Here is a 105,301-nt window from a genome sequence, read left to right as displayed (position 1 = left end):
CCTTCCCCGGCGCGGGCGACCTCAGCATGTTCGTCGCCGCCGGCGCCGGCGTGATCCTCTACCTCCTCACCTACCGCCTCAAGCCCCTCTGGACCAGCGAGAACGCCGTCGCACCCGGGCCGCAGGCCCAGAACCCGACGGCGGTCACGGGATCCTGACGGCGCACCGGAATCGGGCGGCGCAACCGGAACCGGGCGGCACCGCTGTGCGCGGTGCCGCCCGATCGGCCGTTCCCCCGCCCCGTAGGGTTGCGTGCATGGTGATGGCGACGGTTCGTGAGTGGCGCGACGAGGAAGGGTGGGGGGTGCTCGACTCGCCCGAGACTCCGGGCGGTTGCTTCGGGCACTACGCCGAGATCCGGATGCCCGGCTTCCGCACGCTGTCGGTCGGGCAGCGGGTCGAGCTGACGTGGGAGGCGCCCGGCTTCAAACAGGACGGGTACGACTACCGCGCGGTGAGTATCGTGCCCCTGCCTCTCTGACCCGCGCCGCCTCAGTCGGTCATGGCCTCGCGGACGAGCGCGGTGTCGACGAACTGCTCGAAGCGGACGATCAGACCACCGCGTACGACGAAGTGGTGGGCCACCCGTACGTCGATCCGTCTGCCGGTCGCCTTGTTGGCCGCGGTGTAGCGGGCGAGGACGACGACGTTCTCGCCGTCGACGACGTAGGTGTCGTCGTGGGCGGTCCAGCCGTCCCAGTCCTGGCCGAGCTTCTCCATCACGTTGGCGGTGACGCCGTCGGGGGTGCGGTAGGTGCCGGCGAGGGGGAAGCCGGCCATCTCGGTCCACTCGACGTCCGGGGCGAGGGTGGCGCGCAGGGCCGCCAGATCGCCCGCGGCCGAGGCCAGGTACTGACGTCGTACGACGTCGGCGGGGGCGGTGGAGGTGGCGAAGTCGTTCATGTCAGCCCCACTTCATCTCGCCCTTGGCGACCTTCGCGCCGATCTGCGCGGCGATCAGCATGCCGTTGTCCGGGTAGCGCTCGACCAGCGCCTCGGTGAGCGCGGCGCCGTCGGCCGCCTTGGCGAGCTCCTCCTCGAAGGCGAGCAGGTAGTCGCGGGTGGCGGTGATGGCGGAGGCGTCGGCCGCGGTGTCGGGCAGCCGGTGGCCGGGGACGACCAGCTCGGGGTCGAGGGCGGCCATCTCCTCCAGCAGGTCGAGCCAGGCCGTGCGGTCGCCGGGGGTCGGGGTGTCGGCGACCCAGACGTGCTCCTGCTGGAAGAGCAGGACGCCGCCGAGGAGGGCGCGGTGCTCGGCCTGCCACAGGTAGTGGCGGTCGGGCAGACCGGCCGGGCCGCCCTTGAGCTCGAAGCGGTGGCCTTCGAGGGTGAGGTCACCGGTCAGGGGCTCGATGTCGACCAGGCGGGTGGGGAGGTTGGGGCCGAGGGCCGCCCAGGCCTTCAGCTTGCCCTCGTAGGAGTGCGCGATGTGCTCGATGACGATCGGGGTGGCGACGAAGACGGCGTCGGGGAAGGCGTCGGCGATCACCTCGGCGCCGAAGTAGAAGTCGGGGTCGCCGTGACTGACGAAGACGGTCGTCAGCTTCTTGCCGGAGTCGAGGATCTCGGCGACGAGGCGGTGCCCGTCGGCGCGGGTGAAGCCGGCGTCCACCAGCAGCGCCTCCGACTCACCGGTGACGAGGGTGGCGGTCTTGTTCCTGCTGCCGGCCGGGAAGTCCAGGTCGAGGACCTTGAAGGAGAGGGTGCTCATCGATGACTCCTTGGGGGGGACGAAAGGGGTGGGTCAGACGGTCAGGGAGGCGAGGCGCCGGTCGATGTCGTCCGCGGTGGAGTGGCCGTGGGCCAGCGGGGTGACGCGGTCGCCCTGGACGGCGAGGAGCGTGGGGAAGCCGGTCACCCCGAGCGAGGCGGTCCGGCGGAAGTCGGCCTCGGCCTCCGCCCGCGCCCCGGCCCCCTCGAAGGCGGCGGCCACGGAGCCGGAGTCCAGTCCGGCGTCCTCGGCGACCTTCCGCAGGGTCGCGGGGTCGGAGAGGCTCAGCCCGTCGACGTAGAAGGCCCGCTGGAGGGCGACGGCCAGGTCCGCGGCCCGGTCGGGAGCGGCCCGGCGCAGGGCGGCGAGCCCGCGTGCGGCGGCCTCGGAGTCCATCACGAACGAGCCGTCGGCGATCAGCCTCTCGTACGGCTCGCCGAACTCGGCACCGGTCAGTCGGGCGATCTCGGCGTTCGCGCCCTGGACGTAGCCGAACGCGCGGATCGGGACGCGGCGCGCTCCGGTGAACAGGCCGCCGGAGACCACCTCGACCGGCAGCCCGGGGTGGCGCGCGACGACTGCGCCCAGCGTGCCGGAGAAGCCGTGCGACCAGCCGCAGTAGGCGTCGAAGGCGTAGACGAGCTTCATCGAAGACCTCGGCAGGGTGCGGTGCTCGCCGGTTGCGAGCGATTCGCCTGAGAGAACAGTAACTGACGCGTCAGATATTTCCTCACTCGTGTGACGGCTGCCACAACGTGCCTCTCGATGTCAGTACAGCAGTGAAGTCGTCCGTCCGCAGCCTCAGGGCAGCCGGGGCAGGACGTCCCGGGCGGAGTGGCTCAGGATGCGCAGGTCCTCGGCGAACCGCTCTTGGTGCTCGGGCGGCAGGGGATCGAGGAAGTAGCGGCGGATGTTCTCCACGTGCAGCCGGGACGCGCGTACGGCGGTCTCCTCGCCGAGGGGGGTCAGCCGCACCAGGCGCCCGCGCCGGTCGTCGGGGTCCTCGGCGCGCTCGACCAGCCCGGCCGCCTCCATCCGGTCCACCAGGCGCGTCGCACCGCCCGTGGTGAGCACCTGCTCCTGCGCGACGGCCCGCATCGACAGTCCCGGCTCACCGGCCCGCCCGAGGATCAGCAGCACCTCGAACATCAGATGGGTGATGCCGCACTCCTGCTCCAGCGAGCGGCCCAGGATGTACTCCAGCCGGTTCGCCGCGCCCTGCAGCCGCCCGAAGGCCAGCACCAGCGCGTTGTTCGCCGCTTCCCTCGGCGAGGAGATCTCCTCCGCCTGCTCGTCCACGCCCGCGCCGCCCTTCTCGTCTCCTGGGGATCCCGTGCACCGATCATGCCGTGCGGCGGGGCCGGGGCGCCGCCCGCGCCGCCGGAGCGGGGTGGCCCACTCGCGGTGGCCGGCCCCGGAGCCTCCGCGAAAACCCGTTGGCGGCCCCCGGCGGCCCCTGCTAATTTTCGGGAGGCCGTGCCGGAGAACGAGGAGGTGGTACCCGTGAACGCAGTATCGACATGGGTGCTCCCCTCCGGGGTCGCGGTCGGGCGATAGGTCGTCGTCCGGGAGCGCCGTTCCAGTGCACTCCCGAAAGGCACGACCATGCGCTTCACTTCCGAACGGCGCCTCGACGACGGCGTCCTCGAACGCGAATTCACCCTCGGCGAGATCCCCGGCACCCTGTGGACACCCGGATCCGCACCGGCCCCGCTGGTCCTGATGGCCCACAACAACGGCCTGCCCAAGGCGGACCCCCGGCTGGTGGCCCGGGCCCGGTACACCGCGGCGCGCGGTTACGCGGTGGCCACCATCGACGCCGCCGGATGCGGTGACCGTCCCCGGTCCGCCGCCGCCGAGCAGGCCCGCGCCGACCTCCGCCGGGCGATGCGGGCCGGCGAACCGGTCGACGAGATCCTCGAGTCCTTGGTCGGGCCGCTGGTCGACCAGGCGGTCCCGGAATGGCGGACCACGCTGGACGCCCTCCTCGAACTGCCCGGCATCGACGGCCCGGTCGGGTACTCCGGCGGGTGGACCGCCCTCGGCATCCGGCTGGCGGTGACCGAGCCACGCATCGCCGCAGCAGGATTCTTCGCCGGAGGGTACGTGCCCCGCGCCCAGCGCGAGGAGGCCCGGCAGGTGACCATTCCGCTGCTGTTCCTGCTGCAGTGGGACGACGAGGGGAACCCCCGCCAACGGGCCCTGGACCTGTTCGACGCCTTCGGCAGCGAACAGAAGACGCTGCACGCCAATGTGGGAGGGCACACCGGCACCCCGTGGTTCGAACTGGAGGACGGGTGCCGGTTCCTGGACCGCCATCTGAAGTCCTGAAGTGAGGCCGGGCCGTTCCGGCGGGACATCCGGTCCGGGACCGCCGGACGGCTCAACGGCGTTGTCGGGGCACCCCGTTGCCCGCGCGGGCAGGTGCCGTGCCCGGGGACGGTCGATCGGCCGGACCCGGGCGTAGCCTGTGCGCCATGGTGCGCGGCGTGATGAGTCAGCCATGGGTGCGGCCGGCGTACGACGTCGCGCTCGCGGTGCTGGTGGTCTACGCGACCTCCTCCTCCGACGAAGACGGCCTCCACCGGGTCATCGGGTGGGCGATGGCGGTGGCGCTGCTGTGGCGCCGGCACCGGCCGACGGCGGTGATGGGGGTCGTCACGGGGCTCGCGCTGCTCCAGTTCGCGCTGGGGTCCGGCGCGACCCCGTACGACGGCGCGCTGCTCATCGCGATGGTGTCCGTGGTCACGCACGCCCGCTCGATGCGGCACGTCTACGCGGCGGGCGCGGTCGTCCTGGTGGGCGTGGTCGTGACGTTCGGCGGGCTGCTGCCGTTCGGCGAGGAGGACGGCGAGGGCCTCGGTGACATCGTCGCCATCGCCGGTGTCTGCGCGGCCCTGTGGCTCACCGCCCTCGTACTGCGGACCCGGCGGCTGTACGTCGCCAGCCTCGAGGCGCGGGCCGCCACCGCCGAGCGGGAGCGGGAGCATCTGGTGCAGCTCGCGGCGGCCGAGGAGCGCGCGGAGATCGCCCGGGAGCTGCACGACGTGGTCGCCCACAGTCTGGCGGTGATGATCCTCCAGGCCGACGGCGCCGGATACGCCCTCAAGTCCGATCCCGACCGGGCCGGTACGGCGCTGAAGGCGATCGCCGACACGGGGCGGGACGCGCTGGAGGACATGCACCGGATCGTGCGGGTGCTGCGGGCCGGCCGGGCCGCCTCCGGCCAGGGCGGCCAGGGCGGCGAGGCCGTGGACGCGGACGCCGGTCGTCGGCGCGTCTCGCTGGACGACCTGGAGACGGTCGCCGAACGGGCCCGCACGGCGGGGCTGAAGGTGGAGCTGGACGTCGAGGGCGACCGGGGCGGGCTGTCCACGGCGGACGAGCTGACCGTGCTGCGGGTCGTCCAGGAGAGCCTGACCAATGTGCTGCGGCATGCCGGGCCGGGGGCCGAGGTGGCGATCTCGCTGCGGTTCGGCGGGGACGCCGTACGGATCGGCGTGGTCGACGACGGGGCCGGGCGGCTGACCGGGGCTCAGGGGGCCGCGGGCCGGGGCAGCGGCGGGAACGGGCTCGTCGGCATGCGCGAGCGGGTGGAGGTGTCCGGCGGCGCCTTCAGCGCCGGGCCGCGCCTCGGCACGGGATGGCAGGTCGACGCGGAGCTTCCCCTGACGGGGCACGGCAACGGCCCCGCCACGGGGCGCATCAACAGGACGGCGGAATAGGTGCGATGAGTGCGACGGATGCGATGGGTGCGATGGGTGGGGCGGGCGGGGCGATACGGGTGGTCGTCGTGGACGATCAGCCGCTGATCCGGGCGGGGTTCGCGATGGTGCTGGCCGCGCAGGACGACATCGAGGTCGTCGGCGAGGCGGAGAACGGCGCGGACGCCGTGGCGTTGCTGGCCCGCACCGAGGCCGATGTCGTCATCATGGACATCCGGATGCCCGTCATGGACGGCGTCGAGGCCACCGAGCGGCTGAGCCGGCTCCCCGACGGGCCCCGGGTGCTGGTGCTCACCACCTTCGACACCGACGAGGACGCGTTCGCGGCGCTGCAGGCCGGGGCGAGCGGCTTCCTGCTGAAGAACACGCCGCCCGAGGAGGTCGTGGCGGCGATCCGGGTCGTGGCGGCCGGCGAGTCCGTGGTGGCGCCGCGGATCACCCGTCAGCTCCTGGACCGGTTCGCGGGCCGGCTGACGCCCTCGCCCCGGCACGACGAGCGGCTCGACCTGCTGACGGCCCGTGAGCGCGAGGTGCTCCGGCTGGTCGCGGAGGGGCTGTCCAACAGCGAGATCGCCGGCCGGCTGTTCATCGCGGAGGCGACCGTGAAGACCCATCTCGGCAAGATCGTGACCAAACTGGACCTGCGGGACCGGGTGCAGGCCGTCATCTTCGCCTACGACGCCGGCCTGGTCAGCCCCGCCGGCTGACGCCGCCTCAGCACGCGGGACTGCGACTGCGGTCGTAGTCCCGCCCTCTGACTCCGGTTGCATTTCCGCCGTACGGAGATCGCATTCACGGCCGATGTTCCGGGCCGCTCGTTCTTCGAGAATTTCCTTAATTCTTCGGAATCACGGAAATCTCTCGGAGGCCGCCATGACCACTTCTTCCGCCCGCTCCGCCCGCCCCCGCCGGACCAAGGCGATCGTCCTCGGTTCCGTCGCGCTCGCGTTCACCGTCGCGCTCACGACAGCCGCCGGATTCTGGTGGCAGGAGCACAACCGGCCCAGCCAGGCGTCGAAGGCCGACTGCGCACTGGCCCAGCGGATCGTCGACGACGCCCAGAGGCTGCCCGGCGACAAGGCGGCCGTCGACAAGTGGGAGCAGGACACGATGCGGATGCGCAGGGCGCAGATGAAGGACGGCTACCTGGGCTACAACGTCGCCCAGTACGAGGAGTGGGCGACGGACAAGGCGAAGGGCGACGGGACTCCCCCGTCGGACAAGGAGGTGCTGCGGCTGTCGGACAAGGCCAACGAGCACTGCGCGGACGCCAAGGTCGCGATCACCTTCCCGCCGCTCGCCTCCTGACACCGGGCCGAGAAACGGAATGCGGCTCATGGCCATGGCACGGAAAAAGGAAATACCCGCCCCCGACGGCGGGGACATCGCCGCCGCCACGGATCTGGTGAAGACCTATCGGCAGGGCGAGACGGAGATCAGGGCCCTGGACGGGGTGACGGTGGGTTTCGCCCGGGCCCGGTTCACGGCGATCACGGGTCCGTCCGGCTCGGGCAAGTCGACGCTCATGCACTGTCTCGCCGGGCTGGACTCGGCCACCTCGGGCCGGGTGCACCTGGACGGCACGGAGCTCACCGGGCTGTCCGACCGGGCGCTGACGCGGGTTCGGCGGGACAAGGTCGGCTTCGTCTTCCAGTCGTTCAACCTGCTGCCCCAGCTGACGGCGCTGGAGAACATCGCGCTGCCGGTCACCATGGCCGGCCGCCGCCCGGACCGGGACCTCCTCGACCATCTCATCGGGGTGCTCGGCATCGGCGACCGGATGTCCCACCGGCCCGCCGAACTCTCCGGCGGGCAGCAGCAGCGGGTGGCGCTGGCGCGGGCCCTGGTGGCCCGGCCCGCCGTGGTCTTCGCCGACGAGCCGACCGGCAATCTCGACTCGCGGTCGGGCACGGAGGTCCTCGACTTCCTGCGGCGTTCCGTGCGCGACCTCGGGCAGACCGTCGTCATGGTGACGCACGACCCGCGGGCCGCCGCCCACGCCGACCGGGTCCTCGTCCTCGCCGACGGCCGCCTCGTCGACGACCGCCGCACGGACGACCGTCTCATCGACAACATCAAGTCCTCCCCGAGGAGGGCCGGATGACGCCCTCCTGGCGGGCGACCGTGCTCGGCTCGCAGCTCGCCGAGCTCCTGCGCCGCCCCGGCCGACTGCTCACCACCGGTCTGTCGGTCCTCGTGGCCGCCTTCGTCGTGTTCGCCACCGTCATGGCCCAGCAGATCACGGAGCGCACCACCCTCGACCGCTTCCGCGGCACCCCCGAGGCCGTCACCCTGGTCGCGGCCCCCGGCGAGGACGCGGCGACCGGCTTCTCCGCCGCCACGCTGCGGCGGATCCGCGCGCTGCCCGGGGTCGCCGAGGCCGTCGGCCGGGTGGACGCGGGCGCGCCGATCGCGGGCGGGTTCGACCGCTATCTGCCGCTGTACGCCGACCCCGGCACCGGACCGCTGTCGCAGGTGCGGCTCGTCGAGGGCAGCTATCCCGACGGCGCCGGCGAGATCGCGGTCAACCGGCAGGCCGCCGAGGAACTCCTGCTCACCCCCGGCACCCGCACCGTCCTGCTCCTCCCCGACCCCGCGCACCCGGAGCGGACCCGCGAGGTCACCCTCACCGTCACCGGCGTGGTCAAGAGCTCCACGACGGCCGAGCAGCAGGCCGGCGGCTACGCCACCGACGCGCGCCTGCTGCCGTACGCCCAGTCGCCGGGCTATCCGCGCGTCGACATCCGGGCCGAGGAGGGCGCCGAGGAGGGCGCCGTACGGGGCGAGTTGGCGCGGCAGGTGCGGGCCCTGCTCGACCGGGACTCCCCCGGCGCGTCCGTCAGGACCGGCGCCGCCGTGCGGGCGCAGGAGGAACGCGACGCCGTGGGCGGGGATCTGCGGGAGACGTTCCAGCTGATCTCCGTGTTCCTGGCCGTGGCGGTGGGGGCGGCGGCCCTGGTCGCGACCTCGACGTTCCGGATCGTCTTCGCGCAGCGGCTGCGGCAGTTGGCGCTGCTGCGGGCCGTCGGCGCCGGGCGGCGCCGGCTGGTGACCGCGTTCGCCGTGGAGGGCGCCCTGGTGGGGGTGGTCGCGGGGACGAGCGGGGTGCTCCTCGCGCTGGGCGCCGGACACCTCGCGCCGGCGGCCGCGCGGCTGCTCGCGGGCCGGGAGCTGTCGGCGCCCGGGTTCCCGGTGTCGTACGGCGTGCTGGTGGTCGTGGGCGCGGTGCTGCTGACCGTCGGCGCCGTGCTCGCCCCGGCGCTCGCGGCGGCCGGGGTGTCACCGCTGCAGGCGCTGCGGACCGCCGGGACCGTCACGGGTGAACGCCGGATCCGTCCCGCCCGGCTCACCACCGGGACCGTCTTCGCCGCCCTGGCCGTGGCGCTCGCCGCGTTGCAGGTGAGCGAGCTGCCCGAGCCGGGGCGCGAGGACTACGACCGTGACCTCGGCATGCTGGTCACCGTCGGCTCGGCGGGCCTCGCCTTCCTGGCGCTCGTCGCGCTGGGACCGCTGCTGGTGCGGCCCGTGCTGGCCGTGGCCGGGTGGCCGCTGCGCCGGCTGGGCGCGACGGGGCGGCTGGCCGTCGGCGGGGTCGGCGGCACCCCGCGCCGGGCCGCGGCCGTCTCCGTGGTCGTCGCCCTCGGGGTCGCGCTGGTGTCCGGGGCGCTCGTCGCCGTGGCCTGTCTCGGGGGCTACCTGGAACGGGACGCGGCCCTCACGGCCCCCGCCGACTTCGAGGTCACGGCCGGCGCCGGGGGCTGGGACGCGGGCGCGGTCCGGGCGTTCGCCGCGGCGCCCGAGCTCGCCCATGTCACCGCCTACCGCGACCTGCCGGTGGCCCTCGACGGCAGGGAGATCCAGGTGAGCGATCTGGATCCGGGCGCGCTGCCGACCGGCGCGGACGTCGACACCGTCACCGGCTCCCTCGACGGCCTCGGCCCCGGCCGCGCGATCGTCGCCGCCGACCTGGCCGAGTCGCTCGGGGTGCGGGCGGGCGACGCCTTCACCCTGCCGTCCCGGCACGGCCGGATCCGGCTGACCGTCGCCGCCACCCTGCCCGGGCCGGGCCCGCTCCAGGCGGCCGTGGTCGTCGCCCCCGCCGACCTCGACCGGCTGGGCGCCCCCGCGCAGGCGAGCGGCGTCCTCGCCGACGCCGCGCACCGGGGAGCCGCCGCGCGGGGTGAGGCGTACCGGGCGCTGGAGACCCTGGTCCGGGCGCACGCCGCCGACCCGGACGCGGCGGGGCTCCAGGTCCTGGCCCAGGCCCGGGACGACAACCGGGGCACGCTCGACGTCCTGCTGACCACCGCGCTCGCCCTCGTCGCCCTGACCGTCCTCATGGCGGTCGTCGGCGTCACCACGACCACCGGCCTGACCGCGATCGAACGCACCCGTGAGTTCGGGCTGCTGCGCGCGCTGGGGCTGGGCGCCGGGGCCCTGCGCCGCACGATCGCCCTGGAGGCGGGGCTGTACGGCGTTCTGGGCGGCGTCCTCGGTCTGGCCCTCGGCGTGCCCTACGCCTGGCTGCTCGTCCGGAGCGCCATCGGCACGGCCCCGTTGCTGCTGCCGCTGGGCCGGCTGCTGCTGGTCCTGACCGGTCTGACGCTGCTCACCGCCCTGGCGGGCCTCCTCCCGGCCCACCGCACGACCCGGGTCACCCCGATGACGGCGCTGGGGGACGCGGAGTGAGGGCCCGTCAGGCGCCGCGTACCGGCCGGGTCTCAGGCCCCCACGTACGCCGCCAGATGCTCCCCGGTCAGCGTCGAGCGGGCCGCGACCAGGTCGGCCGGGGTGCCCTCGTAGACGATGCGGCCGCCGTCGTGGCCCGCGCCGGGGCCGAGGTCGATGATCCAGTCGGCGTGGGCCATCACCGCGGGATGGTGTTCGACGACGATGACGGACTTGCCGGAGTCCACCAGGCGGTCGAGGAGGCCGAGGAGTTGGGCGACGTCGGCGAGGTGGAGGCCGGCGGTCGGCTCGTCGAGGACGTACACGCCGCCCTTGTCGGCCATGTGCGTGGCGAGCTTCAGGCGCTGGCGTTCGCCGCCGGAGAGGGTGGTGAGCGGCTGGCCGAGGGTGAGATAGCCGAGGCCGACGTCGACGAGCCGGCCGAGGATGCGCTGGGCGGCCGGGGTGTGGGCCTCGCCGCCGCCGAAGAACTCCTCGGCCTCGGCCACCGACATCGCCAGCACCTCGGTGATGTCCCGGCCGCCGAGGTGGTGGTCGAGGACCGCCGCCTGGAAGCGCCGCCCCTCGCACTCCTCGCAGGTGGTGGCCACACCGGCCATCATCGCCAGGTCGGTGTAGACGACCCCGGCGCCGTTGCAGGTGGGGCAGGCGCCCTCGGAGTTGGCGCTGAACAGCGCGGGCTTGACGCCGTTGGCCTTGGCGAAGGCCTTGCGGATCGGGTCGAGCAGTCCGGTGTACGTGGCCGGGTTGCTGCGGCGCGAACCGCGGATCGGCGCCTGGTCGACCGAGATCACGCCCTCGCCGGCCGGGACGGAACCGTGGATCAGCGAGCTCTTGCCGGAGCCGGCGACCCCGGTGACGACGGTCAGCACGCCGAGCGGGATGTCCACGTCGACGTTCTGCAGGTTGTGCGTGGTCGCGCCCCGGATCTCCAGCCTTCCGGTGGGCGTGCGCACGGTGTCCTTGACGGCGGCCCGGTCGTCGAGGTGGCGGCCGGTGACGGTGTCGCTGCCGCGCAGCTTGGCCACCTCGCCCTCGAAGCAGACGGCGCCGCCGGCGGTGCCCGCGCCGGGGCCGAGGTCGACGACATGGTCGGCGATCGCGATGACCTGCGGTTTGTGTTCCACGACGAGGACCGTGTTGCCCTTGTCCCGCAGGCGCAGCAGCAGGTCGTTCATGCGCTGGATGTCGTGCGGGTGCAGACCGGTGGTGGGCTCGTCGAAGACGTAGGTGACGTCGGTGAGCGAGGAGCCGAGGTGGCGGATCATCTTCACGCGCTGGGCCTCGCCGCCCGAGAGGGTGCCGGCGGGCCGGTCGAGGGCGAGATAGCCGAGGCCGATCTCGGTGAAGGAGTCGAGGCTCTGCCGCAGCGCGGTGAGCAGCGGCGCCACCGTCGGTTCGGACAGTGCGCGCACCCAGTCGGCGAGGTCGCTGATCTGCATGGCGCAGACGTCGGCGATGCTCAGCCCCTCGATCTTCGAGGACCGGGCGCCCTCGCTGAGCCGGGTGCCGTCGCACTCGGGGCAGACGCTGAACGTCATCGCCCGCTCCACGAAGGCCCGTACGTGCGGCTGGAGCGCGTCGACGTCCTTGGAGAGCATCGACTTCTGGATCTTCGGGATCAGCCCTTCGTACGTCAGGTTGATGCCCTCGACCTTGATCTTGGTCGGTTCCTTGTGGAGGAGGTCGTGCAGCTCGCGCTTGGTGTAGCGGCGGATCGGCTTGTCGGGGTCGAAGAAGCCGGAGCCCTTGAAGATACGGCCGTACCAGCCGTCCATGCTGTAGCCGGGGATGGTGAGCGCGCCCTCGTTGAGGGACTTGGTGTCGTCGTAGAGCTGGGTCAGGTCGATGTCGGTGACCGAGCCGCGGCCCTCGCAGCGCGGGCACATGCCGCCGGTGCGGGTGTACGTCGCCTTCACGGCCTTCTGCGCGCCGCGCTCGACGGTGATCGCGCCGCTCGCCCGGACCGAGGCGGTGTTGAAGGAGTAGGCGCTGGGCGGGCCGATGTGCGGGGTGCCGAGCCGGCTGAAGAGGATGCGGAGCATCGCGTGGGCGTCGGTGGCGGTGCCGACGGTGGAGCGGGGGTCGGCGCCCATCCGCTGCTGGTCGACGATGATCGCGGTGGTCAGCCCGTCGAGCACGTCGACCTCGGGCCGCGCGAGCGTCGGCATGAAGCCCTGCACGAACGCGCTGTACGTCTCGTTGATCAGCCGCTGCGACTCGGCGGCGATGGTGCCGAACACCAGCGAGCTCTTGCCGGAGCCGGAGATGCCGGTGAACACCGTCAGCCGGCGCTTGGGGATCTCGACGCTGACGTCCTTGAGGTTGTTCACGCGTGCTCCGTGCACACGGATCAGGTCGTGGCTGTCGGCGAGGTGCGGTGCGAGCGTGTGGGCCATGCGGCTCACGCTACGGGCGGGGACCCGCTTTCGCTTCTCCATTCCTGACGGGGTTCCTGACGGGGTTCTTGACGGGCCTCGTATGGATCTTGGCGTAGCAGGCGGGGACCGCGGCGCCCTCGTCGTGTTCGCGGGCCCGGTAGGCGCTCGGGGTCTCGCCGACGAGCTCGGTGAACCGCGAGCTGAACGAGCCGAGCGAGGTGCAGCCGACCTCGAAGCAGACCTCGGTGACCGTCAGGTCGCCGCGCCGCAGCAGCGCCTTGGCGCGCTCGATCCGGCGGGTCATGAGATAGCTGTACGGCGTCTCGCCGAAGGCGGCGCGGAAGCTGCGGGAGAAGTGGCCGGGGGACATCAGGGCGAGGCGCGCCAGCGCCGGGACGTCGAGCGGTTCGGCGTAGTGGCGGTCCATCGCGTCACGGGCCCGGCGCAGCCGGACGAGGTCATCCAGCGTCACAGGACCCACGATCGCACAGGGGTGGGTACCGCGGGGCCCCCACGGCGTGGCAGCGGGCAACACCGGGCGATACGGATAGCTTCGTTCCGTTATGAGCGAAGACAAGAGCGGGCATACGGCAGGCAGCCAGCCCCAGGAAGCCGATGTGCTGCGGACCATGCTGAACCGGCCGGAATACCGCAAGGCGCTGGTGTTCTGCGGGCTGATCGGCATCCCGGTGGCGCTGATCGCGTTCTGGTTCCTCGCCGCGGTCAACAAGCTGGAGCGCCTGATCTGGCAGGAGTGGCCGCAGGACCTGGGCTGGAAGCAGGCCCCCTGGTGGTGGGGGCTGCCGCTGCTGACGGTGGCCGGGCTCGTGGTCGGTGTGGTGGTCGCGCGGCTCCCCGGACGGGGCGGGCACATCCCCGCGGGCGGGCTGCACGCGGGCGGGGCCACCAAGGAGGCGCTGCCCGGTGTCCTCGTGGCCGCCCTGGTCGGTCTGCCGCTCGGGGCCGTGCTGGGCCCGGAGGCGCCGCTGATCGCCCTGGGCGGCGGCCTCGCGCTGCTGTTCGCGAGCCTGGTGCGGGCGCCGCAGACCGAGGCGAGCCGGGGACTGCTGGCGGCGGCCGGGTCGGCGGCGTCCATCTCGGCGCTGTTCGGGAACCCGTTGGTGGGCGCGGTGCTGCTGATGGAGGTGGCCGGCGTGGGCGGGCCGCAGCTGTACGCGGTGATGCTGCCGGCCCTGCTGGCCAGCGGCGTCGGGGACATGATCTTCACCGGGTTCCTGCACTGGACCGGCTTCGAGACGGGCAGCCTGGACATCGGCCTGCCCGAGCCGCCGCCGCTCGACTGGCCGGACGTGCTGTGGGTGCTGGTGCTGGCGCCCGTCATCGCGTTCGTCGTCCACTGGATCTTCGTGGGCGGGCGGTTCACGGCCGGGCTGGTGACGACCCATACGGTGCGCAACACCACCCTGTGCGGCATCGGCGTCGCGGTCTGCGTCACCCTGTACGCGGTCTCCACCGGGCGTTCGCCGGCCGAGGCCGCGCTGTCCGGGGAGGCCGCCCTGTCCGAGCTGGCGAAGGACCCGCACGCCTGGCCGGTGGGCGCCCTGGTCGCCGTCCTCGCGTTCAAGGCGCTCGCCTACGCGCTCAGTCTGGGCAGCCTGCGCGGTGGCCCCGTCTTCCCCTCGCTGTTCCTCGGCGGGGCGGCCGGCGTCCTGGTCGCCCCGCTGCCCGGGCTCGGTCTGGTGCCGGCGATGGCGGCCGGGATGGCGGCCTCGCTGACCGCGGCCCTGCGCGTACCGGTGAGCAGTGTGGTGCTGGTCGTGCTGCTGCTGGGCAATGTGGACACGGTGGCGCTGGTGGTGCTGGCCTCCGTGATCTCCTTCGTCGTGGTCGAGATGCTCCCGCAGGGGCCGGCGATCCCCCCGGTCAGCGAACCGGCATCCGGTCCAGCGCGTCGTCCAGGGTCGACGCGGCCATGATCAGCGACAGATGCGTGAAGGCCTGCGGGAAGTTGCCGAGCTGCTCGCCGCTCGGGCCGATCTCCTCGGCGAACAGGCCGACGTGGTTGGCGTACGTATGCATCTTCTCGAAGGTGTAGCGGGCCTGCGGGAGCCGGCCGGCGCGGGCGAGGGCGTCGACGTACAGGAAGGTGCACAGGCTGAACGTGCCCTCCGAGCCGCGCAGTCCGTCGGGGGAGGCGGCCGGGTCGTAGCGGTAGACCAGGCTGTCGGAGACCAGCCGCTGGTCGATGGCGTCGAGGGTGGACAGCCAGCCGGGGCTGCGCGGGGCGATGAAGCCGACCCGCGGGGCGATCAGCAGCGAGGCGTCGAGGACGTCACCGCCGTAGTGCTGGACCAGCGCCTGCTCCTTCTGGCTCCAGCCGCGCTCCATGACCTGTTCCAGGATCTCGTCGCGGGCCCGGGTCCAGCGCGGGGTGTTCGCGGGCCGGCGGAACTCCTCGGCCATGCGCAGGCAGTTGTCGAAGGCCGCCCAGCACATCACCCGGCTGTAGGTGAAGTCCTTGCGGCCGCCGCGGGTCTCCCAGACGCCCTCGTCGGGCCGGTCCCAGTGGTCGCACAGCCAGTCCATCAGCCGGGTCAGCCCCTTCCAGCCGTGGTAGCCGACCTGCTGGCCGATCTCGTCGATGCCCTCGGACATCGCGTAGAACACTTCGCCGTAGATGTCGAGCTGGAGCTGGTCGGCGGCGGCGTTCCCGGCGCGTACGGGGCGGGAGCCGCGGTAGCCCTCGAAGTGGTCGAGGGTCTCCTCGGTCAGTACGGGGTCGCCGTCGACCCGGTACATGATCTGCAGCGGTTCGCCGCCGGAGCCGTCCCGGGCCCGCAGCCGGTCCCCCAGCCAGCGCACGAACTGGGCGGCCTCCTCGACGAAGCCCAGGTCGAGCAGGGCCCGCACGGACAGCGAGCCGTCGCGCACCCAGGTGTAGCGGTAGTCCCAGTTGCGTTCGCCGCCGACCTGCTCGGGCAGGCCCATGGTGGCCGCGGCGACGGGGGCGCCGCTCGGGCCGTAGGTGAGGAGTTTGAGGGTGATGGCGGAGCGGTTGACCATGTCGGGCCAGCGGCCCCGGTAGCGGGAGGTCCGCACCCAGCGCTGCCAGAAGTCGATGACGTCCCACATGTCCGCCTCGGCCGAGTCGACGGTCGGGGGCGGCGGGGCCTCGCCGTCCGGGCCGCACACGGTGAACACGGCCGCCGCCGACTGGCCCGCGTTCAGGGTGACGGAGCCGCGGACGTCCGTGCCGTGCGGTTCCAGCGGGAAGGTGCTCTGCAGATGGGCGGTGGCGCCCCGGGCGCGGAAGGCGGCCGACCCGCCGGCCAGGTGGAGGGTGTGGCCGGCCCGGCCGTAGTCGAAGCGGGGGCGGCAGTCCAGATCGAAGCGGACGGTGCCGCGCACGGTCCGTACGATCCGCACCACGCTGTGCCGGTCGGACGGGGTGCGGGAGGCGATGACGGGCATGTGGTCGAGGACCTCGCCGACCCCGTCGGGCGACAGGAACCGGGTCACGACGACGGCGCTGTCGGGGTAGTAGAGCTGGCGGCGCGTCACCTCGGGGGCGGTGGGCGCGAACAGGAAGTGTCCGCCGCGGTCGTGGTCCAGCAGGGACGCGAAGACGCTGGGCGAGTCGAAGCGGGGGGCCGCCAGCCAGTCGACGACCCCCTCGGAGGTCACCAGCGCGGTGGTCTGCAGATCCCCGATCAGCCCGTGGTCGGCGATGGGCGGGTACCGGTCCATGACAAACTCCCGTCGCCCCCCGTCCCTTGCCCCCGTTCCGCGTCGCCTCTCAGGCCGACTCGGCGTGCACCCGGCCCGCCTTCACCGCGTCGAGCAGGGCCTGGTGGTCCTTCTCGTTCTGGTCGGCGTACAGCTCGGCGAAGGTCGCCAGCGCGCGGTCGAAGACATCGCCGCCGCCCAGGTAGGAGGCGATCGCGATGCGGTCGCCGGAGCGGGCGTGGGCGCGCGCCAGGGTGGCGCCCGCGACCTCGGCGAACAGGGTCATCCGCTTCGGCGACATGCTCTCGGCGACCGCGATGCCCTTCCAGTCCCGCAGCTGGCGGACGTAGAAGTCGCGGCGGCGGCCGTCGATGCCGGTGGTGCGTTCCCAGCCGAGGAAGATGTCACTGGTGGCCTGCATCAGCCGCTGTCCGCTGACCACGCGCTCGCCCTGGGTGCGGAACCCGCCCGAGCCCGCGTACGGCGCGAGGACCGAGTCGTCGGCCTCCTTCGCCTGGAGGAACAGCGGGTCCTCGTCGTCCTTGCCGAGCAGCAGCACGATCCAGCAGCGGGTGCCGACGCTGCCCACCCCGACGACCTTGCGGGCGACGTCGGCGACACGGTAACTCTCCAGCAGGAACCGGCGGTCGGACTGCAGGGTCTGCCCGTACCGCTCGACGAGCCGGCTGATCTCCGTCTCCAGCACGCCCGCCTCGGCTCCCGGCAGCAGGTCGTGGAGCCGGACCAGCAGCGGCGGGTCGTCGGCGATCAGCCGCTTGCCGCCGACGACATGGGTCAGCTTGTCGAAGACCTGCACGGTGTCATGGCCCCGGGCCCGCTCCCGGGCCTCCTCCCACCGCTCCCGGTTCTTCCCGCCGGCCTCCGGGGCGAACTGCTTCTGCAACTCGTCCGCCTCGAAACGGGTGTAGTAGACCTCGAGATTGCCCATCCCGGCGAAGGACCGCATCCAGCCGCGGTACGACCGTACGGCCCCCCGCACCACGGCCGCCCGTTCCTTGGTGCTGAAGCCGTTCGCGCGGCCCGCGATGACCAGGCTGGCCGACAGCCGTTTGACGTCCCACTCCCAGGGCCCCGGCAGGGTCTCGTCGAAGTCGTTGATGTCGAACATCAGCCGGCGCTCCGGCGAGGCCAGCAGCCGGAAGTTCAGCATGTGGGCGTCCCCGCACAGTTGCGCCCGGAAGCCGGAGCGGGGCGTCTCGGCGAGGTCGGCGGCCATGATGGCGGCGGCGCCCCGGTAGAAGCGGAACGGCGACTCGCTCATCCTGCCGTAGCGGATCGGCACGAGTTCGGGGACCCGCCGCGCCGACTGCCCCTCGATGATGTCCACCGGGTCGGTGCGCTTGGGCGGCGGGGTGAACTCGGCGTGCGCGGACCTCGGCACGACGGCGCGGGCCGCCTTGCCGCGCTCGGCGCGCTCCCTCGGGGTGCGGTGGCGCAGGTCGTGACCGGTGGGGTTGCTCTCGCTCATTGCAGACGCTCCACTAGGTGGTCGCCGACGCGCAGGGCGTTGGCGATGGCCGTCAGCGACGGATTGACCGCGCCGATGCTCGGGAAGAAGCTCGTGTCGACGACGTAGAGGTTGTCGAGGTCGTGGGCCTTGCAGGTGACGTCGAGCGCGGAGCTCGCGGGGTCGTCGCCGAAGCGGACCGTGCCGGCCTGGTGGGCGGTGGCGCCGATGGGCATCCCCTTGTGCAGATAGATGCTGTGCGACAGCAGCCGGTGTTCGTGCATCCCGAGGTGTCCGAGCAGGTGCTGCAGCTTGTGCCGCAGCCGGTCGAGACCGGCGGTGTTGTTCCCCTCGTCCAGGGTCAGATGGACGGCGCCGTCCCGGTCGAGGGTGACCCGGTTGCCCGGGGCGGGCAGGTCCTCGCCGCACAGCCAGAAGTCGACGGCGTGATGGGCCAGCACCTCGAAGGGCATGTCCGGGGAGACCGCGCCCGCCCAGCGGGGCGCCTCCCCGTGGATCTGCTCGGCGTCCGACTTGCCGAGCATCTGGATACCGCCGAGGGGGAAGTCCCAGTCGTCGGCGCCCAGGTACCAGTCGTGCAGGGCGAGCGTCTTCTGGAACCGGGTGTCGTTCGGCTCCTTGGAGACCGCCATCAGCGCGAGGTTGTTGTGCCGCATGTAGTACCGGCCCACCACACCCGAGCTGTTGGCCAGCCCGTCCGGGTGCCGGTCGCAGGCCGACCGCAGCAGCAGGACGGCGGAGTTGACCGCGCCGCAGGCCACGACCACGAGGTCGGCGCCGAACCGCTCGGTCGACCCGTCCCGCAGTACCGCCTCGACCTCGGTGACGGCCCGCCCGGCCGGGTCGGTGACCAGGCGGCGGACCTCGGCGCCGGTGAGCAGTTCGACGTTGTCGTGGCGCAGCGCCGGGTCGACGCAGACGACCTGGGCGTCGGACTTGGCGCCCAGCAGGCAGGGGAAGCCGTCGACGCGGTCGCAGCGGATGCACCCGCTGTCGTGGGTGGCCCGGCCCCGCTCGTCCTGGACGAGGTCGACGCCGATCGGGAGATGGAAGGGGTGCAGCCCCTGCTTCTCCAGGTCGTCGCTCAACTGCTGGATGCGCGGCTCGTGCCGGACCGGTTCATGGGCGTACTGCGCGCTCGTGGCCCCCTCGGTGGGGTCCTCGCCGTGCCGGCCGTGCACCCGGTAGAGGTGCTCGGCCTGGGTGTAGTACGGCTCCAGGTCGTCGTACGACAGCGGCCAGGCCGGGGAGAGACCGCCGTGGTGGCGCAGCTCGCCGAAGTCCTCCGGGCGCAGCCGGAACAGGGCGGCGCCGTAGAACTTGGTGTTGCCGCCGACGTAGTAGTTGACCTCGGGCGGGAAGGCGTTGCCGTGTTTGTCGTACCAGAACTCGGGGGCGCGGTACTTGCCCCGGACGAAGACCGCCGTGGAGTCCCAGTTGTCCCGTTCCCGGGGGAGGTAGTCACCCCGTTCGAGAAGGAGGACGCGTTTTCCGCTGGGCGCCAGCCGGTGGGCGAGGGTACCGCCGCCCGCGCCGGTCCCGATGACGATGACGTCGTAGTGCCGCGCTGCGCGCATATCGGCCGCCGTTCTCGGAGCACACTCCGGTCCTGCCGGACGAAAAAGGGGCGGTCAACGCCCTTGTGCCAAGGTATCCCCGGCAGATGATCCCGGCGACTCGGGTGTGCCGAGCCTGCGGGCCGCCCAGGGTTCGCGGGCGACGACCGCGCCGGCCGTGATGCACAGGGTGATGACCACGCACAGCGTGATCATCCAGGACAGCAGGGTGAAGACCGCGCCGAGCGAGCCGTACTTCTCCAGGCTGTGGTTGAGGGCCCGGGGCACGTAGAGGGACGCGGTGGAGGTGAGGACGCCCAGGGCGGCTCCGGTCAGCAGCGCGCCCGGCAGCAGCGGCCGCCAGGGGACCCGCGCGGTCAGCAGGAGGTGCTGGGTCCACCACCACAGGAGGACCTCCGCGAGGAACAGCAGCGGCACGCCCAGCCAGGGCCCGAGGCCGAAGCCGTCGCGCAGGCTCCCCTGGACGCCGATCATGAGCAGCCAGGCGGCGAGCCAGGCGAGCCAGCGCCAGGCGGCCACCCGCGCGCTCGCCCCGGGCATGCTCCAGGCGCGTTCGCAGAGCCGCTGCATGGCGCGGCTGCACGCGGTGGCCGAGATCAGCACCATCAGGATGCTGACGACACCGGTGGTCTGGCGGAGTTCGTCGGAGGGATCGCCGCTGTTCAGAAGGGTCTTGCGCAGTTCGTCGTCGACGCTTCCGGACAGTCCGAAGACATGGTGCAGGGAGTCGAGGAGCTGCTCGCGCAGCTGCTGCGGGGCGAGGGAGGCGACCACGAAGATCAGCGGGATCGCCGTGAGGAAGGTCTGGGCCGCCAGCCGGGTCGCGGAGTCGAGGACGTTCACCGAGATCAGATGCGACATGAGGTGCGTGATCAGCGGGAACCGGGTCTCGGCCCGCGGGCGCAGCCCCTTCAGCCAGGACCCGGCCTTGTCGCCCCGCGCCCGCCACCGCCCCCGCCGCCGCGACCGGCGCCCTTCCCCGTCGGCCCCTGTCCCTGCCCGCATGCTGCCAGCCTGCCGCCCCCACGGTCGCCCGGCTCGCGGCGCAGGCGGAACGGGTGACGGGGATGCGTGACGGGGATGCGGGGTTCCGGTGGGGCGGTGACGATGGGGCCATGGGCGAGAGGGGCCGCGCGACGGGGGACGCAGGGCTGCGCGGGGGTCACCATGGTGCTTGACCTGATGCTCATCGGGCTGGCGATCGCCGTGTTCCCGCTGTCGGTGACCGCGTTCGTCCTGGTGCTGTCGGTACGCGGCGGCACCTGGAAGGGCCTCGCGTTCATCGTCTCCTGGCTCGCCTGCTTCGTGGTCGTCCTGGGCGCCGTGCTGCTCTCCACCGGCGGCGAGCCTCCGGCCCCCCGATCCCCGCCCTCCACCGCCGCCTCCGCCGTCAAGCTCGCCGTCGGCGTGGGGCTCCTCTCGTACGGCCTGCACCGGCACCGGCGCGGCCCCCGGCGCCGCACGTCCTCCGGCGGCGGCATGATGACCCGGCTCGACCGGCTCTCCGCGTGGACCGCGGCGGGGCTGGCGCCGCTGCTACAGCCGTGGGGGCTCGTGGCGGCCGGGGCGGCGACGGTGGTGGGCGCCGATCTGTCCGACAGCTCGTCCTACGTGGCCCTCGTCGCGTACTGCGTGCTCGCCACGAGCAGCCTGCTGGCGATGGAGGTGTACACGCTGCTCGCCCCCGACACGGCCCGCACCCGCCTGGGCGGGCTGCGCACCTGGCTCGAAGCGCATCAGGAACGCGCGCTCGTCGCCGTGACGCTGGCGGCGGGGCTGTTCCTGGTGGGCCGGGGCATCGCCCAGCTGACCTCCTGAACCCGGCCCCGGCGGCTGCCCGGGAGCACCTCACAGCACCGCGATCGGGTTGACCGGCGACCCGGTCGCCATCGGCAGCCGCAGGGGTGCGATCACGCACAGGAACGACCAGCGCCCCTCCGCCGCGCACAGCGGCAGCACCGCCTCCAGCCGCAGATAGTCCAGCAGATGCAGCCCCATGGCGTGCACGGCGAGGACATGCACCGGGAAGTCCACACCGCGCACCGGGCTGGGCGCGGTGTCGTTGTTGCCGTCGCCGCCGAGCACCGCGACCCGCCGCTCGGCCAGCAGCTCCAGCGCCGCCGGGTCCAGTCCGGCCCGCGCGACGGAGGCGTCCCAGGGCCCGAGTTCCTCGCGGCGGCGCCGGTGTCCCACCCGGACCAGCAGCAGGTCGCCGGGGCCGGCCCGAACGCCCTGCCGGGCCTCGGCGGCCTCCAGGTCCGCCGCGGTGACGCTCGTCCCGGGTTCCAGCCAGGGCAGTCCGTGCAGTCCGGGAATGTCGAGCAGTACGGCACGTCCCACGAGGCCATCGCGGACGAGGTCGGCGGAGAGGGTCCGCGCTCCCTCGGGGGTGAGGGCGTCGGCGGCCGGGAGACCGCCGTGCACGGTGTCGTCGTAGAGGACGTGGCACAGGGCGTCCAGGTGGGTGTTGACGTCGCCGTGGACGTCCATGGCGAACCGGTCCCGGGCGAACTCGAGGCCGCCGCCGGGCGCCGGGACCCCGCCCTCCGGCGCGGTGAGCCGGTGCTCGGCCGGCCGCGGATCGTCGGGCGCGGCGACCGTGCCGACCGGGGAGGCCAGCGACACCGTACGGCCCGAGCGCACCTCCCGTACGGCGGCCAGCACCCGGTCGGGCGTGAGGGTCTCCAGGGCGCCGCGGGGGGAGGCGGCGCCGGGTGCCGTGCTCAGCAGCCGCCGGTACAGCGACCGGAAGCCGGACTCGCCGAGGCGATCGGAGGAGGTCCCCATGCTCCCACCATCGGGCAGGGCCCGGCCGCGCGCACCCAGAGCCGTACCGTCAGGCCGTCTTCGGCTCGCCCTGCGGGCCGGTGTCCCCGGTGTCCCCCATGTCTGCCCTGTCCCCGGTGTCCAGGAACTCGCGGATGCCGAAGGCGGCCAGCACGATCACGGCCGTCCAGAGCACGACCGCCATGGTCGGATAGCTCCAGGTGAACAGGACGATCGCGGCCACCGCCAGGATCGCCACCCCGATCCACAGCTTGAAGCGGTGCACGAACCGGCCCACCGGGCCGAGCCGCAGCCCCGCCCCGACGGCCACGTCCCGGCCCGCGCCGATGCCCTTGCTGAAGAAGTGCCGGGTGAGCACGGCGGGCCGGGACGGCCCGACGAAGAACGCGCCGATGGCCGTGACCAGGGCCAGCGCCCCGACCGCCCGCACACTGGAGCGCAGGAACCGCACCAGCGCGTCGTAGATCGCGCCCGCGGCGCCCTCGTTCGTGTGCGGTGGCAGATGGTCGAGATACACCGCGCGGAAGACGGTGAGGACCACGCCCAGCAGCACCATGGCGAGGAAGACGCCGATCGCGGCCCCGATCAGCGCCCGCCGGCGGTGGGCGGCCACGAACACACCGGCGGCGGCGACCAGCACCGCGATGATCGGCAGCCAGTTGCCGACGATCTCCAGGATCCGCATATACGTCTTGATCTTGCCGACGTCCTTGCCCTGGACCACCACGAAGTCGGTGTGGACGGCCGGGATCTTCGACGCCACGGTCAGTCCCGCGTCGACCAGCCGGTCCTTCACCTGGGCGACGATGGGCCCGACGTCGATGGCGACCTGATCGTCCTTCAGCTGCACGACACTGTCGGAGCTGCCCGTCAGCGCCTTGTCCACGGCGGAGTGGGCGCGGCGGTTGGCGTTCTTCCAGGCCGTCTCGAAGGCGGAGCTGGAGACCACGCGCATCACGGTGCCGCTGATCAGGTCCTTCAGACCGCTGGTGATGGGGCCGTCGAGGTTGTCGACGAGATCGGCCAGCTTGGGCGGCACGCCCTTCTCCGCCGCCGCGTCGCTGAGCTGCTTGACCAGCCCGTCCACGTCGATCTGTGCGATCACGGCGTCGGTGACGCGGGTGGTCACGGCCTGCTGGATGTCCGGGTTCGACGCGAGCGGCGCCACCGTGGCGACATAGCGGTCGGTGTCCCGCACGATGCTGTTCGCCCAGACCGCGACCACGGCGAGCAGGGCCAGCAGGGACGCCAGGATGATCAGCAGGGTGGAGCCGAGCGCGCGCAGCCGGTGCTTCGGCTCGTGCCGGGCGCTCTCCAACTCGCGCACCCGGCGGTGCAGTTCTTCCAGCTCGCGGTCCCGCGCGCGATCCGGTTCGCCGTCCGGCCGCCGCTCCGGTGGCGGTGTGTCGCTGCCTGTCATGCCTCCGAGCAGATCCCGGCGGGGTCCGGCGGGCGAGCCGGGAGGGGCCGGTGGGGTGAACGGCGGGGCCGGGAGGCGGCCGGCCGTGTGAACCGGGCAGCGGGTGCGACGGCCCAGGTCCGGTGTTGCAATGGCTGTCGGGGGACCCACGAGCACCCGAGGTGACCGCCGTGACCGAGCGAATCGACGAGATGGGACCCATCGACTACCTGGTCGTGGAGTTCCCCGGCAACCGCATGACGGGCGAGGCCTTCCCGCTGCTGGTCGATCTGGTGGACCGCGGCATCGTCCGCATCCTGGACCTGATGTTCATCAGGAAGGACGAGGACGGCACGGTGACCGCCCTGGAGATCGCCGATCTCACCGGTGACGGGGAACTGGACCTGACCGTCTTCGAGGGCGTCCACTCCGGAGTGCTCGGCCAGGACGACCTGGAGGAGGCGGCCGCGGCGGTGCAGCCCGGCAACTCCGCCGGGCTGCTGGTCTACGAGAACCTGTGGGCGGCGCCGTTCGCCGCGGCCCTGCGGCGCGCCGGCGCCGAGCTCGTCGCCTCCGGACGCCTGAACGTCCAGGCCGTCCTCGCCTCCCTCGACGCCGCCGAGGCCGCGTCCTGAGCGGCTCAGCCGCCCCCGCCGACGACGGAGTAGCTCAGCCACGGGGACTGCCCGGGCGTGTACTCGACGGACATCTGCGTGCCGAGGTAGAAGGCCTCGCCGCCGATCCGGCCGCTCTGGTCGTTCCCGGCCGTCGTCAGCTCGCAGTCCGTGTTGGCGTACAGGCGGATGTCGTCGTCGGTGTGGTTGGTGACGTGGTGGGCGCCGCCGGGCAGCGGGTGGCAGCCGTCGCGGGAGGGGCTCTGGATCTGCACCACCCGCTTCTCCGGGGTCGTGTACTCGATGGTGCCCACGGCGGAGTGCCCCGTGCAGCCCGCGACGGCGAGCAGGAGAACGACGGCTGCGGCCCGCCGGCCGGGGCGGCTACGACAGATCATGGCGACGGGTCCTCGTCTGTGCGGGAAGCCCTGCGGGAGGTCATCGGGCTCTCTTCCGCCCAGGCTGCCGCGACCGGCGGTCCGCGTCATCCGGGACGGGCCCAGTCGGCTGAATCCGCCGATTCGCCGCTCCGCACGACGGTCACCCGGCCCCCTCCGGACCGTCCCCGGGGCCCGCCCGGCGCAGGTCGGCGTCGGTGAGGGGCTGCAGGGCGCCCTTGGTGTCGAGGCGGTAGAGGAGGACCAGGGGCGGGCCGACCAGCACCACCGCGATCAGCGTCACGAGGGCGAGCCAGCGCAGGGTGGTCGAGGCGCCCGCCGCCTGGGAGACGGTCAGCGAGGTCGGGACGAGGTAGGGCCGCTGGGCGGTCCCCCAGGCGAAGACGACGAGGGCGACCGAGGCGGCGGCCGTGAGCCGGGCCCAGCCGGTGGCCGTGAAGTGGAGCAGTACGGCGGTGGCGAGGGCGCAGCCGGCCGCCAGGATCACCAGAAGCAGCCCGGTCCCGCTGGTGAGGCCGTCGTACACGTACCGGGCGTCGTCGTGGGTGATGCCGAGGCCGATGAACGCCAGGACGGCGACCGCGGCCAGGCTCGCCCAGGCGCGCAGCCGGAAGTAGCCGACGAGCGGGGCCTCGCCGAAGCGGCGGGCGTCGGCGGTGAGGTTGACCGCGCCGAGGAACGCGGTGGCCGCGACGGTGAGCAGGCCGGCGATCACGGACGTCTTGTTGGACCAGGCGTCGGCCGAGGCCGGGGTCCCCGGGGCGACCCGCCCGGTGGCGAGGCCGCCGACGACCGCGCCCAGGAAGAACGGCGTGAGCAGGGAGGAGACGGCGAACGCGGCGCCGTACACACGGCGTCCGGCGAGCCGCCGGGTGGGTTTGCGCAGGGCGAACCCGGCGCCGCGCAGGACCAGGCCGACCGCGGCGAGGGCCAGCGGGAGCCACATCGCCGTGAAGACGGTCTGGAACAGGACGGGGAAGCCGGTCCACATGACGACCAGGATGAAGATCAGCCAGACGTTGTTGGCCTCCCAGACCGGCGCCATCGCGTGGTCGACGAGCCATCGGGGCCGCTTCCCGCGCTCGGCGCCCCCGGCCATGAGGTCCCAGTACCCGGCGCCGTAGTCGGTGCCCCCGGCGCAGGCGTAGGCGGCGACGAGGATCAGCAGCACCCAGGCGATGAGACTCGCGATGGTCATACGCGGTCCCGCGGCCCGTAGGGGAGGTCGCTCTCCGGCACTTCCGGTACGACGTCCCCGGCGGCGTCGGCCGCCCGCCACCGGGCGCTCATCCTCCGTACGACGGTGAGGAACGCGGCGAAGGCGCAGAGGTACACGACGACCACGATCCCGAACATCGTCCACAGCCCGTAGGCGTGGGTGCCGGTGACCGCCTCCGAGACCCGCATGTGCTCGTACACGATCCAGGGCTGGCGGCCCACCTCCGTGGTGACCCAGCCGCACTCCACACAGACCAGGCAGGCCGCGCCCGCGACGGCCGCGCACCGCAGGAACCAGCGCGAGCGGGGCAGGTCGCGGCGGCGCAGCCGGGCCCAGCCGTACCAGAGGGCGAGCAGGATCAGCAGGCTGCCGAGGGTCACCATGATGTCGAACGCCCAGTGCACGATGGTCGCCTGAGTGGTCGTCGGGCGGGTGTCGGCGGGGACCGCGGTGAGGCCCTGCACCTCGGTGGCGGGGCTGAAGCCGGCCAGGATCGAGTCCAGTTGGGGGATCTTGATCCCGCCGGAGACGCTCCCGTCGGAGTGCAGGATCCCGAACATGTACTCGGGCACATGGGTGCCGGTGGTCCAGACGATCTCCATGGCGGAGAACTTCACCGGCTGCTGGTGGAAGACGGCCCGGGCCAGCGAGTCGCCCAGCATGAACTGGATCGGGGTGAGGATCGCGGCGACCGTGAACGGCACGGTGAAGCCGAGCCGGTGGTAGCGGTCCCGGCGGCCGCGCAGCAGACCGACCGCGTACACGCCGGCCACGCAGTACGCGGCGGTCAGGTAGGCGGCGCCGATGAAGTGCCAGTACTCGGGGCCGAAGATCGGGGTGAAGATCGCCTGCCGTACGTCGACGGTGGCCGGGCCGCCGGAGGCGTCGAGGGTGAAACCGCGGGGGGTGTTCATCCAGGAGTTCGCGGCGAGGATCCCGAACGCGCCGAGCAGCGCCGCCGCGCACAGCGGGACCCCGACCCAGAAGTGCGGCCAGGGGCGCAGTGTGCGCCAGCCGTACAGGTAGACGGCGATGAGGATGGCCTCCAGGAAGAAGGCCCAGCCCTCGACGCCGAAGCCGAGCCCGAAGACGTCTCCCCAGCGGCCCATCATGCCGGGCCACAGCAGCCCGAACTCGAAGGACAGCACGGTGCCGGTGACGATGCCGATGGCGAACTGCACGGCCATCACCGCCGACCAGCGGCGCGCCAGGCGCAGCGCGACCTCGTCGCCCTTGCGCAGCCCTCGGTGGTGCATCAGCAGGGTGAGGGCGGGCAGGGCGACACCGAAGGGCACGAGCAGGATGTGGGTGGCCAGGGTGAAGGCCATGAGTTCGCGCGCGGGCAGCAGTTGGGGCGGGGTGGCGGCCAGGATCCCGGCGGCGTGGACGGTGCCGATGTCAGCCGCCGGTGGCGAAGCCGGGGAACAGGGTCATGCCGCCGTCGACGTAGATCGTGGTGCCGACGATGTAGTCGAGCAGGTCGGAGGCGAGGACGGCGACCGTGTTCGCGATGTCGTCGGGGTCGCCGACCCGGCGGTAGGGGATGAGCCGCAGCAGGTCGGCCTCGGCCTCCGGGGTGTCCCAGGCGCTGCGGTTGATGGGGGTGCGGATCGCGCCGGGGGCGACGGCGTTGACCCGGATCCGGTAGGGGGCGAGCTCCTGCGAGAGGGTCGCCATCAGCATCAGCACCCCGCCCTTGGACGAGGCGTAGTTGACGTGCCCGGACCAGGGGATGAGCTGGTGCACCGAGCTCATGCAGATGATCTTCCCGGCGGAGCGGGAGACCTCCGGGACGACACCGCGCCGCAGGAACTCCTTGGTGGCCTCGCGGGCGCACAGGAACTGGCCGGTGAGGTTGACGTCCAGCACCTTGTGCCACTGGTCCATGGTCATGTCGGTGACGGGGGCGTCCCGTTGCAGGCCCGCGTTGGCCACCATGACGTCGATGGTCCCGAATTCCCTGACCATGGAGGCGACCATGTCGACGACCTGGTCCTCCTGGGAGACGTCCGCCTCGTGCGCGTACGCGCGGACCCCGAAACCCTCGATCTCGCGGACCACTTCCTCGGCGGCCTCCGGGCCGGACACGTAATTCACGACGACATCGGCGCCCACCCGCCCGAGCGCCACGGCGGTCGCCCTGCCGATTCCCGAATTCGCTCCCGTGACGAGTGCTTTCTGCCCCTTCAGGAGGGGAAAGGCGATCGGCTGAATTCCCGGGCTGCCGCTGCTGGTCTCCACTGATGTCTCCCTACGGGTGCGCCCCCGTGGCGGGGGAAATCCACACCCAACGAAAACACCGGTGCGGCCGCGGGGCCGGACGGCGCGGGCCCCGGCGGCACGTGCGGGTGACCACCGGGGCCGAACGGCGCAATGGCGCGCGAGGACCGGGAACGACGGCTCAGGCCGCCCTGGCGTCCTTGCTGGGCCCGACACACAGCGCCCACATCACGAAGCCGTCGATGACGATGAGCATGACCGCCCAGAACGGGTACCAGGGCAGCCAGGCGAAGTTGGCGATCATGGACAGTCCGACCAGCACGATACCGATGAGCCGGGCCCACAGGGCCCCGCTGAACAGAGCGATGCCCGCCAGCGTGACCACGATGCCGAGCACGAGGTGCATCCAGCCCCAGCCGGTGAGACTCCACTGGAAGGTGTAATTCCGCGTCGTGACGAACACGTCGTCCTCGGCTATGGCGGCTATTCCTTCGAATATCGCCATGACGCCGCCGAACACCATCATGATCGCGGCGAACAGCGTCCAGCCGGACACGGCCATTCCCCCGCGAGCCGTGGTGTCCGTCATTCCTCTGCCCTGCGTGGCCATGTCGAGCTCCTTCGCTTCGGCGAACACACAGAACCAGGCTGCCACGGATTACGGCACCCGGCAGATCAAGGGGAAGCGTGCTCCAATGGAGGGACCGTCGAGGAAAAAGGAGATCGCCATGCCTGGTCTTCTGCGCGGAGTCGCCCGCACCGCGGTGGTGGCGGGAACGGCGACCGCGGTCTCCAACCGGGTGTCACGCCGTCAGCAGGGCCGCTGGGCCACCCAGGCCGCCGAGCAACAGCCCTACCAGCAGCCCCAGAGCTACCAGCAGCCCCCGCCGCCCCCGGCACCCCAGGCACCCCCGTCGACGGCCGACGAGATGACCAACAAGATCGACCAGCTGAAGCAGCTCGGCGACCTCAAGGCCCAGGGCGTGCTCACCGAGGCCGAGTTCGAGGAGCAGAAGCGCAGGCTGCTCGCCTGAGGGCACCGCGTACGATCGCCCGATGCCGCCCACCCCGGTCGCCCTGCGCGCCACCGCGCATCCCGACGCACCCGCCCTCGCCCTGCGCCCCTGGCGCCCCGCCGACGTCCCGGCGCTTCTCGACGCGCTGCGGGACCCGGTGCTGCGCCGCTGGACCGGTCACCGGGTGGACGACGAGGCCGAAGGGGCCCGCTGGATCGAGTCCCAGCGGGAGGGCTGGGCCTCGGGGAGGCGGTTCTGCTTCGCCGTCGTCGAGGAGCGCCCCGTCGAGGAGCGCCCCGCCGGGGAGACCGGTGACCGTCTCGTCGGCCAGGTGGTCCTGAAGACGGCCGGCCCCGGCGCCCCGACCGCCGAGGTGGGCTACTGGACGGCCGCCGGCGCACGCGGCCGGGGCGTGGCCCCGCGCGCCCTGCTCACCCTCACCGAATGGGCGTGCGCCACGTTCGCGCCCACCGGACTGGGCCGTCTCGAACTCCTCCACCAGGTGGACAACGAGGCGTCCTGCCGGGTCGCCGAGAAGACGGGGTACGTCCTCGACGGCGTCCTGCCCGCCGCCCCGCCCGGCTTCCCGCTCGACGGTCACCGTCACGTACGGATCGTCACCGAACCGTCACGCGTGGTCACTCGCTAGAACCGCGCGCACCCGGCCGGCTGTCCGTCTCTGCGTCTGGACCGATGCGGGTCGGTGAGGACCGGCCCGGCGAACGACCGGGGGACGGCATGCGCGGGACGGCGTGGATGGTGGTGGCGGTCTCGGCGGCCGCGCTGGCGGTGAGCGGGTGCGAGCCCGGCCTGGAGGACGTGGGGACGGCCCCGGCCACCTCGTCCCCGGCGACGACGGACGACGCGGCGCCCACCTGCCCGGCCGAGAGCCTGGAGGCCGCCGCCCGGCAGGCCGCGGAGCGCCCGGCCGGGACCGGGACCGGGGCGGCGGTCGTGGCGTTCACCAACGTCTCGAAGACGCCCTGCGTGCTCGAGGGCCACCCGACGGCCGCGGGCGCCGGCAACGGGTCCCCGGACCGCAACCGCCCGCTGGACGTGACCAGGAGCGGCACCGCACGGCCGGTGACGGTGGCCCCCGGCGGCACGGCGTGGGTGAAGCTGACGTTCGTCCAGGTACAGGGCGAGGCCGACGGCTACTGCGCCTCGGGGGCGGACCCGGTGACGTACCCGACCCTGGTCGTGGGCCTGCCGGGCTCGGGCAGCCACCAGGTCGCACTGGACGACGGGCTGTTCGCCGAGTGCGACGACCTGGTGGACGTCACCCCGGTGTCCGCCACGGAACCCGCCTGAACGTACGGCGGTGACAGCACCCTGAGGGGGCGCGGGCCGTACAGACACACGACGGCACATCGCGCCGCGCACCCGCCACGGCCAGCGCCACCGTCACCCCCACCGACAGCACCGCCATCACGGTCATCGCGGTGGCCGCGGAGGTGAGTTGGGCCACCGTCCCCGCCACCCCCGCGCCCACCCCCTGCATGCTCCCCATCCCGGCGGAGTGCAGCCCCAGCGCCTGCCCGCCGAGTCCGGCCGGGGTGAGGGCCATCAGGCGCTCCTGCTGCACCAGGCTCGCCCCGAAGCCGACCGAGGCGAGGGCCGCGCAGACGGCGGCGACGGGGAGGGCGGGCCGCAGGACGAAGAAGAGGTAGGGGGTGGCCAGCAGAAGCAGCAGCGGCGTGGCGAGCCGGCCCCGGACGGCCGGCGGCACGAACCGGCCGACCGTCACGTCGCCGACCAGCATCCCCAGCGCCGCGCACGCGAACAGCGTGCCCGCCGCGTCGGGGGCGTACGGCACGAACAGCGCCTCGCAGCCGACGACCAGCCCGTTGGGGACCCACAGGCCGAGGTAGGTGAGCCGGCGGGCCCGCAGGGACCACAGGACGGCGTTGGCGCGCCGCGTCGCGGCGGCCGAGGGGCGGCCCGTGGCGCGCGGCGGCCGGGCGGTCAGGCCGAGGCGGGCGACGACGGCGGCGACGGCGTGGAGCAGGGCGGCGAGCAGGAGCACCGGGCGGGGGTCGAGGGCGGTGACCAGGGCGCCGCCGACGGCGTACCCGGTGACCTGCGTCAGCCCGCTCATGACGTTGAAGAGCGAACGCCCCGGCAGATACGACCCGTCGCCGCCGAGGATCTCGTTCAGCAGGCCCCAGCGGACGCCCCCGCCGAGCGAGGCGATCAGGCCCTCCAGGAAGACGACCGCGAGGACGGCCCCGACCGGGAGGCCGGGCAGGGCGAGGGCGGCCGTGGTGACGGCGAAGGCGAGGGACAGGCCGGTCAGCGTGGCCCTCGGGGCCAGCCGGTCGGCGCCCGAGAGCAGCAGGGTCGCGCCGACGGCCTGGGCGAGCGAGGGTCCGAACATGCTCACCGCCGACAGCAGCGGCGAGTCGGTGGTCCGGAAGACGAGGGTGCCGAGGGCGAGTCCGCTCACCGTCTGGGCGGCGGTGTGGGCGGCGGAGGAGAGGAAGAGAGGGGTGAACTCCGGGGTGCGGAAGAGCTGTCGGTAGCCGGTCATGGCCGGAGTCTCGGGCGGGCCGGGAAGGGGCGGTTATTGTTTCGCGGTCGCGCGAAACGTCGGTACGCGAAACATCGGCATGCGAAACGTCGGTACGCGAAATCCCGTATGCCACAAGGAGGTTCGCGGTGGGCTGGTGGCAGCTGAACGCCGACACGCTGGCCCGCAGCCGGTTCGTGCTCTCGCCGCTCGCCGAGACCTTCGCGAGCGTGAAGCTGCTCCAGTGGGGTGTGGGCGCCCATCCCGGCGAACAGGACTGGCTGCGGGCCCATCTGCCCGCCTACCGCGTCGAGTTGGCGGCGGAGCCGGTGACCGCGCTGCTGATCCGCGCCGGGCTCGGGCGAAGCTGGATCGCCGACTTCCTCACCCCGACCCCGCGCGACGGCGAGAGCTTCGAGGAGGGGGTGGCGCGGGTGCGGGCGGCGGATCCCGCCGAGGCCCGCGCGCATCTGCGGCTCTCGCTCGGCGGTCCGCTGCCCGCCGCCCTGGACCGCGACGATCTGCCCGAGCGGGCGGCGGCGCTGCTGGAGTACGTGTGGGAGGCGGCCGTACGGCCGTCCTGGGAGCGTCGGCGGCATGTCCTGGAGGCGGATGTGGTCGCGCGGACCGCGCAGGTCAGCCGGGGCGGCTGGGCGGCGGCGCTGGACTCGCTGCGGCCGGGGACGCGGTGGCTCGGGGAGAGCCGGTTCCAGGTGAACGCGCATGAGTACCCGCCCCGGGAGATCTCTGGGGCGGAGCTGGTGTTCGTGCCGGTCACCCCGAGGGCCGGGTGGGTGTCGTGGGAGGGGCGGGAGCGGTACGCGGTGGTGTACCCGTGCGCGGGCCCACTGGCCGGGGACCACCGGGAGCGGGCGGTGCCGGCGGCGCTCGGCGCGCTGCTGGGGCCGGGGCGGGCGGCCGTGCTGGTGCTGCTCGGCCAGGGGTCGCTGAGCACCACCCAGCTGGTCGCGCTGACCGGGCAGGGCCTGGGCTCGGTGGGCCGGCATCTGCGGGTGCTGCTGGACGCGGGGCTGGTGGAGCGACGGCGGGCGGGGCGGTCGGTGCTGTACTCGCGGACGGCGGCGGGGGAGGTACTGGCCGGGGCGGCGCAGGAAACGGAAGGGGAGAGCGCCCCCGGTTAAAGACGGGTTCACCCCGCGGGGCTAGCATCCGCCCATGACTACTGATGCCGTTTCCTCCCCCCTCGACGTCGAGATCGGTGCGCTCAAGGGTGGGTCCGCGCAGCTCTCGGAGTACTCGGGCCAGGTCGTACTGATCGTGAACGTGGCCTCCAAGTGTGGTCTGACCCCGCAGTACAACGGGCTGGAGAAGCTCCAGGAGCGGTACGCCGCACAGGGCTTCACCGTGCTCGGCGTGCCCTGCAACCAGTTCCTCGGGCAGGAGCCCGGCACCGCCGAGGAGATCGCGGAGTTCTGCTCGGCGACGTACGGCGTGACCTTCCCGCTGACCGAGAAGGTCGAGGTGAACGGCGAGGGCCGGCACCCCCTGTACGAGCGCCTGGTCGGCTTCGCGGACGCGGAGGGCCACACGGGTGACATCCGCTGGAACTTCGAGAAGTTCCTCGTCGGCCGGGACGGGTCCGTGGTGGCGCGCTTCTCGCCGCAGGCCGAGCCGGAGTCCGACGAGGTCGTCACCGCGATCGAGGCGCGGCTGGCGTAGCGGCCGGCCCGCTTGGCCCTGCCCTTGACCTTGTCCCTGGGGCAAGGCGGAGTCTCCTCGTCGCCGGGCGGAGCAGACCGCCCGGTGACGGAGGATGACCAGGTGAACGTACGCGACGACGACGAACTGCTGACCATCGGCGCGTTCGCCGCGCGGGCCCGTCTCACGGCCAAGGCGCTGCGCCTCTACGACCGGCTGGGCCTGCTGGCCCCGGCGCGGGTCGACGAGGCGAGCGGCTATCGCTACTACCGCGCCGGCCAGGTGGACCGGGCCCGGCTGGTGGCGATGCTGCGGCAGCTCGACATGCCGCTGGCCCGGATCGCCGAGGTGGTCGAGACCGGTGGCGCCGAGGGCGCGGACCTGCTCGCCGCCTACTGGACCGAGGCCGAGGCCCGGTTCGCCGCCCGGCGCACGCTCGCCGAGTACCTCCGTGGACGACTGTCGGGGAGGAGCTCCGAGATGTACGAGAAGTTCGAGGTCGCGATCGTCGACCTGCCCGAGCAAGTGATCATCACCGAGACGCGGCATGTGCTGGCGGACGAACTGCCCACCTGGATCCCCGCCGCCCTCGGCCGGCTGGAGGCGGCGGCGGGCGAGTGCGGGGGCACCACCGGCGCGCCGTTCGTGGCGTACCACGCCGAGGTGTCCATGGAGAGCGACGGACCGGCGGAGTCCTGTGTGCCGGTCGCCGACGAGACGGCGGCCCGGGCCTGGGCGGCCGCCCAGGGGCGGTCCCGGAAGATCGAGGTGCGGGTGGAGCCGGCCCGGCGGCTGGCGTCCACCCGGATCAGCAAGGCGCAGGTCGCCCATCCCCAGATCATCGCCGCGTTCGAGGCGGTGGAGGCATGGATGAAGCGGGAGGGCTGGGAGTACGACGGCCCGTGCCGTGAGGTCTACTTCGCCGACTGGGACGCGGCGGGCCCGGAGGACCCGGTGTGCGATGTGGCGTTCCCCGTCAGGCGCGGTTAGGACCTGAACAGGCCGAGCCCCCTCGGCAAGGACGGCGATCTTGTCGAGAGGGCTCTGTCGGTGGCTGTGCGACGGTCGAAGGTGAACCGGGGAGTTGCTGAGACGTTCCTCGCCCTACTCCTTCACCGACGCCACGAAGGCGTTCCACGCGCCGGCCGGGAAGGCCAGCTTGGGACCCTCGGGGATCTTGGTGTCCCCGAGTTCCAGCGTCTCCAGGACGGTCGACCTGACCATCACGCAGGCGCCGTTGCCGTTGGTGTAGGAGGACGTCGTCCACGTTTCCGTGGCGCCCAGACGAATTGCCATTGATTGCTCCGTTAGCCAGTTGGCGAGGTCACGGTTTTGCGCCAACGTCGGTGATCGTTGGCGTGATCGACGCTACTCGCCAACCCCGCTAATCGGAGGAGTCATTCACTCGGTCGAATGGCATATTCCAGGTGAGTCTTCCAGTTAAGCGTGTCAGCGGTGTACTATCCGCCGCCGCACCCCGGAAAGCTCATTCCGGAGGGATTTTCATCGCGCGTAGTCCTTCGCCAGGTCGTCGATGACCCGGCGGGAGTGCTCGACGTTCAGCGCCTGCGCCCGCAGGTGCTCGTACATCACCGAGTACTGCTGGACGTCGTACGCCTTCTCCAGATAGAGGTCGCTCGTCACGCCCTCGATGTAGACCACGCTCGAGTCGGAGGCGTCGGCGAACTCCAGGATCGTGTACTGGCCGTTGAGGCCGGGATGCGCGCCGACCTCGAACGGCAGCACCTGCACCGTGACATGCGGAAGCCTCGACATCTCGGCGAGGTGCTCCAGTTGCTCGCGCATCACCAGCCGGCTGCCGACGACCCGGCGCAGGGCCGCCTCGTCCAGCACCACCCACAGCCGCAGCGGGCCGTCCTCGTTGGTGATTCGTTCCTGCCGCCGCAGCCGCACCTGCACCCGCTTGTCGACCTCGGCCTCCGGCCGCTCGGGCAGCGCGCCCCGGATGATGGCCTCGGCGTACGCGCGGGTCTGCAACAGGCCGGTGACGGTCTGGGGTTCGTACACCCGCAGCGACTCCGCGTCGGTCTCCAGACCGATGTACACGCTGTACGGAATGTCCCCGAAGGCATGCCACCAGCCCTGCTGGCGGGAGTCCTTCGCCATTTCCATCAGCGATTCGACCATGCGCTGGTCCTCGACCTCGTAGACTCCGCAGAGGTCGCGCACATCGCGCTGGCTGATGCTGCGTCGGCCGTTCTCCAGTCGGCTGATCTTCGACTGGGACACGAGCAGGCGCTCGGCGACCTGTTCGGCCGTCATGCCCTTCTCTTCACGGAGTCGGCGCAACTCCTGGCCCAACCGGCGTCGCCTGACCGTGGGATTGACATTGGACGTCACGGGACGCGCACCTCCGGCTGCATGCCTGTAATTGACACTTTGCGTATCTGCTGTTGAGCAGACTGCCACCAAGGTGCTTCGTACCGCTGGAAAACGGTGGATATGCGGCCGGTACACGCCAGTTCGGATCACGCCCCCTACAACGCGCGGACCGCGCCCCGGACATGCGTCCGCGCGGGGCGGCGGCGCCGTGCGTCGCGACGGACGTACGGCTTCACCACCCCGCGCGGGCCGCGGCGGCTCCCGAACGGGTCATACGGGTCGTGCGTGCCGGCGCTTGGCCGGGTGTGTCGCGGAACCGCGGCTCAGTGGGCCACGACACGCGCCATGGGGCCGCGGCGCGGCTGTGCCGGAACTCCACGGGCGGGTTCCGGTACGGGCCGTCCGCCCGGTCCGGTCTGCCGGCCGGCCGGAGCCGCCGGGCTGCGGCGCGGCTGGGCGGCCGCACCGTTCTGGACGTCCATCACGGCGTGCGCGACGAGACCGCCCATGGGGTCGTGCCTGATCAGGTCCCGCAGCCGGGAGCGGGACGAACGTCCCTCGTTCCCCGGGTACAGGTGCTTGCCGAGGCCGACCGCGTGCGCCAGTGCGGCGAGCGCCGCGGTCCGCGGGTCCGGCGGTACGCCGGTGCGGATCGCGGAGTCCAGCCGGGCCTTGATCTCCCGGCTGATCTCGGTGTCCGTCGCCTGGTAGCGAGTGGTCGGCAGCACCCCGCACATCTGACCCGCCACGGCATGCACCATGCCGCACCGCTCCAGATGCGAGAGATAGGTCTGGCGCAGCCCGAGACGCGGCCCGCCGATCCAGTGGACGGCCCGTACCGGAGCGCCACGCCTTCGCAGCAACTCCAACGCACAGTCCAGGGTTGGATCTCCTGTCGGCCGTGGGGACACCACGGCGATACGATCCCCGTCAGGGGCTATCCGCCCGGCCAGCGCCAGCTCCACTAGCTGTGCTCCGGCCAGACCAAGGTCGAGCGACTGCGGCTGTGCGGTGGTACCCGTGGTCGGGTCCAACGCCAGCAGAAGAAGCTCTTCCGGAATCGTTCTGCGGCTCCTGCCCATCCATGCCTCCCCGCGTGGATGAATGACAGGGTGACCCCTCTCACATTGGTCTGTCGAGGGTGCGTGACCTGTTTGTAGTGGAACCAGTAGGTATGTCGTTCTCGTCTACCGCAGGAGCCAAGCCCTCTACACAGGACACTGGTACATGGTTCGGACAGCGCCCCGAGGCGGGTCCGGGGCGGGCGTTCACGGTTCGACAGGCACAAGGAGGCATCGGTGGCGGGCGAGTCCCCCGACAGGTCGAAGCAGCGCGAGTCGTCGGCAGAACCGACGTCGGGGAGCGCGGGTACGGTTCCCGAGGCACGCGAGGCCCGCGAGGTCCGCGATCCGCGGGTGGCGGTGGCCCGGGAGAACGGGGCCCCGGCGGCCTCGGCCGCGGAATCCGGCTCGCGGGGCGGGGTGGACACGGCGACACGGGTCTTCTCCGTACGCGAACTGGAGATCGAGGAGCCGAAGGAACGTACGGAACCCGAGGAACCGGAGGACGCCCGTCCTGAGCCCGAGGACGCCCGTCCTGAGCCCGAGGACGCCCGTCCTGAGCCCGAGGACGCCCGTCCTGAGCCCGAGCCTGAGGACGCTCGCCCGGAGCCAGAGGACGCAGCCCCGGAGGCCGAGGAGCCCGAGGTTGCGGCCGCGGAGGCCGAGGAGCCCGAGGACGCGGCCGTGGAGGCCGATGGGGCCGAGGGCGTGGACGAGGCCGAGGGAAGCGCTGAGAGCCCTTCTGAGGGCCCCGAGAGCTCCGGAAGCCCCGAGGACACCGAGACCGCCCCGGACGCCCCCGAGGACCGCGAGGACCGCGAGGACCGCGAGGACACGGAGAACGCCTCGGCGGGCTCGGAGCGCTCGGAGGAGCCCGAGGACACCTCCGAGCGCTCGGACGGTTCCGGGGACGCCGAGGACGGTTCGGACGCCGGTGCCGCTTCTGACGGTTCTGACGGTTCTGACGGTTCGGACGCCGGTGCCGCCTCGGAACCCTTGGACGGTTCCGCGGGCGACGCCGACGAGAAGGGCAGCGCGGAGGGTCCGGAGGACTCGGCTCCGGAGTCCTCCGGGGCAGACCTGCGTACGGACACCGACAGCGCGCAGGACGACGACGAGCCCGCCCCCTCCGCCAAGCCCGTGCCCAAGTGGGCCTCCGGAGGCGAGAAGGAAGACAAGGCCGACGACTCTCCCGTCGACCAGCCCACCGCCGTCTTCAAGGCCCCCCGGCCCAAGCCCGCCGTGGACCAGCCGACCACCATGCTCAAGCTGGGCGGGGCCCTCAAGCCGAAGGCGGACGAGCCCAAGGCCGACGAGCCCGAGGCGGACACTCCCCCGCCCGCCGAGCGGACCAGCAAGTTCGTCGCGCTCAAGCCGCTCGACGAGCCGCGCCCCCCGAAGGCGAGCGGTGACATCACCGCCGTCACCGCGCTGGTGCCCCAGATCGGCCCCGAGCGGACGACTCAGCAGCCGCTGCCGCCGAAGCCGCCGATCGACCTGCTGGCGGAGCTGACCAACACCCCGCCGCCCCCGCCGACCCCGATGCGCACGCTCGGCCGGCGGGTCAAGATCTGGACGCCGCTGGTCATCCTGCTGGCGATCGTGTTTGCAGTCGTGCAGGCCGTCCGCCCGCTCCCGGCGACCGCGCTGACGCTCACCGCGAAGGACTCGTACACCTTCGAGGGCGGCAAGCTCTCCCTGCCGTGGCCGAACGAGGGCCAGGGCTGGATGGACGTCGACGGCGTCGGCACGATGGACAGCTTCGGCAAGCAGACCCCCGTCGCCATCGGCTCGGTGGCCAAGACGATGACCGCGTACGTCGTCCTCAAGGACCACCCCCTGAAGACGGGCGAGGACGGCCCGAGCATCACCGTCGACGCCACCGCCGAGAAGGAGGGCGGCTACGACCAGACCGGCGAGTCCACCCTCAACAGCGTCAAGGCCGGCGACAAGCTCACGCTCCAGCAGGCCCTCTCGGCGGTGATGATCCCGTCCGCGAACAACATCGCCCGGCTGCTGGCCCGCTGGGACGGGGGCACGGAGGCCGCGTTCGTCAAGAAGATGAACGCCGCCGCCAAGGAACTCGGGATGACGAACACGACGTACACCGACCCCTCCGGGCTGAAGGAGACCACCGTCTCCACCGCCGAGGACCAGGTGAAGCTCGGCAACGCGGTCGTGAAGATCCCGGCCCTCGTGGCGATCACCAGCGCGGCGAGCTGGACCGACCCCTCCGGGCAGTACTTCTCGAACTACAACGAGCTCCCCTACAAGATGGGCGCGATCGGCATCAAGACCGGCTCCACCACCGCGGCCGGCGGCAACCTCCTCTTCGCCGCCCGCAAGGAGGTCGGCGGTGAGACGGTCACCGTCGTCGGCGCGATCCTCGGCCAGCACAAGCCGACCATCCTCAAGACGGTCAACGAGGTCAGCCAGACGGCCCTGACGGCCGCGAAGGAGGCGCTGGCCTCGGCGAAGATCGTGAAGAAGGGCGATGTCGTCGGATACGTGGACGACCAACTCGGCGGCCACACCCCGGTCGTCGTCACCAAGGACGTCACGGCGGTCGGCTGGGCCGGGCTGACGGTGAAGCTGAAGTTCGCCGCCGACGAGGTCCCGCACACCGCGAAGGCCGGCACCCAGGTGGGCACGCTCACCGTCGGGGACGGCACCAGCGGCGCGGTGAAGGTCCCGGTCGCCCTGGAGAGCGATCTCGTCGAACCGGGCTTCCAGGACAAGCTGACCCGACTCGGCTGACCCGACCCGGCCGACCCGTCGGCCGCGTCCGTACCTCTCGCCACCCCGCCGGGCAGCCGCCCGGCGGGGTGCGTGCTAGCGTCGCGAAACGGGACAGGTCGCCGGTCGCAACGACGCTGCCGTGAAGCGGACGCGAACAGGGCGCGACCGAGAACAGAAGACGGGACACGGGGAGTGCCTTCAGGTGGCCACTGCGGAGCCGACACGCGCCGACGACACCGGTCCGGGCCCGGACACCGGCCCGCGCATCAAGCTGCCCGCACCTCAGTCCGGCGAGCACGACCATGACCCGCACGACGCGATGACGGCCCCGACGAAGGCCTCGGCGCAGGCCGCCGCGCCGCAGGACCCGGCGAAGCCGGGCCCGCGCGCCGCGCTCGACCGGCTCGGCGGATTCCTCCGCCGGCACCTGGTGCTCTCCGTCACCGCGCTGTCCGCGATCGTGCACCTCATCTGGTTCTTCACGTTCGCGAACAGCGGCGGCGATCTCGCGGCGCAGGACGCCTGGGCCGAGTTCGTCGGCCGGCACCCCGACTCCGCGTACAACCTCGCCTGGTACGGCGGGATGCACCCGGTGTCGTACAGCGTCATCTCGCCGTATCTGATGTCGGTTCTCGGCGTCCGTACGACGATGATGATCGCCGGCACCCTGTCGGCCGGCCTGCTCACGCTCGTCCTGCTGCGCTGCCGTCCGGTGAAGAACCCGGTGTGGCCGGCGCTGGCCGGGGTCTTCGCCCTGCTCTGCAACGCCGCGTCCGGGCGCGTCACCTTCGGCCTCGGCAACATGTTCGCGCTGGGCGCCGTGGCCGTCGTGTTCTGCTGGCCGTACCGCTGGCGCTACAAACGCTGGGCGAAGGCCCTGTGCGCCGCCCCGCTCGCCGCGCTCGCCACGATGGGATCGCCGGTGGCGGGGCTGTTCGTGGGCATCGTCGCCGCGGCGCTGTTCCTCCAGAAGCGGCGGCCCGGCGCCTGGGCGCTCGGGCTCGCCCCGACCGCCGTCGTCGCCGTCTCCGCCTGGCTGTTCCCCTTCTCCGGCACCCAGCCGATGTCGATCGGCTCGGCGTCGCTGCCGTTCATCTACGCGGCGATCGTCTTCTTCGTCGTCCCGCGCGACTGGAAGACCGTGCGGATCACGGCGGCGGTGTACGGCCTGGGGGTGCTGGGGGTGTGGCTGATCAGCTCCCAGATCGGGTCGAACATCACGCGGCTCGCGATGCTGTTCTCGGGTGTGGTGCTGGCGGCCGCGCTGCCGTTCGCGGTGCCGCGCAGCCGCAAGTGGTACGTCATCGTCGTCGCGTCGCTCGGGTTCGTCGGCTGGATCGGCTTCAAGTCGGTCGACGACGTCATCCGTACGACCCCGGCGGCCTCCTGGGCCCGCGAGCTGGCGCCGCTCGTCAACGAGCTGCAGGGCGTCGGCGCCGAGAAGGGCCGCGTCGAGGTCGTCCCGGCCCGCTCCCACCGCGAGGCGTCCGCGCTCGCGCCGTACGTCAACCTGGCCCGGGGCTGGAACCGGCAGGCCGACATGGAGCGCAACCCCCTCTTCTACGACGACACGCTCAACTCCGCCAACTACCACGAGTGGCTCCAGCGGTGGGCGGTGCACTACGTCGTCGTCCCCAAGGAGGCGCTGGACGGGGACGGCGGGGAACGGGAGCGGGAGCTGATCCAGCGGGGGCTGCCCTATCTGGAGCAGATCTGGGGCGACGCCAACTGGCAGCTCTTCAAGGTCACCGACCCGGCGCCGCTCGCCGAGCCCTACGCGGTCGTGCAGCGGGCCGAGCAGGGCGAGATGACGATCGACGTGAAGAAGGCGGGCCGGGTGCTGATCCGCATCCCGTACTCGCCGTGGCTGAGCGTCGTCGACGCGGAGGGCAAGAGCCTGAAGCCGCCCCAGGAGACGGAGGCCTCCAAGAACCGCGCGGAGGGCGAGCCGAAGACTTACACGAACGTGAACGGCTGCCTCTACGAGACGGAGGAGGATCCGCAGGGCGACAAGTGGACGGTGCTGCTGGCCCCGAAGGCCGGGGTGTACCGGCTTGCCGCGCCGTATCAGCTGCCGCGCGGCACTCCGTGTCCCGACGAGTTGAAGTCACCCTGAGTCGGTGTGGGCGTACCCACCACCCGTTTACGGCTGGGCAGGATGGGCCGCGGTCATCTCAGGTCCGCCACATGGCGGTCCGTCCCCGGCACCGTCGGGATGAACGGGGCCAGTAGCTCCAGTCTCCCCAGGCCCGACCCCGTGATCTCTGCCTCCAGGCCCGTGAAGCGGTCCGCCCAGCACTCCCTCGGGTCGCTCTCCAGGAACCACAGCAGCGTCAGCCGGGTGTCGACGCCCTCGACCTGCTTGACGTAGGTCATGCGGTCGCCGGGGAGGGGTGTCGGGCGGAAGACGGTGACCATGGCCGTCGGGGAGCCGGCCAGGCGCTTCGGGAGGTGGCGGGCGCGCAGCCATTCCAGGAGTTCGGCGCGCTGTTCGGGGGAGTCGCTGTCGATGACCTCGAGCACCAGCCCGGCGTAGGGGTGGTCGAGGGCGTGGTGGTCGCGGGGGCCTGCCGCGCCGTCGCGGTAGACCGTCGTCGCGTGGTCCTGGAAGGCCGTGAAGACGTGGGTGCGGTCCTGGTAGACGCGGGCGTCGCGGTTGAGGCGTTTGTTGATGGCGACGGTCCACTTCATGTGGTCGTCGTAGCGGCCGTCGGTGATCCAGTAGGTGGAGAGGTAGCAGCCGGCGGTGACGGGCTGGGCGATCGCGGACTTCTCCGGACAGCGGAGGAGTTGCAGGTCCCTGGTCGCCACCCATCTCCGTCCCGCGTACATCCAGGGCATGGCCATCGCGCCGGCGTAGTAGTGGTCGTCCTCGTACCAGCGGTTGTAGGCGTACTCGTGGCCCGGGTGCGGTTCGACCATGGTGATCAGGGCGTGGCCGGGCCGGACCCCGTACGGCCCCACGGCGGCCAGCTCGGCGTACGTCTCGCTGCGGGTCTCCTCGCTCATGCGTCTTCCCCTTCCTCGGCGGGCGGACCATACTCTGACGCTCCGTCAGACAATGCGCCAGGGTCAGGGAGGTCCCGATGTCACTGCTCGCCGACAGGACGGTCGTCGTCTCGGGGGTCGGGGCGGGCCTGGGCCACCAGGTCGCCGCGGCGGTCGTACGGGACGGGGGGAACGCCGTGCTCGCCGCGCGGACCGAGGCGAATCTCGCCAAGAGCGCGGCAGAGATCGATCCGGACGGGACGCACACCGCGTGGCGGGCGACCGACATCACCGACGAGGGGCAGTGCGACGCGCTGGCGGGGCTGGCGCTGGAGCGGTTCGGGGGGATCGACGCGGTGGTCCAGGTCGCCGCCTGGGACTCCTACTTCGGCGGACTCGAGGACGCGGACTTCACGACCTGGCAGTCGGTCATCGACGTGAACCTGCTGGGATCGCTGCGGATCACCCGGGCCTGCCTGCCCGGTCTCAGGGAGCGGGGCGGATCGGTGGTCTTCATCGGCACCCAGTCCGCGGTCGCGGCCCCCTCCCAGGTGCGACAGGCGGCGTACGCGGCCTCCAAGGGCGCGCTGACCAGCGCGATGTACTCGCTGGCGCGGGAGCTCGGCCCGCACCGCATCCGGGTCAACACGGTCCTGCCCGGCTGGATGTGGGGCCCTCCGGTCCAGGCCTACGTCCACTTCACCGCGGCGACGGAGGGCGTACCGGAGGACGAGGTCCTCGCTCGGCTCACCGACCGGATGGCGCTGCCCGACCTGGCCACGGACGGGGACGTCGCGGACGCGGCGGTGTTCCTGGCCTCGGACCGGGCGCGGGCGATCACCGGACAGTCGTTGCTGGTCAACGCCGGGGAGCTGATGCGCTGAGGCCCACACATCATGTTCACGTAGGTGAACACAGGCCACCATACCGAATACTTTTACCTCCCTTTGACCTTACGGTTCCTTGTCGTGTCCACGCAACAGCGCCCACGATGAGCGCCGGGCTGAACCCTGGGAGGGCGCACATGAACGGTCTCGACTGGGCCGTGCTCATCGGCTATTTCGGCGTGATGGTCGCCATCGGCGTCTGGTCGCACAAACGCGTCGACGACGTCAGCGACTTCTTCACCGCGGGCGGCAAGATGCCCTGGTGGCTGTCCGGGATCTCGCACCACATGTCGGGCTACAGCGCGGTGATGTTCACCGGGTACGCGGGCATCGCCTACACCTACGGCGTCACCTCCTTCGTCACCTGGTCCTTCCCCATCGCCCTCGGCATCGCGATCGGCTCCAAGCTGTTCGCGCCGCGCATCAACCGGCTGCGCTCGCGCCTCCATGTCGCTTCCCCGCTCGAGTACCTGAAGAACCGCTACGACCTGAAGACCCAGCAGGCGCTCGCCTGGTCCGGGATGCTGCTGAAGATCGTGGACGTGGGCGCCAAGTGGGCCGCCATCGCCACCCTGCTGTCCGTCTTCACCGGTATCTCCCTCAACCAGGGCATCCTCATCACCGGCGCCATCACCGCCGTGTACTGCACGATCGGCGGGCTGTGGGCCGACGCGCTCACCGAACTCGGGCAGTTCGTCATCCAGTTGCTGGCCGGCGTCGCGATGTTCGTGGCCGTCGTCCTGAAGCTGAACGACAAGGGCATCGGGTTCCTCGACGTCTGGGACGAGCCGGCGCTCCAGGGCCACGGCAAGCCGCTGGTCGGCCCGTACGGCACGGTCTTCCTGCTCGCCTTCCTCTTCATCAAGCTCTTCGAGTACAACGGCGGCATGCTCAACCAGGCCCAGCGGTACATGGCCACGGCCACGCCACGCGAGGCCGAGCGCTCCGCGCGGCTCTCGGCGGCGCTCTGGCTGGTGTGGCCGGTCGTGCTGTTCTTCCCCATGTGGATGTCACCGCTGCTGGTCACCGCGCAGAAGCCGGACGGCTCGGACTCCTACGGCCTGATGACCGAACAGCTGCTGCCGCACGGCCTGTTGGGCCTGGTCGTCGTCGGCTTCTTCTCCCACACCATGGCCATGTGCTCCTCCGACGCCAACGCGATCGCGGCCGTGTTCACCCGGGACTGCGCGCCGGTGGTGTGGCGCCGGGCCCGCACCTGGAACCAGGGGCAGGGGCTGCGGGTCGCCCGGATCACGACCGTCGTCTTCCTCGGCCTGTCCATGGCGGCGGCCACCCAGGTCAACTCGCCCACCTTCAAGGACATCATCACCGTCGTCATCAAGTGGGTGGCCGGGCTCATGGGGCCGATGGCGATCCCGATGATGCTGGGCCTGCTGCGGCCGTTCCGCCGCTCCGGCCCGACCGCGGCCCTGGCCAGCTGGTCGATGGGGTTGCTGGCCTTCTACCTGGTCAACTACCCGATCGACGAGCGCGTCGACGGCGGGGTCCCGCTCCAGTACCAGGTCTCGATCCCGCTGGCCGTCTCCCTCGTCCTGTACATCCTCGTGGGCTTCATCAAGCCGGAGGACACCCCGGAGCGGCTCGCCCTCATCGAGAAGATCAACACGGACGGCGACTCCTCGGGCGCGGCGGCGGCCGTCCCGGGCCCGCGGGACGCCGTACCGGCGAAGGACTAGTCCCGGATGTACGCGCCCTGCAGGGCGTCGGCGCCGGGAACGGGGACTCACGCTCGAGGCACTCGCGGCCACGACCGGGATCTCGGTCAGCACACTGTCCCGGTTGACATCCTCCCCCTCTTCAAAAGAGCGGGATTCCAACCTGTTTGGGTTGAGGTTCACGGACGTTCTTCGACCGCGTGGGCGGTGTCGTCCCTCCGGCACCGGCTGTTCGCCGGGGGCGGGGGATCCCGCCCTGTCCTGCCGCGACGTTGTGGCTTGCGTTGGTGTCCGCGTTGCAGGTGAAGCCGCAGGACGAACAGACGAACTCGGCTTGGCTCTTGCGCGAGTTCTTGTCGATCCATCCGCAACTACTGCACCGCAGAGATGTGTAGGGGGCGGGTACGTCCTCGACCCGGCCGGGGGCCTTGTGTCCGGTGCGCTGCGCAAGGAGCGCGGGAGCGTCCTCGTGCCCCTGACGCAGTACCCGGGCCGAGTCCAGGTCTTCAAGCAGGTACTGGCACCCCGCCCGCCGGAACTGGTCACCCATGAGGGCTACGAATGGCTCTGCGTCCTCGCCGGCCGGCTACGCCTCGTCCTCGGGGCGCGGGACTTCACGCTGCGGCCCGGCGAAGTGGCCGAGTTCGACACCGGCGAGCCCCACTGGTTCGGCCCCGCGGACACGGGCGACGTGGAGATCCTGCACCTGTTCGGTCCACGGGGAGACCAGGCCGTCGTCCGCACCGGCCCCTCGACCGCCGGTCCCGCCGGTCCCGCCGGGTCAGATTCCCCGCGGATACCTGGCCAGCCACCCCGGTGACGCGCCCGCCGGGTTGTGCAGGGCCGGGCCCTGCGTCATCTCCATGGCGAAGTCGTCGGCGAGTTCCAGGATCGTGGGACGGCCCTCCAGCTCGGCCAGCCAGGCCGGCGGGAGGGCCGTCTCGCCGTGCAGGGCGCCGAGCAGTCCACCGGTGAGGCAGGCGGTCGGGGCGGCGGGACCGCCCTGGTTCACCGCGAGGCGCAGCCCGTGTCGGACGTCCTCCGCGACGAGCGCGCAGTACACGGCGGCGGACAGGACGCCCGGCGCCCGCCCCTCCCCCACCAGTTCCGCGACCCGCGCCGGCCCCGGCAGCCCCTGCCGTACGGCGCCCAGCGCGCGCTGCAACGCCTCCGAGACGAGCTCGTGCCCCGGCCGCGCCACCAGCAGCGCCAGCGCCCGCTGCACCGCCCCGTCCACGTCCTCGCCCCGGGCCAGCGCGTGCACGGTGACGGCGTACGCGCCCGCCGAGAGATACGCCGCCGGGTGGCCGTGGGTCTGGGCCGCGCACTCCACGGCGAGCTGGGCGACGAGCTGCGGCTCCCAGCCGACGAGCAGCCCGAAGGGCGCGGAGCGGGCCAGCGGCTCGGGCCCGTCGGCCGCCGGGTTCTTGGGGTCGTCGAGCGTGCCCATCCGGTCGTCGCCGAGCCCCATGAGCAGCGGGCGGGTCGGCTCGCGGCGGGCGTACAGCCACTCCTCGCGGGCCAGCCAGCCGTCGTCCTTGCGGCGCAGGTCGGGGCCCCAGTCGCGCTGGGTGACCGCCCAGCGCAGATACGCCCGGTGCAGATCGGTCGGCGGATGCCAGGCGCCGATGTCGCGCCGCACCTGGGCGCGGATGAGCCCGTCCACGGTGAACAGGGTGAGCTGGGTCTGGTGGGTGACGGCACCGCGCCGCCCGAAGGCGGGGGCGAGGTCGACGACCCCGTCCGGCCCGTGGACCTGCCGGATCTCCTCGATCCCCAGCCCGTCGACGGGGGCCCCGAGCGCGTCCCCGACGGCCGCCCCCAGCAGTGTGCCGCGCACCCGGCTGCGGAAGTCCTGCTGCTCGGCACGGCCCCAGACGGCCCCTGATGTCGTACTCACCAAGTCCTCCCAAGGCCACCGGGCACCGTCCGTACGTACGACGTCCGTCACTGTAATCGAACGGGGTCACGGGCATGCGGTGGGTGGAGGGGTGGTGCAGGCCCGGTGGAGGTCCGGGCATCGGCCGTCGCGTCAGGGGGGTGGCGGCGGCAGGTCCGTGTGACGCGACCGTAGGGCGTCCCGGGCCCGCGTGACCCGGGCCAGGCGGGGGGTGAGGCGGGTGGTGTCGGCGTCCGGGCTGTTCAGGAGGTCGGTGAGGGCTTGGGCGAGGTTGGCCAGGTCGTCCCAGTCCTGGTCGGCGGCCGGTGCCTCGGCGAGCCGGCGGTCGGCCTCGGGCCAGTCGGAGAGGGCGCAGGCGGCGATGCACCGTGCCGACACGAGTTCCCCGGCCGTCAGTCTGCCGTCCTGCGGGACCAGTTGTGCGAACTCCCGCCAGAGAGGTTCGGCCGCCCGCGTCCCCTCCGCCCGGCCGGCCGTCAGGGCCAGCAGGTAGACGCCGTTGAGGGGATCCGTCGCGCGTATCCGCTCGGCGGCCTCGCGGGCCGCCGTCCACTCCCCGGTCCGCCAGTGCAGCTCGGCACGGAGCAGTTCCGCCTCGTCGTCCGGCAGCGCGGCCCCGTCCGAGCCGGACAGCCGGGCAGCCGCCTCCTCCCACCGTTCCTGGTGCATCAGCAGTTCCACGGCGGTACGGCGGGCCCAGTCCGCCTCCTGGCCGAGAGCGGCACAGCGGTCCACGTCGGCCAGCGCCTGCTCCAGGCGCCCGGTGGCCACCCCCACCCGAGCCCGGCGGGCGAGCGCCCATCGGTAGTCGGGGTCGAGCTCCAGGGCCCGGTCCAGACAGCGCAGGGCCTGCGCGTGGTCCCTCAGGGAGTGGTACGCCGCCCCCAGCGAGGCCCACGCGTAGTCGTACCGCGGGTCCTGCTCCACGGCACGCCGCAGGGCGGTCACCGCCTCCTCGGGCCGGTCCGCGAGCCGGTACGCCTCGCCCAGTTCGGCGGCGGCCCAGCCGTCCTCGCCGTCCAGTGCCTCCACGCGCCGCAGATCCTCGAACATGCCGTCCAGGTCGTCCAGCAGCCGCCGCGCCCGGGCCCGGCGCACCAGCGCCCAGATGTAGTCGGGGTACAGCTCGACGGCCCGGTTCAGATCGGCCAGGGCCTCCTCGGCGCGGCCCAGTTCGAGGCGGGACGCGCCACGGCTCGCGAGCGCGGAGGTGTGGTCGGGTTCGAGGGCGAGGGCACGGCCGAGTTCGGTGACCGCGTCCTCGTGGCGGCCCGCCTGCCGGTAGGCGTCGCCGCGCTCGGACGCCGCCCAGGCGGAGTCGGGCGCGAGGGCCACCACCTGGTCCAGGTCGGCGAACGCCTCGTCCCACTGCTCCCGGGCGCCCCGCAGTCGCGCCCTGCGCACCCGCGCCCACAGGTAGTTCTCGTCGAGGCGGATCGCCCGGTCGAAGTCCGCGAGGGCCTCGTCGAACCGGCCCAGGGCGTGCCGGCACGCCGCCCGGCCGGCCAGGGCGATGTCATGGTCCGGGTGGAGAGCGAGGGCTCGGTCGAACTCCGCGACCGCGTCCTCGAAACGGCCCGCCAGCCGGTGGGTCTCGGCGCGTTCGGCGACGATCCAGTAGGTGTCGGGGGCCAGCCGGTCCGCCCGGTCGACGGCCGCGAGGGCCTCCGTGAAGTCGTGCGTCGCCTGCAGGGTGACCGCCCGGCCGTAGTGGGCCCTGACGAGGGTCGGATCGAGTTCGAGCGCCCGGTCGTAGGCTGCCAGGGCGTCCTCGTTCCGGTGGTCGCCGCGCAGTTCCCGGCCGTGCAGCGCGTGCGCCATCGCCCGGCCGCGGTCGTCGAGCCCCGGCCGGTCCAGCAGCAGCCGTACCGCCGCCGTCACCCCGGCCGTGTCGTCCGCGAGCGCCTCACGCAGGGCCCGGCCCCAGTCCCGTACGGCGGGCGCGTCCGCCGCGCCGCCCGCCTCCTCCATCGTGCGGGCCCAGCGGCGGCCGATCACCGGGCTCTCCCGGCAGGCCGCCACGGCGTCGCGCAGGGCCTCGGGGAGAACGGCACGCGGCCGGGCGCACAGACGGTGGTACGTCTCCTCCAGCCGCAGTTCACGCCACGGTTCGTGCTCCCACTCGTCGTCGGCCGCCAGGTCGGCGGCCGCCTCCTCGCGTCGGTGTCCGAACGCCTCCGCCAGCCGGTCGTGCCGCTCGGTCCAGCCGCGCGGGGAGCGGCGCCGCTGGAGCCGCAGCATCTGCTCCCGCACCAGGTCGTGGTAGCGGACGTGGGTGCCCCGGTCGTCCACGAAGGGCAGGCCGCGCAGCCAGCCGAAGAGCGCGTCGGCGCCCTCCTCCGGGCAGTCGGCGGCCGCACGGAACACCTCCGCGTCCAGTCGCCGCGGGAACGCGCAGGTCAGGGCGGCCGCCCGGCGCAAGGGGTCCTGCTCCCACTTCAGGAACCTCTCCACGGCGGTGGCGCTGGGGTCCCCGATGTCGTCGGGGTCAGCGGGACGCTGTTCGGCCAGGGTGGACACCAGCAGGGGCAGCCCGCCGGTGAGCCGGAGCACGTCCGCGACGACCGGTTCCGCCACCACTCCCTTGCCGGCGAGCAGTCCGCGTGCCTCGGTCTCGGTGAACGGTCCGAGCGGGACCTCCGTGACGAAGTCCGCGAGGCCTCCCCAGCGCGCCGGGGCGAGGGGGAGCTGTCCGGCGGTGACCACGACCGTGTTCTCGGGCAGGGACGCGCCGTACCGGTCGGTGGTCAGCACCTCGTGCAGCCAGCCGTCGAGGACCGGGCCGGTGCGTTCATAGGTGTCGAGGACCAGGACGATCCAGGGGACTTCGGAGGCGGTGTCGGCGAGTTCCCTGAGCAGGACGGGCGTCAGGACGCGTTCGGGGGCCAGGACGAGCTGCACGTCCTCCTGGCTGCGCAGGCGGGAGCCGAGTCCGGCGCGCAACCGGTCGGCGCCCTGGGCGAGTTGGGCCGGGTCGAGGGCTCCGGCGAAGGCGCCGATGCCGGGGACCAGGCCGAGCCCCACCAGGGTCGCGCGGGCCGCCGCCATGCTCGCGGCGGACGGCTCACCGGGCTCGGTCCCGGCCGCCACGACCGCCGCCGCCTCGTGCCGCCGTTCCCGGTGGGCGGCGAGCAGCCGCTCCAGTTCCTTGAACCGGTGGCCCTGCCGGGCGAACTGCTCCGCCAGCTCCGCCATCGCCTCCGGGACGCTGCCGACCGACTCGTCGATGTACGCGGTGGGCGCGCCCCGCTCCCGCGCCAGCTGCTCCAACTCCCGTACGAGGAAGGTCTTTCCGACGCCGGCGTTGCCGTGCACATGGAACAGGAAGCGGTGCCGCTCGTCGTCCGGCGGCAGGTCCAGGTTCTCCCGGAAGGCGGCCCGCTCGGCGCCCCGTCCGACGAAGCCCTGACGTCTGCGCCGTGCGATCAGCTCCTGCGTCGACCGTTGGGTCCGCGCCATCGTTAGGCCCTTTCCGCCGGACGTCCCCCGACGTCGGGCGCACCCATTGTGACGCACCTCAACTCGGAGGGGACACCGACGACTTGACGGGGTAGGGGATCCGGCATGACCACGTCCACCGCACGTATCACACAGACCTCACGCGTCCTTCCGCTCACGGCCACCCTGCTCACCGGCACGGTGGCCCTCTACATCGCCCTCGTGGCGTTCGGGAACATCACCGACTTCGGGACGAACCAGCAGTTCGTACGGCATGTGCTCGCGATGGACGACACCTTCAAGGACGACGACCTGATGTGGCGGGCGGTGACGAGCAAGGGGCTGCAGGACGCCGCGTACGTGGCGATCATCGCGTGGGAGACCGTGGCCGCCGTGGTGCTGGCCGCCGGGACCTGGTTCTGGGCGCGCCGGGACCTCGCCCGGGCGCACACCTTCTCGACGTACGGCCTGCTGATGCTGATGCTGCTGTTCGGCGCCGGGTTCATCGCGATCGGCGGGGAGTGGTTCTCGATGTGGCAGTCGAAGACCTGGAACGGGCTGGAGGCGGCGACGCGGGTGTTCGTGCTCAGCGGGGTCGTGCTGCTGGTCGATCTGCTGGCGTACCGGGAGGCGCGCCGGGACACCGCCTGAGCGCCGCCCGGATGCTCGGCTACTCGACGACCCTGACCTTCGTCCCGAGGTCGCCGAACGCCCACAGGGCCGACCCGTCCGCCTTCGGCATCCGGATGCCGCCGGTCTTCGCGCCGGCGGTGGCCGGGGGCGGGGAGGCGCCGTCGACGGCGTTGGAGAAGGCGATGTTGACGCCGGAGACGACCGAGAAGTAGATGATGTGCTCGATCTCGACGCCGTCGGAACCGGTCGTCGTGTCCTTGCGGACGGAGATCGTGTAGGTGCCGGGCACGGGCGCGACCGTGCCCGGCCAGACCGTGAAGGTACGGCGGGCCGTGTCGTCCGCGTCGACCAGCCAGACCCGGTGGTCGGAGAGGTCGTAGACGATCCGGCGGCCGGTGCCCGAGGCCTCGGGCACCTCGGTCGCGGCCGGGGCGGCCGAGGCCTTCGGCGAGGCGGACGCCTTCGCTCCCGGCGCGGCGGACGCCGACGCGCCCGGGCGGACCGCGGCGGCCGTGGGATGCGGGCCCCGCTCGGCCTGCACCGTCAGCACACCGACCGCGGCGATCGCGCCGACCGTCAGACCGGTGACCCAGATCGACGAGGGAAGTCGGGCAGGCACGGGCACGCATCTCCTCGGCTACAGAGCCCCTCCGATGGGGGTCGGATCATCGTACTCACTCCAGCACGGGCAGGAGTTCCGGCAGATGCCCGTCCGAGGCCCGGGCGGCGCGCTGCCGTTCCTCCGGTACCTCGCCGTACAGGGTGGTGCGCGGGCGCGCCGGGCGGCCGGCGGCCTCGGCGACCGCGATCAGGTCCTTGACGGACTTGTAGGAGCCGTAGGAGGAGCCCGCCATCCGGGAGATCGTCTCCTCCATGAGGGTCCCGCCGAGGTCGTTCGCGCCGGAGCGCAGCATCTCCGCCGCGCCCTCGGTGCCGAGCTTGACCCAGCTGGTCTGGATGTTCGGGATGTGCGGGTGCAGCAGGAGCCGGGCCATCGCCGTCACCGCCCGGTTGTCGCGCATCGTCGGCCCGGGGCGGGCGATTCCGGCCAGGTAGACGGGCGCGTTGGTGTGGATGAAGGGGAGTGTCACGAACTCGGTGATGCCGCCGGTCCGTTCCTGGATGCCGGCCAGGGTGCGCAGATGCCCGAGCCAGTGCCGGGGCTGGTCGACATGGCCGTACATCATCGTCGAGGTCGACGGGATGCCGACCTCGTGGGCCGTCGTGATCACCTCGATCCAGGTCGCCGTGGGCAGCTTGCCCTTGGTGAGGACCCAGCGGACCTCGTCGTCGAGGATCTCGGCGGCGGTGCCGGGGATGGAGTCCAGGCCCGCCTCCTTGGCGGCGATCAGCCACTCGCGGATCGACAGGCCGGTGCGGGTCGCGCCGTTGACGACCTCCATCGGGGAGAAGGCGTGCACATGCATGCCGGGGACCCGGGACTTCACCGCCTTCGCGATGTCGAAGTAGGCCGTGCCGGGCAGATCGGGGTGGATGCCGCCCTGCATGCACACCTCGACCGCGCCCACGTCCCACGCCTGCGCCGCGCGGTCCGCCACCTGGTCGAGGGACAGCGTGTAGGCGTCGGCGTCGGTGCGGCGCTGCGCGAAGGCGCAGAAACGGCAGCCGGTGTAGCAGACGTTGGTGAAGTTGATGTTCCGGGTGACGATGTAGGTGACGTCGTCGCCGACCGCGGCGCGGCGGACGTCGTCGGCGATCCGGGTCAGCGCGTCCAGCGCCGGTCCGTCCGCGTGCAGCAGGGCGAGCGCCTCGGCGTCGGTGAGGCGGGTCGGGTCGTCGGCCGCGGTGGCCAGCGCCTGGCGTACGTCCGTGTCGATGCGCTCCGGCACCATGCCGGGGGCGGCCGCCTCCCGCAGGGCGGACCAGTCGCCGTACACCTCGTCGAAGTCCGTGCGCCGGTCGGTCGTACGGCCCTCGGTGTCGATGGCGGTGTGCAGATCCGTCCGGCCGGAGGCGGTGAACACCTCCTCCGGTTCCTGCCACGGCCGGCCCTCGACGACCGCGTCCGGCACCGCGAGACCGGTGGCCGGGTCGGCGAGCGCGCGGACGTGCGGCAGCAGGCGGGGGTCCAGCCAGGGTTCGCCGCGGGTGACGAACTCGGGGTACACGCAGAGACGTTCCCGCAGCGTGAAGCCGGCCGCCGCGGACCGTGCGGCCAGCTCCTCGATCTGCGGCCAGGGGCGTTCGGGGTTGACGTGGTCGATGGTCAGCGGGGAGACCCCGCCCCAGTCGTCGATGCCCGCCCCGATCAGCCGCTCGTACTCGCCGGCGACCAGGTTGGGCGGGGCCTGGAGGTTCGCGGACGGGCCCATGAGGTGGCGGGCGACGGCCACCGCCGCGACCAGCTCGTCGAGTTCGGCGTCCGGCATGCCGCGCATGGCCGTGTCCGGCTTGGCGCGGAAGTTCTGGATGATCAGTTCCTGGATGCCGTGGTGGGCGCGGGAGATCCGGCGCAGCGCGAACAGCGACTCGGCCCGCTCCTCGTACGTCTCGCCGATCCCGATGAGGATCCCGGAGGTGAAGGGGACGGAGGAGCGGCCCGCGTCCTCCAGGACCCGCAGCCGTACGGCGGGTTCCTTGTCCGGGGAGCCGTGGTGGGGGCCGCCGGGCTCCGACCACAGCCGGGTGGCGGTCGTCTCCAGCATCATGCCCATGCTGGGCGCGACCGGCTTCAGCCGCTGGAAGTCGGTCCAGGACATCACCCCGGGGTTGAGGTGCGGGAGCAGTCCCGTCTCCTCCAGGATCCGGACGGAGATGGCGCGGACGTAGGCGATGGTGTCGTCGTAGCCGTGCGCGTCGAGCCACTCGCGCGCCTCGGGCCAGCGGTCCTCGGGCTTGTCGCCGAGGGTGATGAGGGCTTCCTTGCAGCCGAGCGCGGCACCGCGCCGGGCCACGTCGAGCACCTCGTCCGGGGACATGAACATCCCGTGTCCGGCGCGCCGCAGCTTGCCGGGGACGGTGACGAACGTGCAGTAGTGGCACTTGTCCCGGCACAGCCGGGTGAGGGGGATGAAGACGCTCTTCGAGTACGTGATGACGCCCGGCCGGCCGGCCGCCGCCAGGCCCGCGTCGCGCACCCGGGCGGCGGACGCGGCGAGGTCGTCGAGGGCCTCGCCGCGCGCCTGGAGCAGGACGGCCGCCTCGCTCACGTCGAGCGCGACGCCGTCCCGGGCACGTTTGAGAGCGCGACGCATGGAGTTCTCGGTGGGGCCGGGAAGGGGGCCGGGGCCGGTTCCGGAGGTCGCGGAAGTCGTCATCTCTTGAGCATACGTTCGGGCTGATCAGGGCCGGTGGGGGAGCCCGATTCGTCCCTCACCGCAGGTCGTTACACGGTGTCACTGGAAACCGTGCCACTGGAAACGGTGTCACTGGAGCCGGTGTCACTGGAGCCGGTGACGTAGGAGCCGGTGACGTAGGAGCCGTACGCGTCGAGGACCTTGAGGATCTCGCTCTCGCCGGCCGGCGGCAGCTGGAGCACGACCTCCTCGATGCCGAGGTCGGCGTAGTACGCGAGCTTGCCCGGGGAGGGGTGGACGGCGTACGGCACGATCTGGAGCGCCTCCGGCTCGCGCCCGGCGTCCGCCCACGCGGCGCGCAGCACCGGCAGGGTCTCGGACAGCCCGCGCCCGCCGATCGGCAGCCAGCCGTCGGCGTACTCGCAGATGTGGGCGAACAGCTTGGGCCCGGCGGCCCCGCCGACGAGCGTGCGGGGCCCGACGACCGGCCCGCGCGGCTGCTGCACCGGCTTCGGATGGGCACTGCTGGCCCGGACGGATCCGTACGCGCCCTCGTACGCGGTCGGCTCCTCGCTCCACAGCGCGCGCATCAGCGCCATCCGGTCCCGCACCAGCTCCCGTCGCGTCCGCCACTCGACGCCGTGGTCGGCGGCCTCCTCCACGTTCCAGCCGAAGCCGAGGCCGAGGGTGAGCCGGCCGCCGGAGAGGTGGTCGACGGTGGCGATCTGCTTGGCGAGGTCGATCGGGTCGTGCTGGGCGACGAGGGTGATGCCGGTGCCGAGGCCGAGGCGCTCGGTGACGGCGGCGGCCTGGCCGAGCGCGACGAACGGGTCGAGGGTACGGCCGTACTCGCGGGGCAGTTCGCCGCCCGCCGGGTACGGGGTGGTCCGCTCCACGGGGATGTGCGTGTGCTCGGGCACGTAGAGCCCGGCGAACCCGCGCTGTTCCAGCTCACGGGCGAGGCGGGTCGGGGTGATCGTCTCGTCGGTGAGGAAGATCGTTACGGCGATGCGCATGGCGGGCCTTTCGGTGCCGGTTCCTCTGTGTTCATCTGGGCCGGTTCATCTGTACCGGGAGAAGAGGCCGGTGTCCATACCGACCGGTCGGCATTGATCGCATTCCGAAGAGGGTGACTTCGTGACGGACACGCATGACAACCCTGTGGCACGCCGGACGGTGTTGGCGACGGGCACCGCCGCCGCGCTTACCTTGGGCAACGTGAGCTTCGCAGCCGCCGAAGGACAGCCGGGGTCGAGGACGGTACGCGGCACCCTGCCGCCCGGCTCCCCCGACTTCGTGTACGTCCCGGTCGACGTGCCGCCGGGCGTACGGGAGCTGAGGGTGTCGTACACCTACGACCGCCCCGCCGTCCCGGCCGGCACCCCCGGCAACGCGCTCGACATCGGCCTCTTCGACGAGCGCGGCACCGAGCTGGGCGGGGCGGGCTTCCGGGGCTGGTCGGGCGGCGCGCGCACGGAGTTCTTCGTCCGGGCGGACGAGGCGACGCCCGGCTATGTCGCGGGCCCGGTCCACGAGGGCCGGTGGCACATCGCGCTCGGCCCCTACACGGTGGCGCCGCAGGGACTGACGTACGAGATCACGGTCACGCTGACCCACGGCGAACCGGGGCCCGCCGTGCCGCCCTCCTACCCGCCGTCCCGTGCCGCGGGCCGGGGCCGGGCCTGGTACCGGGGCGACTGCCACCTGCACTCCTGGTACTCCGACGGCCGCCGCACCCCGGCGGAGATCGGCGCCCTCGCCCGGGCGGCGGGCCTGGACTTCGTCAACACCTCCGAGCACAACACGCACGCGGGCCACGGGGCGTGGGCGGACGTGGCCGGCGACGATCTGCTGGTGCTGCTCGGCGAGGAGATCACCACCCGCAACGGCCATGTCCTGGCGGTCGGCACGGCACCCGGCACCTTCGTGGACTGGCGCTACCGGGCCCGCGACGGCCGGTTCGCCCGCTTCGCGCGCCGCATCCGCCACGCGGGCGGCCTGGTGATCCCGGCCCATCCGCACGCCACCTGCATCGGCTGCTCCTGGAAGTTCGGCTTCGGGGAGGCGGACGCGGTGGAGGTGTGGAACGGGCCCTACACCCCGGACGACGAGGTGACGCTGGCGGAGTGGGACGCGACCCTGCGGGGCGGCTCGGCGCGGTGGCTTCCGGCGGTGGGCAACAGTGACGCCCACCGGGACCCGGACGTCGTGGGCCTGCCCCAGACCGTGGTCCTCGCGGACGCCCTCACCCGGGAGGCGATCCAGGAGGGCATCCGGGCGGGCCGGGTGTACGTGGCGGAGTCGAGCGCGGTGTCGCTGTCCTTCACGGTGACGGACGGCAGAGGCGAGCGGGCGGGCATCGGCGAGCGGCTGCGGGTGGACGCCGACACCCCGGTGACGGTCCGTCTGGAGACGACGGGCGCCCCGCGCTGCACGGTCCGCTTCGTGACCGACGAGGGGGTGGTGTTCACGAGCGCCCCGCTGCCGGTGTCGGGGGCGGGCGTCGTGGAGTGGCGTACGACCCCGGCGTACGCGGCGTACGTACGGGCCGAGGTACGGCACGAGGTGGCGGCGGGGCCGCTGCCGGGGGCGTTGGCCGCGTTCACGAATCCGGTGTTCCTGGGGTTCCCGGGGAGGTGAGGGGCGCCGGACGGGTGCGGTGCCGCCCGCGATGTCAGTGGGGTGAGGGACAGTTGGCCCCATGACGGACGAACGCTACTCCCGGCCGGCGGCCCAGCTCCTTCCCGAGGAGGCGGCCCGGCGATGGACGGCGCTGCTGCGCCCGTGCCTGCGCCTTCGCCGTGCCACCGAGGGCGAGCGGACCGTGGCGGTGCTCGGCGGAACCCCGGATCTTCCGGCGGGGACGGGCTGGCCCGAGTCGCCCGACGCCGGGCCCCTGTCCTTCGTGGCGTCGGTGCGGTGCGGGACACCGGTGTTCGCGGGGCTCCCGCCGACCGGAACCCTGCTGTTCTTCTACGCCGACGACCCGGAGGCGGTTGCTGCGGCCCGGGTGCTGTACATCCCGGAGGGCACGCCGGTCTCCCCCGCGCCCCCGCCCCCGGGCCTGGAGGTGTCCCCTCCGGTGGAGCTCACCGCGGAGGCCGAGGAGAGCGCCCCCGACCTGTGGCTCCCCGGCTCCCGGGAGGCCCTGCTGGGCGACGCCGACCGCCCCTGGCCCCACCCCCGCGAAACTCCGGCCGAACTCCGCCTGTTCCTCCGCGCCTTCGCCCGCCTGCGCACCCGGATCGGCCACCAGCTCGGGGGCCACCCGGTACCGGTCCAGGGCCCGGTGGAGTACGAGGTGGCGGACGGGGACCAGGACACCGGCCGCTGGCTCCTGCTGGCCCAGTTCGACAGCGACACCGACGCGGGGACCAGCTGGGCCGACGGGGGCACGCTCTACTGGCTGATCCGCCCGGAGGACCTGACCGCCCACCGCTTCGACAGGGCCCGGTTCACGGTGCAGTGCTAGGCAGAACTGCCGGAACCCGGCAAGGAGGGGCCGCTTCCGGCTGCCGACCGCCCGCCTTGTCTGCCTGGTCCTGACGGGAAGAGGCTGTGCCGGAGGGCCGTATTACCGAGGACGAAACCGGGGGACGCCGAAAGTGTCGAGAACAAGACTCCGGGGCGCGCTGCTGCTGACGCTGTCCCCGATCCCGGCCGTGGCCGCCTACTTCATCTTCACCCTCTGGCTCCCGCACGACATGGCGCGCTACCGGGACTATGTGAGGGCGGAACCCTGCGCCGCGGGGACGTCACCGCGGGAGCACGAGGACTGCCTGCGCGAGGCCACCTTCACCGTCGACAGGACGAAGATCAAGGACGGCGGCAGGAACAGCACCTACGAGGCAACGCTGTCCGGGGCGCCCTACTGGAACGGCGTGCTGTCCTTCGGCGACCCGACCCCGCTGCTGTCCCGCCTCGAACCGGGCGACCAGGTCACCGGCACGGTCTGGCGCGGCGACATCATGGCGCTCAGCCGCGACGGCGTCCGCCAGAAGTCCGCCGACGAACCCCGCGACGAACCCCAGATGCCCGCCGCCCTCGGCACCTTCGCCGCCCTCCTCGCCGCCCTGACCCTCGCCATCGGCACGGCCCGCCTGACCCAACCCCACCCCCCGCACCCGCTCCCCTGGCGCGGCTTCGGCAAACCCCTGCTGATCACCCTCTCGATCGCCTGCCCCGTCCTGGGCCTGCTCGGGGCGTGGTGGAACATCCCCTGGTGGCTCCTCCCGACGGTCCTCGTACCGCTCATGAGCTACACGGCATGGGAGGTCGAGCGCTATCCCCGCCGCCGCCCGAAGCCCACGGCTCCCGCCTGAGGGCGCCCTCCCCCGCCCCGACCCGGTCAGGCCGAAACGGAGTGCACCGACGCCCTCCTGACCCCGGTTCCGGTCTCGAAGCGGTAGATGATCTTCCCGTCGAACTCCTCGAAGCCCAGCTCCCGGTAGAAGGCGCGGGCGCCGTCGTTCTCGCTGTCGGTCATCCACTCCAGACGGCTGCATCCCGGCCGCTGCTCGGCGATCTCCTGGAGGCGCCTCATCAGCAGCTTGCCGACGCCCTGCCGGCGGAGGGAGTCACGGACGTAGAGCTCCTTCAGGAAGAGCGAGTGGGAGGATCCCGCGGCCGGCCACAGAAACGAATAGGCGGCCATGCCGACGAGATCGCCCCGGCCGTCCACCACCAGCAGCGCCGAGGCCAGCGGTGGAGAACCGAACAGGGCCTGTTTGATCTGTGACCGGCGCTCCTCCAGGGGCTGGATCTCGGTCGCCCCGTAGAAGCGCTCGATCTCTTCGATCAGCACGGCCAGTGCCGAGAGGTCACCCGCGCGGGCGGGGCGGATGGTGGTGTTCATACGAGGCCCTCCTGTCGTCCTTGTTCCGGGGCGTTGATCCGGTCAACGCGCTCGGCTTCCCCACGGTGCGGATCGCGGGGCCACGAGGGTGACCGCGCCGTCGCCCGCAGGTCCCAGCCGTGGCGGCGCAGCGACCCCTGGACGTGCCCGATGAGGTGCTCCAGATCGGCGCAGTACACCGAGGGGTTTCGGTAGCCGCGGCCGGTGCTGAAGCGGTGCGGGAGGTAGCCCCCGCCGCAGACCTCGACCAGAGCGCAGGAACGGCACTGTTCGGCGAGCGCATCCTTGCCGAGCCGCCTGTGCCGGAGCTTTGGGTGGCGGGCCGCCTCGTCGAGGGTCGAGCCGAAGACGTCGAGCCCCAGCCAGGAGGCGCCCTCCTCGACGGACCGCAGGGTGTCCACGCCCTCGATGGACCCGTCGGACTCGATCACCACGGTCGTGGGCGGCGCCAGCCCGAGGGACTCCACGGACCCCCGGACGCCCACACTGAGCGCGGCGATGTCCTCCAGCACGCGGATGCCGTGCCGGTACCCCGGCCGGGCGAGCCAGGCGTCGTAGACACCGCTCAGCCAGATCCCGTATTCGGGCAGCGACGGGTCGTTGCGTGGCGGCGGGGCGTCGTGCGTGGCGTGCGGGAGGCCGAAATCGATGAGGGGTGGCTGAAAAGCGGCGAGGTGGTCATGCACCTCCTCGGGGTCGAAGGCCAGGTCGACGACGGCGAGGAGTCCCGCGAACAGGTGCGGGCGGGTCCGCAGCAGTCGGATGCCGCGTTCGGCGGCGGCCGCGGTGGAGCGGGAGGTACGGGTCAGCCGGTGCCGGTCGTTGGCGTGTGGCGGCCCGTCGAGGCTCACCCCCACGCGGACGTCGAACTCCTCGAAGAGGTCGAGCCAGCCCTCCGTGAGCAGGGTGCCGTTGGTCTGCACCTCGAAGCGGACCTCGGGGCCCGCCGCGGTGCGGATCTCCTCGCGGAGCGCGGTCAGGAGGGCATGCGTGTGCCGTCGGCCGGCGAGCAGCGGTTCACCCCCGTGCAGGACGACGTCGACCGTCGGCAGGCCATGGGCGATCGCGTGCTCACGGATCCTTTCCCCGGCCGCCCTGGCGACCTCCACGCCCATCCGGGCGGGCAGTCTCCGCCAGGCCTGGTCGGGGGCGTGGAAGACGTAGCAGTAGTCGCAGTCGATGTTGCAGCGGTTCGCCGACTTGAGGACGTACGTGCGGAAGGGAACGGGCGGGAGCGTCATCGGCCGACGCTCTGCTACCGGGGGAGCGGCCGGGTGAGGGACGCCTGGTGGCCGCCTTCGCCGACCTGCTCCGGCGACGCCTGCTCCACTGCCAGACGGTGCCGGACACGCGTGGCGACACGCTCCAGAACCGAGGTGGGACCGACCGGACCGGGGTCGCCCGCTTCGCCGTGCACAGCCGTCGGAACCCTGTCCAAGCCCATCCAACGCCCCCCTGAGCATCGGTAGTTGAAAGATCAAATTAGACTCAAGGTACCAGCATCCGCAGCACGGCCGGGAGCCCCGAACCAGCCACTCTCCGCGATATTACGCGCACGTTACGTGTTCAGTATGCGCTTTCCGCACGCAACCGCTCCACCGCCTCCGCCGCCGCGCTCAGCCCCAACTCCCGGTACACGGAAGCCGCCTCACCCCACGACGCCTCGGCCACAGCACTCCCACCGGCCGCCCGCGCACAGCGCCCGACACCCTCCAGCGCCCTGGCCTCCTCCAGCGGGCAGCGCACCTCCCGGGCCAGCCGCAGCGCCCGCTCGAAACGCCTCCGCCCGGCCCCCGGATCGCCCGCCGCGCACAGCAGCGCTCCCCAGTGGTTGAGCACCTCCGCCTCGGCGCACCGGTCGCCCAGCTCGCGGGCGAGCCCGACACTGCGCCGGAACGCCTCCTCGGCTCCGTCCCGGTCACCGGCCCCGCCGCGTGCCGCGCCCAGCTCGCTCAGCGCCGCGGCCTCACCGCCCCGGCTGCCGAGGTCGCCGTAGACGACCAGGGCCTCCTCCAGCCGGCGCACCGCCTCCGGGAGGTTCCCGCCGAGGCAGTCGAGGGCCCCCAGGTGCCGGACGCTGTTGGCCCGCCCGAACCGGTCGCCCAGTTCGGTGTAGTGCTCCAACGCACGCGTGTGGGCCTCCCGTGCGTCGGCGAGGTCTCCGGTGATACGCCGGACCACGCCGAGTTCGTTGAGGGCGTACGCCTGGTGGACGCGGTCGTCGAGGCGGCGGTAGATCTCGAACGCCTCCTGGTGGCGCCGCGCCGCCAGCTCGTACTCGCCCTTCAGACAGTGCACGACCCCCAGATCGCGCAGCGAGTTGGCCTCGCCGTACCGGTCGCCGAGCTCCCGGTAGACGGCCAGCGCCTCGGACTGGGCCTCGACGGCCCGGTCGAACCGGCTCGTCTGCCGGCGGACCATACCGAGGTCCGCGAGCGCGTTCGCCTGCCCCAGCCGGTCCCCCAGGTCGCGGTAGATGGCCAGCGCCTCGGTCTGGGCCCGCGCCGCGGCCTCGTTGTCCGCGGTCAGGTACCAGACGATCCCCGCCTGGTTCAGGGCGTCGGCCCGGCCCTTGCGGTCCCCGACCTCGTCGTACCGCCGCGCGGCCTCGTCCAGCGCCTCGGTCGCCTCGCCGTACGCGGCCATGAAGCGCCGTACGACACCGAGTTCGGCCAGCGCCCCGGCCAGGGCCCGTGAGTCACCGGTGCGCCGCGCCGCCTCGGCGGCCGTCCGGTGCAGGCCCACCGCCTGGTCCCAGGGGCCCGCCTGCCGCAGGAAGGGAGCCATCGCCGCGGCCAGCCCGATCACCAGGTCGTGCAGGGAGAGGTTGTTCGCCTGCTCGATGCAGGACAGCACGTTGGCCCGCTCGCTCTCCAGCCATCCGACGGCCGCCGTACGCGAACCCATCGCGGGCGTCTCCAGGTCCCCGGCCGCCTCGGGCGGCAGGGGCGCGGCCGCTCCGCTGCGGACGATGTACGTGTTCGCAGCGGCGAGAGCGGCCAGGTAGTACAGACATACGCGATGGACGGCCTGAACCTGTTCCATGCTGCCTCCCTCGTCCCCGAGGCGACCGGCGTAGTCGCGCAGAAGGTCGTGAAGCCGGTAGCGGCTCCCCGGGTGTTCGTCGATCAGGTGGTCGTCGTAGAGCGCCTCGAGATGCCCTCGCGCCTCGGCGACGGACGCCGAGGCCAGCGCGGCACCGGCATACTCCGATATGTCTGTACCCGGGTAGAAACCCAGGCTCCTGAAGAAGCCCTGCCGCGCCTGCGGCAGATCCCGGTACGACAGCTCGAAGGCGGCGACGAGCGCCCGCTCCCCGGCCCGGAACTCACCCAGCCGGTCCCGGGCCGCCGTGAGCCGGTCCAGCAGATCCCCCGCGCTCCAGGCCGGATGGTGCCGGAGCCGGGCCGCCAGCAGGGACACCCCGAGCGGCAGATAGCCGCAGGCCCGGACCAGTTCCTCGACGACCGGCCGCCCGAGCACGTCGAGCGGACGGCCGCTCAGCCGGACGAACAGATCGACGGCGTGCGCGGGCGGCAGCGCCACCACGGGCAGCACGACCTCCTCGTGCACGGCCAGCCGCTTACGGCTGGTGACGAGCACCAGGCACTCGCTCCCGCCCGGCAGCAACGGCTCCAACTGCCCGTAACTGGCCGCGTTGTCGAGGATGAGCAGCGCTCTGCGGCCGGCGAGGTGACTGCGCCACATCGCCGCCCGCGCCTGTGTGACGGCGCCCATGTCGTCCCCGACCGGGATCTGCTGCGTGGGCACTCCGGCCGCCGCCAGCAGGGAGGCCAGCGCCTCGCCGGGGTGGACCGGGCTCTGGCCCGAGGTGTGCCCGTTGAGATTCACGAACAGCTGCCCGTCGGGGAAGCGTTCCGAGAGGAGGTGCCCGGCGTGCACGGCGAAGGTGGTCTTCCCGACCCCGGGCATGCCGTCGATGACATGGACCGCGAGCGACTCGCCGTTCTCCTGCGCGGCCCGCACCGACTCCACCAGCCTGCGCAGTTCGTCGGACCGGTTGGTGAACGCGGTCGCGTCCCTGGGCAGCGAGCGCAGGACCAGGGCGGCGCCGGGCGGCCCCACCGGATCGTCCGGCCGAGGCTGCTGCGTCGCCGCCGGATCCGGTGTCTCCGACAGCCGCGCGAGCAGCATGGTCAGCCCCACCAGGGCCACGCCCAGCGCGGCGAACGACAACCACGCGTGCCGCTGGATCCAGCCGAGGGCGCCCGGCCAACGCGCCTCGTCGGAGACCGCGTTGGTGACGAGCCCTATCAACATCGTGATGATCGCGCCGCCACCCGCGACCGCGGCGACGGCGGCCCCTCGGCGCAGTCTCATACGGCACCTGGAACCGACCCGGCCACGAAGGCCACCCCCCGAATCCGACTCCCCGACCCGTCAAGCGGACCAGCCCCGCCGACCCGGGTCAAGGGCGCCCTCCCGGCCATACGGCGGGAAGGACCGCGGGTACATGGTCGCCGCGCTCAACGCCTGGGCGAAGAAGTTCCAGTCGTGTCCCTACGTCGGAATGAACGCCGGCCACCAGGGCGGAACGTTCCCCGGGCAGGACGGGGCGGGGTAGGAGTCGACCATGCCGATCCAGGTCACCACGAACCAGGTGAACCACACCGTGCAGACGACTCCGGCGGTCAGCGCCGGCCCGGGGTGACGTCGTCCGAGGGTGCCGAGCAGGACGACCCAGGGGACGGCCGCCGCGATCCAGAGGAGCGGGGCGAGAAGGAGCAACGTCATGCTGTCGGCCGCCGCGTTGGCACCGATGCCGCAGTCGGCCCACACCCGCCCGATGACCACGACGCAGACCAGCGACGTCAGCCCACCGACGACGACGCCGGGCACGGTCCCCCTCATCCCCCGTCCCCTCGGTGTTCTCGGTGGTGGTCCTCCCGAGAGAGCCGCATGACGTGGACCGGCTGTCCATGGGCGGGGACGCGGGTGGTTCGGTCGAACTTCAGGCCGAGCTTGGTCATGACCCGCGTCGAGGCGTGGTTGTCGACATGGCAGACGCTGACGACGTGATCCAGACCCACCTCGTCGAAGGCGAACGCCAGGACCTCCCGGGCCGCCTCCGTGGCATGGCCCCGCCCCCAGGAGCGGCGCCGGAGCCGCCATCCGATCTCCACCGCCGGCATGATCTCGGGGAGGAAGGCCGGAACGGCCAGTCCCACCCAGCCGATCAGCTCGCCGGTCGCGATGTCCTCGGCGGCGAACAGGCCGTATCCACGCTCGTCCCAGGCTGCCCGCACCCGGCCCAGCGCCGCGGCGGTCTGCTCACGGGTGCCGGGTGAGCCGTCACCGATGTACCGCATGACGTCCGGATCCGCGTCCATCTCCGCGAGGGGCTCCAGGTCGGCGTCCCGCCATTGCCGCAGCCACAGCCGCTCGGTGCGGCGCTCCGGGTGTCGTATGGGCACGGGGTCCTTCCCTTCCGTGATCAGGGTGTGGTGCGGACGGCGGTGAGGGCCTGGTCGTACGTCGCGGTGACGTCCGTGGTGCCTGCGGTTCTGACCCAGAGTTCGGTTGCCGTGTCGAAGCAGGCGAAGGCGGTGGCGATGACGGCCAGGGCGCGGGGGTCGGGGAGCGGGCCGTGGGGGATGCCCATGCGGGCTTCGACGGCGGGGACCAGGGCGGCCTGCCAGCGGAGGCGCTTCTCGAGGGAACGGGCGCGCAGGGACGGGGTGTTGAGGATCAGGGTGCTGATCTGGAGGACGCGTTCGGGGGTGTGGTCGGCGCCCAGGATCGCCGAGAAGCCGGCGCGCAGGGCGTCCCAGGGGGAGGCGTCGGCGGGCTGGGCGTCGACCGTTTTCCTCAGGAGTTCGCCCAGCGCCTCCTGGTCCCCGCAGACCAGGTCCTCCTTGGTGCCGAAGTAACGGAAGAGGGACCGCTGCGAGATGCCGGCCTCCTTGGCGATCTGGGCGATCGTCGTCTCGTCGTAGCCCCGCTCGGCGAACAGCCTCAACGCCGTGTCCAGGATCGCGGCGACGGCGACCTGGCGCGAGCGGTCCCACAGCGTCGGCGGCGTCTGCGGCGGCGGACTCGGATTACCCATGCGGCCAAGATATCGAGCAACCCCTGCGGGCAGTCATGATTTTCCTGGCAGTGACTGCCAACCTGGCGTACGGTGCCGGAACCGTGTTCGTGAAAGGGGTATCGCATGTCCGAGGTCGACTATCGCGGCCAGACCACGCTGATCACCGGCGCCAGTTCCGGCATCGGGGCGGAGTTCGCCCGGCAGCTCGCCGCGCGGGGGTCGGGTCTGGTGCTCGTGGCGCGGCGGCGGGAGCGGCTGGAGGCGCTGGCGGCCGAACTCGTCTCCGCGTACGGCGTCGACGTCGTCCCCCTCCCGTTCGATCTGGGGCGGCCCCTGGCCGGCGAGGCGCTCGCGGCCGAGGTCGGCCGGAGGGGGCTGGCGGTGACCGGTCTGGTGAACAACGCCGGCTTCGGGACGTACGGCCCCTTCCACCGGGAGGATCCCCAGCGGCTGCGCGAGGAGATCGCCCTCGATGTGACGGCGGTGGTCGACGTCAGCCGTGCGTTCATCGAGCGGCTGCGGGACGCGGGGCGGGGGGTACTCGTCAACGTCGCGAGCATGGCCGCATACCAGCCGGATCCGCAGATGGCCGTCTACGGGGCGACCAAGGCGTTCGTGCTGAGCTTCACCGAGGCGCTGTGGTACGAGTCGCGGGGGACGGGATTGCGGGTGATCGCCGTGTCGCCCGGCGCGACCCGGACCGAGTTCTTCGACGTCGTCGGCACCCTGGACGCGGCGGGCGGCACCAGGCTGAGCGAACCCGGTGACGTGGTCCGCGACGCGCTCCGTGCGCTGGACCGCCGCAACCCGCCGCCGAGCGTGGTCTCCGGGCGCCTCAATCACGCCATGACGGTGGCGGGGCGGCTGGTCGGCCGACGGCAGCTGGTGAACGCGGTCGGCCGCATGACCTCGCCCACCCGTTCGGTCGGCTGACCAGGCGCATTGACCGCCTGCCGTCTACTCTCGGCCCGTGGGACAGCCCGAGCAGCGCGCCGAGGGCGCGGGACCGTTCACGACCCGGCTCACCTGGCGGCCTCCCGGTGGCGGCACCGCCGTATGGGAGTCGCGGCCCGCGCGGCGGCAGGGCGTGATCGCCGTCCGCGCGCCGGGTGCGCCGACCGGCAGCCGCACCAGCGCCGACGCGGTCGCCGTCCGCCGGCTGCGCCTGCTCAACGCCGTCGCCGCGACCGCCTTCGTCATCGGCGGTGCGCTCTTCGCGCTCGGCGCGGGTGTCGCCCAGTTCGGCTCCGGGGACGCCACCACCTGCGCGTCGATCTACTTCGCCGGGGGCCTCTTCTTCAACACCGGCGGTTTCGTCTCCCTCCTCCAGGTCGTCAACGCGCCCCGCCACGTCCCCGGCGGCGAGGGCCGGCTGGTCACTCCCGCCTGGCGCTGGTGGAGTTACGAGCCCACCCGCATCGACTGGCTGAGCCTGTTCGTCCTCTTCGTCGGCACCCTCGTCTTCGGCGTCAACCTGCTGGACTCCTTCCTCCAGGGCCTGAGCGTCCAGCAGGTGAACCGGCTGATCTGGGTGCCGGACGTGATCGGCTGCATGCTCTTCCTGATCTCCGGCCACCTCGCCGTCACCGAGATCTGCCACAGCCACCGTCCCTGCCTGCGCTGCCGCAGCCTCGGCTGGTGGATCGTCGCCGTGAACCAGTTCGGCTCCGTCCTCTTCATGATCTCGGCGATCGCCGCCTACACCCGCCCCGCGACGGACAGCCTGGTCAACGCGGACATCGCGAACTGGGGGACGCTCCTGGGCGCGGCCTGCTTCTGCTTCGGCGGCGTCCTCCAGCTCTTCGAGCGCCCCTGACACCGACGTGGGGGTACTTCGAGGACTCAGTCCACCACCTGCGGATCACGAAAGTAGTAGACGACGGTCACTCCCATGCCTTGGGTGTGTGTATAGACGACCGTGATCGCCTCGGCCGAGTCACGGGCGAGAGGGGTCGTATACGTGTACTCGACGGACGGCGGCCGCCAGCCGGGGATCTCTCGGCCCACCGCCGGGTCGCGTCCGATCGCCAGGAGCGCATCCCGGACGACCTCCCGCTCCCCTTCGGTCAGCTCACCGAACGCCTTCTTCGCGGGCTCGGCCTCCTCCAGAGGGACATCGTTCACGCCCTGCCGCCTCCGCCGCGCGCGTCCTCCAGAGCGGTCATGATCTCCGGCGAGTTCCTGATCAGGATCCGGTGCCGGTAGGCCCGTACCACCGCCGCCGCGCCCGCGAAATCATTGGTCGGAGCGGCTCCTATGGCGGCGGCCAGCTCCTGCTCGAAGCGCTCCCGGTCACCCGGGAAGCCGTAGCGGCTGAGCGCACTGCGCAGATCGTCCACGGTCCGGATCTCCGGGAGAGGCATCGCTCCCCAGTCCTGCTCGGGCTGTGCGCTCATCGTCTGCTCCTGGTGAACGGGGCATTGCTCCACTTCCAGTATGGCGCCGGCCGACCGGGCCCGGCAGCGCGTACTCACCACGCCACCCCGCGTCCGCAGTCCGCCCACAGCAGCTTGCCGCCCTTCGACGCGCCCAGTTCTCGCAGCACGGACACGCCCACCTCGTCGGCACAGGCCCGCACCAGGTGCAGGCCCCGGCCGCCTTCGGTGTCGGGCGGAGGTACGGCGTCCTTGTCGACGTCGGCCGAGAAGGCGGGCGGGATCCTGGGATCCGTGTCCCATACGGCGACCCTTAGGCGGCCGCCCAGGTCATGGGCGGCGAGGATCAGTCTGAGGGTGCCTCGGGCGATACCCGGTGCGCGTGGATCTCGGGGAAGGTGCAGGGTGTAGTTCCAGGCCGGGCGGGGCGCCTGATCAGTACGCTATCGACCTACCACCTAATACATTTCCCATTTCGGCAATCACATGAGGTATTCGCTCGTGTGAGTGACAACAACGCGCTGCTTTCCAAGGAGAGTTGGCCATTGGCTCCCAAGACCGCCACGAGCGCCCGCCGCCTCCGCCTCGGCACGGAGCTGCGCAGACTCCGGGAGAAGGCGGGGCTGTCCGTCACCGAAGGGGCCCGTCAACTCGGCGTCAGCCAAGCCCAGCTCAGCAACATCGAAGCAAGTCGGTTCGGTGTGAGCGCAGACCGGTTGCGGGCACTCGCACGCATCTACCGCTGCTCCGACACCGCCTACCTCGACGGGCTGATCGAACTGGCCGGTGAGCGGAAGAGCGGCTGGTGGGAGACCTTCCGCGAGGTGCTGCCCGCCGCACTGCTCGACCTGGCCGAAACCGAGCACTACGCCACCGAGCTCCAGGCAGCCAACACGGCGCACGTCCCCGGCCTGCTTCAGCTCGCGGACCACTCTCGCGCCATCTTCGAACTGGCCGTGCCCGAGTTCAGCCGCCGTGAGCTTGAGCTTCGCGTGAACTTCCGGCTCCAGCGCCAAGCCCTGCTGGACCAGGATCCGCCAGTGCCCTACAGGGCAATCGTCCACGAGGCCGCACTCCGCGTGCCCGTGGGCGGGACATCAGTCGCCAAGCGCCAGCTGCGGCACCTCCTGACCCAGAGCGAGCGCGACGGCATCACCATCCAAGTGATCCCCTTCGCGATCGGGGCCTACCCAGGCTCCGGCCAGACCTTCCTCTACGTCCATGGCGCTGTACCGCGGCTGGACACGATCTCCTTGGACCAGTCGCACGGCCCCGCGCTCGTCGACACCGAAGCCGGACTGGACACCTACCGAAATCTGCTGCAACGGATGGAATCCGTGGCGCTGCCCCCGGAAACAACCCGGGACTTCATCCACAACCTGGCCACCGAACTGTGAGAGGACCCGCATGACCGCCTACGCATGGCAGAAGTCGTCCTACTGTGCCCAGGGCGAATCGTGCGTTCACGTCACCGCCGCAGCCCAGAAGTCCTCCTACTGCCAGGAAGGCGAAGCCTGCGTCCACATATCCGCCGACCCCCACCCCCACTCCATCCACCTCACTGAATCCGCGGACCCCTCCCAGACCGTCCTCACCACCACCCCCGCCGCCTTCGCCGCCCTCCTCCTCGCGGGGCGGAAACCGGACGCCCTCCGGCCGCGTCCTCGCCTCTGATCGGATCCGATGTGGAGGGGGCGGTACATGAACGCGGGTCAGCAGACGGAGTTCCATGCCTCGTGCGGGCACTTGATCTCGGCTCCGGCCGACCGGGCCGGGCAGGACGTGCGCTGCCCCCACTGCCACCAGGTGGTTCGGGTCCCGCAGCCCGATGTTCCGTATGCCTCCCCCATCCCCGTACCGGCCAGTGCCGTCGAGCCGGCCGCGCTGACCGCCGTCTATGTGATCGCGCTGCTCGGGGGCCTCGCCGCGGCCTTCTACATCTACTTCCTCGCGTTCGACGACTTCTCCGAGTCCGAGTTGGTCTCGATCACCCCGCTGTGGTTCTTCCCGATCGTTCTCGGGCTGTACGGCTTCGTCTCCCAGCGGCTGCTCCGCCGGATGGCGACAGGGGGCGCGAGGACCCTGAACGAGGCCGCCCGGATGTCGATCGACGTGGCCGGGCACTGGGCGGCCCTGGTCCTCTTTCCGTTCCTGGTGCTGAGGTGGCGCAGCTCGCTGCTCGTGTCGGTGGCGGCGGCGGTCTTCTGGGCCGTGCTGCTGTGGCTCTTCTTCGCGCTCGTCTTTCCGAGCCTCTGAGCTCAGTCCCCGGCCGCCAGATCCGCCACCACCGCCGCATGGTCCGACGGCCACACCCCGTCCACCGGGGCCAGCCCCGCCCGCCGTACGGCGCGGACATGGCCCTCGCCGGACGGGCCCGGTGGGCCCGCGTGGATGTAGTCGATGCGGGCCGGGGGTTCGAGGACGCGGGCCGCGTAGGGGTTCTCGGGGGTCCAGGTCGCCGAGGGGGCGGACGGGTCGGCGTAGTCCCAGGCGTCGTACAGGATCCGGCCCGGGACGGGTGGGGCGGTGCGGATGCCGCCGAAGAGGCGCAGCTCGTCGGAGTCGGGGCGGGCGTTGAAGTCGCCGGTGACGACCGGGGGGTGCGAGGTGTCCCCCGATGACGACCAAACGAACTCCGCCAGTGCCCGCACCTGCTCGCAGCGGACCGCGGACGTGCCCGGCGCCGAGGTCAGGTGGACCGTGAAGAACGGGATGTCGTACGACGGGGTCGCCAGGCGGGTGTACAGGGCCTGGCGGCCGTCCGCCACCTCGGCCGGGGCCGGGAGGAGCAGCGTCCGCCGGTCGGTCACCGGCCAGCGGCTCAGGACCGCGTTGCCTATGTCCACCGTGTCGTCGTCGATGCGCCGGCGCCAGCGTTCGGGGAAGGGGGACGGGGCCCACGCGCAGTGCAGGCCCAGGTCGGCGGCGAGCCACTCCGCGAGGTTCTCGCCGTCCTCCGCCGCCCACACCTCCTGGAGGCCGACCACGTCGGGGCGCAGGTCGCGCAGCACGGCCAGGATCGCCTTCTGCCGCTCGCGCCACGGGCCGAAGCGCCACCAGAGGTTCCAGGTCACGACTCGCACGACAGGCACCCGCTCTCGTCACGACGACGGCATGGGCGACCATTGAAGCAAGTGAAGCCAGTGAAGCAAGTGACGTAGCAGAGCCTCACGCGAAGGAGTCCACCGGCCGATGTCCCGCCCCCACGACCTCCGCTTCCGCGCGACCACCGCCTTCCAGCGCCGTGTCGCCAACCCGCTGATGCGCCGACTGCCGTTCCACACACTTCTGGAGACCACCGGCCGGGTCTCGGGCCGGCCCCGGCGCACCCCGCTGGGCGGCCGGCGGGTCGGTGACGCCTTCTGGCTGGTGTCGGAGTTCGGGGAGCGGTCGCAGTACGTCCGCAACATCAAGGCCGATCCCCGGGTGCGGGTGCGGATGGGCGGGCGCTGGCACACCGGTACGGCCCACCTGCTGCCCGAAGACGACCCGGTGGCGAGGCTGCGCACCCTGCCCAGGGCCAACAGCGCGGCCGTACGGGCCATGGGGACGCAGTTGCTGACCGTGCGGGTGGATCTGGACGGGTGAGGGACGGCGGCAGTGGCGGCAGTGGCCCCCTCGCACCGGGGGCCACTGTCGGCTAGTTCGTCACTTGGCGGGCTTGTAGAACGCGTACGTCGCGGTGTACGGGACGCTGACCTGGTCGGTGCCCGTGCAGGCGGTCGTCGGGGCGACGCCGCCGGTGGTGTTCAGGCGCTGGATGTAGGTGACGCCGGCGAAGGCGCCCGTGCCGCGCGTGGCGGTGGCCTGGAGCAGGAGCTCCGGGATGGTGCCGGTCTTGGGCGAGTTGGCGATCGCGGAGGCGTTCACCGCGCTGCCGTCGACCGTGGAGACCCAGACGGGACCGCGGGAGTGCAGCGCGACGGTGCGGCCTCGCTTGTCGGAGAGGGTGGCGGCGGGCTCCAGGAGCTTCCAGGCGCCGTCGGTGCAGGTGTAGGTCTGCACGCCGCGGGCGGGGTACACACCGGTCAGCTTGTTGCCGTCGGGGACGGCGAGGGCGGCCGGGGCCTTCACGGCGGCCACGGCGGGGGCGGGCTCCGTGGCGGCGGCGTTGCCCGCCGTGGTGCCCAGGAAGATGCCGGCGGCTGCGGTGGCGGCAGCCGTGGTGGTGAGAACGAGACGCTTGGCGTGCTTCAAGTGGACTCTCCGCAAAGGTTTCTGAGTCTGTGACACGGGTAGACCGAACCGATGGGCTGTCCGAGTCACCCTGGGCCGGGACGCTACGGCTCCTTGTGCGGATTCCACGGCCATGTGGCCGGATTCTGACCTCCTGCACCCCGTTGTCTGCACGCCCGGGACACCCCCCGTGGCGCCAAAGGGCACCTCACCCCGGCCAGACGATCGCCTGCACCTCGCCGCCCGCGGTCGACGCGGCGGCGAGGTGCGGGCGACACCGGCCCATGCCCGGGCCTCTCGCCCGCCTCTCAGTCGCGCCGGATCAGCTCGGGATCGATTCGGCGCCCCACCAACGGGAGCGACCCCATCGCGGCCGCCGCCACGACGCCCGTCGCGGCGAGCGTCAGCAGCGGTATGCCCTCCACGTCCCAGCGGACCGCGCCGCCGCCGGTGATCAGATAGCTGGACTCGGCGAGCTTGCCCGTCACGAGGGCCAGGACGAGGCCGAGACTCAGCGGCAGCACGACCTGGGCGCACTGCACCGCCCGCATGGTTCTCGCCCGGGCGCCGATCAGTGTGACGGCGGTGACCTGTGCACGGCGTTCGACGGCCCGGTCGGTGACGGACACCAGGAACGCGGCCACCCCGATGACCAGGCCCATGATCATGCCCAGGGCCAGCAGGGTCTCGACCACGGAGATCTGCTCCAGCCCCTGGATGTTCAGTCCGACCAGCTCGACTTCGGCTATCGGGACGACGGCCGCGATCCCGTTGAGGACGGCGCGCACCCGTCCCGGATCGGAGCTGCCGGCGAGGAGGAGGTGCGCGTCGCGCGGGCGGGCGTCGGCGGGCAGTGCTGACGGCGGGACGAGGAGCGTCGCGTTCCCGACCGCCGACCCGGAATACCCGCTGTAGACGATCTGCCCCGTGGGCACGGCGATGTTCAGCTTCTTGTCCTGCCCGGTGTCCGCGCGGAAGCGGAAGGGGAACGACGTACCGGATTCCAGGCCGGACCCCACGCTCGAGTTGGGGTCGACGAGCCGCAGCACCTTGCCGTCCACGCAGCCCTTGGTGCGCAGCGTCATCCGTTCCAGCTGAGCGCAGGTGGCCACCAGGGCCGTGGGCGAGGAGAGGACGGCGTCGGGCTGTGGAGCGTCGAGGTCGACCCACGAGTCCATCAGGACGGCGTGCGCGCTGACCCCGGGCACCTGGGTGAGGTCCCGCTGTTGCTGCTCGCCGAGCTTCGACAGGGGCAGCGAGTAGTCCTGTACGGGGCCGGACGGGCGGGTGACCTGTTCCAGCTGGATGAGGACGCCTTGGGCGAGCGAGGCGGCGTAGACAAGCAGGACGAGGCCGGTGACGACCCGCATCGTGCTGCCCGGCTCGGCCTCGTTGCGCCGCATCGCCAGGTTGAGCGTCAGGGACTGCGTGGTCCGCGCCACTCGCCTCGCCAGCGCGTACGACAGCAGCGGCAGGGTCAGTACGAGTCCGACGCCGGTCAGGACGACGCCGGCGACCACCAGCAGCGCGTTCACACCGAGGCTGGAGGCGGGATGCCCCATCAGGCCGGTGGCGCAGAAGCCGCACACGATCCCCAGGCCGCTGAGCAGCAGCAGGCCGACCCACTTGGACGGGGGACGCGGTACCGCCGTACGACGCACCGCGAGCGGGTTGGCGGTCGCGTCGCGCGCGCTCTTGCGGCCGACGAACCAGGCGAGGGCCGGGCAGCCGATCAGGCAGATCGCGACGGTGGTCGTGGACGGGGCGCCGTCGCCCGGATACCACCTCAGTCCGGGCAGTCCGGCCCGGGACATCACCTGGTTCAGCACCCAGTACTCACCAAGTCCCAGCACCGCGCCGAGCAGCGCAGCGACGACGGTCTCGGCGGCGTTCACACGCTGGGTGCCCCTGCTGCTCAGGCCGAGCAGCCGCAGGGCCGCGAGACGGCGCATCCGGCTGGCGGCGGACAGCCGGGCGCAGACGGACAGGAAGATGCCCAGGGGCAGCAGGACCAGCGTGGCCAGGGCGAACCGGACATCGGTGAGGGTGGAGGGGTCGACGGCAGGGAACGGGGCGTAGCTGTACCCGAACCCCTTCAGGGTGCGGCCCTCGTCCGCGATCTTCGCCCGCTCGGTACCGACGTAGGCGTACAGCTCGTCGGGGTGGGCGAGTCCGGCGGGGCCGATCACGCCGGACTCGCGGCCCGGCAGCAGAGCCTTGACGGCAGGTGCCTCGCGCAGCAGTTCGTGCACCCGTGGGGAGACGAACACCTCGCCGGGGGAAGGCAGTTCGCTCAGTCCGGGAGGGATGGGGTGCGCGCCCCCGATGCCGTCGGCGACGAACACACGGGTGAAGGGGTGGGAGCCGTAGGCATCGTCGCGTTGCAGGACGAGTGTGCCGTCCGCCGGGCCCTTCGCGGAGGTGACGGGCTGCCGTGCGGCGGCGCGCGCGTCGTGGGCATGGAGGATCGCCGGGACGGTGAGGACGAGGGCGAGGCAGCACACCCCGATGGAGCCACCGGCCGCCATGAGGAGGAAACGTATGCGGTTGCCCCGTCCCGAGCCGAACAGCAGGCGCAGACCGAGCAGGAATTCGGTCACCCTGCACCCCGTGGGCCGAGAACACCGTCGGACATCGTGTAGTGGGTGTCCGCCTGCGCCGCGATGGCGTGGTCGTGGGTGACCAGGATGACGGCCGTGCCCTGCGAGCGGGCCAGGTCGAGGAACTCCTTGAGTACGGCGGATGCATTGGCGCTGTCGAGCGACCCGGTGGGTTCGTCCGCGAAGACGATCGCGGGCCGGTGGACCAGGGAACGAGCGACGGCCACGCGCTGGCTCTGCCCGCCGGAGACCTGTCCGGGGCGGCGTCCGCGCAGGTCGCCGAGGCCGAGCCGGTCGAGCACCTCGCCGGCAGCCGCGAGGGCCGGTGCCTTGCGCCGGCCGGCGAGACGCAGCGGCAGGGCGGTGTTCTCCTCGATGGTGAGTTCGGGAAGCAGTTCCCCGTACTGGAAGACGAATCCGAAGCGCTCCCGGCGGAGCGTGCTGATCTCGTCGTCGGAGAGGTCCCCGAGGGATCGCCCCTCGAACCTCACCTGACCGCGCGTGGCGGGCAGGACCCCGGCCAGACAGTAGAGCAGCGATGACTTGCCGGAACCGCTCTGCCCGGTGATCGCCACCACTTCCCCCGGAGAGACCGAGAGATGGGCGTCACGGACGGCGAGCTGACTGCCGTAGGAGAGGTCGACTCCCGCGGCGTTGAGTATTTCTGACATGCTGTCGGCTTCCCCCAAGAAGCGTGCGGGCCCAGGTGTGCACCCCTGGGCCCGCGGACTTGCCTAAGTGTTCGCCTACCTCTGGTAGTGCTTGGTGGGCGAGCAGTTGTCAGGGTTCAGCGAACCCTTGTCACGGCAGACGCGTATGTACGCGTCGTCGGTGTGGAGCGCGGCACCGTCCCAGTTCAGCTGGTCGAAGGAGACGGAGCTGCGCTGCTTGCCGTTGTAGCGGCTCCAGTCGTAGCCCTCGACCCGCACCTGCATGTAGACGTTGTGCCCGTCACCGTTGTCGGTGTCGTTGAGCCGGCCCTTCCACTCGAAGGCGCCGTGGTTCTGCCCTGACGGCCAGAATGCGTACTGGCCCCCCGTGAACGACGCGCCACCTGTGGTGAGCGTCGGAATGGTGTGCCACGAAACCGCCATCGCGGTCCCGGCGCTGAGAGCGAAAATGCCGCCGGCGAGCACGCCAACTGCCAATTTACGCAAGGTTCCTCCCGTTTTTTCTCCCTGGCTGGTCATGGCCGGGGATCGACGGGAGATTAACAGCTGTTAACCGCGAAGACACAGCAAAATTTGATCAAGCCACGACAAGCATGATTTCCGGCCACTCGGCGCCCACCTCACCCCGGCCAGACGATCGCCTGCACCTCGCTGTAGGCGTGCAGCGCGTACGAGCCGACGTCGCGGCCCACGCCGCTCTGCTTGAAGCCGCCGAACGGCGCCTCCATGTTGCGGCCGACGGTGTTGACGCCGACGCCGCCGGCCCGCAGTCGGCGGGCCACGCGGAAGGCGCGGGCCACGTCGCCGGACCAGACGTAGTCGATGAGGCCGTAGTCGCTGTCGTTCGCGAGGGCCACGCCCTCGTCCTCCTCGTCGAAGGGGATGACGACGACCACCGGCCCGAAGATCTCCTCCCGGGCCACGCGCATGTCGTTGGTGCAGTCCGCGAGGAGGGTCGGGCCGATGTAGAACCCGCGGGAGGGGAGTCGGTGCCCCGCCGCATCCCCTCCCAGGACCGTCGCGCCCTCCTTGCGGCCGAGTTCGACGTACGAGTCGACCCGGTCCCGGTGGGCCGCGGAGATCAGCGGACCGACCACCGTGTCCGGCAGCCGAGGGTCCCCCACCTTCAGCCGGGCCGCGTACCCGGCCAGTTGCTCCACCAGCCGCCCGCACACCCCGCGTTGCGCCAGCACCCGTGTCGGGGCCGTGCAGATCTGTCCGCTGTAGAAGGAGAAGGTGGTGCCGATGCCGGCGACCGCCGAGCCGAGGTCCGCGTCGTCGAAGACGAGCGCCGCGCCCTTGCCGCCCAGCTCCATCAGCTGGCGTTTCATCCCGCGCCCGCACACCTCGGCGATCCGCTGCCCGACCGCCGTCGAGCCCGTGAAGCTCACCATGTCCACGTCCGGCGACTCCACGACCGCCTCGCCGACCGCGACCGACCGCCCGGAGACGACGTTCACCACCCCGCGCGGCGCCCCCGCCGCCTCCAGCGCCTCCGCCATCCGGTAGACCGACAGGGGGTCCTGCGGGGCGGGCTTCACCACCACCGTGTTGCCCATCGCCAGCGCGGGGGCGATCTTCCCGGCCGGGTTCGCCCAGGGGTTGTTGTACGAGGTGATGCAGGCGACGACCCCGACCGGCTGCCGTACGGCGAGCGCGCCCATCACGCCCGCCCTCCCCATCGGCCCGGCCTCGTTGATCTGCGGCGGGATCGCCCACTCGGCGGGCTCCACGCGCGCGTACCGCCGAAAACGGGCCGCGGCCACCCCGACCTGCATCCCGCGCGCGGTACCGGTCGTGGCGCCGGTCTCGGCCTGGGCGAGGGAGGCGTACGGCTCCAGGTGGCCCCGGATGATGTCGGCGGCCCGGCCCAGGACCGCCGCCCGCTCCTCCGGTGCCGTACGGGACCACGGGCCGAAGGCCTCCCGGGCCGCCGCGCAGGCCGCGAGGGCCTGCTCCCGGGAGGCCTCCGGCGCCCCGCCGACGTTCTCCTCGGTGGCCGGGTCGGTCACCTCGTAGTGCCCGCCGTCCGGCTCGACCCACACCCCACCGACGAACAGCCGCTGCCCGTCGCCCCGGCGCACACTCACCACGTCCCTCCCGTCACCCCGGCGCACACTCACCACGTCCCTCCCGTCACCCCGGCGCACACTCACCACGTCCCTCCCGTCACCCCGGCACGCACACAACGCGTCCCTCCCGTCACCCCGGCACGCACACAACGCGTCCCTCCGGTCACCCCGGCACCGACGCACCATGCGCATCCCGGCACCCCGGCCCGCACACACCGCGTCCCTCCCGTCACCCCGGCACCGACGCACCACGCGCACCCCGTCACCCCGGCACCGACGCACCACGCGCACCCCGTCGCCCCGGCCCGCACACCCCACGCGCACCCCGTCGCCCCGCGCGGACGCGGCACGCCCGTCCTGTCGCCCCCGCGGGACCTCACCGGGTGCTCACCGTCTCGGTGTCCCGTCCCGACCGCAGTACCCGCCCCGGCACCACCCCGGTCACCACGTCGTCGCGGATGGCCTCGACCCCGTTGACCCAGACGGCCCGTACGCCCACCGCCCGGGAGTCGAGGCGCGGACTGGCACCCGGCAGGTCGTGCACCAGGGTGGCCTTGCCCGCGTCGATCCGCTCCGGGTCGAACAGGACGAGGTCCGCGTGCCAGCCCTCCCGCACCCGCCCGCGTTCCCGCAGCCCGAACAGCCGCGCCGGGTCGTCGGTCAGCATCTTCACCGCCTGTTCGAGAGTCGCCAGCCGCCGCCCACGGAGACAGTCCCCGAGGAACCGCGTGGTGTACGGCGCCCCGCACATCCGGTCCAGATGCGCGCCGGCGTCGGAGCCGCCGAGCATGACGTCCTCGTGCTGCCAGGCCTCGGCCCGCATCGCCCAGGAGTCGGGGTCGTTGTCGGTGGGCATCGGCCACAGGACCGTGCGCAGTTCGTCGGCCACACAGATCTCGACCAGGCAGGAGAACGGATCCAGCCCCCGCTCCCCGGCGATGTCCTCGACGACCCGCCCGGTGAGCCCCTCGTTGGCCGCGCTGTAGGTGTCGCCGATGACGTACCGCCCGAAGTTGGTCAGCCGCCGGAAGACGCCCGCCTCCCTGGACTCGGCCCGCCGCACCAGCTCGGCCCGCACCTCGGGATCCCCCAGCCGCTCGATCCGCTCCGGCACGGGCAGCCCCAGGACCTCTCCCCACCCGGGGATCAGATTCAGCGCGCAGAACGTGCCGAGGGACATGTTCATCGGCGTGAGGATCGGCATGGTGAGCGCCACCACCCGGCCGCCCGCCTTCCGGGCCCGCTCGCTCGCCACCAGCTGCCGGGGCACCCGCTCCGGCACGGCCGAGTCGATCGTCAGCACGTTCCAGTTCAGGGGCCGCCCGGCCGCCGCGCTCATCTCCACGAACAGATCGATCTCGGCGTCGCTGAACTGGTCCAGACACCCCGCGACGATCGCCTCGATCTGCGTCCCCTCGTGCTCGCCGACGGCCCGGGACAGCGCCAGCAGTTCGTCCGGCCCCGCGTGGCGCGAGGCCACCGGCTGCCCGTCCCCGTCCGAGTGGGTGGACGACTGCGTGGTCGAGAACCCCCAGGCACCGGCGTTCATCGCCTCGTGCAGCAGCCGTACGATCGCCTCCAGCTGCTCGGCGCTCGGCTGCCCCCCGACCGCCTCCGCCCCCATCACGTACCGCCGCAGCGCGCAGTGCCCCACCATGAACCCCGCGTTGACGGCGATCCGCCCCTCCAGAGCGTCCAGATACTCCCCGAACGAACTCCAGCTCCAGGGCGCCCCCTCCTCCAGCGCCACCAGCGACATCCCCTCCACCTTGGACATCATCCGACGGGTGTAGTCGGCGTCGGCGGGACGGGCGGGGTTGAGCGGCGCGAGGGTGAAACCGCAGTTCCCGGCGGCGACCGTGGTCACCCCGTGGTTGAGGGAGGGGGTCGCGTACGGGTCCCAGAACAGCTGGGCGTCGTAGTGGGTGTGGGGGTCGACGAACCCCGGGGCGAGGACGAGTCCGTGAGCGTCCTCGGAGGACCGGGCCTCCTCGGTGACGGTACCCATCACGGCTATACGGCCGTCCCGTATGCCGACGTCCGCGATGAAACCAGGCGCACCGGTCCCGTCAACGACGGTCGCACCTTTGATGACGTGATCGAGCATGGGTTCACCTCTTGGTCTGCGCTGAGTGAAGGCACCTAGGGGCGCGGGCGCGACCAGCCACGACGAACCCGCACCCGCCGACGGCGATCAGGCCGATTGACGGAACCGCGTTGTCCGGTGAACGGGATCCGTGTCGATCTTCGGAATCACGTGCTCACCGATGAGCCGAATCGTCTGCAGCGTCTCCTCCTTCGGCACCCCCACCGGCAACCCGAACGACAACTGATCGGCCCCGGCCTGCTCCCACCGCTTGCACTGCCGCAGCACCTCGTCCGGGTCCCCGCAGATCAGCAGCTCCTCCTCCACGAGCAGCTCCACGAACTCCGGCGTGTACTCGGGCAGCGTCTCCGGCCACTCCGGGAAGCCCTCGGGCCGGGGGAAGGTGTCGTGGTACCGGAACACGAGCGAGGGCAGATAGTGCAGCCCGCCGTTCGTGGCGATGCGGATGGCCTCGTCGTGGGTGGGCGCGCAGATCGCCGTCGTCGTCACCATCACGTTGTCGTTGACGAAGTCCCCGACCGGCTCGGCGTTCACGACCGCCGTCTTGTACTGCTCCAGCACCCACTCCATGTCGGAGACCTTCTGGATGCTGAAGCCGAGCACGCCGAGTCCCTTGTGCGCCGCCATGGCGTACGACGCCGGCGACCCGGCCGCGTACCACATCGCGGGGTGGGACTTCCCGTACGGCTTGGGCAGCACCTTCCGCGGCGGGAGCTGCCAGTGCTTGCCCTGGAAGCCGACGTACTCGTCCTGGAGCCACATCTTGGGGAACTCCGCGATGGTCTCCTCCCAGATCTCCTTGGTGTAGTTCATATCGGTGACGCCCGGTATGAACCCGAGGATCTCGTGGGACCCGGCGCCGCGCCCGCTGCCGAACTCGAAGCGGCCCTCGCTGAGGTGGTCGAGCATGGCGACCTTCTCGGCCACCTTCACGGGGTGGTTGACCTGGGCGAGGGGGTTGAAGATGCCGGAGCCCAGGTGGATGCGGTCCGTCGCGTGGGCGAGGTACCCGAGGAAGACGTCGTTGGCGGAGAGGTGCGAGTACTCCTCCAGGAAGTGGTGCTCCGACGCCCAGGCGTACTTGAAGCCGGACCTGTCCGCCTGGATGACGTACTCGGTCTCCTCCATCAGCGCCTTGTGCTCGGCGAGGGGGTCGGTCTCGGCGCGCTTGCCCACGTATCCCTGTACAAAGAGCCCGAATTCCACGGAGGTTCACCGTCCCATGTCCAGGTGGTCCTGCTGAGTCCTACGACTTTCTGACGTACCGTCAGAAAGGTCAATAGCTGACGGGACGTCAGATGACGCTGACCCCCGCCAGCCACCCCCCGTCGATCACGAACGGCTGCCCGGTGATGTACGAGGACTCCTCCGAGGTGAGGAACAGCGCCAGCCGGGCCACCTCCTCGGCCCGCCCGATCCGGCCCAGCGGCACGAGCTTGCGGTACAGCTGGTCCAGGGCCCGGGTGGTCTCCTCGGGGTCCGCGTCGGGGTCCAGCCGGGCCGGGTTGGACATCGCGGTGTCGATGGCGCCGGGACACACCGCGTTGACCCGGATGCGGCGGGGCGCCAGCTCCAGGGCGGCGACCCGGGTGAGGCCGAGTACGGCGTGCTTGGTCGCCGCGTAGGCGCCGACGGCCGCCATGCCGGTGAGCCCGGTGTAGGAGGCGGTGTTGACGATGGTGCCGCCGTCGGCGAGCTGGGGCGCGACCGTGCGCACCCCCAGGAAACAGCCGACCTGGTTGACCTGGACGACCTGCATGAACTCGTCGAGGGGGGTGTCGACGAGGGCGTTGAAGCGCAGGATCCCGGCGTTGTTGACCAGCCCGTCGAGATGCCCGTACGCCTCCTTGGCGGCCCGTACGGCGGCGGTCCAGTCCTCCTCGCGGCCGACGTCGAGGTGGACGTAGAGCGCGTCGATCTCCTCGGCGAGGGCGCGGCCCTGGTCGTCGAGGACGTCCGCGACGACCACCCGGGCGCCCTCCTCCCGGAACAGCCGGGCCTCCTGTTCGCCCTGTCCGCGCGCGGCGCCGGTGACCAGGACGACCCGGCCGTCGAGTCGTCCGTCGGGTGTTCCGTCGGGTGTTCCGTCGAGCTTGCCCATGTCAGTCTCCTCGGAGCCGGGGGGCCACCTCGGCCCCGAACGCCGTGATCTGGTCGATGAGTTCGGCGCGGTCGCGGCAGCGGAAGCGGACCTGGATCTGGTCCACGCCCATCGCGGCGTAGGCGCCGAGGGACTCGGCGAGGGCCTCGGGGGCGCCGGTGAGGGTGCGCCGGCCGGTGTCCCAGGCGGGGGTGCCGACGTAGAGGGGTTCGGTGATGGCGCCGACCGTGAACGGGGTGCCCTCTTCGAGGCGGTCGCCCCGCAGCCGCCGTATCCGCTCGATCTGGGCGGGCAGCCGGTCCCTGGGATCGCCCTGGGGCAGCCAGCCGTCGCCCTTGAGGGCGGCCCGGCGGACCGCCGCCGGGGAGGAGCCGCCGACCCAGAGCGGCACCCGTGCCTGGGCCGGCCGGGGCCGCTGCCCGAGCCCCTCGAAGTCGTACCGCTTGCCGTGGTGGACCGGGAACTCCTCGGGCCCGAGCGCGGCCCGCAGCGCGTCGATCGTCTCGTCCAGGACGGCGCCCCGGTGCTCGAAGTCGGCCCCGAGCGCCTCGAACTCCTCCCGTACGTGCCCGGCGCCGACCCCGAGGATCAGCCGGCCGCCCGAGAGCGCGTCCAGGGTGGCGTACTGCTTGGCGGTGACGAGGGGGTGGCGCAGGCCGACCACCGCGACATGGCTGAGCAGCCGGACGCGTTCGGTGACGGCGGCGAGGTGGGCGAGGGTGGCCACGGGGTCGTACCAGACCGTGCCCATCGCGTCCGCGAGGCGGCGCGGGATCGCCACGTGGTCGCAGACGGCGAGGTAGGCGAAGCCGGCGCGGTCGGCGGCGCGGGCGAGCGCGACGAGGTCGGCGGGGCCCGCGCCGGCCTCCCAGGGCTCGGCGTACATCGTGGACTGGGACTGGACGGGGAGCTGGATGCCGTAGGAGAGGCGCGGCGGGGGCCCGTCGAGGCTCACCGGGGGCTCCACAGGCCGTCCGGGGTCAGGCCCAGCAGGTCGATGGCGTTGCCGCGCACGATCCGTTCCACGACCTCCGGGTCCAGATGGCCCATCTGCGCCTCGCCGACCTCGCGGGACTTGGGCCAGGTGGAGTCGGAGTGGGGGTAGTCGGTCTCGTAGAGGACGTTGGCGAGGCCGATGGAGTCCAGGTTGCGCAGGCCGAAGGCGTCGTCGAAGAAGCAGCCGTAGACGTGGTCGGCGAAGAGCTCGGACGGGGGCCGGTGGACCTTGTCGGCCACCCCGCCCCACCCGCGGTTCTCCTCCCACACCACGTCGGCGCGCTCCAGGATGTAGGGGATCCACCCGATCTGACCCTCGGCGTACATCACCTTCAGGTCGGGGAAGCGTTCGAACTTGCCGCTCATCAGCCAGTCGACCATCGAGAAGCAGCAGTTGGCGAAGGTGATGGTGGAGCCGACGGCGGGCGGGGCGTCGGCGGACGTGGAGGGCATCCGGCTGCTGGAGCCGATGTGCATGGCGACGACCGTGCCGGTCTCGTCGCAGGCGGCGAGGAAGGGGTCCCAGTAGTCGGTGTGGACCGAGGGCAGGCCGAGATGCGGGGGTATCTCGGAGAAGGCGACGGCGCGGACCCCGCGGGCGGCGTTGCGCCGGACCTCCGCCGCCGCCAGTTCGGCGTCCCAGAGGGGGATGAGGGTGAGCGGGATCAGCCGGCCGTGGGCCTGCGGGCCGCACCACTCCTCCACCATCCAGTCGTTGTAGGCGCGCACGCAGAGCAGGCCCAGCTCGTGGTCGGCGGCCTCGGTGAAGGTCTGGCCGCAGAACCGCGGGAAGGTGGGGAAACACACCGCGGACTGCACGTGGTTGACGTCCATGTCGGCGAGACGGGAGGGGACGTCGTAGGAACCGGGGCGCATCTGCTCGTAGGTGATGACCTCCAGCTTGATCTCGTCCCGGCTGAAGCCGACGGCGGTGTCGAGGCGGGTGAGGGGGCGCTTGAGGTCCTCGTAGACCCACCAGTCGCCGAGGGGGCCGTCGTCGCCGGGGCCGCCCATGACGGGCTTGAAGTGGCCGCCGAGGAAGGTCATCTCCTTCAGCGGGGCGCGCACGATGCGCGGGCCGGTGTCGAGGTGCTTCTTCGGGAGGCGGTCCTGCCAGACGGTGGGGGGTTCGACGGTGTGGTCGTCGACGGAGATGATCAGCGGGAGAGGGGTCGTGGTGCCGGATGTGGTCTCCGATGTGGTCTCCATGGGGGCACGGTAGCGCCGATCTGACGGTCCGTCAGCTGTATCAGACGGGGTCGGAGTTGATCGACTCTGTGGAGAGGTGTGCGTCCCGGATGTGAGGGCTGTGTGGACTCACGCGTGTCGTCCGGAATCGGCGCCGTCCGCGGCTGACGAGTGCGGCACGCACAAGGCAAACTGAACCGGTCATTCGGATGTCTAAGGGGAGCCCTGATGGACCACCGCGTAGGACCCGGCGGCCCGCGCGTGCCGGAGCAGAGGCGTCCCGGCTCCCCCGAGGAACCGGCGGCGCTCCGCTTCGACGTGCTCGGCCCGGTGCGCGCACGGCGCGGAGCGGAGCAGCTGTCCACCGGCTCCCCCCAGCAGCGGGCGCTGCTGGCCGCCCTGTTGCTGCGCGAGGGCCGTACGGCGACCGCGGGCGAGCTGATCGACGCGCTGTGGGGCGAGGAGCCTCCGTCGCAGGCGCTGGCGGCGGTGCGGACGTACGCCTCGCGGCTGCGGAAGGTCCTGGACCCCGGGGTCCTGGTGAGCGAGTCCGGCGGTTACGCCGTGCGCGGCCTCGGGGAGGGCGTGCTGGACCTCGCGGTCGCGCAGGAGTGGGCGGCGGAGGCGGAGAAGGCGCGCGGCTCCGGGGATCTGGGGCGGGCCCGCGAGGGCCTCAACCGGGTGCTGGGACTGTGGGACGGCGAGGCGCTCGCCGGGGTCCCCGGTCCGTACGCGGAGGCGCAGCGGGTCCGGCTGGAGGAGTGGCGGCTGGGCCTGCTGGAGTCCCGGCTGGACCTGGACCTGGAGCTGGGCTGCCACGCGGAGGCGGTCTCGGAGCTGACGGCGCTGACGGCCGCGCATCCGCTGCGCGAGCGGCTGCGGGAGCTGCTGATGCTGGCGCTGTACCGCAGCGGGCGGCAGGCGGAGGCGCTGGCGGTGTACGCGGACACGCGGCGGCTGCTGGCGGAGGAGCTGGGGGTGGACCCGCGGGCGGGGCTGCGCGAGCTCCAGCGCCGCATCCTCCAGGCGGACCCGGAGCTGGCGGAGCCGTCCACGCCGGTGGCCGAACCCGCGCGGTCGGCGGTGCGGCCCGCGCAACTCCCGGCGACCGTGCCGGACTTCACCGGGCGGGCGCCCTTCGTACGGCAGCTGGGCGAGGTGCTGGCCTCGGCCGAGGGACGGGTCATGGCGGTCTCGGCGCTGGCCGGCATCGGCGGCGTGGGCAAGACGACCCTCGCCGTGCACGTGGCCCACCAGGCCCGGCCGGTCTTCCCGGACGGACAGCTGTACGTCGATCTCCAGGGCACCGGGCCGCGCGCGGCGGAGCCGGAGACGGTCCTCGGCTCCTTCCTGCGCGCGCTCGGCACCGCCGACTCCGCGATCCCGGACTCCCTGGCGGAACGGGCGGCCCTCTACCGGTCGGTGCTGGACGGGCGGCGGGTCCTCGTGCTGCTGGACAACGCGCGCGACGCGGCGCAGATACGGCCGCTGCTGCCGGGCACGGCGGGCTGCGCGGCGCTGATCACCTCCCGGGTGCGGATGGTCGACCTGGCGGGCGCGCACCTCGTCGACCTGGATGTGATGTCCCCGGACGAGGCGCTCTCCCTGTTCACCCGGATCGTGGGCGAGGAGCGGGTGGCCGCCGAACGCAAGGCCGCCCTGGACGTGGTCGCGGCCTGCGGCTTCCTGCCGCTGGCCATCCGCATCGCGGCGTCCCGGCTGGCGGCCCGGCGCACCTGGACGGTGTCGGTGCTCGCCGCCAAGCTGGCGGACGAACGGCGGCGGCTGGACGAGCTCCAGGCGGGCGACCTCGCGGTGAAGGCCACCTTCGAGCTGGGTTACGGCCAGTTGGAGCCGGCCCAGGCGCGGGCGTTCCGTCTCCTCGGCCTGGCCGACGGCCCCGACATCTCGCTGGCCGCCGCCGCGGCCGTGCTCGACCTGCCGGTGGACGACACCGAGGACCTGCTGGAGTCCCTGGTGGACACCTCGCTGCTGGAGTCCGCGGCGCCCGGCCGCTACCGCTTCCACGACCTCGTACGCCTCTACGCGCGTGCGTGCGCCGAGCGGGACGAGCATCCGGCCGACCGGCGGGACGAGGCGCTGTCGCGGCTGCTGGACTTCTATCTGGCCACGGCGGCGGGGGTGTACGCGCTGGAGCGGCCGGGCGACCGGCTGGTGAACCACCTGGAGAGAACCGAGCATCCGGGGCTCGCCTTCTCGGACCGGGCGTCCGCGCGGGACTGGCTGTACACGGAGGCCGACTGTCTGCTGGCCTGTGCCCGCCAGGGCGCCGGGCGGCCGGGCACCCTCCACCGGGCCGTCGACCTGCTGTGGACGGTCCACGACATCTCGGAGTCCGGGGCCAACTCCCGTGAGTACGAGGCGACGGCGAAGGCGCTGCTGGAGGCGGCGCGGGCGGCCGCCGTCGTGCCGAGGACCGAGGCGCGGGCGCTGATGACCTCGGCGCACACACATCTGGACGGCGGGCGGTTCGACACGGCCGACCAGGAGGCCGAGCAGGCGATCCGGCTCGCCCACGCGGCCGACGATCTGCTGACCGCGTGCTGGGCCCGCAACGCCCGCGGTGTCATCGCCCTCTACCAGGGCCGCAACTCCGACGGCGAGGAGCACCTCTCGCAGGCGCTGGAGCACTTCCGCACCCTGGGGGACCGCCCCGGCGAGGCCAGCGCGCTGTGCAACCTCTCCCGGATCCATCTGGCGACCGGGTCCACCCGCGGCGCGGTGGCGCTGGCCCAGGAGGGCATGGAGATCTACGACGGTCTGGGCAACTCCATGCGCGGGGCCAACGGGCGCTACGCCCTCGGCATGGCGCTCACCCAGAGCGGCCGGCTGGACGCGGCGGCCGAACGGCTCCTGGAGGCGCTCCAGGTGTTCCGCGACAGCCGGCAGCGGCTGTGGGAGGGCATGACGCTGTTCCGGCTGGCCGAGGTGGACCTCGCCGGCCGGCAGTACCGTCAGGCGGCGGCCAACGCGGAGATGGCGCTGACCGTGCTGCGCGGGATCGGCGGGGACTGGCGGCGCGCCAACGTCCTCACCGTGCTCGGGCACGCCCTCACCGGCGTGGGCCAGACCGGCCGGGCGCAGGTCTGCTGGCAGGAGGCGGTACGGGTCTACGAGGACCTGGGCTCCCCGGAGGCGGCGGCCCTGCGGGCCCTGCTGTCCCCCGCGCGGGCCACCTGAACCCGGTTGCCGGGGCCGTTCATTGTTCGTTTATCGTCGGGCTCCATGCTCAGGGCAGTCGATGCGCCCCGTCGGGGGACGGGCGGATCGCGGCGGGCCGCTCACCGGCGAGACGGGGGGATGGGCGGCCCGAGGGCCCGCCCGGCCATCCGCGGGGGACGGACCGGGCGGGCCCCGATCACCGGAGCACAGCACACCACATGGGGAAGCGAGCGATCATGAGCGACGAGTCGAAGGTCAAGCAGCAGGACATCCACGCCACCTCCGAGCCCGTCCAGGCCGCCGAGGCGGCTCTCATCACGGGGGCCGGCGACGGCGAGGCGACCACTCAGGGCGACATCCACGCCACGACGGAGCCGGTCGAGACGATCGAGACGAAGGACATCCACGCCACGTCGGAGCCGTTCAAGCCGGTTCGGTGACGTGAGGTGACGCGAGGTGACGTGACGTGAGGTGACGTCACCGAAGGACACGCGGCGGCCGTGGTGGCCCGGAGGGGAGCCACCACGGCCGCCGCGCGTGTCTCAGGCGAGCCGTCGCAGCTCCCCCTTCACCACCTTCCCGCTCGCGTTCCGCGGCAGCTCCCCCACGAACTCCACCGACCTCGGCACCTTGTAGTTCGCCATCTCCCGGCGGGCCCAGGCGATGAGGTCGTCGGCGGTGAGGTGCGCGCCGGGGCGGCGGACGACATAGGCCTTGCCGACCTCGCCGAGGCGGGGGTCCGGGACGCCGATGACGGCCACGTCCGTCACATCCTGGTGCAGGCCGAGGAGTTGCTCTATCTCCGCCGGGTACGCGTTGAAGCCGCCGACGATGAACATGTCCTTCAGACGGTCGGTGATGCGCAGATTGCCCGCCGGGTCCAGGACGCCGACGTCCCCCGTGCGCAGCCAGCCGTCGGGGGTCAGCACCTCCCTCGTGGCCGCCTCGTCCTCGTAGTAGCCGCGCATGACGTTGAAACCGCGCACGAGCACCTCGCCGGGCTGTCCGGGAGGCGCCGCCACCCGGACCTCCGTGCCGGGGATCGCGCGGCCCGAGGTCGAGGCGATCACCGTGGGGTCGTCGCCGCGCCGGCACATCGTCACGATGCCGCTCGCCTCCGAGAGGCCGTACGCCGTGAGGACCGTCTCGACGCCCAGTTCGCCCCGCAGGCGTTCGACGAGCCGCAGGGGCACCACCGCCGCGCCCGTCACCACCAGCCGCAGGGACGAGAGGTCGTGGGCGTCCCTCGACGCGTGGTCCAGCAGGGACTGGTGGAGCGTGGGCGGGCCGGGGAGGACCGAGACCCGCTCGGCGGCCAGGTTCGCCAGGACCGTGTCCACGTTGAACACCGGCTGCGGGATCATCGTCGCGCCCCGCATCAGACAGGCGATCACCCCGGCCTTGTAGCCGAAGGTGTGGAAGAAGGGGTTGACGATGAGGTAGCGGTCGCCGTGGCGCAGTCCGGCCAGGTCGCTCCACACCTCGTAGGCCCGCAGGGTCTGCGCGTGCGTGATCACCGCGCCCTTGGGGCGGCCCGTCGTGCCCGAGGTGAAGACCAGGTCCGAGGGCCGGTCCCCGCGCACCGAGTCCGCCCGGGTCCGGACCTCCCCCGCGCCCACCCCCTCGCCGCTCGCCAGGAAGTCCTTCCAGGTGCGGAAGTCCGCGGGCGCGTCGTCGGAGAGGACGACCACCTGTTCGAGGGCGGGCAGGCCCGGCAGCGGGCCCCGGCCGCCCGAGGGCCCCTCCCCGGCCGCCCGCCGCAGCGAGGCCACGTACGACGTCCCGAGGAAGGTCCCCGTCACGAACAGCAGCCGCGTCCCGCTCCGGCGCAGCACGTCCGCCGCCTCCATCCCCTTGAACCGGGTGTTGAGCGGCACCAGCACCGCCCCCGCCGACACCGCGCCCAGCGCCGCGACCATCCAGTCCAGGGAGTTGGGGGCCCAGATGCCGATCCGGTCGCCCGCCCGCACCCCGCCCGCCAGGCAGGCCGCCGCCGCACGCTCCACCCGGGCGCCGAGTTCGCCGTACGGGATCCGGGTGCGGCCCTCCACCACGGCCTCGGTGTCCGCGTACCGCTCGGCCGCCCTGCGCACCAGTTCGGGGATCGTCCCCCACTCCACGTCACCGCGCATGACCGGCCCCTCCCCAGTAGCTGACTACCCGTCAGATTAGCGGTAACCTGACGGCCTGTCAGCCGCGATGACACCCAGTCACCCGCCTTGCGGAGGTGCGTGCAGCGTGACCCTCAAGGACGCCACCGCGATCGTCGGCATCGGCCAGACGCGGTTCGCCAAGCACCTCCCCGAGAGCGAGCGGACCCTCGCCTGCCGAGCCGTCCTCGCCGCGCTCGACGACGCCGGGATCGCCCCGGACGAGGTCGACGCGCTCGCCTCCTACACGATGGAGGAGACCGACGAGGTCGAACTGGCCAAGGCGGTCGGCTTCGGGGATCTGACCTACTTCAGCAAGGTGGGCTTCGGGGGCGGGGGTTCGTGCGCCACCGTCGCGCATCTGGCCGCGGCGATCGCCTCCGGCCAGGCCACGGTCGGCGTCGCCTGGCGGTCCCGCAAGCGCGGCAGCGGACCGCGCCCCTGGACCAACACCGCCGTCCAGCTCCCCACCCCCGCCCAGTGGACCCGCCCCTACGGCCTGCTCCGCCCGGCCGACGAGATAGCCATGCTGGCCCGCCGCTACATGCACGAGTACGGCGCGACCAGGGACCACCTCTTCAACGTGGCCCTCGCCTGCCGCAACCGGGCCAACCAGAACCCGGCCGCGATCATGTACGACCGCCCCCTCACCCGCGAGATGTACATGACCGCCCGCTGGATCAGCGAGCCCCTGTGCCTGTACGACAACTGCCTGGAGACGGACGGGGCGCTGGCCTGCGTGATCGTCGGCCGGGAACGGGCCCGGGACTGCCGGCAACGCCCGGTGTACGTCCACTCCGCCGCCCAGGGCCTGCCCGCCCAGCACCACGGCATGGTCAACTACTGGAACGACGACCCGCTGACCGGCCCGGCCTGGACGGCGGCCCGCCACCTCTGGAAACACGCCGACCTCACCCCCTCCGACGTCGACGTGGCCCAGATCTACGACGCGTTCACGGCGCTCGTCCCGCTCTCCCTGGAGGGCTACGGCTTCTGCGCGCGCGGCGAGGGCGGCGCGTTCACCGAGGGCGGTGCCCTGGAGATCGGCGGCCGGCTGCCCGTGAACACCGGCGGGGGCGGGCTGAGCGAGGCGTACGTGCACGGCTTCAACCTCATCAACGAGGGCGTACGGCAGCTGCGCGGCACCAGCACCGCCCAAGTCCCCGACGCCGCGACCTGCCTGGTCACGGCCGGCGAGGGCGTCCCGACCTCCGCCCTCCTGCTGAGGAGCTGACGACCATGCTGACCCCGGTCACCGACCCCGACGGCGCCCCGTTCTGGCAGTACGCCGCGCAGGGCGAACTCCGCGTCCAGACCTGCGCCGACTGCGCCGAGCCCCGCTTCCCGCCGCGACCCTGCTGCCCGCACTGCCAGTCCTTCGCGAGCGAGTGGCGGCCGACGTCCGGACGGGGCCGCATCTGGTCGTACGTCGTCCCGCACCCGCCCCTGCTCCCCGACTACGCGGCGCAGGCGCCGTACAACGTGATCCTGGTCGAACTCGCCGACGCGCCCCGGATCCGCCTGGTCGGCAACCTCGTACGGCACGCGGGCGCCCCCCTGGACTCCCTCCCCCCGGACCGGATCCGCATCGGCGCCCGGGTGCAGGCGGTCTTCACCGCCGAGGGGCTGGTGCAGTGGGTCCTGGAGCGGCCGTGAGCGTGAAGCTGGAGGTGACGAAGGAGACCGGGGTCGCGGTCGTCACGCTCGACCGCCCGCACAGACTGAACGCCGTCGACCTCGACACGGCCCGGCGGCTCGCCGAGGTGTGGCGGGAGCTGCGCTTCGACGACACCGTACGGGCCGTGGTCCTCACGGGCTCCGGATCGCGCGCCTTCAGCACCGGCCTCGACCGGGACGCCGTCGTCCCGCAGCCCTCCTCCCCCTATATGCAGGACGACCCCCTCCTCACCATCGGCCCCAAGGCGAACGACCTGTGGAAGCCGGTGATCGCGGCGGTGGAGGGAATGGCGTGCGGGGGAGCCTTCTATCTGCTGGGCGAGTGCGAGTTCATCGTGGCCGGCGCCGACGCCGTGTTCTTCGACCCGCACACCACGTACGGCATGGTCAGCGCGTACGAGTCGGTGCTGATGGCGGGGCGGATGCCGTACGGGGAGGCCGCGCGCATGATGCTGATGGGCACCGCCGAGCGGATCTCCGCCCGGCGGGCCCACGCCATCGGCCTGGTCTCCGAACTCACCGACCCCGGCGAGGCGCTGGGGGCCGCCACCGCCTGCGCCGCGGTCGTCGCCGGATACCCGCCCGCCGGCGTCCAGGGCACGGTACGGGCCCTGTGGTCGGCGACGGAGGCGGCACGCGGGGCGGGATACGCCCAGGCGCCGCATCTCATCGCCCTGGGGAACCTCCCCGACGAGCGGCAGGCGGAGCTGTTCACGGGGCGGTCGGGGGCGCGGCCTCGGATCCGGTGAGCACGGCCAGGGCCGGCGTCCTTGCCGTCCGAACCTGGTCAGACCAGGGCGGAGATGCAGAACGGATGCCCGGCGGGGTCCAGCAGGACCCTCCAGCGGTCGGGCTGGGGCTGGGTCGGGGGCTCGACCGCGCCCAGGGCCAGCAGGTGGGCCTGGGCGGCGTCCAGGTCGTCGACGCCCAGATCGATGTGGGCCTGCTTCTCCTGGGAAGGGTCCGGCCAGGTGGGATGCCGGTAGTCGGCCAGTCGGTTGAACCCCAGTCCGGCCGCTCCCTCCTGGCCGAGCAGGACGAAGTCGTCGGTCGAGTGGACGACGGGCAGGCCGAGGGCGGCGGCGTAGAAGCGGGCCAGTTCGGCGGGGTCCGGGCAGTCGAACGTGACGGCCGCGTAGCGGATGGCGGGCGCGGAGGTGTTTCCGGTGCTCGTGGGAGAAGTGCTCATGGGAGAGACGCTAGGACGGGACCAGGACAGATCCGGTCCTGGTCATGCGGGTCGTGCAGGACGAGTCATCCGGGACGAGTCATGCGGGACACTTCACGCTGTGATCAGCACCTCCGCCCGCCTGCTGCGCCTGGTCTCCCTGCTGTCCGCCCGGCCGTCGTGGACGTGCGGGGAGCTCGCCGAGCGGATGGAGGTCACCGAACGCACCGTGCGACGGGACGTGGCCAGGCTCCGGGAACTCGGCTACGGCGTCGAGTCCGACCCCGGACCGTGGGGCGGCTACCGTCTCGGCGGCGGCACCCGGATACCGCCCCTCGTCCTCGACGACGAAGAGGCACTGGCCGTCGCGGTCGGGCTGCGGGAGGCCGCGCTCAGCGGTGTCCTCGGCGGCGAACAGGCCGCGCTGTCGGCGCTGCTGAAACTGCGGCAGGTCCTGCCGCGACGGATCGCGGACCGGCTGGGCGAGATGGACGCGGCGTTCGTGCACACCGCGCGGCCCGACGAGCCGCAGATCACCCCCGGCATGCTGCTGGAACTGGCCACCGCGTGCCGCCGGGCCGAGCGGGCCCGTCTGTCGTACCGCGACCGGGAAGGGAAGAGCACGGTCCGGGACGTCGATCCGTACCGTCTGGTGCACACGGGACGCCGTTGGTACTTCGTCGCACGGGATGTGGCGCTGGGCGAGTGGCGGACGTTCCGGGCCGACCGGGTCCGGCAGATACGGCCGACCGGGCACCCGGTGGAGCTCGTCGACTCGCCCGACCCGGCGCTGCTCGTCTCCCGCTCCCTCACGAGCGGCACCTACCCCCTCTACGTCACGATCCGCCTCCCCCTCCCCCTGGACCGGGCGCTGCGGCTGATCCCGCCGACGGTCGGCGCCCACCGCCCGGGCGGCCCCGAGACCACGATCGTCGAGATCGGCGGCCCCGACGCGGAGGGGCTCGCCGCGTACCTCCTCGGTCTGGGCACACCGCTCCGGGTCCTGTCGCCGGACGCGGTACGGCAGGCACTGTCGCGCCGCGCCCGGGAGCTGGCCGCGGACAACGCGGACTGACCACCGCCCCCGCGCAGCCGGTCAGCCGTACATCGCCACGCGGTAGAAGGCCGCGAGCGCGTCGTCGATGGGGTGGGGCTGTGGTCGGCCGGCGGAGTCGAGCCTGTTCCACCGCTGGAGGTTCACCGCGACGGTCAGCTGCCGCTTGCCGTCGGCACGGATCATGGCTAGCGAGCCGGCTCCCCAGACCGTACCCCCGTGGCCCCAGTACGTCTCCTGGCCGGGAGCCTCCATGGCCTCCATCGGGTGCAGGCCGAGCCCGTACTCGATGATCTTTCCCTCCTGGGAGACGATCGGGACGGTGCGCTGCATCCGGGCCAGCGACGACGGGCCGACGATCTCGCCGGCGAGCAGCAGGCCGAAGAAGCGGTTGACGTCCGTGACCGTCGAGATCAGGGAGGCCGCCGGGCCCACCCAGGACATGTCGTAGACGCTGTAGTCGCGCGGAGGGTCGATCATGCCGAACCATGCCTCGTACATCTGCGAGTGCGGCCCGTCGACGTGCGGTCCGGTGGGGAACCCGGTGTCCCGGAGACCGGCGCGCTCGATGACGTTCCGGGTGATGTACTGCTCGGCCGTGGTGCCGGTCACCTGTTCCAGGAGTTGGCCGAGGAGCAGGTAGTTGGTGTTGGAGTACAGCCCCGGGGTGCCGCCGGGGGCGCCGGTGGCAGGTGCGGTGACGCCCATCTCGATCAGTTCGGTGGGGTGGAACCGGGTGAGCCGGTGGTCGTCCAGGCTCTGGGGGCCGGTGTCCGCGAGGGCGGGGAACGCCTTGAGGGAGGGGTAGGCGTAGGGGAGGTACTCGGCGAGGCCGCTGGTGTGGTTGATCAGCATCCGGACGGTGATCGCGTCACCGCGTTCGCCGGGAACCAGCTTCGGAAGGTACCGGCCGATCGGTGAGTCGAGACCGATCCGGCCGCTCTCGACCTGTTGCAGCACCGCGGCGGCGGTGAAGGTCTTGGTGACGCTGCCGACGCGGTGCCGCAGGTCGGCGGTGACGGGGCGCCCTGTGACGGCATCGGCGACCCCGGCGGCGCCGCGCCAGACCTGATCGCCGTCGCGCACCTCGGCGAACAGACCCGGCATCCCCGCGCGGTGGACGTTCTCGACGGCGGTGTTCAGGGCCACGGGATCGAATGGCTTCTTCACGGCGTGCGTCCTTTCGTCTGCGCTGTCCGATCGTTCGCGCTGTCCGACATCCTCATGTCCTCATTATGCACGCGGTGCGTGCAACGCCAAGTGCATGGGTTAGGCTGAATCCCGGCGGGCGGGGCTGAGCGGGGCGAGAGGAGCGAGATGGCAGGGCGAAGGCGCTGGTCGACCGAGGAGATCCTGGACGCGGCGGCGGAGCTGTTGCGCACGAGCGACGCCGAGTCGTTCAGCGTGCGCAAGCTCGCGGCGGTGCTCGGGACCGATTCCTCCAGCCTCTACCGGCACTTCCGCAGCAAGACCGAACTGCTGCGCGCGGTCGCCGACCGGATCCTCCTCGCCGCCATGGACGGCTACCGCCCCGAGGGCGACTGGAAGCAGCGCATCACGGCACTGGCCCTGCGCATGAGAGAGGCCTTCGGCCGGCAGCCCCAGCTCGCCGCGGTCTGGGGTCGCTACGCGTCGGGCGGCACCGGGTCCCGGCTGGTCATGGAAGAGGTGCTCCAGGCCCTGCGCGCGTCAGGACTGCCCGACGAGGAGATCCCGGCGCGCTACCACCGGCTCGCGGTCCTCATCGCCGCGCTGATCGCCTCCGAGGCCGGGGTCAGCACCATCACCCCGGCGGAACAGGAACAGGGCATGGAACTGTTCCGCGTCGCGGTCCTGGGCGCCGACCCCGAACACTTCCCGGCCCTGTCCCACTTCGCCCGCGCCGTCCGCCCCCTCGGCGCAGACCGCCAGGCCGCCTTCGAAGACCTCCTCGCCGCCCAACTCACCGACATCGAGAGGGCGATCCGCGGGAGCTAGCGCTACGGCCCGGTTTCGCGAAAGGAGTCCGGCATGAGCGTGACCAAGAAGGACGTGGTCAATGCCGCCCTCCCCGAGTACGCCGAACACCACGAGCGGGCCGCACTCGTGGCCAAGCACTTCCGGGCCGCCCAGCAGTGGGACTACGACGGCTGGCGGCGACACCGCGCCGAGGACAAGCAGGGCGCCGCCTGATCCACGCGTTCCCGGCGGTTGCGCTCGACCAAGGCTCCGCCGGCCCAGATGCACCCAGCGACGCAGCTGCCCATCAGCAGGAAATAGCCACCTGACGGGATTTGGGCGCTGCTTACTCCGTCACGGCCAGGTGCGCTCGACGCGGTCGCGCCGTACCGCGTAAGCCGCTGGACCGCCTCTGCCCACCGCCCGGTGGATCGCCTCGCGGTGTGCGTCGAGCCGTTCGACCATCTCGACGCTGCGGAGCTGCTGGTTGTCGAGGTAGAAAAGCACCGCCTCACGCTTGAGGACCGGCTGGATCTCCAGGTCACGGCTCTTGATCCGGCCGTCCTTCGAAAGCGGCACCCATGACCGGTCGAGGCCGTGGGTGATCCATTCCTCGTCGGGCACATCCTGCCCGTCGTCGGGGAAGACATCCCCGATGCGGTGAACGGTCCAGCCGCACTCCCTCAGCCCTTCCGCCACCCGACGCCCGAGATTGCGGTCGAGGAAGAACTCAGGCGGCAAGGCGCACCACTGCCCGGCACAGCGAGTCGACCTGCTCGGGTGTCATGTCGAAGTCGTACGCGATGTCCTCGACGCTCTCCCCGGCCTCCCACAGGTCGGTGATCGCGTTGACGGCCACACGATTTGCGGCCACGACGGGCCTCCCGTGCCCGAACCGCGGGTCGATCACTACGGGGACGGACTCCGGGTACTGCCTGAGCCGCAGGCTGGAAGGGAAGTCGTCGTCGGGTTCCCAGTTCAGGTAACGGAGGTAGTCGGAGACCACCTCGTGGATGGGGGCCTGACCATCCCTGGCCCTGCGGAGATCCCCGAGGCCGTGTTCGACGAAGATGTCCACGCCGTCCGTCGCGATGCGCCTCGAGACCAGGCCGTAGGGGGTGGCGAAGGCGTCCCGTACGGCTGCCGCCGCCTCCCTGATCTCGCTCATACGGAGTCCCAGGGCGCGCAGGGAACGGAGGGCGTGCGCCTCGGCCACCGCGATGAACGGCACCGACGGCTGCCCCGAGCGCAGTGGCTCAACCTGATGAACCAAAGGGGCTCCGGCGGCCCTGCCCTTCAGCCACGAGATGAGCGTCGACTGCGGAATCTGCAGGTAGGAGGCTGTTTCCGTGGGAGTCAGAAGTCCGTCACTGAACCTGTCGACCATGCCCCACCTCCTGCTGCCACCGCGTCCGGTACCGGGTTTCGCATCGTCGCACATCAAGCCTCCCACCCGGGGCCGGACCGCACACCCGCCCGTGGGCGGCTCAGCACGCCGCACGGAGACGGTCGCTGGACCGGCATTCCCGGCAGAGTTGAGGTTGCGGTGCGCGGATGGCGCGCTCGCAGCCGTCGCAGTTCCGGAAGGGCAGCAGGGCCGGTCGTCGGTCGCTGATCGGCGGGGTGGGAGGCGGCGCGGGCAGGGGGGTCTCGCGGAGGCGGAAGGCGAGGATGCCTGCCGGGCGGGCGAGGAAGCGGTCGGGGAGACCGGCGGTGAGCATGTCGGTGATCCGGTGTGCTCCCACGCCCGCCGCGAGCCACTCGGAGACGGCCGGCGCCAGGCGCGCGGCCTCCCGCTCGGAGAGCACCAGGCGGGGGTCGACACGGCGGAGTGCGGCCAGGACGGCGACTGCCTGCGGGTCGGCGTCCGAGAGTGGTGCCGGTGTCCCTGCCTGGTTCTGGGCAGAGGGTTCCGTCACTGCGGGCGGTTTTCTCGGGCGGGGTGGATTCGGCGGGCCGTCAGGGGGCGGGGTGCCACCGGGGACGTCGTAGAAGTACGTGCGGGTCCGGATGTGCCCGGAGGGCATGCGCTCGCGGCGGCGTTCCAGGTAGCCGGCCGCTTCGAGTTCCCTCAGCGCTCGCGAGATCAGGATCTCGCCCTCGCTGAAGTGCTCGCACAGGGCCGTGATGGTCACCGAGGAGCCGTCGGGGAGCGAGGAGATGTACGCCGCCACCCCGATCGTGACCGCGCTGCCGCGTCGCTGGGCGAGGGCGTTCGAGATCACGGTGAAGTCGGCCGTGAGGCGGGTGCGGATGTGGATCACGCCGGAGGTCGGAGCTCCGGCGTCGGCGCGCGAGGGCGCGTTAGACTGCGGTTCAGCCATCGGGAAGCGGTTCTTCCTGGTCGGTGAGGCCCTCGTTCGGGAAGCCACTCCCGGCCGGGGGCCGTTCTTTGTTTGCGGATGTCGCGGCGAACGTAACCGTCCGCATCCCGCGCCTGCAAGCCGGTCACCCGGACGAGTGACGCGGGCTGCGCGGCCGGGGAGGGTGGGTGGGCGGGAAGTTCTTTACCCCGGTTCTTTCAGGAGGTCAGCGGCCCGCCGGACCCTCGCGGACAAGGGTCCGGTGAGGGAGCGTCAGGCCTTCAGCGCGCCTATGAAGGCAGCCCAGGACGCCGCTTCGAAGCACAGTGCCGGGCCGTGCGGGGCCTTGCTGTCACGGACCGGGACGACGGCCCCGGCCCATGTCGAGTGACATCAGCGGGGGCAGAGCCATCGCCCTCAGTCGATCGTAGGTCAGTGCGAAGCTCCTGACCTCGTCCGGATCCTCGATGAGTTGGCCGTAGTGCGCGCCCTCCGTGTAGGCGATCTCCGTACCGTCCGGCATGGTCAGGACGGTGAGCCGTCGCATTCCTGAGCAGCCGCTCCAACTGCTCACGCATCACCGGCCGGCCGCCGACCGGGCGCCGGAGCACCGCCTCGTCGAGGACCACCCACAGCTCGGGCCGGTCGGGGGCACTGAGGCGCTCCTGCCGTCCCATACGAAGAGCGACCCGCTCCTCCAACTGCTCCTTGCTGCCCAGCGTTCGACCGACGCTCAGCACCGCCCTCGCGTAGTCCTGCGTCTGCAGCAAGCCAGGCACCAGATGAGCCGCGTACTCGCGGATGGCCACCGCCCGCTCCGCGTACTCCATGAACCTCCGCGACCAGTCCGGAAACGCCTCCCGAGGGCCGCGTCCAGCGCGCGGGCCAGTTCCAGCGTCGGCTTCGCCCCGGATGCGCGCTCGATCTGGGTGATCCGGGTGCTCACCACGTGGGTCCGGTCGCCGAGTTCGGCCTGGGTCAGGCCCGCCGTCGTACGGAGTCTGCGCACCCGCGTGCCGAACAGGGCCGCCATCGACACGCTGGGGTCAATTCCGTTGGCCAAGGCGTCACTTCCGTTCCTTACGGGCTGAAAAGTAAGGCTGTGTCACCTGTCGAGCGTAGGGCGATCGGCCGACTCTTGAACACGGAACGTGATGACTCGCGTACAGACGACAGACGAGGACGGACAGGCCGTGTTGACAGGAACGCCCGTATTCACCGAGCAGTTCGTCTCCTCGCCGCGAGGTGCACAGCTCGCCCGGCGGCTCGCCGTGCGGTGGATGGAGGAGTGGGGGTACGCGCCGACGTCCGACGTGTCGTGTGCGGTCGCCCTCGTCGTCGGCGAGCTCGCCGCGAACGCCGTACGGCACGGGAGGGTTCCGGGGCGGGACTTCGGTCTGCGGCTCGCTCTCGACGTGACCGCCGGGCTGGTGCGGGTCGAGGTCGCGGACGCCGCCTCCGGGAAACGGCCGCCCACAGCCCCGCCGTCGCCCTGCCCGGAGGGCGAGTCCGGGCGGGGACTGTTGCTGGTGGACGCCCTGGCCGTGCGCCGGGGGGCGGCGGACCGGCATCCTCTGGGCAAGACCGTGTGGGCGGAGGTGTCTGTCGGGGCGGGGGGTCAGGAGAAGTGCGGGCTCTGACGCCCACGTACGCCGGCTCAGCTGCCGTCCGTCCAGTACTTCTGGAGTCTCGCGACCGCCTCGTCCTTGGTCATCCCCGCCACGGTGTCCTCGCCGACGCCCACCCGATGGATCAGCAGATGCACCAGGTCGGCCGGAAGCGCCTCGCGGGGCGGTTCGGGAGCGCCTCGGCCGGGCAGCTCGCCCCGCTGTACGCAGGCCCAGAACTCGTCCTCGGTGACATCCAGTTGGTCACGCAGGATGTGCCCCCACATCGCGGCTCCGTACGCGGTGCGGTCCACCGGGTGCGAGATTCTGGTACGCAGGATCCGGCCGTCGTACAGGGTGAGTTCGTAGGTCACATGATGGGTACCGGTGCGCCCGCGTGCGTCCCGGACGCGCTCCCACTTCTCGGCGCGGCAGAAATGGTCATGGTTCTCACGGTCGGGCTGGGGCCAGGTCACCTCGGGGCACCCACCAGCCAGTCGTGCAGCTGTCCGTCATCACTGAGGGCGATCAGCTGCACCAGGCCCCAGTTGTCCGCGTGATTGGGCGCGGTCCGCAGCCTGTCCTGCCAGTCCTCGGCGTACTCGCGCAGGACCTGGACCATCTCCCCTATGGCTTCGTCGAACGTGGCCCCGTCGGCGGCCAACGGCAGGCCCGGCAGAAAGACGGACCAGCCGTTCGCCTCGGCGACCACCTCGGCCTTCGACGGGCACACCAGCGACAGATGGTGGCGCAGTCGCTCCACGTCCACGACCGCCGAGCGGCCGGAGTCACGGCGCACGGTCGCCACGCGCCCCTCGTCGGCCGCGTCGAGGAGGTCCTTCAGGTGTGCGCGGGCCTGGGTGTAGCTCTCGTAGTGCACCGCGGCCATGGCCTGCCTCCTCGCTCGTCCCGACCTCCCCAGGGTGCGCCCGGGCGCCAGGTACGTCAAGTACGTCACGTACTTGACGTACGCACGTCAGTCGACCGGTGCGTACGGCTCCGGCTCGCAGTGGTCGATCTTGGCCGCGAGGGCCGGGGTGGAGAGGTCCACCCGGACCGTCGTCGTGTCGTTTCCGGCGACGTACTCGGATGCGGTCCGTTCCTCCACCTGGTCGGAGTCGGCGTCGAGGAAGCCGACCGTGACGGTGAAGTAGTCGCCGGTGGAGTTGGGGTTGGTGACCGTCACCGTGGCGTACGGGTCGGTCTTCGTCACGCAGCTGACCAGCTCGACCTGGGCGTCCTGCACGGTCGTGGAGCTGTTCTGCCCGGACGAGGTGTCGTCGTCGTCCGTCTCGTCGTGGTCCTGGCTGGAGCTGCTGCACCCGCCGCCCCCGCCGCCGCTGCTGCCGCTGTGACGGCTGCCGCCGCTGCGGCTCTTGCCGCTGCCGCTCTTGCCGGTGCCGCCGTGGCTGCTCGTGGAGAAGCCCGTCAGTGCCAGCACCACCAGCACCGACACCGCCGCGAACCGGAACTTTCCGTACCCCCGTCGATTCATACCGTCAGCCTAGACAGTCGCTGTCACGGGCATGTCACTGCCTGGCGACCGCACGACACCCGGCGTAGCGTCTGCGGTGGCGGCCGCCGTCTGGACCCTTTCCGTGTAGCCCCGGTACGACGGCCGTCCCGGACGACCGCCCCCTGGATCAGGCCGTGCGTGCCGTGCCCGTCCCCTTCTCCGCGTCCAGCGCGTACACACAGCGGTCCTTGCTGCACGCGTACACCACGCCGTCCCGGACCACCGGGGAGCCGGTGATCTCGCCGCCGGTGGCCAGCTTCCAGCGCAGGCGGCCGTCGTCCGCCTTGAGGGTGTAGAGCAGGTGGTCGGTGGAGCCGAAGTGGATACGGCCCGCCTCGACCGCCGGGGAGCCCACGATGTCGCCGCCCGCCTGGAAGCGCCACTTGGGGGTGCCGGTGACCGCGTCGAGGGTGTAAAGGCCCTTGCCGCTGCCCACGTGGACGTGGCCCGCGGCGACGAGCACCGGGTCGATCGACGCGCGGGACTCCGTGGCGATGCGCCAGCGGTCGCGGCCGTCGGCGGCGTCGAGGGCGTAGACCGTGCCGAGGTAGTCGGCGAGGTAGACGCCACCGCCGGTGACGGCGGGGCCGGGGACGAAGGCGGGCGGGGAGAGGAAGACCGCGGGGGCCTCGAAGTGCCAGCGCACCCTGCCGCTCGTCACGTCGACGGCGATGACGCGGGTGCCGGCCGAGACGTAGACGTAGCCGTCGGGAGCGGGGGTGACCCGGACCGGGACGCCGCCGCAGGAGGCCGCGTCGCCGATGGGGTACGACCAGCGCTCGTCACCCGTACGGGCGTCCAGGGCTCTGAGCCGGGCGTCCTGCCAGACGAAGACCGTGCCGTCGTGCAGGGCGGGGCCCGCCTCGGGCGACTCGAAGTCGCTCTGGCAGCCGGAGATCTCCCAGAGCTTCTGCCCGGTGGAGGCCTCCCAGGCCTGGACCCCGCCGCCGCGGGTGGCGGTGACGACCGTGCCGCGCTCGGCCCTGAGGCAGTAGACCCAGGCGTCCGTCTGGAGCCGCCACAGGTCCTGGCCCTCGCGGGCCTCCAGGGCGAAGAGGGTGGGGCCGTCGGAGGCGTGGACGCGGCCGTCCGCGACCGCCATCGACCAGGCCACGTCCCGGGTCTTGAAGCGGCGCCGTCCGGTCGCCACGTCGAGCGCGTGCACCTCGAAGGAGGTGACGTAGACGAGGTCGCCGAAGACGGCCGGGGTGCCCCACACGTCGTTCGACATGCGGAACCGCCAGGGCCGCCAGCCCGCCGGGTGGGCGTCGGGGGCCGCCGCCGTCTGCGGGGCCGTGAGGGCGGTGTCGGCGCCGGTGCCCAGGGCGGGGCGGATCCGGGTCCAGTTGGCGACCAGACCGGGCTCGGGCAGCGGCGCCTTGACGGCGGCGGTGGCGCGGACGTCGGCGACGCGCGGGCCGGGGCCGATCGGCACGGCCGCGCCGGCCAGCCGGACCGGCCCGGGTTCGGGGGCGCCGACGGCGGCGGGCACCGGGCCGGGCGCGGGCACCACGGGGTCGTGGGAGGGCGGCGGCGGCAGCGGCAGCGGGCCGCGCGGGCTCACCGGCGCCGGTTTGAGGGCGGGACGGCCGCCGCGGCGGGTCTCGATGAGGGTGACCGCCTTCTCGGGCAGCCACGCCGACGCCGTACCGCTGTCGTCGGAACCGGAGCCGAAGAGGTGCGGGGCCAGCTGGGCCTGGAGGTCGGCCGGGTTGGGGCGGGCCTTGGCGTCCATCTGCATGAGGGACTCGATGAGGGGGCGGAGTTCGTCCGGGAGCCCTTCGAGGTCCGGTTCCTCGCGCAGCAGCATGAAGACGGTCTCGACCGGGTTGGCGCCGTGGAAGGGCGGGTGGCCGGTGGCGGCGAAGACGAGCATGGAGCCGAGGGAGAAGACATCGCTGGCGCCGGTGACGCTGCGGGAGTCCTTGGCCTGCTCGGGGGACATGTAGGCGGGGGTGCCGACGGCGACGTTCGTCATCGTCAAACGGGTGTTCGAGACTCCGGAGGCGATGCCGAAGTCGATCACCCGGGGGCCGTCCTCGACGACGAGGACGTTGGAGGGCTTCAGGTCGCGGTGGACCAGCCCGGCGCCGTGGATCGACTGGAGCGCCTCGGCGACGCCCGCCGCGAGCCAGCGCACGGCCTGGGCCGGCATCGGCCCGCAGTCGTTCACTATCTCCTCGAGGGAGGGCGCGGGGACGTAGGCCGTGGCGAGCCAGGGCACGGCGGCGCGCGGGTCGGCGTCGACCACGGCGGCCGTGTAGAAGCCGGAGACCGCCCGCGCCGCCTCGACCTCGCGCGTGAAGCGCACGCGGAAGAGCTGGTCCTCGGCGAGCTCGGTCCGGACCGTCTTGATCGCCACGCGCCGGCCCGACGCCGAGCGCGCCAGATAGACCAGCCCCATGCCGCCGGCCCCCAGCCGTCCCAGCACCTCGAACGGCCCGATCCGCCGCGGATCGTGCTGCGTCAGCTGATCCACCACTTGCCTGCCACCTCCCCGTACGGGCCACGTCACCCACTATGTGTACGCGACCGAAGTGCAGCGTCTCACCACCGCACCGCCATGGCGGCACGCACCCCAGATTCTTCCTGGCCGGGCGGCTGGTTGCGAACCCGGGGGCGATCGGGGTGTCTCATCTCATATACGGGCGAAACAGCATGCAAGACGGGGCGTGAGCGGGTACTCCAGTACGTGGTTCAACGCTGAAGCAGCGCGAACGACGCACCTTGATTGTCCGTGACGACCGCCACGATTCCGTACGAGGCCGTGAACGGGCCCGCCTGGACCCGCCCGCCGAGCCGGCTCACGGTGCCGAGAGCCGCCTCGCAGTCCCGGACCCCGAAGTGCACCAGGAAGTGCGGCGGCATGACCTCCGGGAAGACGTCGGTGACCGGCACCCGGCCGAAGTCGGGTGCGGCGCCGGGGCCGAAGAGCGCCTCGTGGAAGAGATGGCCGTAGAAGGTGTTGGCGATCTCGGTGTCCCGGGCGTACAGCTGCGCCCAGGCGAAGGCGCCGGGGATGTGCCGGACGCCGAAACCGGGGTGGCCGCCCGGCTGCCAGAGGCCGAAGACGGCGCCCTCGGGGTCGGCGGCGAGCGCGGCGAAGCCCAGGCCGTCCACCGGGAACGGGGGCATGACCACCTGGCCGCCGGCCGAGCGGATCCGCCGGACGGTGGCCTCGGCGTCGGGGGTGGAGAAGTACACCGTCCAGACGGTGGGCATCCGGCCGTCCGTCTTGTGGGCCAGCGCGGCGACCGGCCTGCCGTCCAGCAGGGCCCACACGGAGGCGCCGTACGCCTCCTGGAAGGTCCATCCGAAGAGCTCGCCGTAGAACCGCCTGCCCGCGTCCACGTCCGGAAGCTGCGCGTCCACCCAGCACGGGATGCCCTCGGGGACCGCCCCGGCGCCACCCTCTGTGTTCACCGATGCCCTGTTTTCGGCCATGCAGCCAAACTAACGGCGGTTCACGCAACGCGCAGACCAGCACACCCTTCCTCCGTGCCCCTCGCACCCCATTTGCAGTCGGCCGAATAGCGCTCCGATCACCCCTCGGTAAGCTGACGGCATGACAGGACAAGTGCGTACCGTCGACGGCCGCGTGGCCGGCCGGCGCGGGCAGGCGACGCGGCAGAAGCTGCTGGACTGCCTCAGCGAGATGCTCAGCTCCTCTCCGTACCGGGACGTCAAGGTCATCGACGTGGCCCGGAAGGCGGGCACTTCGCCCGCGACCTTCTACCAGTACTTCCCGGACGTCGAGGGCGCCGTCCTGGAGATCGCCGAGCAAATGGCCACCGAGGGCGCCGGGTTGACCGAGTTGCTGGAGGGCCGCTCGTGGGTCGGCAGGGCCGGCTGGCAGACGGCGCAGGAACTCGTCGACGGGTTCCTGGAGTTCTGGAAGAGGAACGACGCGATCCTGCGGGTCGTCGATCTGGGCGCGGCCGAGGGCGACAAGCGCTTCTACAAGCTGCGTATGAAGATCCTCAACTCGGTGAACAACTCGCTCTCGGACGCCGTCGCCGAACTGCAGTCCAAGGGCCGGGTCGACAAGGACGTGAACCCGGCCGCGGTCGCCGGTTCGCTGGTCGCGATGCTCGCGGCGGTCGCCTCGCACCAGAAGGGCTTCACGTCCTGGGGCGTCAAGCAGGCCGAACTCAAGCCGAACCTCGCGCTGTTGGTCCACCTCGGCATCACCGGTAAGAAGCCGACGAAGTAGCTTTCGAAGTCCTGTCTGGCGGGCGGTGGTTCCACGAGGGTGGGACCACCGCCCTTGCCCTATGCCGGCAGCGGCCGGTCCTTGACCACGTGCTTCATCACCAGCGTCGACGTCAGCCGCTGCACCCCCGGCAGCGTCGCGAGCCGCTCGTCGTAGAGCCGCTGGAAGGCCGCGAGGTCGGCCGTCGCGACCCGCAGCAGATAGTCGGGCTCCCCGAAGAGCCGCTGGGCGTCCAGGACGTGGTCCAGCTCGCCCACCGCCCGCTCGAACTCGGCGACCGTGTCCCGGTCCTCCTGTCGCATGGACACGAAGACCAGCGCCTCGAAGGTCAGCCCCACGGCGGCCGGCTCCACCACCGCCCGGTAGCCGCTGATCGCCCCGGACCGCTCCAGCTCCCGCAGCCGCCGATGGCAGGGCGAGACGCTCAGGCGCACCCGCGCGGCCAGCTCGGTCACGGTCAGCCGCCCGTCCTGCTGCAGCTCGGCAAGAATCTTCCGGTCCACGTCGTCCATGGGGCAGATCTTCCCCCATTCTGGTCGTTTCAGGGAAAAGAACGGGAACACTTTCGGCCGGATCACGCCTAATGTCCCCGGCATGGACACGGGAACGCTGATTTCTTTCCTCGCGCTGGACCTGCTGCTGGTCTGTGTGCCGGGCGCCGACTGGGCGTATGTGATCTCCGCCGGGCTGCGCGGCCGTTCGGTGGGGGCGGCGGTGGGCGGCCTGGTGAGCGGCTACGCCCTGCACACCGCGCTGGCGACGGCGGGCCTGGCCGTCCTGGTCGCGGGCTCCCCCGCCCTGCTCACCGCGCTCACCGTGGCGGGGGCGGGGTATCTGGTGTGGCTGGGGTGGGGGGTGCTGCGCCGGCCGGGGGTGCCGGAGGAGGGCGAGCAGGTGGTCGAGGGCCGGGTCTTCCTGCGGGGCGCGACGATCAGCGGCCTGAACCCCAAGGGGCTGCTGCTGTATCTGTCGATCCTGCCGCAGTTCCTGGTGACCGGGGACGGCGGGCACCTCCCGGTGGCCGCGCAGACCGCCGCCCTCGGGGTGCTGCACATGGCGTGCTGCGCCGCCGTGTACCTAGCGGTCGGCGTCCTGGCCCGGGCGGTCCTGGGCGCCCGTCCGGCGGCGGCCCGGGCGGTCACCCGGACCTCGGGGGCGGCGATGCTGGGGATCGGCACGTTCCTGCTGATACAGCACGCCTTCTAGGGCCTGTCCGGCGGATCATGCCGCAGACGCGGGGCCTGGCACGCCCATCTGCGGCGTTGTCGTCGGTTGCCGACGCTCCGCGTCGACGCCC

At 72.2% G+C, this 105,301-nt stretch carries 103 protein-coding genes and 3 pseudogenes; 43 read left to right on the top strand and 63 right to left on the bottom strand.

All coding sequences use genetic code 11. From position 1 onward, the window contains the following. Positions 1-256 precede the first annotated feature (256 nt). Positions 257-481: a cold shock domain-containing protein gene (locus ABZ464_RS39275; protein WP_359285995.1), complete on the top strand. Its 225-nt coding sequence runs from the start codon at positions 257-259 to the stop codon at positions 479-481. 11 nt (positions 482-492) lie between these two features. Here the strand turns inward: ABZ464_RS39275 and ABZ464_RS39270 are convergent, their stop codons facing one another. The 4 genes from ABZ464_RS39270 to ABZ464_RS39255 form a co-directional block, all read right to left on the bottom strand. Beyond that, a complete protein-coding gene (locus ABZ464_RS39270) occupies positions 493-903 on the bottom strand; it encodes a nuclear transport factor 2 family protein (RefSeq protein WP_359285991.1) in 411 nt (136 codons plus the stop codon). A gap of 1 nt (position 904) precedes the next feature. Then, positions 905-1,711: an MBL fold metallo-hydrolase gene (locus ABZ464_RS39265; RefSeq protein WP_359285988.1), complete on the bottom strand. Its 807-nt coding sequence runs from the start codon at positions 1,709-1,711 to the stop codon at positions 905-907. Positions 1,712-1,744: 33 nt separating this feature from the next. Beyond that, entirely contained in the window at positions 1,745-2,359 is a 615-nt protein-coding gene (locus ABZ464_RS39260; protein ID WP_359285985.1) for a DsbA family protein, read from the bottom strand. A gap of 153 nt (positions 2,360-2,512) precedes the next feature. Further along, positions 2,513-3,010: a MarR family transcriptional regulator gene (locus ABZ464_RS39255; protein WP_359285982.1), complete on the bottom strand. Its 498-nt coding sequence runs from the start codon at positions 3,008-3,010 to the stop codon at positions 2,513-2,515. Between the two features lie 306 nt (positions 3,011-3,316). Between ABZ464_RS39255 and ABZ464_RS39250 the strand changes: the two genes are divergently transcribed. From ABZ464_RS39250 to ABZ464_RS39225, 6 genes are all read left to right on the top strand, one after another. Next, the gene (locus ABZ464_RS39250; RefSeq protein WP_359285979.1) at positions 3,317-4,042 is read left to right on the top strand and encodes an alpha/beta hydrolase; all 726 of its coding nucleotides are present in this window, start codon (positions 3,317-3,319) and stop codon (positions 4,040-4,042) included. 146 nt (positions 4,043-4,188) lie between these two features. Then, positions 4,189-5,436, top strand: coding sequence for a histidine kinase (locus ABZ464_RS39245; RefSeq protein ID WP_359285976.1), 1,248 nt, complete (start codon positions 4,189-4,191; stop codon positions 5,434-5,436). Between the two features lie 5 nt (positions 5,437-5,441). Then, positions 5,442-6,143 carry a response regulator transcription factor gene (locus tag ABZ464_RS39240; RefSeq protein WP_359285973.1) on the top strand — a complete coding sequence of 234 codons (702 nt, stop codon included), beginning with the start codon at positions 5,442-5,444 and terminating at the stop codon, positions 6,141-6,143. A 166-nt stretch (positions 6,144-6,309) separates the two neighbouring features. Beyond that, positions 6,310-6,744 (top strand): hypothetical protein, encoded by a 435-nt coding sequence (locus tag ABZ464_RS39235; protein ID WP_359285970.1) that lies wholly within the window; start codon positions 6,310-6,312, stop codon positions 6,742-6,744. Between the two features lie 34 nt (positions 6,745-6,778). Further along, the gene (locus tag ABZ464_RS39230) at positions 6,779-7,540 is read left to right on the top strand and encodes an ABC transporter ATP-binding protein (protein ID WP_359285967.1); all 762 of its coding nucleotides are present in this window, start codon (positions 6,779-6,781) and stop codon (positions 7,538-7,540) included. Further along, positions 7,537-10,125: an ABC transporter permease gene (locus ABZ464_RS39225; protein ID WP_359285964.1), complete on the top strand. Its 2,589-nt coding sequence runs from the start codon at positions 7,537-7,539 to the stop codon at positions 10,123-10,125. The genes ABZ464_RS39230 and ABZ464_RS39225 overlap by 4 nt, the downstream gene beginning before the upstream one ends. A gap of 32 nt (positions 10,126-10,157) precedes the next feature. Here the strand turns inward: ABZ464_RS39225 and ABZ464_RS39220 are convergent, their stop codons facing one another. Together ABZ464_RS39220 and ABZ464_RS39215 are read right to left on the bottom strand one after the other, a co-directional pair. Then, entirely contained in the window at positions 10,158-12,524 is a 2,367-nt protein-coding gene (locus tag ABZ464_RS39220; RefSeq protein ID WP_359285961.1) for an excinuclease ABC subunit UvrA, read from the bottom strand. A gap of 10 nt (positions 12,525-12,534) precedes the next feature. After that, positions 12,535-12,978: a helix-turn-helix transcriptional regulator gene (locus ABZ464_RS39215; protein ID WP_359285959.1), complete on the bottom strand. Its 444-nt coding sequence runs from the start codon at positions 12,976-12,978 to the stop codon at positions 12,535-12,537. A gap of 157 nt (positions 12,979-13,135) precedes the next feature. Here ABZ464_RS39215 and ABZ464_RS39210 point away from each other — a divergent pair, with 157 nt between their 5' ends. Further along, positions 13,136-14,443, top strand: a complete 1,308-nt coding sequence (locus ABZ464_RS39210; protein ID WP_359286001.1) for a chloride channel protein — start codon at positions 13,136-13,138, stop codon at positions 14,441-14,443. Here the strand turns inward: ABZ464_RS39210 and ABZ464_RS39205 are convergent. Genes ABZ464_RS39205 through ABZ464_RS39190 form a run of 4 tightly spaced genes read right to left on the bottom strand, consistent with a single transcriptional unit; the run spans position 14,391 to position 20,264 of the window. Then, entirely contained in the window at positions 14,391-16,214 is a 1,824-nt protein-coding gene (locus ABZ464_RS39205; protein ID WP_359285957.1) for a glycoside hydrolase family 15 protein, read from the bottom strand. The two genes, ABZ464_RS39210 and ABZ464_RS39205, sit on opposite strands and share 53 nt — an antisense overlap. Positions 16,215-16,263: 49 nt before the next feature. Further along, a complete protein-coding gene (locus ABZ464_RS39200) occupies positions 16,264-17,682 on the bottom strand; it encodes a DUF2252 domain-containing protein (RefSeq protein WP_359285955.1) in 1,419 nt (472 codons plus the stop codon). Continuing rightward, positions 17,679-19,259, bottom strand: a complete 1,581-nt coding sequence (locus tag ABZ464_RS39195) for a GMC family oxidoreductase (RefSeq protein WP_359285953.1) — start codon at positions 19,257-19,259, stop codon at positions 17,679-17,681. The genes ABZ464_RS39200 and ABZ464_RS39195 overlap by 4 nt, the downstream gene beginning before the upstream one ends. Positions 19,260-19,313: 54 nt before the next feature. Beyond that, positions 19,314-20,264, bottom strand: a complete 951-nt coding sequence (locus ABZ464_RS39190) for a YhjD/YihY/BrkB family envelope integrity protein (RefSeq protein ID WP_359285951.1) — start codon at positions 20,262-20,264, stop codon at positions 19,314-19,316. Between the two features lie 162 nt (positions 20,265-20,426). On the opposite strand from ABZ464_RS39190, the gene ABZ464_RS39185 reads away from it, so the two are divergent. Then, the gene (locus tag ABZ464_RS39185) at positions 20,427-21,077 is read left to right on the top strand and encodes a GAP family protein (RefSeq protein ID WP_359285948.1); all 651 of its coding nucleotides are present in this window, start codon (positions 20,427-20,429) and stop codon (positions 21,075-21,077) included. Between the two features lie 30 nt (positions 21,078-21,107). Here ABZ464_RS39185 and ABZ464_RS39180 read toward each other — a convergent pair whose 3' ends face one another. Both ABZ464_RS39180 and ABZ464_RS39175 read right to left on the bottom strand, forming a co-directional pair. After that, the gene (locus tag ABZ464_RS39180) at positions 21,108-22,046 is read right to left on the bottom strand and encodes a cyclase family protein (RefSeq protein ID WP_359285946.1); all 939 of its coding nucleotides are present in this window, start codon (positions 22,044-22,046) and stop codon (positions 21,108-21,110) included. Between the two features lie 49 nt (positions 22,047-22,095). Next, complete coding sequence (locus ABZ464_RS39175; RefSeq protein WP_359285944.1) at positions 22,096-23,466, bottom strand: hypothetical protein; 1,371 nt, start codon at positions 23,464-23,466, stop codon at positions 22,096-22,098. 170 nt (positions 23,467-23,636) lie between these two features. Here ABZ464_RS39175 and ABZ464_RS39170 point away from each other — a divergent pair, with 170 nt between their 5' ends. Then, the gene (locus ABZ464_RS39170; protein ID WP_359285941.1) at positions 23,637-24,080 is read left to right on the top strand and encodes a DUF6325 family protein; all 444 of its coding nucleotides are present in this window, start codon (positions 23,637-23,639) and stop codon (positions 24,078-24,080) included. Positions 24,081-24,085: 5 nt separating this feature from the next. On the opposite strand, the gene ABZ464_RS39165 is transcribed toward ABZ464_RS39170, so the two are convergent. From ABZ464_RS39165 to ABZ464_RS39145, 5 genes are all read right to left on the bottom strand, one after another. After that, on the bottom strand, positions 24,086-24,457 hold the full coding sequence (locus ABZ464_RS39165; RefSeq protein ID WP_359285939.1) for a hypothetical protein: 372 nt from the start codon (positions 24,455-24,457) through the stop codon (positions 24,086-24,088). A gap of 142 nt (positions 24,458-24,599) precedes the next feature. Continuing rightward, positions 24,600-25,655, bottom strand: coding sequence for a cytochrome d ubiquinol oxidase subunit II (locus ABZ464_RS39160; protein WP_359285937.1), 1,056 nt, complete (start codon positions 25,653-25,655; stop codon positions 24,600-24,602). After that, a complete protein-coding gene (locus ABZ464_RS39155) occupies positions 25,652-27,004 on the bottom strand; it encodes a cytochrome ubiquinol oxidase subunit I (RefSeq protein ID WP_359285935.1) in 1,353 nt (450 codons plus the stop codon). The genes ABZ464_RS39160 and ABZ464_RS39155 overlap by 4 nt, the downstream gene beginning before the upstream one ends. Before the next feature lie 70 nt (positions 27,005-27,074). Next, positions 27,075-27,917: an SDR family oxidoreductase gene (locus tag ABZ464_RS39150; RefSeq protein WP_359285932.1), complete on the bottom strand. Its 843-nt coding sequence runs from the start codon at positions 27,915-27,917 to the stop codon at positions 27,075-27,077. A gap of 160 nt (positions 27,918-28,077) precedes the next feature. Continuing rightward, positions 28,078-28,506, bottom strand: a complete 429-nt coding sequence (locus ABZ464_RS39145) for a hypothetical protein (protein WP_359285930.1) — start codon at positions 28,504-28,506, stop codon at positions 28,078-28,080. A gap of 118 nt (positions 28,507-28,624) precedes the next feature. Between ABZ464_RS39145 and ABZ464_RS39140 the strand changes: the two genes are divergently transcribed. The 3 genes from ABZ464_RS39140 (at position 28,625) to ABZ464_RS39130 (ending at position 30,223) form a co-directional block, all read left to right on the top strand. Continuing rightward, positions 28,625-28,930 (top strand): SHOCT domain-containing protein, encoded by a 306-nt coding sequence (locus tag ABZ464_RS39140; RefSeq protein ID WP_359285928.1) that lies wholly within the window; start codon positions 28,625-28,627, stop codon positions 28,928-28,930. Between the two features lie 22 nt (positions 28,931-28,952). Continuing rightward, complete coding sequence (locus tag ABZ464_RS39135; protein WP_359285926.1) at positions 28,953-29,561, top strand: GNAT family N-acetyltransferase; 609 nt, start codon at positions 28,953-28,955, stop codon at positions 29,559-29,561. Positions 29,562-29,650: 89 nt separating this feature from the next. Continuing rightward, complete coding sequence (locus ABZ464_RS39130; RefSeq protein WP_359285924.1) at positions 29,651-30,223, top strand: DUF4232 domain-containing protein; 573 nt, start codon at positions 29,651-29,653, stop codon at positions 30,221-30,223. Here the strand turns inward: ABZ464_RS39130 and ABZ464_RS39125 are convergent. Next, entirely contained in the window at positions 30,192-31,442 is a 1,251-nt protein-coding gene (locus ABZ464_RS39125; RefSeq protein ID WP_359285921.1) for an MFS transporter, read from the bottom strand. The genes ABZ464_RS39130 and ABZ464_RS39125 overlap by 32 nt on opposite strands. Before the next feature lie 128 nt (positions 31,443-31,570). On the opposite strand from ABZ464_RS39125, the gene ABZ464_RS39120 reads away from it, so the two are divergent. The 3 genes from ABZ464_RS39120 to ABZ464_RS39110 all read left to right on the top strand — a co-directional run bounded on the left by ABZ464_RS39120 (position 31,571) and on the right by ABZ464_RS39110 (position 34,070). Next, positions 31,571-32,563 (top strand): ArsR family transcriptional regulator, encoded by a 993-nt coding sequence (locus tag ABZ464_RS39120; RefSeq protein ID WP_359285919.1) that lies wholly within the window; start codon positions 31,571-31,573, stop codon positions 32,561-32,563. A gap of 34 nt (positions 32,564-32,597) precedes the next feature. Beyond that, positions 32,598-33,101, top strand: a complete 504-nt coding sequence (locus tag ABZ464_RS39115; protein WP_359285917.1) for a glutathione peroxidase — start codon at positions 32,598-32,600, stop codon at positions 33,099-33,101. A gap of 84 nt (positions 33,102-33,185) precedes the next feature. Continuing rightward, entirely contained in the window at positions 33,186-34,070 is an 885-nt protein-coding gene (locus ABZ464_RS39110; RefSeq protein ID WP_359285915.1) for a MerR family transcriptional regulator, read from the top strand. A 114-nt stretch (positions 34,071-34,184) separates the two neighbouring features. On the opposite strand, the gene ABZ464_RS39105 is transcribed toward ABZ464_RS39110, so the two are convergent. The 3 genes from ABZ464_RS39105 to ABZ464_RS39095 all read right to left on the bottom strand — a co-directional run bounded on the left by ABZ464_RS39105 (position 34,185) and on the right by ABZ464_RS39095 (position 36,505). Continuing rightward, the gene (locus ABZ464_RS39105) at positions 34,185-34,376 is read right to left on the bottom strand and encodes a DUF397 domain-containing protein (protein WP_055633126.1); all 192 of its coding nucleotides are present in this window, start codon (positions 34,374-34,376) and stop codon (positions 34,185-34,187) included. Between the two features lie 207 nt (positions 34,377-34,583). Next, on the bottom strand, positions 34,584-35,441 hold the full coding sequence (locus ABZ464_RS39100) for a Scr1 family TA system antitoxin-like transcriptional regulator (protein ID WP_133912129.1): 858 nt from the start codon (positions 35,439-35,441) through the stop codon (positions 34,584-34,586). A gap of 305 nt (positions 35,442-35,746) precedes the next feature. Further along, complete coding sequence (locus ABZ464_RS39095; protein WP_359285912.1) at positions 35,747-36,505, bottom strand: GPP34 family phosphoprotein; 759 nt, start codon at positions 36,503-36,505, stop codon at positions 35,747-35,749. Positions 36,506-36,721: 216 nt separating this feature from the next. Between ABZ464_RS39095 and ABZ464_RS39090 the strand changes: the two genes are divergently transcribed. Both ABZ464_RS39090 and ABZ464_RS39085 read left to right on the top strand, forming a co-directional pair. Continuing rightward, positions 36,722-39,241, top strand: coding sequence for a serine hydrolase (locus ABZ464_RS39090; RefSeq protein WP_359285911.1), 2,520 nt, complete (start codon positions 36,722-36,724; stop codon positions 39,239-39,241). Between the two features lie 184 nt (positions 39,242-39,425). Further along, the gene (locus tag ABZ464_RS39085; RefSeq protein ID WP_359285909.1) at positions 39,426-41,339 is read left to right on the top strand and encodes an MFS transporter; all 1,914 of its coding nucleotides are present in this window, start codon (positions 39,426-39,428) and stop codon (positions 41,337-41,339) included. 53 nt (positions 41,340-41,392) lie between these two features. Here the strand turns inward: ABZ464_RS39085 and ABZ464_RS39080 are convergent, their stop codons facing one another. Further along, positions 41,393-42,232 carry a hypothetical protein gene (locus tag ABZ464_RS39080; protein ID WP_359285906.1) on the bottom strand — a complete coding sequence of 280 codons (840 nt, stop codon included), beginning with the start codon at positions 42,230-42,232 and terminating at the stop codon, positions 41,393-41,395. 77 nt (positions 42,233-42,309) lie between these two features. On the opposite strand from ABZ464_RS39080, the gene ABZ464_RS39075 reads away from it, so the two are divergent. The 3 genes and pseudogenes from ABZ464_RS39075 to ABZ464_RS39065 form a co-directional block, all read left to right on the top strand. After that, on the top strand, positions 42,310-43,095 hold the full coding sequence (locus tag ABZ464_RS39075; protein WP_359285903.1) for an SDR family oxidoreductase: 786 nt from the start codon (positions 42,310-42,312) through the stop codon (positions 43,093-43,095). A gap of 140 nt (positions 43,096-43,235) precedes the next feature. Next, on the top strand, positions 43,236-44,795 hold the full coding sequence (locus ABZ464_RS39070; RefSeq protein WP_359285902.1) for a sodium:solute symporter family protein: 1,560 nt from the start codon (positions 43,236-43,238) through the stop codon (positions 44,793-44,795). A 25-nt stretch (positions 44,796-44,820) separates the two neighbouring features. Then, positions 44,821-44,907 (top strand): annotated as a pseudogene (locus tag ABZ464_RS39065) (helix-turn-helix domain-containing protein); the annotation flags it as partial. Positions 44,908-44,916: 9 nt separating this feature from the next. Here the strand turns inward: ABZ464_RS39065 and ABZ464_RS39060 are convergent. Then, positions 44,917-45,324 carry a zinc ribbon domain-containing protein gene (locus ABZ464_RS39060; protein WP_359285899.1) on the bottom strand — a complete coding sequence of 136 codons (408 nt, stop codon included), beginning with the start codon at positions 45,322-45,324 and terminating at the stop codon, positions 44,917-44,919. On the opposite strand from ABZ464_RS39060, the gene ABZ464_RS39055 reads away from it, so the two are divergent. Next, positions 45,244-45,594 carry a cupin domain-containing protein gene (locus ABZ464_RS39055; protein ID WP_359285897.1) on the top strand — a complete coding sequence of 117 codons (351 nt, stop codon included), beginning with the start codon at positions 45,244-45,246 and terminating at the stop codon, positions 45,592-45,594. The two genes, ABZ464_RS39060 and ABZ464_RS39055, sit on opposite strands and share 81 nt — an antisense overlap. On the opposite strand, the gene ABZ464_RS39050 is transcribed toward ABZ464_RS39055, so the two are convergent. Together ABZ464_RS39050 and ABZ464_RS39045 are read right to left on the bottom strand one after the other, a co-directional pair. Beyond that, positions 45,556-46,674, bottom strand: a complete 1,119-nt coding sequence (locus tag ABZ464_RS39050) for an ADP-ribosylglycohydrolase family protein (RefSeq protein WP_359285894.1) — start codon at positions 46,672-46,674, stop codon at positions 45,556-45,558. The genes ABZ464_RS39055 and ABZ464_RS39050 overlap by 39 nt on opposite strands. A 132-nt stretch (positions 46,675-46,806) precedes the next feature. Beyond that, positions 46,807-50,133 (bottom strand): tetratricopeptide repeat protein, encoded by a 3,327-nt coding sequence (locus tag ABZ464_RS39045; RefSeq protein WP_359285891.1) that lies wholly within the window; start codon positions 50,131-50,133, stop codon positions 46,807-46,809. 105 nt (positions 50,134-50,238) lie between these two features. On the opposite strand from ABZ464_RS39045, the gene ABZ464_RS39040 reads away from it, so the two are divergent. Then, positions 50,239-50,763 (top strand): DUF2165 domain-containing protein, encoded by a 525-nt coding sequence (locus tag ABZ464_RS39040; RefSeq protein WP_359285888.1) that lies wholly within the window; start codon positions 50,239-50,241, stop codon positions 50,761-50,763. Positions 50,764-50,782: 19 nt separating this feature from the next. Here ABZ464_RS39040 and ABZ464_RS39035 read toward each other — a convergent pair whose 3' ends face one another. The 3 genes from ABZ464_RS39035 to ABZ464_RS39025 all read right to left on the bottom strand — a co-directional run bounded on the left by ABZ464_RS39035 (position 50,783) and on the right by ABZ464_RS39025 (position 55,018). Next, on the bottom strand, positions 50,783-51,364 hold the full coding sequence (locus ABZ464_RS39035; RefSeq protein ID WP_359285885.1) for a L,D-transpeptidase: 582 nt from the start codon (positions 51,362-51,364) through the stop codon (positions 50,783-50,785). 55 nt (positions 51,365-51,419) lie between these two features. Beyond that, a complete protein-coding gene (locus tag ABZ464_RS39030) occupies positions 51,420-54,023 on the bottom strand; it encodes a bifunctional FO biosynthesis protein CofGH (protein WP_359285883.1) in 2,604 nt (867 codons plus the stop codon). 68 nt (positions 54,024-54,091) lie between these two features. Then, positions 54,092-55,018, bottom strand: coding sequence for an LLM class F420-dependent oxidoreductase (locus ABZ464_RS39025; RefSeq protein WP_359285880.1), 927 nt, complete (start codon positions 55,016-55,018; stop codon positions 54,092-54,094). 121 nt (positions 55,019-55,139) lie between these two features. On the opposite strand from ABZ464_RS39025, the gene ABZ464_RS39020 reads away from it, so the two are divergent. From ABZ464_RS39020 to ABZ464_RS39010, 3 genes are all read left to right on the top strand, one after another. Then, positions 55,140-56,642, top strand: a complete 1,503-nt coding sequence (locus ABZ464_RS39020; protein WP_359285877.1) for a CehA/McbA family metallohydrolase — start codon at positions 55,140-55,142, stop codon at positions 56,640-56,642. A gap of 61 nt (positions 56,643-56,703) precedes the next feature. After that, positions 56,704-57,474, top strand: a complete 771-nt coding sequence (locus ABZ464_RS39015) for a YwqG family protein (protein ID WP_359285875.1) — start codon at positions 56,704-56,706, stop codon at positions 57,472-57,474. Positions 57,475-57,607: 133 nt separating this feature from the next. After that, positions 57,608-58,324 (top strand): hypothetical protein, encoded by a 717-nt coding sequence (locus tag ABZ464_RS39010; protein ID WP_359285873.1) that lies wholly within the window; start codon positions 57,608-57,610, stop codon positions 58,322-58,324. Positions 58,325-58,350: 26 nt separating this feature from the next. Here ABZ464_RS39010 and haaN read toward each other — a convergent pair whose 3' ends face one another. The 7 genes from haaN to ABZ464_RS38975 form a co-directional block, all read right to left on the bottom strand. Further along, the gene (haaN, locus tag ABZ464_RS39005) at positions 58,351-58,857 is read right to left on the bottom strand and encodes a cyclophane-containing RiPP N-acetyltransferase HaaN (protein WP_359285871.1); all 507 of its coding nucleotides are present in this window, start codon (positions 58,855-58,857) and stop codon (positions 58,351-58,353) included. Further along, complete coding sequence (locus tag ABZ464_RS39000) at positions 58,854-60,098, bottom strand: FxsB family cyclophane-forming radical SAM/SPASM peptide maturase (RefSeq protein WP_359285869.1); 1,245 nt, start codon at positions 60,096-60,098, stop codon at positions 58,854-58,856. Before ABZ464_RS39000 ends, haaN begins: the two co-directional genes overlap by 4 nt. 14 nt (positions 60,099-60,112) lie before the next feature. Further along, positions 60,113-60,301 (bottom strand): HaaA family cyclophane-containing RiPP peptide, encoded by a 189-nt coding sequence (gene haaA, locus ABZ464_RS38995; protein WP_359285868.1) that lies wholly within the window; start codon positions 60,299-60,301, stop codon positions 60,113-60,115. Between the two features lie 122 nt (positions 60,302-60,423). Further along, the gene (haaT, locus tag ABZ464_RS38990; protein WP_359285865.1) at positions 60,424-63,198 is read right to left on the bottom strand and encodes a cyclophane-containing RiPP biosynthesis TPR protein HaaT; all 2,775 of its coding nucleotides are present in this window, start codon (positions 63,196-63,198) and stop codon (positions 60,424-60,426) included. 180 nt (positions 63,199-63,378) lie between these two features. Beyond that, on the bottom strand, positions 63,379-63,729 hold the full coding sequence (locus tag ABZ464_RS38985; protein ID WP_359285863.1) for a hypothetical protein: 351 nt from the start codon (positions 63,727-63,729) through the stop codon (positions 63,379-63,381). Further along, complete coding sequence (locus ABZ464_RS38980) at positions 63,726-64,292, bottom strand: GNAT family N-acetyltransferase (protein WP_359285861.1); 567 nt, start codon at positions 64,290-64,292, stop codon at positions 63,726-63,728. The genes ABZ464_RS38985 and ABZ464_RS38980 overlap by 4 nt, the downstream gene beginning before the upstream one ends. Before the next feature lie 20 nt (positions 64,293-64,312). After that, the gene (locus tag ABZ464_RS38975) at positions 64,313-64,927 is read right to left on the bottom strand and encodes a TetR family transcriptional regulator (protein WP_359285858.1); all 615 of its coding nucleotides are present in this window, start codon (positions 64,925-64,927) and stop codon (positions 64,313-64,315) included. A gap of 105 nt (positions 64,928-65,032) precedes the next feature. Between ABZ464_RS38975 and ABZ464_RS38970 the strand changes: the two genes are divergently transcribed. Then, positions 65,033-65,842: an SDR family oxidoreductase gene (locus ABZ464_RS38970; protein WP_359285855.1), complete on the top strand. Its 810-nt coding sequence runs from the start codon at positions 65,033-65,035 to the stop codon at positions 65,840-65,842. Positions 65,843-65,879: 37 nt separating this feature from the next. Then, on the top strand, positions 65,880-66,725 hold the full coding sequence (locus tag ABZ464_RS38965; RefSeq protein ID WP_359285853.1) for a hypothetical protein: 846 nt from the start codon (positions 65,880-65,882) through the stop codon (positions 66,723-66,725). A gap of 26 nt (positions 66,726-66,751) precedes the next feature. Here the strand turns inward: ABZ464_RS38965 and ABZ464_RS38960 are convergent, their stop codons facing one another. The 3 genes from ABZ464_RS38960 to ABZ464_RS38950 all read right to left on the bottom strand — a co-directional run bounded on the left by ABZ464_RS38960 (position 66,752) and on the right by ABZ464_RS38950 (position 67,688). Further along, positions 66,752-67,033 carry a hypothetical protein gene (locus tag ABZ464_RS38960; protein WP_359285851.1) on the bottom strand — a complete coding sequence of 94 codons (282 nt, stop codon included), beginning with the start codon at positions 67,031-67,033 and terminating at the stop codon, positions 66,752-66,754. Beyond that, positions 67,030-67,305: a hypothetical protein gene (locus ABZ464_RS38955; protein ID WP_133912111.1), complete on the bottom strand. Its 276-nt coding sequence runs from the start codon at positions 67,303-67,305 to the stop codon at positions 67,030-67,032. The genes ABZ464_RS38960 and ABZ464_RS38955 overlap by 4 nt, the downstream gene beginning before the upstream one ends. A 74-nt stretch (positions 67,306-67,379) precedes the next feature. Next, a complete protein-coding gene (locus ABZ464_RS38950; RefSeq protein WP_359286000.1) occupies positions 67,380-67,688 on the bottom strand; it encodes an ATP-binding protein in 309 nt (102 codons plus the stop codon). Positions 67,689-67,829: 141 nt separating this feature from the next. Between ABZ464_RS38950 and ABZ464_RS38945 the strand changes: the two genes are divergently transcribed. The 3 genes from ABZ464_RS38945 to ABZ464_RS38935 are packed head-to-tail and all read left to right on the top strand — an operon-like array spanning position 67,830 to position 69,540. Next, positions 67,830-68,681 carry a helix-turn-helix transcriptional regulator gene (locus ABZ464_RS38945; protein ID WP_359285848.1) on the top strand — a complete coding sequence of 284 codons (852 nt, stop codon included), beginning with the start codon at positions 67,830-67,832 and terminating at the stop codon, positions 68,679-68,681. Positions 68,682-68,691: 10 nt separating this feature from the next. After that, complete coding sequence (locus ABZ464_RS38940; protein ID WP_359285846.1) at positions 68,692-68,958, top strand: DUF397 domain-containing protein; 267 nt, start codon at positions 68,692-68,694, stop codon at positions 68,956-68,958. Between the two features lie 27 nt (positions 68,959-68,985). Beyond that, complete coding sequence (locus ABZ464_RS38935; RefSeq protein ID WP_359285843.1) at positions 68,986-69,540, top strand: hypothetical protein; 555 nt, start codon at positions 68,986-68,988, stop codon at positions 69,538-69,540. A gap of 2 nt (positions 69,541-69,542) precedes the next feature. Here the strand turns inward: ABZ464_RS38935 and ABZ464_RS38930 are convergent, their stop codons facing one another. Next, positions 69,543-70,367 (bottom strand): endonuclease/exonuclease/phosphatase family protein, encoded by an 825-nt coding sequence (locus tag ABZ464_RS38930; protein ID WP_359285842.1) that lies wholly within the window; start codon positions 70,365-70,367, stop codon positions 69,543-69,545. A 109-nt stretch (positions 70,368-70,476) separates the two neighbouring features. On the opposite strand from ABZ464_RS38930, the gene ABZ464_RS38925 reads away from it, so the two are divergent. Then, the gene (locus ABZ464_RS38925; RefSeq protein WP_359285839.1) at positions 70,477-70,872 is read left to right on the top strand and encodes a nitroreductase family deazaflavin-dependent oxidoreductase; all 396 of its coding nucleotides are present in this window, start codon (positions 70,477-70,479) and stop codon (positions 70,870-70,872) included. A 60-nt stretch (positions 70,873-70,932) separates the two neighbouring features. Here ABZ464_RS38925 and ABZ464_RS38920 read toward each other — a convergent pair whose 3' ends face one another. From ABZ464_RS38920 to ABZ464_RS38875, 10 genes are all read right to left on the bottom strand, one after another. After that, positions 70,933-71,481 carry a DUF3455 domain-containing protein gene (locus tag ABZ464_RS38920; protein WP_359285836.1) on the bottom strand — a complete coding sequence of 183 codons (549 nt, stop codon included), beginning with the start codon at positions 71,479-71,481 and terminating at the stop codon, positions 70,933-70,935. 287 nt (positions 71,482-71,768) lie between these two features. After that, on the bottom strand, positions 71,769-74,060 hold the full coding sequence (locus tag ABZ464_RS38915; RefSeq protein WP_359285833.1) for an ABC transporter permease: 2,292 nt from the start codon (positions 74,058-74,060) through the stop codon (positions 71,769-71,771). Further along, positions 74,057-74,731 carry an ABC transporter ATP-binding protein gene (locus tag ABZ464_RS38910; RefSeq protein ID WP_359285830.1) on the bottom strand — a complete coding sequence of 225 codons (675 nt, stop codon included), beginning with the start codon at positions 74,729-74,731 and terminating at the stop codon, positions 74,057-74,059. The genes ABZ464_RS38915 and ABZ464_RS38910 overlap by 4 nt, the downstream gene beginning before the upstream one ends. Positions 74,732-74,806: 75 nt before the next feature. Continuing rightward, entirely contained in the window at positions 74,807-75,250 is a 444-nt protein-coding gene (locus tag ABZ464_RS38905; RefSeq protein ID WP_359285827.1) for a hypothetical protein, read from the bottom strand. A gap of 101 nt (positions 75,251-75,351) precedes the next feature. Continuing rightward, on the bottom strand, positions 75,352-76,821 hold the full coding sequence (locus tag ABZ464_RS38900) for an aldehyde dehydrogenase family protein (RefSeq protein ID WP_359285824.1): 1,470 nt from the start codon (positions 76,819-76,821) through the stop codon (positions 75,352-75,354). Between the two features lie 358 nt (positions 76,822-77,179). After that, positions 77,180-78,910: a D-aminoacylase gene (locus ABZ464_RS38895; RefSeq protein ID WP_359285820.1), complete on the bottom strand. Its 1,731-nt coding sequence runs from the start codon at positions 78,908-78,910 to the stop codon at positions 77,180-77,182. 87 nt (positions 78,911-78,997) lie between these two features. Beyond that, on the bottom strand, positions 78,998-80,116 hold the full coding sequence (locus tag ABZ464_RS38890; RefSeq protein ID WP_359285817.1) for an LLM class flavin-dependent oxidoreductase: 1,119 nt from the start codon (positions 80,114-80,116) through the stop codon (positions 78,998-79,000). Positions 80,117-80,204: 88 nt separating this feature from the next. Next, positions 80,205-81,011: a glucose 1-dehydrogenase gene (locus ABZ464_RS38885; RefSeq protein WP_359285814.1), complete on the bottom strand. Its 807-nt coding sequence runs from the start codon at positions 81,009-81,011 to the stop codon at positions 80,205-80,207. A gap of 1 nt (position 81,012) precedes the next feature. Beyond that, the gene (locus ABZ464_RS38880) at positions 81,013-81,966 is read right to left on the bottom strand and encodes an LLM class F420-dependent oxidoreductase (protein WP_359285811.1); all 954 of its coding nucleotides are present in this window, start codon (positions 81,964-81,966) and stop codon (positions 81,013-81,015) included. Continuing rightward, positions 81,963-83,216, bottom strand: coding sequence for an amidohydrolase family protein (locus tag ABZ464_RS38875; RefSeq protein WP_359285808.1), 1,254 nt, complete (start codon positions 83,214-83,216; stop codon positions 81,963-81,965). Before ABZ464_RS38875 ends, ABZ464_RS38880 begins: the two co-directional genes overlap by 4 nt. Before the next feature lie 207 nt (positions 83,217-83,423). Between ABZ464_RS38875 and ABZ464_RS38870 the strand changes: the two genes are divergently transcribed. Both ABZ464_RS38870 and ABZ464_RS38865 read left to right on the top strand, forming a co-directional pair. Then, a complete protein-coding gene (locus ABZ464_RS38870; RefSeq protein ID WP_359285805.1) occupies positions 83,424-86,396 on the top strand; it encodes a BTAD domain-containing putative transcriptional regulator in 2,973 nt (990 codons plus the stop codon). Positions 86,397-86,614: 218 nt separating this feature from the next. After that, positions 86,615-86,818, top strand: coding sequence for a hypothetical protein (locus ABZ464_RS38865; protein WP_359285802.1), 204 nt, complete (start codon positions 86,615-86,617; stop codon positions 86,816-86,818). 102 nt (positions 86,819-86,920) lie between these two features. On the opposite strand, the gene ABZ464_RS38860 is transcribed toward ABZ464_RS38865, so the two are convergent. After that, a complete protein-coding gene (locus tag ABZ464_RS38860; RefSeq protein WP_359285799.1) occupies positions 86,921-88,510 on the bottom strand; it encodes a FadD3 family acyl-CoA ligase in 1,590 nt (529 codons plus the stop codon). 67 nt (positions 88,511-88,577) lie between these two features. Between ABZ464_RS38860 and ABZ464_RS38855 the strand changes: the two genes are divergently transcribed. From ABZ464_RS38855 to ABZ464_RS38845, 3 genes are read left to right on the top strand one after another with little or no spacing between them, the layout of a single operon-like run. Further along, positions 88,578-89,762 carry a lipid-transfer protein gene (locus ABZ464_RS38855; RefSeq protein WP_359285796.1) on the top strand — a complete coding sequence of 395 codons (1,185 nt, stop codon included), beginning with the start codon at positions 88,578-88,580 and terminating at the stop codon, positions 89,760-89,762. A 5-nt stretch (positions 89,763-89,767) separates the two neighbouring features. Beyond that, complete coding sequence (locus ABZ464_RS38850) at positions 89,768-90,184, top strand: OB-fold domain-containing protein (protein ID WP_359285793.1); 417 nt, start codon at positions 89,768-89,770, stop codon at positions 90,182-90,184. Next, positions 90,181-90,954: an enoyl-CoA hydratase/isomerase family protein gene (locus ABZ464_RS38845; RefSeq protein ID WP_359285789.1), complete on the top strand. Its 774-nt coding sequence runs from the start codon at positions 90,181-90,183 to the stop codon at positions 90,952-90,954. Before ABZ464_RS38850 ends, ABZ464_RS38845 begins: the two co-directional genes overlap by 4 nt. Positions 90,955-90,992: 38 nt before the next feature. On the opposite strand, the gene ABZ464_RS38840 is transcribed toward ABZ464_RS38845, so the two are convergent. Further along, positions 90,993-91,394: a VOC family protein gene (locus ABZ464_RS38840; protein ID WP_359285786.1), complete on the bottom strand. Its 402-nt coding sequence runs from the start codon at positions 91,392-91,394 to the stop codon at positions 90,993-90,995. A gap of 100 nt (positions 91,395-91,494) precedes the next feature. Between ABZ464_RS38840 and ABZ464_RS38835 the strand changes: the two genes are divergently transcribed. Beyond that, positions 91,495-92,448 carry a WYL domain-containing protein gene (locus ABZ464_RS38835; RefSeq protein ID WP_359285783.1) on the top strand — a complete coding sequence of 318 codons (954 nt, stop codon included), beginning with the start codon at positions 91,495-91,497 and terminating at the stop codon, positions 92,446-92,448. Positions 92,449-92,469: 21 nt separating this feature from the next. Here ABZ464_RS38835 and ABZ464_RS38830 read toward each other — a convergent pair whose 3' ends face one another. Further along, positions 92,470-93,597 carry a serine hydrolase domain-containing protein gene (locus ABZ464_RS38830; protein WP_359285780.1) on the bottom strand — a complete coding sequence of 376 codons (1,128 nt, stop codon included), beginning with the start codon at positions 93,595-93,597 and terminating at the stop codon, positions 92,470-92,472. Between the two features lie 147 nt (positions 93,598-93,744). On the opposite strand from ABZ464_RS38830, the gene ABZ464_RS38825 reads away from it, so the two are divergent. Together ABZ464_RS38825 and ABZ464_RS38820 are read left to right on the top strand one after the other, a co-directional pair. Continuing rightward, positions 93,745-94,404 carry a TetR/AcrR family transcriptional regulator gene (locus tag ABZ464_RS38825; RefSeq protein ID WP_359285777.1) on the top strand — a complete coding sequence of 220 codons (660 nt, stop codon included), beginning with the start codon at positions 93,745-93,747 and terminating at the stop codon, positions 94,402-94,404. 33 nt (positions 94,405-94,437) lie between these two features. Then, complete coding sequence (locus tag ABZ464_RS38820; protein ID WP_359285774.1) at positions 94,438-94,599, top strand: hypothetical protein; 162 nt, start codon at positions 94,438-94,440, stop codon at positions 94,597-94,599. A gap of 120 nt (positions 94,600-94,719) precedes the next feature. Here the strand turns inward: ABZ464_RS38820 and ABZ464_RS38815 are convergent, their stop codons facing one another. The 5 genes and pseudogenes from ABZ464_RS38815 to ABZ464_RS38795 all read right to left on the bottom strand — a co-directional run. Beyond that, entirely contained in the window at positions 94,720-95,106 is a 387-nt protein-coding gene (locus tag ABZ464_RS38815; protein ID WP_359285771.1) for a toxin-antitoxin system, toxin component, PIN family protein, read from the bottom strand. Further along, complete coding sequence (locus ABZ464_RS38810; RefSeq protein ID WP_359285768.1) at positions 95,096-95,752, bottom strand: DUF433 domain-containing protein; 657 nt, start codon at positions 95,750-95,752, stop codon at positions 95,096-95,098. Before ABZ464_RS38810 ends, ABZ464_RS38815 begins: the two co-directional genes overlap by 11 nt. 100 nt (positions 95,753-95,852) lie before the next feature. After that, a complete protein-coding gene (locus ABZ464_RS38805) occupies positions 95,853-96,689 on the bottom strand; it encodes a hypothetical protein (protein ID WP_359285765.1) in 837 nt (278 codons plus the stop codon). Positions 96,690-96,941: 252 nt separating this feature from the next. Next, positions 96,942-96,998: pseudogene (locus tag ABZ464_RS38800) on the bottom strand (DUF397 domain-containing protein); the annotation flags it as partial. Positions 96,999-97,047: 49 nt separating this feature from the next. Then, positions 97,048-97,701: pseudogene (locus ABZ464_RS38795) on the bottom strand (helix-turn-helix transcriptional regulator); the annotation flags it as partial. A gap of 121 nt (positions 97,702-97,822) precedes the next feature. Here ABZ464_RS38795 and ABZ464_RS38790 point away from each other — a divergent pair. After that, positions 97,823-98,308 (top strand): ATP-binding protein, encoded by a 486-nt coding sequence (locus ABZ464_RS38790; RefSeq protein WP_359285762.1) that lies wholly within the window; start codon positions 97,823-97,825, stop codon positions 98,306-98,308. A 17-nt stretch (positions 98,309-98,325) separates the two neighbouring features. On the opposite strand, the gene ABZ464_RS38785 is transcribed toward ABZ464_RS38790, so the two are convergent. The 5 genes from ABZ464_RS38785 to ABZ464_RS38765 form a co-directional block, all read right to left on the bottom strand. After that, on the bottom strand, positions 98,326-98,751 hold the full coding sequence (locus ABZ464_RS38785) for a cytotoxic translational repressor of toxin-antitoxin stability system (RefSeq protein WP_359285760.1): 426 nt from the start codon (positions 98,749-98,751) through the stop codon (positions 98,326-98,328). After that, the gene (locus tag ABZ464_RS38780; RefSeq protein WP_359285757.1) at positions 98,748-99,164 is read right to left on the bottom strand and encodes a prevent-host-death protein; all 417 of its coding nucleotides are present in this window, start codon (positions 99,162-99,164) and stop codon (positions 98,748-98,750) included. The genes ABZ464_RS38785 and ABZ464_RS38780 overlap by 4 nt, the downstream gene beginning before the upstream one ends. A gap of 87 nt (positions 99,165-99,251) precedes the next feature. Then, the gene (locus ABZ464_RS38775; RefSeq protein WP_359285754.1) at positions 99,252-99,770 is read right to left on the bottom strand and encodes a hypothetical protein; all 519 of its coding nucleotides are present in this window, start codon (positions 99,768-99,770) and stop codon (positions 99,252-99,254) included. Positions 99,771-99,918: 148 nt separating this feature from the next. After that, positions 99,919-102,273 (bottom strand): serine/threonine-protein kinase, encoded by a 2,355-nt coding sequence (locus ABZ464_RS38770; RefSeq protein ID WP_359285751.1) that lies wholly within the window; start codon positions 102,271-102,273, stop codon positions 99,919-99,921. Positions 102,274-102,488: 215 nt separating this feature from the next. After that, positions 102,489-103,235 carry a VOC family protein gene (locus tag ABZ464_RS38765; protein WP_359285748.1) on the bottom strand — a complete coding sequence of 249 codons (747 nt, stop codon included), beginning with the start codon at positions 103,233-103,235 and terminating at the stop codon, positions 102,489-102,491. Between the two features lie 133 nt (positions 103,236-103,368). Here ABZ464_RS38765 and ABZ464_RS38760 point away from each other — a divergent pair, with 133 nt between their 5' ends. Next, positions 103,369-104,004, top strand: a complete 636-nt coding sequence (locus ABZ464_RS38760) for a TetR family transcriptional regulator (RefSeq protein WP_359285998.1) — start codon at positions 103,369-103,371, stop codon at positions 104,002-104,004. 59 nt (positions 104,005-104,063) lie between these two features. On the opposite strand, the gene ABZ464_RS38755 is transcribed toward ABZ464_RS38760, so the two are convergent. Further along, positions 104,064-104,516: an Lrp/AsnC family transcriptional regulator gene (locus tag ABZ464_RS38755; RefSeq protein WP_055638133.1), complete on the bottom strand. Its 453-nt coding sequence runs from the start codon at positions 104,514-104,516 to the stop codon at positions 104,064-104,066. A gap of 82 nt (positions 104,517-104,598) precedes the next feature. On the opposite strand from ABZ464_RS38755, the gene ABZ464_RS38750 reads away from it, so the two are divergent. Continuing rightward, positions 104,599-105,210 (top strand): LysE family translocator, encoded by a 612-nt coding sequence (locus tag ABZ464_RS38750; protein WP_359285745.1) that lies wholly within the window; start codon positions 104,599-104,601, stop codon positions 105,208-105,210. Positions 105,211-105,301 lie beyond the last annotated feature (91 nt).

The organism is Streptomyces sp. NPDC005820 (assembly GCF_040630255.1).
Classification (GTDB): Bacteria; Actinomycetota; Actinomycetes; order Streptomycetales; family Streptomycetaceae; genus Streptomyces.
The sequence above is the reverse complement of the archived record's forward strand: the minus strand, read 5'-3'. Positions and strand labels throughout refer to the sequence as shown.

Bases quoted from the DNA above. Each gene is read 5' to 3' on its own strand.
- ABZ464_RS39275 (WP_359285995.1), top strand. From the start codon at position 257: ATGGTGATGGCGACGGTTCGTGAGTGGCGCGACGAGGAAGGGTGGGGG.
- ABZ464_RS39270 (WP_359285991.1), bottom strand. From the start codon at position 903: ATGAACGACTTCGCCACCTCCACCGCCCCCGCCGACGTCGTACGACGT.
- ABZ464_RS39265 (WP_359285988.1), bottom strand. From the start codon at position 1,711: ATGAGCACCCTCTCCTTCAAGGTCCTCGACCTGGACTTCCCGGCCGGC.
- ABZ464_RS39260 (WP_359285985.1), bottom strand. From the start codon at position 2,359: ATGAAGCTCGTCTACGCCTTCGACGCCTACTGCGGCTGGTCGCACGGC.
- ABZ464_RS39250 (WP_359285979.1), top strand. From the start codon at position 3,317: ATGCGCTTCACTTCCGAACGGCGCCTCGACGACGGCGTCCTCGAACGC.
- ABZ464_RS39245 (WP_359285976.1), top strand. From the start codon at position 4,189: ATGGTGCGCGGCGTGATGAGTCAGCCATGGGTGCGGCCGGCGTACGAC.
- ABZ464_RS39240 (WP_359285973.1), top strand. From the start codon at position 5,442: ATGAGTGCGACGGATGCGATGGGTGCGATGGGTGGGGCGGGCGGGGCG.
- ABZ464_RS39235 (WP_359285970.1), top strand. From the start codon at position 6,310: ATGACCACTTCTTCCGCCCGCTCCGCCCGCCCCCGCCGGACCAAGGCG.
- ABZ464_RS39230 (WP_359285967.1), top strand. From the start codon at position 6,779: ATGGCACGGAAAAAGGAAATACCCGCCCCCGACGGCGGGGACATCGCC.
- ABZ464_RS39225 (WP_359285964.1), top strand. From the start codon at position 7,537: ATGACGCCCTCCTGGCGGGCGACCGTGCTCGGCTCGCAGCTCGCCGAG.
- ABZ464_RS39220 (WP_359285961.1), bottom strand. From the start codon at position 12,524: ATGGCCCACACGCTCGCACCGCACCTCGCCGACAGCCACGACCTGATC.
- ABZ464_RS39210 (WP_359286001.1), top strand. From the start codon at position 13,136: ATGCTGAACCGGCCGGAATACCGCAAGGCGCTGGTGTTCTGCGGGCTG.
- ABZ464_RS39205 (WP_359285957.1), bottom strand. From the start codon at position 16,214: ATGGACCGGTACCCGCCCATCGCCGACCACGGGCTGATCGGGGATCTG.
- ABZ464_RS39200 (WP_359285955.1), bottom strand. From the start codon at position 17,682: ATGAGCGAGAGCAACCCCACCGGTCACGACCTGCGCCACCGCACCCCG.
- ABZ464_RS39195 (WP_359285953.1), bottom strand. From the start codon at position 19,259: ATGCGCGCAGCGCGGCACTACGACGTCATCGTCATCGGGACCGGCGCG.
- ABZ464_RS39190 (WP_359285951.1), bottom strand. From the start codon at position 20,264: ATGCGGGCAGGGACAGGGGCCGACGGGGAAGGGCGCCGGTCGCGGCGG.
- ABZ464_RS39185 (WP_359285948.1), top strand. From the start codon at position 20,427: ATGGTGCTTGACCTGATGCTCATCGGGCTGGCGATCGCCGTGTTCCCG.
- ABZ464_RS39180 (WP_359285946.1), bottom strand. From the start codon at position 22,046: ATGGGGACCTCCTCCGATCGCCTCGGCGAGTCCGGCTTCCGGTCGCTG.
- ABZ464_RS39175 (WP_359285944.1), bottom strand. From the start codon at position 23,466: ATGACAGGCAGCGACACACCGCCACCGGAGCGGCGGCCGGACGGCGAA.
- ABZ464_RS39165 (WP_359285939.1), bottom strand. From the start codon at position 24,457: ATGATCTGTCGTAGCCGCCCCGGCCGGCGGGCCGCAGCCGTCGTTCTC.
- ABZ464_RS39160 (WP_359285937.1), bottom strand. From the start codon at position 25,655: ATGACCATCGCGAGTCTCATCGCCTGGGTGCTGCTGATCCTCGTCGCC.
- ABZ464_RS39155 (WP_359285935.1), bottom strand. From the start codon at position 27,004: ATGGCCTTCACCCTGGCCACCCACATCCTGCTCGTGCCCTTCGGTGTC.
- ABZ464_RS39145 (WP_359285930.1), bottom strand. From the start codon at position 28,506: ATGGCCACGCAGGGCAGAGGAATGACGGACACCACGGCTCGCGGGGGA.
- ABZ464_RS39140 (WP_359285928.1), top strand. From the start codon at position 28,625: ATGCCTGGTCTTCTGCGCGGAGTCGCCCGCACCGCGGTGGTGGCGGGA.
- ABZ464_RS39135 (WP_359285926.1), top strand. From the start codon at position 28,953: ATGCCGCCCACCCCGGTCGCCCTGCGCGCCACCGCGCATCCCGACGCA.
- ABZ464_RS39130 (WP_359285924.1), top strand. From the start codon at position 29,651: ATGCGCGGGACGGCGTGGATGGTGGTGGCGGTCTCGGCGGCCGCGCTG.
- ABZ464_RS39125 (WP_359285921.1), bottom strand. From the start codon at position 31,442: ATGACCGGCTACCGACAGCTCTTCCGCACCCCGGAGTTCACCCCTCTC.
- ABZ464_RS39115 (WP_359285917.1), top strand. From the start codon at position 32,598: ATGACTACTGATGCCGTTTCCTCCCCCCTCGACGTCGAGATCGGTGCG.
- ABZ464_RS39105 (WP_055633126.1), bottom strand. From the start codon at position 34,376: ATGGCAATTCGTCTGGGCGCCACGGAAACGTGGACGACGTCCTCCTAC.
- ABZ464_RS39095 (WP_359285912.1), bottom strand. From the start codon at position 36,505: ATGGGCAGGAGCCGCAGAACGATTCCGGAAGAGCTTCTTCTGCTGGCG.
- ABZ464_RS39080 (WP_359285906.1), bottom strand. From the start codon at position 42,232: ATGAGCGAGGAGACCCGCAGCGAGACGTACGCCGAGCTGGCCGCCGTG.
- ABZ464_RS39075 (WP_359285903.1), top strand. From the start codon at position 42,310: ATGTCACTGCTCGCCGACAGGACGGTCGTCGTCTCGGGGGTCGGGGCG.
- ABZ464_RS39070 (WP_359285902.1), top strand. From the start codon at position 43,236: ATGAACGGTCTCGACTGGGCCGTGCTCATCGGCTATTTCGGCGTGATG.
- ABZ464_RS39060 (WP_359285899.1), bottom strand. From the start codon at position 45,324: ATGGGTGACCAGTTCCGGCGGGCGGGGTGCCAGTACCTGCTTGAAGAC.
- ABZ464_RS39045 (WP_359285891.1), bottom strand. From the start codon at position 50,133: ATGGCGCGGACCCAACGGTCGACGCAGGAGCTGATCGCACGGCGCAGA.
- ABZ464_RS39040 (WP_359285888.1), top strand. From the start codon at position 50,239: ATGACCACGTCCACCGCACGTATCACACAGACCTCACGCGTCCTTCCG.
- ABZ464_RS39030 (WP_359285883.1), bottom strand. From the start codon at position 54,023: ATGACGACTTCCGCGACCTCCGGAACCGGCCCCGGCCCCCTTCCCGGC.
- ABZ464_RS39025 (WP_359285880.1), bottom strand. From the start codon at position 55,018: ATGCGCATCGCCGTAACGATCTTCCTCACCGACGAGACGATCACCCCG.
- ABZ464_RS39015 (WP_359285875.1), top strand. From the start codon at position 56,704: ATGACGGACGAACGCTACTCCCGGCCGGCGGCCCAGCTCCTTCCCGAG.
- haaN (WP_359285871.1), bottom strand. From the start codon at position 58,857: ATGAACACCACCATCCGCCCCGCCCGCGCGGGTGACCTCTCGGCACTG.
- ABZ464_RS39000 (WP_359285869.1), bottom strand. From the start codon at position 60,098: ATGACGCTCCCGCCCGTTCCCTTCCGCACGTACGTCCTCAAGTCGGCG.
- haaA (WP_359285868.1), bottom strand. From the start codon at position 60,301: ATGGGCTTGGACAGGGTTCCGACGGCTGTGCACGGCGAAGCGGGCGAC.
- haaT (WP_359285865.1), bottom strand. From the start codon at position 63,198: ATGAGACTGCGCCGAGGGGCCGCCGTCGCCGCGGTCGCGGGTGGCGGC.
- ABZ464_RS38985 (WP_359285863.1), bottom strand. From the start codon at position 63,729: ATGAGGGGGACCGTGCCCGGCGTCGTCGTCGGTGGGCTGACGTCGCTG.
- ABZ464_RS38975 (WP_359285858.1), bottom strand. From the start codon at position 64,927: ATGGGTAATCCGAGTCCGCCGCCGCAGACGCCGCCGACGCTGTGGGAC.
- ABZ464_RS38970 (WP_359285855.1), top strand. From the start codon at position 65,033: ATGTCCGAGGTCGACTATCGCGGCCAGACCACGCTGATCACCGGCGCC.
- ABZ464_RS38955 (WP_133912111.1), bottom strand. From the start codon at position 67,305: ATGAGCGCACAGCCCGAGCAGGACTGGGGAGCGATGCCTCTCCCGGAG.
- ABZ464_RS38940 (WP_359285846.1), top strand. From the start codon at position 68,692: ATGACCGCCTACGCATGGCAGAAGTCGTCCTACTGTGCCCAGGGCGAA.
- ABZ464_RS38935 (WP_359285843.1), top strand. From the start codon at position 68,986: ATGAACGCGGGTCAGCAGACGGAGTTCCATGCCTCGTGCGGGCACTTG.
- ABZ464_RS38925 (WP_359285839.1), top strand. From the start codon at position 70,477: ATGTCCCGCCCCCACGACCTCCGCTTCCGCGCGACCACCGCCTTCCAG.
- ABZ464_RS38910 (WP_359285830.1), bottom strand. From the start codon at position 74,731: ATGTCAGAAATACTCAACGCCGCGGGAGTCGACCTCTCCTACGGCAGT.
- ABZ464_RS38905 (WP_359285827.1), bottom strand. From the start codon at position 75,250: ATGACCAGCCAGGGAGAAAAAACGGGAGGAACCTTGCGTAAATTGGCA.
- ABZ464_RS38895 (WP_359285820.1), bottom strand. From the start codon at position 78,910: ATGCTCGATCACGTCATCAAAGGTGCGACCGTCGTTGACGGGACCGGT.
- ABZ464_RS38885 (WP_359285814.1), bottom strand. From the start codon at position 81,011: ATGGGCAAGCTCGACGGAACACCCGACGGAACACCCGACGGACGACTC.
- ABZ464_RS38875 (WP_359285808.1), bottom strand. From the start codon at position 83,216: ATGGAGACCACATCGGAGACCACATCCGGCACCACGACCCCTCTCCCG.
- ABZ464_RS38870 (WP_359285805.1), top strand. From the start codon at position 83,424: ATGGACCACCGCGTAGGACCCGGCGGCCCGCGCGTGCCGGAGCAGAGG.
- ABZ464_RS38865 (WP_359285802.1), top strand. From the start codon at position 86,615: ATGAGCGACGAGTCGAAGGTCAAGCAGCAGGACATCCACGCCACCTCC.
- ABZ464_RS38860 (WP_359285799.1), bottom strand. From the start codon at position 88,510: ATGCGCGGTGACGTGGAGTGGGGGACGATCCCCGAACTGGTGCGCAGG.
- ABZ464_RS38855 (WP_359285796.1), top strand. From the start codon at position 88,578: ATGACACCCAGTCACCCGCCTTGCGGAGGTGCGTGCAGCGTGACCCTC.
- ABZ464_RS38850 (WP_359285793.1), top strand. From the start codon at position 89,768: ATGCTGACCCCGGTCACCGACCCCGACGGCGCCCCGTTCTGGCAGTAC.
- ABZ464_RS38840 (WP_359285786.1), bottom strand. From the start codon at position 91,394: ATGAGCACTTCTCCCACGAGCACCGGAAACACCTCCGCGCCCGCCATC.
- ABZ464_RS38825 (WP_359285777.1), top strand. From the start codon at position 93,745: ATGGCAGGGCGAAGGCGCTGGTCGACCGAGGAGATCCTGGACGCGGCG.
- ABZ464_RS38820 (WP_359285774.1), top strand. From the start codon at position 94,438: ATGAGCGTGACCAAGAAGGACGTGGTCAATGCCGCCCTCCCCGAGTAC.
- ABZ464_RS38810 (WP_359285768.1), bottom strand. From the start codon at position 95,752: ATGGTCGACAGGTTCAGTGACGGACTTCTGACTCCCACGGAAACAGCC.
- ABZ464_RS38805 (WP_359285765.1), bottom strand. From the start codon at position 96,689: ATGGCTGAACCGCAGTCTAACGCGCCCTCGCGCGCCGACGCCGGAGCT.
- ABZ464_RS38790 (WP_359285762.1), top strand. From the start codon at position 97,823: ATGACTCGCGTACAGACGACAGACGAGGACGGACAGGCCGTGTTGACA.
- ABZ464_RS38780 (WP_359285757.1), bottom strand. From the start codon at position 99,164: ATGGCCGCGGTGCACTACGAGAGCTACACCCAGGCCCGCGCACACCTG.
- ABZ464_RS38775 (WP_359285754.1), bottom strand. From the start codon at position 99,770: ATGAATCGACGGGGGTACGGAAAGTTCCGGTTCGCGGCGGTGTCGGTG.
- ABZ464_RS38765 (WP_359285748.1), bottom strand. From the start codon at position 103,235: ATGGCCGAAAACAGGGCATCGGTGAACACAGAGGGTGGCGCCGGGGCG.
- ABZ464_RS38755 (WP_055638133.1), bottom strand. From the start codon at position 104,516: ATGGACGACGTGGACCGGAAGATTCTTGCCGAGCTGCAGCAGGACGGG.
- ABZ464_RS38750 (WP_359285745.1), top strand. From the start codon at position 104,599: ATGGACACGGGAACGCTGATTTCTTTCCTCGCGCTGGACCTGCTGCTG.